Annotated in this window: 103 protein-coding genes and 1 pseudogene (1 of these 104 running past the window's edge); 84 read left to right on the forward strand and 20 right to left on the reverse strand. The window is 65.0% G+C overall.

All coding sequences use genetic code 11. The annotated features are described in order from the left end of the window. From LRK53_RS18120 to LRK53_RS18150, 7 genes are all read left to right on the forward strand, one after another. Positions 1-642: an energy transducer TonB gene (locus LRK53_RS18120; protein WP_235642777.1), complete on the forward strand. Its 642-nt coding sequence runs from the start codon at positions 1-3 to the stop codon at positions 640-642. A 73-nt stretch (positions 643-715) separates the two neighbouring features. Continuing rightward, a complete protein-coding gene (locus LRK53_RS18125) occupies positions 716-1,069 on the forward strand; it encodes a hypothetical protein (protein ID WP_235642778.1) in 354 nt (117 codons plus the stop codon). Positions 1,070-1,170: 101 nt separating this feature from the next. After that, positions 1,171-1,815 (forward strand): lytic transglycosylase domain-containing protein, encoded by a 645-nt coding sequence (locus LRK53_RS18130; RefSeq protein ID WP_235642779.1) that lies wholly within the window; start codon positions 1,171-1,173, stop codon positions 1,813-1,815. A 10-nt stretch (positions 1,816-1,825) separates the two neighbouring features. Continuing rightward, on the forward strand, positions 1,826-2,545 hold the full coding sequence (locus LRK53_RS18135) for a hypothetical protein (protein WP_235642780.1): 720 nt from the start codon (positions 1,826-1,828) through the stop codon (positions 2,543-2,545). 68 nt (positions 2,546-2,613) lie between these two features. Beyond that, entirely contained in the window at positions 2,614-2,928 is a 315-nt protein-coding gene (locus tag LRK53_RS18140) for an HU family DNA-binding protein (RefSeq protein ID WP_235642781.1), read from the forward strand. Positions 2,929-2,970: 42 nt separating this feature from the next. Beyond that, positions 2,971-4,749 carry a single-stranded-DNA-specific exonuclease RecJ gene (locus LRK53_RS18145; RefSeq protein WP_235642782.1) on the forward strand — a complete coding sequence of 593 codons (1,779 nt, stop codon included), beginning with the start codon at positions 2,971-2,973 and terminating at the stop codon, positions 4,747-4,749. A 14-nt stretch (positions 4,750-4,763) separates the two neighbouring features. After that, the gene (locus LRK53_RS18150) at positions 4,764-5,423 is read left to right on the forward strand and encodes a DUF6694 family lipoprotein (protein WP_235642783.1); all 660 of its coding nucleotides are present in this window, start codon (positions 4,764-4,766) and stop codon (positions 5,421-5,423) included. On the opposite strand, the gene LRK53_RS18155 is transcribed toward LRK53_RS18150, so the two are convergent. Continuing rightward, positions 5,420-6,601 carry a hypothetical protein gene (locus LRK53_RS18155; RefSeq protein WP_235642784.1) on the reverse strand — a complete coding sequence of 394 codons (1,182 nt, stop codon included), beginning with the start codon at positions 6,599-6,601 and terminating at the stop codon, positions 5,420-5,422. The genes LRK53_RS18150 and LRK53_RS18155 overlap by 4 nt on opposite strands. 156 nt (positions 6,602-6,757) lie before the next feature. On the opposite strand from LRK53_RS18155, the gene LRK53_RS18160 reads away from it, so the two are divergent. Continuing rightward, entirely contained in the window at positions 6,758-7,480 is a 723-nt protein-coding gene (locus LRK53_RS18160) for a thermonuclease family protein (protein ID WP_235642785.1), read from the forward strand. Positions 7,481-7,495: 15 nt separating this feature from the next. Here LRK53_RS18160 and LRK53_RS18165 read toward each other — a convergent pair whose 3' ends face one another. Further along, positions 7,496-8,482: a response regulator gene (locus tag LRK53_RS18165; protein WP_235642786.1), complete on the reverse strand. Its 987-nt coding sequence runs from the start codon at positions 8,480-8,482 to the stop codon at positions 7,496-7,498. Beyond that, the gene (locus tag LRK53_RS18170; RefSeq protein WP_235642787.1) at positions 8,472-9,839 is read right to left on the reverse strand and encodes a sensor histidine kinase; all 1,368 of its coding nucleotides are present in this window, start codon (positions 9,837-9,839) and stop codon (positions 8,472-8,474) included. Before LRK53_RS18170 ends, LRK53_RS18165 begins: the two co-directional genes overlap by 11 nt. A gap of 81 nt (positions 9,840-9,920) precedes the next feature. On the opposite strand from LRK53_RS18170, the gene LRK53_RS18175 reads away from it, so the two are divergent. The 19 genes from LRK53_RS18175 (at position 9,921) to LRK53_RS18265 (ending at position 31,423) form a co-directional block, all read left to right on the forward strand. Then, a complete protein-coding gene (locus LRK53_RS18175) occupies positions 9,921-13,061 on the forward strand; it encodes a DEAD/DEAH box helicase (RefSeq protein WP_235642788.1) in 3,141 nt (1,046 codons plus the stop codon). A gap of 288 nt (positions 13,062-13,349) precedes the next feature. Next, a complete protein-coding gene (locus LRK53_RS18180; RefSeq protein WP_235642789.1) occupies positions 13,350-14,474 on the forward strand; it encodes a WGR domain-containing protein in 1,125 nt (374 codons plus the stop codon). A 75-nt stretch (positions 14,475-14,549) separates the two neighbouring features. Continuing rightward, positions 14,550-15,122, forward strand: coding sequence for a PRTRC system protein E (locus LRK53_RS18185; protein ID WP_235642790.1), 573 nt, complete (start codon positions 14,550-14,552; stop codon positions 15,120-15,122). Next, positions 15,119-15,520, forward strand: a complete 402-nt coding sequence (locus LRK53_RS18190) for a PRTRC system protein C (protein WP_235642791.1) — start codon at positions 15,119-15,121, stop codon at positions 15,518-15,520. Before LRK53_RS18185 ends, LRK53_RS18190 begins: the two co-directional genes overlap by 4 nt. Before the next feature lie 2 nt (positions 15,521-15,522). Next, the gene (locus tag LRK53_RS18195; protein ID WP_235642792.1) at positions 15,523-16,842 is read left to right on the forward strand and encodes a hypothetical protein; all 1,320 of its coding nucleotides are present in this window, start codon (positions 15,523-15,525) and stop codon (positions 16,840-16,842) included. After that, positions 16,823-17,578: a PRTRC system protein B gene (locus LRK53_RS18200; protein ID WP_235642793.1), complete on the forward strand. Its 756-nt coding sequence runs from the start codon at positions 16,823-16,825 to the stop codon at positions 17,576-17,578. The genes LRK53_RS18195 and LRK53_RS18200 overlap by 20 nt, the downstream gene beginning before the upstream one ends. After that, positions 17,575-18,195 (forward strand): PRTRC system protein A, encoded by a 621-nt coding sequence (locus LRK53_RS18205; RefSeq protein WP_235642794.1) that lies wholly within the window; start codon positions 17,575-17,577, stop codon positions 18,193-18,195. The genes LRK53_RS18200 and LRK53_RS18205 overlap by 4 nt, the downstream gene beginning before the upstream one ends. Continuing rightward, a complete protein-coding gene (locus LRK53_RS18210) occupies positions 18,195-19,004 on the forward strand; it encodes a PRTRC system ThiF family protein (RefSeq protein ID WP_235642795.1) in 810 nt (269 codons plus the stop codon). Before LRK53_RS18205 ends, LRK53_RS18210 begins: the two co-directional genes overlap by 1 nt. Before the next feature lie 252 nt (positions 19,005-19,256). Further along, positions 19,257-19,847 (forward strand): single-stranded DNA-binding protein, encoded by a 591-nt coding sequence (locus LRK53_RS18215; RefSeq protein ID WP_235642796.1) that lies wholly within the window; start codon positions 19,257-19,259, stop codon positions 19,845-19,847. Between the two features lie 73 nt (positions 19,848-19,920). Further along, on the forward strand, positions 19,921-20,070 hold the full coding sequence (locus LRK53_RS18220; RefSeq protein WP_235642797.1) for a hypothetical protein: 150 nt from the start codon (positions 19,921-19,923) through the stop codon (positions 20,068-20,070). Between the two features lie 6 nt (positions 20,071-20,076). Continuing rightward, positions 20,077-22,062 (forward strand): DEAD/DEAH box helicase, encoded by a 1,986-nt coding sequence (locus LRK53_RS18225; RefSeq protein ID WP_235642798.1) that lies wholly within the window; start codon positions 20,077-20,079, stop codon positions 22,060-22,062. Between the two features lie 451 nt (positions 22,063-22,513). Continuing rightward, positions 22,514-23,089 (forward strand): tetratricopeptide repeat protein, encoded by a 576-nt coding sequence (locus LRK53_RS18230; RefSeq protein WP_235642799.1) that lies wholly within the window; start codon positions 22,514-22,516, stop codon positions 23,087-23,089. A gap of 311 nt (positions 23,090-23,400) precedes the next feature. Further along, entirely contained in the window at positions 23,401-24,141 is a 741-nt protein-coding gene (locus tag LRK53_RS18235) for a complement resistance protein TraT (protein WP_235642800.1), read from the forward strand. 120 nt (positions 24,142-24,261) lie between these two features. Next, positions 24,262-25,377 carry an AAA-like domain-containing protein gene (locus LRK53_RS18240; RefSeq protein WP_235642801.1) on the forward strand — a complete coding sequence of 372 codons (1,116 nt, stop codon included), beginning with the start codon at positions 24,262-24,264 and terminating at the stop codon, positions 25,375-25,377. A 54-nt stretch (positions 25,378-25,431) separates the two neighbouring features. After that, on the forward strand, positions 25,432-27,972 hold the full coding sequence (gene mobH / locus LRK53_RS18245; RefSeq protein WP_235642802.1) for a MobH family relaxase: 2,541 nt from the start codon (positions 25,432-25,434) through the stop codon (positions 27,970-27,972). Continuing rightward, a complete protein-coding gene (gene traD / locus LRK53_RS18250) occupies positions 27,969-29,876 on the forward strand; it encodes a conjugative transfer system coupling protein TraD (RefSeq protein ID WP_235642803.1) in 1,908 nt (635 codons plus the stop codon). The genes mobH and traD overlap by 4 nt, the downstream gene beginning before the upstream one ends. 9 nt (positions 29,877-29,885) lie before the next feature. Continuing rightward, complete coding sequence (locus tag LRK53_RS18255) at positions 29,886-30,446, forward strand: hypothetical protein (protein WP_235642804.1); 561 nt, start codon at positions 29,886-29,888, stop codon at positions 30,444-30,446. Next, positions 30,443-31,096: an IncC plasmid conjugative DNA transfer DtrJ family protein gene (locus tag LRK53_RS18260; RefSeq protein WP_235642805.1), complete on the forward strand. Its 654-nt coding sequence runs from the start codon at positions 30,443-30,445 to the stop codon at positions 31,094-31,096. The genes LRK53_RS18255 and LRK53_RS18260 overlap by 4 nt, the downstream gene beginning before the upstream one ends. Positions 31,097-31,159: 63 nt before the next feature. Beyond that, a complete protein-coding gene (locus LRK53_RS18265) occupies positions 31,160-31,423 on the forward strand; it encodes a hypothetical protein (protein WP_235642806.1) in 264 nt (87 codons plus the stop codon). 86 nt (positions 31,424-31,509) lie between these two features. Here the strand turns inward: LRK53_RS18265 and LRK53_RS19290 are convergent, their stop codons facing one another. Together LRK53_RS19290 and LRK53_RS18280 are read right to left on the reverse strand one after the other, a co-directional pair. After that, positions 31,510-33,243: an ATP-dependent helicase gene (locus LRK53_RS19290; RefSeq protein WP_275113433.1), complete on the reverse strand. Its 1,734-nt coding sequence runs from the start codon at positions 33,241-33,243 to the stop codon at positions 31,510-31,512. Continuing rightward, positions 33,243-33,995: a hypothetical protein gene (locus LRK53_RS18280; protein WP_235642807.1), complete on the reverse strand. Its 753-nt coding sequence runs from the start codon at positions 33,993-33,995 to the stop codon at positions 33,243-33,245. Before LRK53_RS18280 ends, LRK53_RS19290 begins: the two co-directional genes overlap by 1 nt. 715 nt (positions 33,996-34,710) lie before the next feature. Here LRK53_RS18280 and LRK53_RS18285 point away from each other — a divergent pair. The 9 genes from LRK53_RS18285 to LRK53_RS18325 all read left to right on the forward strand — a co-directional run bounded on the left by LRK53_RS18285 (position 34,711) and on the right by LRK53_RS18325 (position 40,999). Further along, positions 34,711-34,926, forward strand: a complete 216-nt coding sequence (locus tag LRK53_RS18285; RefSeq protein WP_235642808.1) for a hypothetical protein — start codon at positions 34,711-34,713, stop codon at positions 34,924-34,926. Positions 34,927-35,077: 151 nt separating this feature from the next. Beyond that, positions 35,078-35,251, forward strand: coding sequence for a hypothetical protein (locus LRK53_RS18290; protein WP_235642809.1), 174 nt, complete (start codon positions 35,078-35,080; stop codon positions 35,249-35,251). A 250-nt stretch (positions 35,252-35,501) separates the two neighbouring features. Next, the gene (locus LRK53_RS18295) at positions 35,502-36,113 is read left to right on the forward strand and encodes a single stranded DNA-binding domain-containing protein (protein WP_235642810.1); all 612 of its coding nucleotides are present in this window, start codon (positions 35,502-35,504) and stop codon (positions 36,111-36,113) included. Between the two features lie 86 nt (positions 36,114-36,199). Further along, on the forward strand, positions 36,200-37,108 hold the full coding sequence (locus LRK53_RS18300; protein WP_235642811.1) for a hypothetical protein: 909 nt from the start codon (positions 36,200-36,202) through the stop codon (positions 37,106-37,108). Between the two features lie 2 nt (positions 37,109-37,110). Then, complete coding sequence (locus LRK53_RS18305; protein WP_235642812.1) at positions 37,111-38,037, forward strand: PD-(D/E)XK nuclease family protein; 927 nt, start codon at positions 37,111-37,113, stop codon at positions 38,035-38,037. Between the two features lie 125 nt (positions 38,038-38,162). Continuing rightward, complete coding sequence (locus LRK53_RS18310) at positions 38,163-39,506, forward strand: DUF790 family protein (protein ID WP_235642813.1); 1,344 nt, start codon at positions 38,163-38,165, stop codon at positions 39,504-39,506. 257 nt (positions 39,507-39,763) lie between these two features. Further along, entirely contained in the window at positions 39,764-40,282 is a 519-nt protein-coding gene (locus LRK53_RS18315; protein WP_235642814.1) for a hypothetical protein, read from the forward strand. Between the two features lie 148 nt (positions 40,283-40,430). Beyond that, entirely contained in the window at positions 40,431-40,652 is a 222-nt protein-coding gene (locus LRK53_RS18320) for a hypothetical protein (RefSeq protein ID WP_235642815.1), read from the forward strand. A 65-nt stretch (positions 40,653-40,717) separates the two neighbouring features. Continuing rightward, positions 40,718-40,999 (forward strand): hypothetical protein, encoded by a 282-nt coding sequence (locus LRK53_RS18325; RefSeq protein WP_235642816.1) that lies wholly within the window; start codon positions 40,718-40,720, stop codon positions 40,997-40,999. Here the strand turns inward: LRK53_RS18325 and LRK53_RS18330 are convergent. Continuing rightward, positions 40,976-41,212 carry a hypothetical protein gene (locus tag LRK53_RS18330; protein ID WP_235642817.1) on the reverse strand — a complete coding sequence of 79 codons (237 nt, stop codon included), beginning with the start codon at positions 41,210-41,212 and terminating at the stop codon, positions 40,976-40,978. The two genes, LRK53_RS18325 and LRK53_RS18330, sit on opposite strands and share 24 nt — an antisense overlap. A 98-nt stretch (positions 41,213-41,310) precedes the next feature. Between LRK53_RS18330 and LRK53_RS18335 the strand changes: the two genes are divergently transcribed. From LRK53_RS18335 to LRK53_RS18470, 28 genes are all read left to right on the forward strand, one after another. Beyond that, positions 41,311-41,589, forward strand: coding sequence for a hypothetical protein (locus LRK53_RS18335; RefSeq protein ID WP_235642818.1), 279 nt, complete (start codon positions 41,311-41,313; stop codon positions 41,587-41,589). 184 nt (positions 41,590-41,773) lie between these two features. After that, positions 41,774-42,433, forward strand: coding sequence for a hypothetical protein (locus LRK53_RS18340; protein ID WP_235642819.1), 660 nt, complete (start codon positions 41,774-41,776; stop codon positions 42,431-42,433). 84 nt (positions 42,434-42,517) lie between these two features. Beyond that, complete coding sequence (locus tag LRK53_RS18345; protein ID WP_235642820.1) at positions 42,518-43,174, forward strand: hypothetical protein; 657 nt, start codon at positions 42,518-42,520, stop codon at positions 43,172-43,174. 104 nt (positions 43,175-43,278) lie between these two features. Beyond that, positions 43,279-44,907 (forward strand): ATP-binding protein, encoded by a 1,629-nt coding sequence (locus tag LRK53_RS18350; RefSeq protein ID WP_235642821.1) that lies wholly within the window; start codon positions 43,279-43,281, stop codon positions 44,905-44,907. A gap of 256 nt (positions 44,908-45,163) precedes the next feature. Continuing rightward, positions 45,164-46,021, forward strand: coding sequence for a hypothetical protein (locus LRK53_RS18355; protein ID WP_235642822.1), 858 nt, complete (start codon positions 45,164-45,166; stop codon positions 46,019-46,021). Between the two features lie 62 nt (positions 46,022-46,083). Then, positions 46,084-47,181 (forward strand): AAA family ATPase, encoded by a 1,098-nt coding sequence (locus tag LRK53_RS18360; RefSeq protein WP_235642823.1) that lies wholly within the window; start codon positions 46,084-46,086, stop codon positions 47,179-47,181. After that, positions 47,181-47,837, forward strand: coding sequence for a hypothetical protein (locus LRK53_RS18365; RefSeq protein ID WP_235642824.1), 657 nt, complete (start codon positions 47,181-47,183; stop codon positions 47,835-47,837). Before LRK53_RS18360 ends, LRK53_RS18365 begins: the two co-directional genes overlap by 1 nt. Positions 47,838-48,065: 228 nt before the next feature. Then, on the forward strand, positions 48,066-49,085 hold the full coding sequence (locus LRK53_RS18370; protein WP_235642825.1) for a DUF3150 domain-containing protein: 1,020 nt from the start codon (positions 48,066-48,068) through the stop codon (positions 49,083-49,085). 12 nt (positions 49,086-49,097) lie between these two features. Then, the gene (locus tag LRK53_RS18375; RefSeq protein WP_235642826.1) at positions 49,098-50,978 is read left to right on the forward strand and encodes a vWA domain-containing protein; all 1,881 of its coding nucleotides are present in this window, start codon (positions 49,098-49,100) and stop codon (positions 50,976-50,978) included. A 284-nt stretch (positions 50,979-51,262) separates the two neighbouring features. After that, complete coding sequence (locus LRK53_RS18380) at positions 51,263-52,525, forward strand: DUF7146 domain-containing protein (protein ID WP_235642827.1); 1,263 nt, start codon at positions 51,263-51,265, stop codon at positions 52,523-52,525. A gap of 2 nt (positions 52,526-52,527) precedes the next feature. Beyond that, positions 52,528-52,815, forward strand: a complete 288-nt coding sequence (locus LRK53_RS18385) for a hypothetical protein (protein ID WP_235642828.1) — start codon at positions 52,528-52,530, stop codon at positions 52,813-52,815. Positions 52,816-52,899: 84 nt separating this feature from the next. Beyond that, the gene (locus LRK53_RS18390) at positions 52,900-53,448 is read left to right on the forward strand and encodes a hypothetical protein (RefSeq protein WP_235642829.1); all 549 of its coding nucleotides are present in this window, start codon (positions 52,900-52,902) and stop codon (positions 53,446-53,448) included. Between the two features lie 135 nt (positions 53,449-53,583). Next, the gene (locus LRK53_RS18395) at positions 53,584-54,345 is read left to right on the forward strand and encodes a DUF6338 family protein (protein WP_235642830.1); all 762 of its coding nucleotides are present in this window, start codon (positions 53,584-53,586) and stop codon (positions 54,343-54,345) included. Continuing rightward, a complete protein-coding gene (locus LRK53_RS18400; protein ID WP_235642831.1) occupies positions 54,290-54,532 on the forward strand; it encodes a hypothetical protein in 243 nt (80 codons plus the stop codon). Before LRK53_RS18395 ends, LRK53_RS18400 begins: the two co-directional genes overlap by 56 nt. Before the next feature lie 222 nt (positions 54,533-54,754). Next, complete coding sequence (locus tag LRK53_RS18405; protein WP_235642832.1) at positions 54,755-57,094, forward strand: ATP-dependent helicase; 2,340 nt, start codon at positions 54,755-54,757, stop codon at positions 57,092-57,094. A gap of 157 nt (positions 57,095-57,251) precedes the next feature. Further along, on the forward strand, positions 57,252-58,565 hold the full coding sequence (locus LRK53_RS18410) for a hypothetical protein (RefSeq protein ID WP_235642833.1): 1,314 nt from the start codon (positions 57,252-57,254) through the stop codon (positions 58,563-58,565). A 24-nt stretch (positions 58,566-58,589) separates the two neighbouring features. Then, positions 58,590-59,072 (forward strand): hypothetical protein, encoded by a 483-nt coding sequence (locus LRK53_RS18415; protein WP_235642834.1) that lies wholly within the window; start codon positions 58,590-58,592, stop codon positions 59,070-59,072. A gap of 137 nt (positions 59,073-59,209) precedes the next feature. Continuing rightward, the gene (locus tag LRK53_RS18420) at positions 59,210-59,743 is read left to right on the forward strand and encodes a hypothetical protein (RefSeq protein WP_235642835.1); all 534 of its coding nucleotides are present in this window, start codon (positions 59,210-59,212) and stop codon (positions 59,741-59,743) included. Positions 59,744-59,844: 101 nt separating this feature from the next. Further along, the gene (locus tag LRK53_RS18425; protein WP_235642836.1) at positions 59,845-60,381 is read left to right on the forward strand and encodes a hypothetical protein; all 537 of its coding nucleotides are present in this window, start codon (positions 59,845-59,847) and stop codon (positions 60,379-60,381) included. Positions 60,382-60,478: 97 nt separating this feature from the next. Next, entirely contained in the window at positions 60,479-61,420 is a 942-nt protein-coding gene (locus LRK53_RS18430) for a hypothetical protein (RefSeq protein ID WP_235642837.1), read from the forward strand. Positions 61,421-61,983: 563 nt separating this feature from the next. Beyond that, positions 61,984-63,387 (forward strand): replicative DNA helicase, encoded by a 1,404-nt coding sequence (gene dnaB, locus LRK53_RS18435; protein ID WP_235642838.1) that lies wholly within the window; start codon positions 61,984-61,986, stop codon positions 63,385-63,387. Positions 63,388-63,649: 262 nt separating this feature from the next. Beyond that, positions 63,650-64,222: a hypothetical protein gene (locus LRK53_RS18440; protein WP_235642839.1), complete on the forward strand. Its 573-nt coding sequence runs from the start codon at positions 63,650-63,652 to the stop codon at positions 64,220-64,222. Positions 64,223-64,349: 127 nt separating this feature from the next. Beyond that, entirely contained in the window at positions 64,350-64,673 is a 324-nt protein-coding gene (locus LRK53_RS18445) for a hypothetical protein (RefSeq protein ID WP_235642840.1), read from the forward strand. Positions 64,674-64,678: 5 nt separating this feature from the next. After that, positions 64,679-64,990, forward strand: a complete 312-nt coding sequence (locus tag LRK53_RS18450; protein WP_235642841.1) for a hypothetical protein — start codon at positions 64,679-64,681, stop codon at positions 64,988-64,990. Positions 64,991-65,020: 30 nt separating this feature from the next. Further along, positions 65,021-65,623, forward strand: coding sequence for a DUF3761 domain-containing protein (locus LRK53_RS18455; protein ID WP_235642842.1), 603 nt, complete (start codon positions 65,021-65,023; stop codon positions 65,621-65,623). A gap of 62 nt (positions 65,624-65,685) precedes the next feature. Then, positions 65,686-66,612, forward strand: coding sequence for a hypothetical protein (locus LRK53_RS18460; protein ID WP_235642843.1), 927 nt, complete (start codon positions 65,686-65,688; stop codon positions 66,610-66,612). Positions 66,613-66,748: 136 nt separating this feature from the next. Then, complete coding sequence (locus tag LRK53_RS18465) at positions 66,749-67,123, forward strand: hypothetical protein (RefSeq protein WP_235642844.1); 375 nt, start codon at positions 66,749-66,751, stop codon at positions 67,121-67,123. 718 nt (positions 67,124-67,841) lie between these two features. Continuing rightward, positions 67,842-70,808, forward strand: coding sequence for a DUF6531 domain-containing protein (locus tag LRK53_RS18470; RefSeq protein WP_235642845.1), 2,967 nt, complete (start codon positions 67,842-67,844; stop codon positions 70,806-70,808). Between the two features lie 176 nt (positions 70,809-70,984). Here the strand turns inward: LRK53_RS18470 and LRK53_RS18475 are convergent, their stop codons facing one another. Together LRK53_RS18475 and LRK53_RS18480 are read right to left on the reverse strand one after the other, a co-directional pair. Then, positions 70,985-71,971 (reverse strand): DNA-binding protein, encoded by a 987-nt coding sequence (locus LRK53_RS18475; RefSeq protein ID WP_015447915.1) that lies wholly within the window; start codon positions 71,969-71,971, stop codon positions 70,985-70,987. Between the two features lie 93 nt (positions 71,972-72,064). Then, positions 72,065-73,048, reverse strand: coding sequence for a DNA-binding protein (locus tag LRK53_RS18480; protein WP_037089531.1), 984 nt, complete (start codon positions 73,046-73,048; stop codon positions 72,065-72,067). Between the two features lie 167 nt (positions 73,049-73,215). On the opposite strand from LRK53_RS18480, the gene LRK53_RS18485 reads away from it, so the two are divergent. The 18 genes and pseudogenes from LRK53_RS18485 to LRK53_RS18570 all read left to right on the forward strand — a co-directional run bounded on the left by LRK53_RS18485 (position 73,216) and on the right by LRK53_RS18570 (position 94,013). Continuing rightward, positions 73,216-74,379 carry a tyrosine-type recombinase/integrase gene (locus LRK53_RS18485; protein WP_027489472.1) on the forward strand — a complete coding sequence of 388 codons (1,164 nt, stop codon included), beginning with the start codon at positions 73,216-73,218 and terminating at the stop codon, positions 74,377-74,379. Next, the gene (locus LRK53_RS18490) at positions 74,376-74,684 is read left to right on the forward strand and encodes a hypothetical protein (protein WP_027489471.1); all 309 of its coding nucleotides are present in this window, start codon (positions 74,376-74,378) and stop codon (positions 74,682-74,684) included. Before LRK53_RS18485 ends, LRK53_RS18490 begins: the two co-directional genes overlap by 4 nt. Before the next feature lie 111 nt (positions 74,685-74,795). Beyond that, the gene (locus LRK53_RS18495) at positions 74,796-75,125 is read left to right on the forward strand and encodes a hypothetical protein (protein ID WP_027489470.1); all 330 of its coding nucleotides are present in this window, start codon (positions 74,796-74,798) and stop codon (positions 75,123-75,125) included. Between the two features lie 580 nt (positions 75,126-75,705). Then, complete coding sequence (locus LRK53_RS18500) at positions 75,706-77,475, forward strand: copper resistance system multicopper oxidase (RefSeq protein ID WP_027489469.1); 1,770 nt, start codon at positions 75,706-75,708, stop codon at positions 77,473-77,475. After that, on the forward strand, positions 77,472-78,731 hold the full coding sequence (locus LRK53_RS18505; protein WP_027489468.1) for a copper resistance protein B: 1,260 nt from the start codon (positions 77,472-77,474) through the stop codon (positions 78,729-78,731). The genes LRK53_RS18500 and LRK53_RS18505 overlap by 4 nt, the downstream gene beginning before the upstream one ends. Before the next feature lie 9 nt (positions 78,732-78,740). After that, a pseudogene (locus LRK53_RS18510) lies at positions 78,741-79,436 on the forward strand (c-type cytochrome); the annotation flags it as partial. A 16-nt stretch (positions 79,437-79,452) separates the two neighbouring features. After that, positions 79,453-79,914 carry a hypothetical protein gene (locus LRK53_RS18515; protein WP_027489467.1) on the forward strand — a complete coding sequence of 154 codons (462 nt, stop codon included), beginning with the start codon at positions 79,453-79,455 and terminating at the stop codon, positions 79,912-79,914. Positions 79,915-79,989: 75 nt separating this feature from the next. Continuing rightward, positions 79,990-81,282 (forward strand): TolC family protein, encoded by a 1,293-nt coding sequence (locus LRK53_RS18520; protein WP_027489466.1) that lies wholly within the window; start codon positions 79,990-79,992, stop codon positions 81,280-81,282. After that, entirely contained in the window at positions 81,279-82,550 is a 1,272-nt protein-coding gene (locus tag LRK53_RS18525) for an efflux RND transporter periplasmic adaptor subunit (RefSeq protein WP_027489465.1), read from the forward strand. Before LRK53_RS18520 ends, LRK53_RS18525 begins: the two co-directional genes overlap by 4 nt. Continuing rightward, positions 82,547-85,726 carry an efflux RND transporter permease subunit gene (locus LRK53_RS18530; RefSeq protein ID WP_027489464.1) on the forward strand — a complete coding sequence of 1,060 codons (3,180 nt, stop codon included), beginning with the start codon at positions 82,547-82,549 and terminating at the stop codon, positions 85,724-85,726. Before LRK53_RS18525 ends, LRK53_RS18530 begins: the two co-directional genes overlap by 4 nt. After that, positions 85,723-86,073, forward strand: a complete 351-nt coding sequence (locus LRK53_RS18535; RefSeq protein ID WP_027489463.1) for a copper-binding protein — start codon at positions 85,723-85,725, stop codon at positions 86,071-86,073. Before LRK53_RS18530 ends, LRK53_RS18535 begins: the two co-directional genes overlap by 4 nt. A gap of 131 nt (positions 86,074-86,204) precedes the next feature. Continuing rightward, entirely contained in the window at positions 86,205-86,546 is a 342-nt protein-coding gene (locus LRK53_RS18540; RefSeq protein ID WP_027489462.1) for a hypothetical protein, read from the forward strand. 111 nt (positions 86,547-86,657) lie between these two features. Then, positions 86,658-87,035, forward strand: a complete 378-nt coding sequence (locus LRK53_RS18545; protein WP_231378293.1) for a hypothetical protein — start codon at positions 86,658-86,660, stop codon at positions 87,033-87,035. A gap of 212 nt (positions 87,036-87,247) precedes the next feature. Beyond that, positions 87,248-88,411: a TolC family protein gene (locus LRK53_RS18550; RefSeq protein ID WP_027489460.1), complete on the forward strand. Its 1,164-nt coding sequence runs from the start codon at positions 87,248-87,250 to the stop codon at positions 88,409-88,411. Continuing rightward, a complete protein-coding gene (locus tag LRK53_RS18555) occupies positions 88,408-89,505 on the forward strand; it encodes an efflux RND transporter periplasmic adaptor subunit (protein ID WP_027489459.1) in 1,098 nt (365 codons plus the stop codon). The genes LRK53_RS18550 and LRK53_RS18555 overlap by 4 nt, the downstream gene beginning before the upstream one ends. Next, positions 89,505-92,639 (forward strand): efflux RND transporter permease subunit, encoded by a 3,135-nt coding sequence (locus LRK53_RS18560; protein WP_027489458.1) that lies wholly within the window; start codon positions 89,505-89,507, stop codon positions 92,637-92,639. Before LRK53_RS18555 ends, LRK53_RS18560 begins: the two co-directional genes overlap by 1 nt. Continuing rightward, positions 92,636-92,962 (forward strand): P-II family nitrogen regulator, encoded by a 327-nt coding sequence (locus LRK53_RS18565; protein ID WP_008209838.1) that lies wholly within the window; start codon positions 92,636-92,638, stop codon positions 92,960-92,962. The genes LRK53_RS18560 and LRK53_RS18565 overlap by 4 nt, the downstream gene beginning before the upstream one ends. A 94-nt stretch (positions 92,963-93,056) precedes the next feature. After that, the gene (locus LRK53_RS18570; protein ID WP_008209840.1) at positions 93,057-94,013 is read left to right on the forward strand and encodes a cation diffusion facilitator family transporter; all 957 of its coding nucleotides are present in this window, start codon (positions 93,057-93,059) and stop codon (positions 94,011-94,013) included. A 27-nt stretch (positions 94,014-94,040) separates the two neighbouring features. Here LRK53_RS18570 and LRK53_RS18575 read toward each other — a convergent pair whose 3' ends face one another. The 3 genes from LRK53_RS18575 to LRK53_RS18585 are packed head-to-tail and all read right to left on the reverse strand — an operon-like array spanning position 94,041 to position 97,230. Beyond that, positions 94,041-94,625 (reverse strand): phosphatase PAP2 family protein, encoded by a 585-nt coding sequence (locus LRK53_RS18575; protein ID WP_008216069.1) that lies wholly within the window; start codon positions 94,623-94,625, stop codon positions 94,041-94,043. Beyond that, entirely contained in the window at positions 94,622-95,245 is a 624-nt protein-coding gene (locus tag LRK53_RS18580; protein ID WP_027489457.1) for a cation efflux transmembrane domain-containing protein, read from the reverse strand. Before LRK53_RS18580 ends, LRK53_RS18575 begins: the two co-directional genes overlap by 4 nt. Beyond that, entirely contained in the window at positions 95,242-97,230 is a 1,989-nt protein-coding gene (locus LRK53_RS18585; RefSeq protein ID WP_081660199.1) for an FTR1 family protein, read from the reverse strand. Before LRK53_RS18585 ends, LRK53_RS18580 begins: the two co-directional genes overlap by 4 nt. A 171-nt stretch (positions 97,231-97,401) precedes the next feature. Here LRK53_RS18585 and LRK53_RS18590 point away from each other — a divergent pair, with 171 nt between their 5' ends. Beyond that, entirely contained in the window at positions 97,402-100,395 is a 2,994-nt protein-coding gene (locus LRK53_RS18590) for a Tn3 family transposase (protein ID WP_027489456.1), read from the forward strand. Between the two features lie 357 nt (positions 100,396-100,752). On the opposite strand, the gene LRK53_RS18595 is transcribed toward LRK53_RS18590, so the two are convergent. The 9 genes from LRK53_RS18595 to LRK53_RS18635 all read right to left on the reverse strand — a co-directional run bounded on the left by LRK53_RS18595 (position 100,753) and on the right by LRK53_RS18635 (position 112,856). Further along, positions 100,753-101,154, reverse strand: a complete 402-nt coding sequence (locus tag LRK53_RS18595) for a GtrA family protein (RefSeq protein WP_015447892.1) — start codon at positions 101,152-101,154, stop codon at positions 100,753-100,755. 89 nt (positions 101,155-101,243) lie between these two features. Beyond that, positions 101,244-102,425 (reverse strand): MFS transporter, encoded by a 1,182-nt coding sequence (locus tag LRK53_RS18600; protein ID WP_015447891.1) that lies wholly within the window; start codon positions 102,423-102,425, stop codon positions 101,244-101,246. An 84-nt stretch (positions 102,426-102,509) separates the two neighbouring features. Further along, on the reverse strand, positions 102,510-103,718 hold the full coding sequence (locus LRK53_RS18605) for a sensor histidine kinase (RefSeq protein WP_235642846.1): 1,209 nt from the start codon (positions 103,716-103,718) through the stop codon (positions 102,510-102,512). Between the two features lie 25 nt (positions 103,719-103,743). Then, positions 103,744-104,421, reverse strand: coding sequence for a response regulator transcription factor (locus LRK53_RS18610; RefSeq protein ID WP_041677002.1), 678 nt, complete (start codon positions 104,419-104,421; stop codon positions 103,744-103,746). Between the two features lie 8 nt (positions 104,422-104,429). Then, entirely contained in the window at positions 104,430-107,564 is a 3,135-nt protein-coding gene (locus tag LRK53_RS18615; RefSeq protein WP_015447888.1) for an efflux RND transporter permease subunit, read from the reverse strand. Beyond that, positions 107,561-108,613, reverse strand: a complete 1,053-nt coding sequence (locus tag LRK53_RS18620) for an RND family efflux transporter (RefSeq protein WP_015447887.1) — start codon at positions 108,611-108,613, stop codon at positions 107,561-107,563. The genes LRK53_RS18615 and LRK53_RS18620 overlap by 4 nt, the downstream gene beginning before the upstream one ends. Then, positions 108,610-110,025, reverse strand: coding sequence for a TolC family protein (locus tag LRK53_RS18625; RefSeq protein WP_015447886.1), 1,416 nt, complete (start codon positions 110,023-110,025; stop codon positions 108,610-108,612). Before LRK53_RS18625 ends, LRK53_RS18620 begins: the two co-directional genes overlap by 4 nt. A gap of 99 nt (positions 110,026-110,124) precedes the next feature. Continuing rightward, positions 110,125-111,840 carry a glycosyltransferase family 39 protein gene (locus LRK53_RS18630; RefSeq protein ID WP_015447885.1) on the reverse strand — a complete coding sequence of 572 codons (1,716 nt, stop codon included), beginning with the start codon at positions 111,838-111,840 and terminating at the stop codon, positions 110,125-110,127. Beyond that, positions 111,837-112,856, reverse strand: a complete 1,020-nt coding sequence (locus LRK53_RS18635) for a glycosyltransferase family 2 protein (RefSeq protein WP_015447884.1) — start codon at positions 112,854-112,856, stop codon at positions 111,837-111,839. The genes LRK53_RS18630 and LRK53_RS18635 overlap by 4 nt, the downstream gene beginning before the upstream one ends. Before the next feature lie 278 nt (positions 112,857-113,134). Here LRK53_RS18635 and LRK53_RS18640 point away from each other — a divergent pair, with 278 nt between their 5' ends. Further along, positions 113,135-115,343, forward strand: the 5' portion of a protein-coding gene (locus LRK53_RS18640; protein ID WP_015447883.1) for a Tn3 family transposase. The gene runs 896 nt beyond the window's last position; the window shows 2,209 of its 3,105 coding nt (coding positions 1-2,209); the start codon lies at positions 113,135-113,137; the stop codon falls past the right edge of the window.

Consider the following 115,343-nt stretch of genomic DNA (forward strand, 5'->3'; position numbering starts at 1 on the left):
ATGAAACCCAGTCGTATCGCTGCCTGGACCATCGCCCTGCTGCTGCACGCGTGCCTGGTCATCTATGCCACTTTGCCGGTGCGTGCCGCGCCGCCGCGCGTCGAACCTCCGGCGGGGCGGCGGGATGTGTTGATCGTCTCGCTCGTGCGCCACAACCCCGCGCCAGCCATGGAGCACCGGGCGCGCGCTGAGCCGCCGTCGCGGGGGCCGGCACTTACGGCCGTGCGCATGCCCCGAACGAAGGTTGAGCCGCCGGTGCGGCCTCGAAGGGTGCGAGTGGCCGCCAGGCCGCAGGACCTGGTCAGCGCGCCGCTCAAGCGCCCGGATGTGCCGCCACGTGAGATCGCGACGTACCGCAACACCGAGATGCCCGAGTATCCGCTCAGCGCCTACGGCGAGGAGGGCGCCGAAGGCTGGGTGGTGCTCATCGTGCTTGTCGGGCCCGACGGGCTACCGGAGGGCATCAGCGTTTCGCGCAGCGTGGCCCCGCAGATCGACGAAGCGGCGATCGCGGCCGTGTCGCAATGGAAGTTCGAACCCGGCACCTTGCACGGCCAGCCGGTGCCTTCATGGATCTCCGTACCCATCGGATTCTTCCGCGGCCGCCTGTCTCACGGCTCGAACCGCAGTCGCGATTCCTGAGACAACCAGCACGATCTTTGTCCGCACAGGCCGGGTGATTTTCTGGGCGCGTCACCCACCCCTGGAGATCTGTGTGTCCACCAAGCGATTTGCCCCCTACAGCGCGCGCAACATCCGCTACATGGCGCGAGCCAAGCAGCCGGGCCTGGCCGCCGAGATCGTGCGAGACGGCCTCGTGGTCGCGCGCATCGTCATCCCGGACGATGAGCCTGGCGTCCAGCACGAATTCACCACGGTCGCAGCCCGCTACTACTTCGACCGGCACCTGGCCACCCTGCCGCCGGACTTCTTCGAGGAGTCGTTAATGGACGACGACACCGTGCGCGCCTGCTTCCTCATCGACCTGGTCGACGCGACGCTCGATGAGCGGATGGACGATCTGCGCCAGCGCTGGGTCTCGCCGAAGAATCGTGGCCGTCTCGGCTAGCGAAACGACGCCACGCGATGGCGGTCATTCGGACCGGGAATCATCGTCCAGCGACCTACAGTTGAGTCCTGCGACGACGTCATAACCAACAGGAGAGGGGGATGAGAGCAAATACGAAGCAACGCGCGGCGATGATGGCGTTCGGCGGCCTCGCCTTCAGCCTGGCGGCAGCGGTACAGGCCGATGGCAGCGCCATTCGCACGATTACCTTGGGTCGAGCGGTGTCGACGATCACCGGTGCAGCACCGGAGTTCGTGCGCGAACCGCAGGCCGCTCGCTCTGCACACGTTGCGCCGCCGGCGGTGAAGCACAGACCCAAGTCGCGCCAACACCGGTTTCCAGAGGACGATCCGGACGTGCGCGCCTGCGTCACCAAGGCCGCGGCCGTCTTCGACATCGACCCAATTCCGCTGTATCTCATCCTGGACGTCGAAGGGGGAACGGTCGGAGAGAACTCCAGGACCAACCGCAACGGCACGTACGACATCGGCAAAGCCCAGATCAACTCCAGCCATCTCGACCAGCTGGCCGCGCGGGGCATTTCGGAGGAGGTCCTGCGAGACGATCTTTGCGTCAACATCCTCGTGCAGGGGTGGCTCTTCAAGGATGGGCTGGTCCGGAGCAAGTCACTGGCCAAAGCCATCGGCCTCTACCATTCCCCTGACCCAGCACTGCAGCGCATCTACCTCGAGAAGATCGACCAGGCGATCGCGCGCCGCGTCGCGCGCCCCGCCGCCAATCCCTGAAGGACGAACCGTGTACCCCCACCACCAGATACTGGCCCACCTGCGGGTCATTCACACCAACATCCCCCGGCTGCTTTCCGTCACCACCGACATCACCGGCGACATCACGCATCGTTCCCAGAACACGCTGGTGCTCCAGCGCACGTCGGGCAACAAGACCACGCGCGTGGATCTAACCCCCCACGTGCTGCACGAGGACCGCGCGATCGACCGCCTGGCGAAGGAGACCTCGCTCTCACCCAGTGTGGCCAAGGAGGTCTACTGGGCCGGCCGCGAGCTCTTCAAGCTGAACCCGCGTGGCTCCTGGTGCACGGCACAGGGCGCAGCGTCGCGGGGCGACGACGTGGCACCGGTGGGCGAGGCGCGCGAATCCGTTCATGCCATGGTCGCCGATGCGCTCGATCGACTCGATGAGCTGTTGCCCAAGGTGGACACGATCTACGTGGACACGGGGAGCAAGAACGGATCGGACGGGCGCGTTCGCACCTGGTTATGGCTGCGCTTCGATCGCGACGGGCAAGAAGTTGCCGCGATCAACAACGCGGCGATCGCGACGCATGTGGCCGACGGTCTTCGCCCTCGTCCCAGTGAGTACCTCCAGGCCAACCAGCTCCGCCTCGCCGCCTGGGCAAAGCAACTGGGACTGGCCGTAGACGACGCACCCGAAGCGTTGCACCTGGCCAGCTTTGTTGCCGCGCAGCTGGGCTACGACACGATCCCGCTGCGCTAGCGCGCCCGGGATATTCCACCGCATGCACAAAGGGACCGCAGGAGGCGGTCCCGCTCGAGATACATCACGTGACCAAGACCGAACTTGCCCAGCGATTAGAGATGGAAGTGGGCATCAGCCACGCCGCGGCGCTAGCCGTCATCAACAGCCTCGCCAAGATCGTCGCGACGCATGTGGCCCAGGGCGGCACCGTGCAGGTGACGGGATTCGGCCGCTTTCTCTCCAAGGACTGGCCGGGGCGCCAGGGAAAGAGCCCGCACACCGGCAAGCCCGTGTGGCTGCCAAGCACCCGGATTCCGGTGTTTAAGCCCAGCGCTGGCTTCAAGGCCGCCGTCCGCGATGCACGCTCCTTCAAGGAGGACGAGGCATTTGCGGAGATCTGACCGATCTTTGAAGCCTCCCTCCAGACCGCGATGCTTGAGGTCATGACACAGACCACGCCCATGCTCCCGACGACGCGCGATCGACCCATCGACCCCGCCGTGCTCACCCGAGCCCGGTCCGAAGGTTTCACCGAGCTGCAGGCGCGCGTCATCGCCGCTCGCGTTCCCGCGAGCACCTCGTCGTTGCGAGATCACATCGCGCCCAGCGCGCGGCTGCTCGACAGCCCGGAGCTCCTTCCGGACATCGACGTGGCGGCCGGCGCACTTGCCGATGCGGTTATGGATCCGTCCATGCACTTGGCTGGGGTCTTCGATCATGACGCGGACGGAGCGAATGCCGGCGCGGTGTTCCTGTTGGCACTGACAGAGTACTTCGGGGTCCCCAGGGATCGCATCGTGTTGCTGCAGAGCCATCGCCAGCGCGAGGGCTATGGCGTATCGGACGCGTTTGTCGAGCGGATCATCAACGACTTGCCCCGTCCCTGCCTCATTGCCACCGGCGACCAGGGCAGCAGTGATGAGCCCAGGCTCGCACGCCTCAAGGCAGCGGGCTTCTGCACGGTGGTCACCGATCACCATGGCGTCGAGGGCAAGGGGCCGCCCTCAGCCCTCGCGTGCGTGAATCCAGCGCGCGAAGACTCGCGCTTCCCCGACCCGTTGATTGCCGGCGTCCACGTGATGTGGCTGACGATGTGCGCGGTCCGGCAGCAGCTCATCCGCCGCGGGCACCTGCCGGAGGATGCCCCGACGCTCGCGCCCCTGCTGGCTTGGAGCGCGGTCGGCACGACGGCTGACGCCGTGTCCCTCGCGCGATCGCGCAACAACCGCGCGGTGATCCGCTACGGCCTGCGCCTGATCAACAACTCCAAACGTGCGCCGTGGCAGGCCATGCGCAAAGTGATGAAATTGGAGAGCTACTTCTCCACCAAGGACATCTCCCACGGCGTGGGGCCGCGGATCAATGCCCGGGGGCGCATGGCCGATCCGCTGGCATCCCTGCAGTTCCTCACCACGACCGATGAGGACCAGGCCGACTACCTGGCGGCGCTGCTCGACAGCGAGAACGAAGCACGAAAGGTGGTTGAGCGGACCATGACCGCCGTGGCGATGGATATCGCCAGCGTGCAGGCGCAGGCCGGCATGCCCGCTGTGGTGGTTCATCTTCCCGACGGCCACAGCGGCGTGCATGGAATCACCGCCTCACGCATCGTGGAGGCCTTTGGCCGGCCCACGTGCTGCCTGTCGCCTAAGCAGGGTCACCCCGGCATCCTGACCGGCTCGCTCCGCACCGTTCCCGGCGTGCACGTTCGCAAAGCGCTTGCCGCCGTGGCCACCGCGAATCCCGGGCTCCTGCTCTCGTACGGCGGGCATGCCGGCGCGGGTGGCACGGCATTGGCTGAGGCGGACCTCGTGCGATTCCAAGACGCCTTCTGCGAGGCAGTGGCTGCCCAGATCGATCCGTCGCGCCTGATGCCGATCACGTGGTCTGACGGGCCGCTGGGGCGCGCGCCGGACATGTCCGTGATCGAGGAGCTCGATGCGCTCGAGCCGTACGGTCGCGAGTTCGAGCCCGCGGCCTTCACAGACCGCTTCGTAGTGGAGCAGGTCAAGCCGGTGGGCGACGGGAGCCATCTGAAACTGCAGCTGCGCAGCAACTACGGCAGTCACTCCGCCATCTGGTTCCGCGCCATGACGCCAGGGGGGCGGGTCCCGGCAGGCGTCGGCCAAGAGGTGCTGGCCACCTACCAGCTGGCTGCAAACCATTTTCGAGGGCGCACGACCGTGGACATTCAGGTCCAGGCGGCGCAGGTCATTCAGTGAAGAGGAGCTACAGGATGGACTCACAGGAATCGAAGGCACCGGCGCTCGTCGTCGGGCTGGTCGTCGCAGCCATCGTCGTGACCGCGCTGGTCGTGCGGCACAACCGCCAGACCGAGCAGGGCGCTCGTGAGGTCGGCGCCGCCATCGCCCAGGAGCGGCCCATTCCGGCTTCGCCATGGCAAGGGGAGATCGGATCAGGTGGCGCCGAGAGTGGGCTCGCGTTCGTGTCTGAGGCGACGATGGGTCGCAGCGCCGACGACATCGCCGCCTCCGCGGACTCCACGCGCGGCCAGGTGGCCGAGGTGACTGACGCGTCCACGGCGCGGGTGGCCGATGCCATGCACACGATGCGGATCGACGGGTCGTCGCTGGACACGATGGTGGACTCGATCAATGCGATCACCGCCAGCCTGCCCGATGAAGAAGCCAGGGCCTTCCAGAAGGCAGTACGTGTCCTGATGGTGGCCAGCCTGCCGATCGCGCAGCTGCGCGCGCAGAAGGTCGCGATCGACAAGCTGCCGCCAGAGCAGCTGATCGGAGGTGCGCAGAAGGTCCTCAGCGGACGCACCCCACTGGAGGTCCTTCAGATGGCGCAGGCCCGCATCAATGCAGAGCTCGTCAAGCGCGCCAAAGGCTACGGGCCGGAGCAGAGCCCGGCCGTTCCCGGTGTCTAGGTAGACCTGGTCTGCGGACCGAGCGTGGCGTGATCGCCCGCGTCGCCGTCGTGCTGCAAGGAAGGCGGGCACGTCGCCACGTTGGCGAGTGCCTCACTCGCCCCCTTGCCGGGCAGCCCGTGTCCGAAGATGGTCGCAACCGATGTGCCCTCGGGCACGATGGCCAAGACCGGCAGGCCGTGCGGTACCGGACGCGTTATGGCCATCGCCGAGGTGCCTTGTGCGGACACGCCGGCGAAGGCCATCAGCGCGAGGTTGTAGCCGTGCATGGCCGTGGCCACCACCGTGCGAGACTCATCCACCACCGCTAGTGTGGACGCCAGCCATTCGGCCTCGTCCGCGTCCAGCGCGGCGGCCTGGCTCTCATCCATCGCGCGACCGACCAGTCGAGCCACGAGCTGCAGTGCGGCCACATGTTGCGCACGGCAGGTCAGCGCTCCCTCCGCGATGACACGTGCCATCTGATCGACCGGGGTGATCTCGCGCGTGCGCTGCTCCCATTCGCGGAACTCGTCCTCACAGATCGCATCACCGGATAGCTTGGCTGCCTTCCTGTAGAAGCCGACCAGGTGGGCGAGGCGACGCCAGGCGATGGATGAGGCCGCGTCGCGTACGTGCGTATCCAAGTCGTGACCCATCACGCGGAAAACCTCGTCGAGCGCGGACATGGCCGCGTGGCGCGGATCCGTGATTCGGATTGTGTGGACCCCGGCCGGCAGTGAAGCGACGTTGACTTGGCGAAAGGGGACCGTCGGTATGAACGTCGTCTCGTGACTTGCGACGGCCAGCGTCAGCCCCGGCGGCCACTCAGACGGTTCACGCGGGGCGGCCGACTCCCAAATGGCCACGGGCAGTCCGTTGTCGTCGATCGCGATGGTGTTCGGTGGTCCCATGGCGTCCATGGCGTCGTACTCAGCCGTGGTGACGCAGGCACGCGACAGGAACACCTTCCACTGCTCATCGGCGGCGGTCAGCAGCGCATCGATCTCTCCGGACAACCGTCGGGTCAGATCCGAGCCGGCGTCGCAGGCGGTCAGGATCTCCCCGAGCTTGACGGCGTGGGCCAGATGAGCGGCGGTCAATGCGAGGGCGTAGGACTCGGCCGGGTTTGGCACCGGGAGGCGCATCTCGAACGGCTGATTGGCCTGCTTGGAGCGTAAGCGGTTGGATCGTGACATGCGCATCGGCTCTCGGTGGCGTCCGTCAGTAGTGGACACAGAATGACTCGGGCACCGGCCCCTGTGGCCAGAAAAGGTCGAGGTCATTTCAGCAGGTTTTGCAGATTCCTGCGGAGTCTCCATGCGTAACCTTTCAGCACACCACCGGAGATACGCATGGCCAAAGCCACCAAACCTCAAAACCGCGGCCTCTTCCTGGCCGCCCTCCTGGCCAGCGGGGCCGTCTTCGCCTTCATCGCCTATCAGCGCTGGGGCGGCCACACGGCTCCCACCGACACCGGCGACGCGGGGGTGACGGCGGCCGATGAGCGGCTGCTCGATCGATTCGAGGGGACCAACGCGGCCGGGCGCGCATTCGACCGCGTCACCGAACCGGACCAAGCCCCTGCGCGTTCGGCACCGATCGCGCCGGCCCGCCGGGCGACCCCGGAGGAGATCACCAACGAACGCACCCGCGCTAATGCCGCGCGCGGCGCCATCGTCGGCCAGCCCGCGGTCGTCTCAGCCAACAGCTTCATGCTCAACGGGCGCCAGGTCGTTCTCTGGGGCATCGCGGTGCCAGACGCGCGGGTGCCGTGCCGAACGGGCTCGGTCGACTGGTACTGCGGTGAGCAGAGCCTGATAGCGCTCCGCCGCGCGCTCGGCCGCTACGAGGTGGCGTGCTTCGACAAGGGGACCGACCCGCAGGGCCGGATGGTCGGCAAGTGCTTCGTGGGTTTGTTCGACATCAGCGCGGTGCTGGTGCGCGACGGATGGGCGATCGCCGATACCCCGATCACCCGCGACTACAGCGCTGAGGAGTCGGATGCGAAGTTCAAGAAGAAGGGCATCTGGACGGGCACCTTCGAGCGGCGAACGTTTGTCGGCGCCGGCGGCTGACCGCCAGCGTCTGGCTTATACGGCCTCGTGCTGGTCCAGCCACTCGTCGTACGAGGTCACCTGGTCCAGCTTGAAGCGCGCGAGGTCCTCCAGCACGCCCACCAAGTAGGTGCCCTCGGCCGTGCGCAGCGGCTCGACCGGGACGAGGTCATAGTTGGCTTGGCCCGCGACGAACTCGCTGGCACCCTCGTGGAAGACTGGTGCCCACTCCTCCGACTCCATCCGGGCCAGGTCGTCGCGCGGCACTCCCGCCATCTCCGCGGCCTGGATCAGGTTGAGCATCGCCGCGGGAGTGGAGATCACGAGGAACGCACCCTCGGCCTGCGCACTGAGAAAGAGAATGCCGTTAGGCGCGCCGTGCACGTACATCTCGCACGGCTCCCACGGCAGCAGGCCGATCAGCGCCTCGAAGGCCTCCGCATCCCAGAGGAACCCGAAGTCGTCACGCGACAAAGACTGCGCCACGGACGCGAAGGTCCGGCTGAAGTATCGCCATTGGAGCTGGTCGATGATCGCCGCGAGATCAGCGATGGCGGTGGTCGAGGACTTCTCGACGTAATGGTCGATCAGGCCCTGGTTGAAACCGCGGATGACGGTTTCCTTGTTGGCCTGGCCCGTGAGCAGAACCCGTCCAACGTGCCGTTCGGCGCAGGAGGCAAGCACCTCGAGGCCGTTCATTTCCGGCATCGCGTAATCGGCCACGACCACCGACGGCATGTTGAACCGACGGGGGTCGTACATGATGTGGTGGATCATCGGCACGTCCAGGACCAGTTCGGCCTCGTTGCCCTTGGCGCGGCGCCGCACCAACGAGCTGAGGATTCCCGGGCGGCCTTCCACGGACGCGATCTGGTCCAGTGCCTCGTTCGCTGAGGAAAAGCTCTCCAACGTGACATCGAGATGCGGTCGCATCACCTTGAGGTAGGTCTCGTTGTCGTCGATATGCAGGACGCGCGTGGGAAAGTAGAACGGCGGGACCGTGTCTGGGATGTTACGCAGCACTGGGTGCGTCCTCTGCAAGGATGGGAAAGGTGATGACGAAACGGGTAAAGATCCCTTCGGTGGAGCTGCAGGTGATCGTCCCGCTCATCTTTCGCACGACATCTTGGCAGTACGCCAGTCCGATGCCCAGCGCGGTCTCCGGGCGGTCTTTACCGGACACGTAGCGCTCGAACACGCGCGGCAACGTGCTCGGCGCAATGCCCGTCCCGGTATCGAATACCGTGATGCGGCCGCGGCCACCCTCAACGCGATCGACCTGCACGTGGATCATGGCCTCGCTCTTCTTGGCCGTGTAGTGGATCGCGTTCTTCAGCAGATTGAAGATGACGTTGGTAAGAGCCGGTGCCCAGCCGAAGAAGCAGAAGTTGTCCTTGATCGCAACGTGAACGCGGCCGCGCTCAGCACTGGACCCGTATGGGTAGCGCGCAGCCGCCGCCGACACAGTGGCGCCGGCGTCGACACGACCCATCGCTTGCTGGCTTGTGGCCTGCGCCGCCGCGAGGAGCATTTCGATGGTCACCTGGGCGTGCTCGGCCTCCGACGACACGGTGTCGGCGAGCTCGCGCACGACCGCCAGCGATCGGGCGCGCATGCGTGGCCTGATGAGTCCGGCGGCGATCGCCGCATCGTAGCCGGCAATCAATTCCGGGAAGTGGCGATCCAGGCCGAGTGCGGCCAGACGGATCGAGGCAAGCGGCGTGCGCAGCTCGTGCGAGATCGTGGCGGTGACCGACTGTAGGCTGTGCGTCCGCACGCGCCAGGCGATCGCGCGGCTGAGGTCGCAGATCACGGCGCCCGCGCCGGCAAATAGCCACACGGCGACTACCGGACCGAGCGTGCGGTAATGGATCTCTGCGTGATGGAACACATTGTCGAGAATCACACCGAGTCCGCACCCGACGAACACCGACAGCAAGCCGGCGCGCGCATCGAACAGCATGAAGACCAGCATGATCGCGGCGACTTGATAGGCGAGCCACGCGGCGGAGATGCCGTTCATCAGCAGCATGTAGGTGCTGAAGAGGGGCAGGGTGGCCGTGATGTAGAGCAGCCAGTAGATCGGAAGATGTCGGCGCCACTTGGGCGGTATCACGGGCTCCAGAACGATCGGCAGGCCGAGGAGCACGATCACCAGCCGTAGCCACAGGTTCTCGTGCGGCTGGGGGAAGAGGATGCCGAAGACGACATAGAAAAGGGGCTGCGCCACCACGGCCAAGGCGCCAAGCAGCGCCATCCGATTTTCCGCGACCTGCGCACCCTCGACCACGGAGGTCCGCAGGCGTGAGAGGTTCGCTCGGAGGTTGGCGCGAAGGTGGGTGCGGAGCCGTTGGGCGGGGGTGCGCTTGGACATATTCATGGAGTGAGGATCGCCCCCCATGATACCGCCACAAAAATGTGGCCGACTTTGGCGCCGTGCGTGAGCTGGCAACGTGTCGGCATGACCTCGATCAACGCAACCGCCCGCGACTGGCACGCCCCGCTACGCGATCTGCGCAGCCTTGGCTCCCGCACAGCACGCCCCGGCTCATTGGCCGGACTGCACGCCGCCCGTCAGATCCACCTGTCGCAGTTCTTCACCCCCGAGCCTGTGGCTGCGCTGATGTGGCGCATCGCGCAGCCGGCGATGACAGCCGCGCTGGCCAGGCATCCCGGTGCACAGGTGTCGATCCTGGACAATAGCGTCGGTACCGGCAGTCTCCTTCGATTCGCTGATCCGGCGCTTCATGTCCTGGGCGGCGCCGACATTCACGAGCCCAGCGTCACCGCGCTGATGTCCGTCGCGGAGGAGGCGGGGTTCATTCTGACGATGGAGGCCCTCGCGCTGCCGGAGCAGCGTGCGAAGGGTTGGGGCGTGGGCCTCATCAATCCGCCGTTCTCCATTCACCTCGAATCGCCGCTCCTCCAGGTCGGTTCCGCGACGACGATGGGCAAGTTCGGCGAGCACACGTCGGCAATGAGTCATGTCTATGCCCTCGAGCGCTCGCTCGCGGCTTGCGCCATCGTGGTCGCCCTTCTGCCCACCAGCTTCGCCTGCACCCTGGCCGGATCGGATCTCGATCAGGGGCGACTGCGCGCGGTGCTGCGCCTGCCGGCGGGTTCTTTCCGCGAAGAAGGAACGGACGTGGACGTCAGCGTAGCCGTGTTCGGCGCTTGCCACCCCGCGCCGCCCATCGTTCGCACACTGTCGACACTGGACGAAGCGCTGCCGAGGTTGGCGCTGGAGTGCCCCAACACGGCCGAGGCACGGGCGACACTGACGCCGGCCACCATCACGGCATCGGTGCCGGCGGTGACTCTCCCGGTCACCGGTGATGCGCGCGTGCGGATCTCCCACAGTGGGCGCAAGGTCCACCTGGGCTTTGCTTGCGGCTTTACCCAAGCCCGAGTGATGAATGCCGTGTTGCGAGCCAAGCTGCCGCGGCGGCTGCCGGAGGAGGGCCGCTACCCGGCCGGTGTGCGCTTCAGAGGGCAGGGGCAGGTCGACCTTGAGGTCTACCTCGCCCAGCGCGAACCGCTCGCGACCTGGCAGCAGTTCATCGAGACGGTCCGGGCCGCTGGCGGCGATCCGCGGCCTGACCCCGGCATTGTCGGTTACCTGAGCCGGCGCATCCGCCGCGACACGCGCGCGCGGACGCCGCTCGGGCGCATGGCTTTGATCGAGGGGATGCCCCAGCAGGGGACGTTGCGCGCCACCGCACGCAAGGCGCTGCAGTGCGACCCGATGACATGGGGCTCGGGCATGTTCCTCCAGGGCCAGGAGGTCGAGTTCACCACCGAGGGGGGCACGTACAGGACCACGCATCCCGTGACCGGTGAGGATTTGGTGCTCGATGCGCCCGGCTTCGCCGCGGCGTTCCAGTGCGAGCAGGCCGCCAAGGGGTCAGGGTGGGTGGAGATCCATCCGAGCCGGGAAAAGGTGTTTCCGGTGCAAGCCCTGGCGGCACGCGCGCGCTTGGCGGCGACGGGCGCCGATCGCGTGGCCTCCTGGTCCTACCAGCTGGCCGACGTGGTCGAGCTGCGTCTCGCACGCCGGGGCGTGGTGGGCTTTGAGATGGCGCTCGGCAAGACGCGCACCGCGATCGCGCTCTGCCTGGCCGGCGGTCGGCACAACCTCATCTGCGTCGAGGCGCATCTGGTGGGTGAATTACTGACTGAGCTGGCCGAAGTCGGTGTCCCCAAGGACGACTACCAGGTCATTCTGTCCCCAGACGACTGCAGTGAGCTACGCCGGATCAACGTGATCGCCTACAGCCGCCTGCGCATGCCGATCAACCGAGCGCACCCGCGCCGCACCTACGCCAGCCTTCTGCGCCGGCGCATCGCCACGATGGTGTGTGACGAGGCGCACCTGCTGCGAAATCCCGACTCGGCGCAAACGCGCGCCGTGTATGCCGTCAGCCCGCGCCGACGGTACGGCATGACGGGGACGCCCTGCGCGAACCTCCCTCGAGACCTGCTCCCGTTGCTCGAGTGGGCGGGCGGTGACGGCACCGCCGTGCAGCCCTATGGCCGCTTTCATCCCTACTTGGACCCGGTCTTGCTGGCGAGCATGCTACCGGCGCGCCGCGGCGTGGACGTGTTCCGGGAACGCCACGTGGTCACCGAGTGGGTCACCAACGAGTTTGCCGAGGATCTGCGATCTGGCGCCAAGCGCGAGGTGCCCAAGGTCGAGGGCCTCGCTCAATTGCGCGCGTGGGTCGCACCCTTCATCAAGCGTCGGGTAGCTCAAGAGCCGGAGGTCGCCAAGTACGTGCGCACGCCGCCGCATGAGGTCGTCCATCACGTGGTGCCGTGGGACGCGGCGCACCTCTCTTACTGGCTCACGGTGGCCGACGAGTTCACGAACTGGTATCACCACGCACGTGCGCAAGCGTCTCACCAGGGCAAGCAGCTCAACCTCATTGCGTTGCTGGCGCGCATCGGCGCGCTTTTGATGGCGGGAAATTACCCTCAAAAAGGCGTCGATGGCTTTGGGGTGTACGGGCGCCTGACCAGCAAGCAGCGCTATGCCATCAAGCGGGCTGTCCACCACGTCCGCGACGGGCACAAGACCATCGTCTACGTGGAGAACCCGGGCCTAGCCAACCTGCTCGCCAAGGAGATCAGCGCCGCCGGCGTGCCGGCGATGCCGTTCCACGGACAGATGACCATTGCCGAGCGCAATCGCGCCCTGGCCGATGACTTCCGGCGCGGCGACATCGCGTGCATGGTGGCCACGGTGGGCGTCGTCCAGACCGGACTCAACATCCCCGAGGCCTCACGCGGGATCTTCGCCGCCCGATCGTGGACCACCAAGACCGAGCAGCAGGCGCGCTATCGCATGCTGCGCCCCCAGCAGACGCGGCGAGCGGTATTCGAGACCCTCGAATTGCCCGGAAGCCTGGACACCTATCAGGCGATGATGCTCGATTTCAAAGCGGACGCGACCGCGGCGGCGGTGGATTTCCTGATGCCGAAAAAGGGGCACGAGGAGTTCGCGCACCTTGACACGATCATTGAGCGTTTCGTCCGAGGCCTCTCGGACATGCACGGCCAGAAGGTCCACGAATTCAGAACGGAGTTGAAGAATGCAGCATGAAACCGTCGGTTCGGTTCGGATTGGTTCCGAGTGGGTGTCCATCAAGCGACGCGGGACGTCCGCTGTGGACACGGCCCGAATCTTGGGCCGTGCGGGGGAGGGCGACGATGAGGTGATCTACCTTGACCGCATCTTGCACCGCCACGACGGGGAGGCCTACGCCGAGGGCTGGCGCGCATGCGGAGCCATGGTGACCCAGCTATTTCGCGCCCGATAAAACCTGCCGCAAGTTTGAATCGCACGGATCGGTGAGACGGTGGAACTGTCTCCACCACGAGGGTCCGCGCCATGTCCAACGCCACCGATCTGATTCGCCTCGAATGCTACAAGGGCGGCAGCCAGAAGTTCTACGAGATCATCCTTGAGCAGTCCGGCCAGGCGGACGACTACAAGGTCATCACGCGCTACGGCCGCATCGGCACGTCGGGCAACGCCACCGCGAAGTTCGAGAACCTAACGCGGTTTCAGGCTGAGCGCGAACGCGACAAGCTGGTGCGCGAAAAGGAGCGCAAGGGATACGAGGTCATCCGCCGCACTGGCGCGGTGGGCCAGACGCCGAGCGCCGCGCCCAGCGTGTCGGCAGGGCCTGTCCGGCCGACCAGCCCACGAGTGGACGTTGACCTTCAGCTCGCCGCCGCCTCGGCGCTGGACGCTGATGCGCTGATCGAGGCGCGTGGCTACCTGATGCAGGAAAAGCACGATGGTGTCCGTGCAGTGCTCTCGGTCATGTGTGGCGCGCCGATGCTGACCAACAAGCGCGGTCGCGTGCTCGATGTGCCGGCGAGCGTGGCGGAGTTCGCGGCAGTGGTGCTGCCCGATGCTGGCGAGACGATTCTCGACGCGGAGCTGGTCGGCGATCGGCTCTACGTGTTCGACATCCTGATGCTTCGGGGTGAGGACATGCGCGCCGAGGGCTTCCGTCGTCGCTACGCGACCTTGGAAGGGCTGCTCCTGCCGCACGCCGAGCTGGTATCGCTCAGCCCGGCCTACTCCTTCCCCACCTCCAAGCGCGCCAATTACGACGCGTTGCTCGCAGCCGGCGCGGAGGGCGTCGTGTTCAAAAGCGGGTCCGCACCCTATACCCCGGGGCGCAGCGCCGCGACCGGCGATTGCCTGAAGGTCAAGTTCGTGGAGTCCGCCACGGTGCGCGTGAAGGCGCACCACGCCACCAAGCGCAGCGTCTCCATCGAAATGCTCGACGGCGATGCGTGGGTGGACGTTGGCAACGTGGCCATCCCCGTCAACCACGCGATGCCGCCGATCGGGTGCCACGCCGAGATTTTGTACCTCTACGCGTACCGCGGGGGATCGCTGTATCAGCCGGTCTACAAGGGCCAGCGCGACGACGTGTCCGATGCGGACTGCGCCATCGGCCAGTTGAAGTTCAAAGCCGAGGCCCGGCTCGCTGCCTGAGCGATCACTTTGGAGCGCAACTTTCGCGCGGCGCAGGTCGCGCTCCAATGGCTACACCTTCCACGGAGAACCTTCATGTCCTTCTTGAATGCCCTCAAGCCACTGCTGCGCGGCCAGTCAGCGGTGACGCTGCGCCTCTCGCCCCATGCCGATGGCGGCTTCCGGCTGCTGGTGACGCCGGCACTGCAAGGCATCGACGCCGACACGTCCGATGTGGAGTTGGCGCACCTACAGGCGCTGCTCGCCGCGCCGTTCGCGCTCTCGTTCCCCGCCGACGCCGACCTCGATCAGTCGTTCGCTGAGGCGGTCGCGCAATTCCACGCCCTGCGCGAGCCCAAGCTCAACGAACTGGACGCGCTGCGCGCCCGGATGGAAGCGGCAGCCGCCGATGCCAAGAAGCGGGCCGAGGACGCCAAGGCCGAAGCGAAGGCCAAGGCCACCAAGGGCAAGCCGGCGCCGGCGAAACCGGCCGCGAAGCCGCAGCCGGCACCCCCGCCCACGGGCGACATGTTCGCAGCCGCGAGCGGTGAAGCGCCGCCGCAGGATACGGCGCAGGACGCGCAGGAACCGACCGCGTCGCAGGACGAGGAGAGTGCAGGGGACGAAGTCCACGCCGACCAGTCGGCAGCCGAGGAGGGTCAGGCATGAGCGAGAGCAACGTAATCACGCGCTTGCAGCGTCGGTTCCGCTTCGGTGCCACCGTGTTGGAGGACATTGACCCCAATCTGTCACCGGCCGAAGTGTTGGCGCTGTACGTGCCCAGCTACGCCTTCCTCGCACAGGCGACGGTCGGCGAGCCGTCCAATGAGGGCGATTACCTAGTCTATCCGATCCTCAAGCCCGCCGTCCACACGAAGGGCGCGCGCAGGCGGTCGCGGGCCAAGAACGCCGCCGCCGATGCCGCCATCGAGGGCATCCGTCGGTGGGCAGGGAAAAACGAGGACGTGTCCAAGGAGGAGCGTTGGAAAGCCGTGTTCGACGTGACGCGGGGCGCCGCCACGCGCGCGCCGGCTGCGGTTGACGCCGCCTTCCTGCCGCTGGTCTGACGATGACGCTCTGGTCCCCACCCCGCATCAGCAAGTCGGCGCTGGTTACCACCCGCGCCGCATGCGCCCCGCTGGCCAACGGGCTTGGTCGTGCCGCACGCGGCGCGGCCGCGCGGCGCGCCATTCGCGGCCTGCGTGCCGGCCGCGTGTCGCCCCGTGAGGTCGAGAAGGCGCTTGGTGCCGGGGAGGGCGGTCTTCTGGCACTGCTCGCCGAGCGAGCCGCGCTACCGGAGACGCCCACCATTGCGCGCGGCGCGGTGGGCAATCTGACTTCGCGGACGGTTCTCGCGGCGGCGACGATGGAAGCGCTCCTGTCGTGGTGCCGAGCCTTGCTCGCCGACGGCCACGTGAGCGCCGAGGAGCTTGGTGCGGTCAACGAGACCGAGAGCGCGACCCACCTCCTGCGGCTGGTGCTGATTGGGTGGGGTCGCCTCGTGGACGGTGTGGTCGATGCCATGGGGCTGCACAGTCCCGACGCGGCACGATGCGCCTACACCATCGCGCCGGCTACGGTGTTTCGTGCCATGGACGAGATCATCGGCCACAGCTACGGCATCGACAACCTGTTTGATGATGGCCCCCATGGCGACGGTGTCGTGGTGGTCACCGACGGGTGGCCATGCGTGGATCTGATCGCGGACCCGGCGACCGATCCGGCGTTCTACGCGGCCGTCTGCGAGGCGTGGGACGCACTGGCCGTCAAGACACATCTGGTCGTGGCAAGCGGCGACACGGACCACTATTTGGGTGGAATGCTCAGCGAGACGCTTGATGATCTGGGCCGCACCGCACGGTGGGAGGGGGACGTACCGCATTTCGCGTCGGACGCCATCGAGCAGGCGCTGGAGGAAGTGAGCTGGTATCCGCCGGAGGAGTTTGCAGACGTGGCCGCCACGTTTCTTCGCCATGGCAAGCACGCGCGCGCAGCGCGGGCGATGGGTGCCGGTGAGCGCGAGGCGGCTCTGCAAGGCCGGACAGCGGAGTTGGCGCTGGTGGCGCGCCTGAAGTCCCTAGCCGACGCGACGCCGGACAGCCTGTCCCCGTTCCGCCATCGCCGTCGGGCGACGTTCGAGGTCTTCTATTCCGCCGAGGGCCAAGAGCATCACTGTGCGCTGGTGGCGCAACACGCGGGATTGGCTGCGATGTACGAGTCGCAGTTGCAGGACGCGCAGAGCGAGAGCGCGATCTTCTTTGCCGCTCACGACGCGCAAGACCCATCCCAACTTCTGGCCGTCGCCAAGCAGGGGATTATGCAGGTCGCAGCGGCGTCCGCCGCGCTGTCCTACGTTCAGGAGTACAACGATGCCGCGCCCCCTCGTTGACACGGTGACCGATGCCAGTCTGGATCGCGTCGCGCAGATAAACACCACCTTCGCTCTGCTCTTTCATTGCCGCGCGCAAACCAACACCCTGGAAGTGGTGACGGCGCACCGCGTCGATACGGTTAAGGGCTCGCCGGTGATCGGCGCAGGCCGTCCCATCACGCCAGAGGACGAGCGCAAGGTCCAGAGCCTGCTCCTGTCGCGCCGGGAAGACCCGGCTCCAGTCCAAGTGTTCCCCGAACGCCTGCTGTTCTGTGACGGCTCTCGGCTGGTGTGGTGGCAGCCGTCATCGGTTCGCCCGATGCACCTGCGCGACCACGAAGGCAAGCCGTCCGTCATCCTGACGCGCTGGCCGAACCTGGTCTTACATGTGGCGGATCGCGACCTGTCGGTAGCCACGTTCGCTGGCGATGGTCGGCCCGCTGGCGACACGAAGCTGCTCCACTCCACCTTGCCGAATGTGTACGGCGACACACGGGTGTGCACGGGCAACGCCACGCTGCCCGTTGGCGCGGCGGTCGAGGAAATGGCGCAGTGGGAGGCAGTGATCTTCGAGACGGCCTTCACCCACTCCAACTACGCCGGAGCCCTTCGCCGGGGCCGTGCGAAAGACCCGATGGACGTTGAGGATTTCTGGCGCGCGCGCGATGGCGTCGTCGAGGGCTTCCCCTACAAGCGCGCCGCAGATGCCGGCGTGACGCTGGGAGAATGGATCGCCGAAGGCGGTCGGGCATGAGTGTCGCCGTCGATGCGCGCGACGCCGTCCTGCAGGCAGCATTCCCCACACTGGCTGCGCCGCGATTCGGCGCGCTGCCTGAGCTGCCCGTTGGCCGTAAGCGCCTCCTCGTGGCCGCCGACGGTCTGTATCTCGAAGTCCGCAGCGCTGCCCTGCACGCCCGCCTGCGCCTCGCCGACGTGCAGACCCCGAACGGCGAGTGCGACGAGTTCATCCGGCCCACAGGGGGTCGATTGGATCAGAACTGGATCGGACGATTGGCCGAGCTGGCCCTTGCGGGCGGGGACCAGGAAGTAGCGGCCGGGATCGTGCTCGGCGAGGGCGGCTGGGTGCTCCATCGCCCCGTGACGATCTCGGCGTCCGCGGGTCACGTGTCCTATCGGGACGACTTCGAGGACGAACGGCTGCTGGTGGACATGCATAGCCATGGCGCGCACGGGTCCTACTTCTCGTCTACCGACGACGCCGGTGATCTCGCCCGACCCGGCCCGTATTTGGCGGTCGTTCTTGGGCAATGCGAAGCGCGTGAGAGCCTGACGTGGGTGGTCCGCTTCGTGTGCCCGCCCTACCTGATTCCGCTCGATACCGAGCAACTCACACGGCTGGGGTTTCTCTGATGCAATCCTTCTCGATTCCTTCCGCCCTCGTCGGCGAACAGCGCCGCCCCCGCGTGATGATCGTCGGGGTGGGCGGGACCGGGAGCCACTTCGCCGAGGCGTTCGCGCGGCTCCAGCACACCGTGATGGCGCTGGGGCATCCCGGCTTCGACGTGACGCTCGTGGATGGGGACCGGGTGAGTCCTTCGAACGTTGGCCGACAGCGTTTCTACGCCTCGGACGTTGGGTTGCCGAAGGCACTGTGCCTCGTCCACCGAATCAACCTCGCGTTCGGGTTCGATTGGGAAGCGAGCCACGGCTACTTCAACCCCAAAAGCCTCGGGGACTACCGGACACCCGACTTGCTCGTGACCTGTACGGACAAGGCGCTGCTGCGCGCGGCCGTTGGCAGCCACATGGCCAGCAAGGCGTGCGCCGGCCTGTGGCTCGACTTCGGTAACGGCGCGGCGGAGGGCCAGGTCTGCCTTGGCCACCTCGGGCGGCCCCCGGCGGGCGAGCGCCTCCCCAACGTGTTCGATCTCTACCCTGAGCTGGCCACCATGGAGCGCGCCGACCGTGAGGAACCATCCTGCTCCATGGCGGAGGCGATCACCCGGCAGGAGTTCCCGATCAATCAGCAGGTGGCGCAGCTGGGTATCGCGCTGCTGTGGACCCTTCTGCGCAAGGGTGCGCTCGACCACCACGGCTACTTCGTCCAGACCGCGCCTTATGTCCAGACGCGACCGATGATGATTGATCCGGTGGCGTGGTCGTTCTACGGATATGAGACGCCGAAGGTGCGAACTCGCTCCCGTAGGCGTGCCGCATGATGCCGCGCTGAGTGGCGCCGGCTCTCGCCAACTTTTGCACCGCTACCTCGAACAATTGCAACCCACCACTAACTTTTGGAGCCACCTCCAGATGGCTCAGGCGCAACGGCGCCAAACGGAAAGGCGGTCATGTGATCGGCTTCTTCCGAATGTGCAACAACTTTCGGACGCGTGACCATGATCGACGCTTGTTGCGAGTGTCGAACGGCCCCTTTGACCGACACCGTATCCACTAACTGAGAGGAAAAAGCTATGGCCAGCCGCGGCGTGAACCGTTGCATTATTTTGGGCAATCTCGGCGCCGAACCCGAGACCCGCTACACCACCAGTGGCACTGCAATCACCAGCATTCGCATCGCAACGTCCGAGCAGTGGACGGACAAGCAAAGCGGCGAAAAGCAGGAGCGGACCGAGTGGCACCGCGTGAAGATGTTCGGGAAGCTCGCGGAGATCGCGGGCGAATACCTGACCAAAGGGCGCCAGGTCTACATCGAGGGATCGCTGCGCACCGAGAAGTACACTGACAAGGACGGCGTCGAGCGCTACTCCACCGACATCGTGGCCAGCGAAATGCAGATGCTCGGCGGCGGACAGGATGGCCAAGGTGACGGCCAGCAGCGCGGCGGTGGACAGGGTCAGCGCGATCGTGGCCAGCAGCAGCGTGGGCAGGGCCGGGGGAACGGCAACGGCAACGGCAACGGCAACGGTGGCGGTGGCTACGGCAACCGCGGTGGCAGCCAAGGCCAGAACCGTGGCGCGGATCAGGGCCAGCGCCAGGGCTATGGCGCGCCTAGCCAAAGCGGGGGTGCGGCCGGGTTCGACGATGACGATATACCGTTCTAAATCAAGGGGGTAGCGCGCTTTATACCCTCGTTGAGGTCGAACCTTAGACCCGTTTCTGCACAATGGCAAATCCATGCTTCGACTCGTTCTCACCGCCGCCTTTGTCGTCCTCCTGATCGTGCTCGTCGGAGCCTTGATCGGCATCGCCCGCCGTGCCGGGGACCGCCGCCACGCCACCAAGGCGGACGGCGATCCCGGCGGTGGCGGTCGCTTCAAGGCGTAGGGCGCCGTGGCACCCTCCAAGCAAACCAACGAAAGCACGGCGCTCGCCGTGCTCTCGTCGTTTGGGATCACCCAACCGTGGCACACGCCACTGCTCCTGCCGACGTCCTATGACGACTTCACCTCGCCACTGACGAAGCTGCAGCACGTGGAGCAGGGCGTGCCGTGCGCCGTGCACGTGCATGCGGTGGAGGCGCCGACGCGAGCTGGGCGCGGCATCCCGCGCGTTTCGTTCCTGGTCGCCGACGCCGCCGATCACCGATGGCGGGTGACCCTGTTCGGAGACGATCCCGCCACCGGCGCGGATATCGTCCCGGGTGCTGAGCTGCTGATGCTCGTGGTTGGCAAGGAATGGCGCGGTGACATGGGCCTGATCTGCAAGGAGCTCGTTGACCTGAAGTGGCTGGGCAAGGTGCGCCCGCAGTACCCCGGGCGCGGCCCGGACCGCGAGCGCACGCGCTCGGTGGTGCGCAGCTATCTCGCAGACAACATCCCGCGCGCTACCGTTTACGTGACGCGCCATTTGGAGCCGATTGCCCAGGTGCCCCAACTCCTCGCCGCCGTCGGGTGCGAGGGCTGGTCGCTGGAGGACGTGATCAGGCAGACCCACCAGCCGCGGTCGCTGGCGTACGGCACCCATGCGCGGCGTGCCTACCTGGAGCTGGCCGCCCTCGGCGCCATCCACCGGTCTCAGTCCAGTCACGACGAGCAGCCCGCCGATCCCTTGGGACTGCGCACGCTCGGCAGGCGTGCAGCGGGTTTTCCGGGTCAGTTCACCGATGACCAGCGCGCGGCCGTCAAGGGGATCGCGCAGGAATTGGCGCGTCCGGTGGCCATGCGCGCGGTGCTGGCTGCCGACGTCGGAACAGGGAAGAGCTGGGTTGCCGAGCTGCTGGCCGCCGCCGCGGCGGACGCGGGCGGCCGAACCCTCATCATGGCGCCGACATACCCGTTGGCGGTGCAGCTGGCCGAGGAGTTCCAGCGGATCTTTCCTGACATCCCGTGCGTCCTGGTGGCGGATGGCCACGATGATTCCCAGGCCGCCGCCGCGACGGTCGTCGTCGGGACGAGCGCCGTACTCAGTCGCGAGCTGGGCGAGTTCGCGCTCGTGGTGGTCGATGAGCAGCAGCGGTGGTCCCGAGCCCAGCGTGAGCACTACGTCACCACGCGCACGCACCTACTAGAGATGTCGGCCACCTGCATCCCTCGGACCCAGGCGCTCATCCGCTTCGGGAAGGTTTCGGTGTTTCAGATGCGCCAGACCCACGCGCGCAAGGAGATCCATACGCACCTGTGGGAGGGCAGTGGGGCACCGATGTTTCGCTTCATCAAGGAGGCGATCGACGCCGGGCGGCCGATCATGGTCGTGTATCCCAAGCGCGAGTCCGAAGAGGACGGCGCAAAGAAGAAGAGGAAGGGGAAAACCAAGGTCGCAGGCCAGATCGACGACAGGCACAGCATCGAGACCGCGTACCCCCGATGGGATGCCATGTACCCGGGTCGCGTGCGCGCCATGACAGGCGAGGACGACAACGAGACCAAACGCGCCGGCATCGACGATCTCAAGGAGGGCCGCGCTCAGATCCTTCTGACCACTACGGTCGTCGAGGTCGGGATCTCGGTACCGAATCTCTACGACATCGTCGTCGTCCACCCGGACCGTTACGGCATCACCACGCTGCACCAGCTGCGCGGCCGCGTGGCTCGTAACGGTGGAGTGGGTCGCTGCCACCTTTGGTGTCCGGAGCCGATGTCGGCCAAGACGCGTGAGCGCCTGGAAGTGGTCGTGAGCACCACGGACGGCTTTGAGCTGGCCGAGGCGGACCTGCGCATTCGCGGGACGGGCGACCTGGGCGCGGGCTCAGCGACGCAGTCCGGCGCCGACGAGACCTTGCTATTCGGCGCGCCGCTGACCATCGATCTGATCGAGGACGTGGCCGGGATTTGGGATCACTTCGTGACGCGCGCGGGCGGTGCAACCGCCGCGGCTTGAAAACGAGCAACTGAAACCCGCTGCTTTCTAAAGTCCAGGCCGCGCTCGGCCGCCTAGCCTTGCACGGTCCCGTGACTCTCGGATCGACGCAATGCCTCCTTCCCGCCTGGCGCTCGCCGTCATGCTCGCCCTCCCAGTCATCCTGCCGCGCCCCGCCCGGGCCGACACGCGTCTGGAAATGATGCGGGCACTGATGTTTACCGACAGCCTCGACGGGGCGGTTGGGCTACATGGGGGCAGTGTTCCCACCGGCCATCCGATACAAGCGACTCCGACCGCCTCCAGCAAGTCCGCCGGACCAGTGGCTGGTTCCGTTGCCTCGCCCGTGGCGACGAGCCCTAAGAGCGTGCAGGACGCCGATCGCGTAGCGCCCCCGCGACGGCCCGTGGCTATATCGCACCCGCCGGTCGTCCAGACGCCGTCCAGGGCCACGCCAAAGTCGAAACCGGAAGTGGCTGCGAAGTCGTCCTGCGGGGAAGCGCCTTCGGCGGCGGCTGCCGAGCTGGCGACGCTGCGCAAGACGCTCGCGACTAGGGACGCAGAGATCGCCGCGCTACGTGCCGAGATTGCGTCGTCCCGAGCCGCGGCGACGGTCCAGTTGATCCCGGTGGCCAAGACGCCCGAACGCACGCCGCCGCAGGAGCAGCCGGCGGCGATCGTCGTTGATGCCAGCCGCCTCAACCGCGAGGCGCTACAGGCTGTCAGCACCGGCGACTACCGCGCGGCCGTGGCGAAATTCCGGCGCGCGGCAGAGCTCGACGATGCCGCTGCCATGGCCAACCTGGGCACGATGTATTTGAACGGCACGGGCGTCTCGCAGGACGCACACCAGGCGCTTCAGCTCCTCGTGAAGGCAGCCAACAAGGGCAACCGCACAGCGGCCGAGAACCTTGGAACGCTATGTGAGTACGGCCTGAGCGGCGTCGCGCAGAACCCCGTGCGCGCCTACCAGTGGTACGAGGTCGCCGCGCGACTTGGAAGCACAACCGTGCAGACGTCCATGGCGCGCATCCGAGGCGACAACTAACCGATCACCAGAACATGCCGTGGTTTGGTGACCCCCAAATCGCGTGTGAAGGTCAGGACGTGGGCACGACGCCCCACGGCAGAGGCCGGCAAGCCGGGGACGGCAACCATCACGCCCAGAGGGATCGGGCACAGAAACGGGTCGCGGCAGGAGCTGCATCCCAATCGGCGAAGGCAACAGCACCGCGTGTGCGGCACTCGCCACCGCAAGCACATCGCCCACGACGTCACGGACGCAGTCGCGGGCACTACACCACCACCACCGCTCGCCACACGCGGGTCGCAGCACTTCAAAACACAGGGAGAACCACCATGAAGATCCTCCGCCCCCTCGCGCTCCTCGGCCTGCTCGGCGCGTTCCTTACGCTCGGCGGCTGTGCCGCCACGCAGGTCGCCATCAGCAAGCACGAGCTGGTCGTCCAGAACAAGATGTCCGACAGTGTTTTTCTGACGCCGACGGCGGACAAGACGGTCTACGTGGACGTGCGCAACACCACCGACAAACCGAACTTCACGTTCGATGCCCAGGTGAAGGCAGCCATCGAGCGCCGCGGCTATCGCGTGGTGTCCAGTCCCGATGACGCCCATTTCATGCTGCAGGCCAACGTGCTGCAGGTCGGCCAGAGCAGCCAGACTGCCTCTCAGGCAGGCTTCGGCGGCGGCTTTGGCACGCCGCTGGATGGAGCCCTGACCGGCGTGGCGGCTGCCGCGGCGTTGAACGGCAACATCGGCGGGCGTGGGCTCGGCGCCATCGGTTTGGCAGCCGGCGCGGCTGACTTCATCGCCGGCTCGATGGTCAAGGACGTCTACTACTCGGCGATCGTGGATATCCAGATCTCGGAGCGCACCAAGAGTACCGTCCACGTCAACGGCGAGCAGCACCTGGCCCAGGGCAGCTCCGGCGACGAGCTGGTCAGCTACGACGAGACGTCCAATTTCAAGCGCTACCGCACCCGCGTCCTGTCGTCGGCGAACAAGGTCAACCTTAAGTGGGAGGAGGCCGAGCCGGTCATCATCGCCGGCCTGACCCAGAGCGTGAGCGGCATCTTCTAAGTTCCGTCAGCCCTTGCCGAGGAAGGCAGCCGTCCCCTGCGGGGGGCGGTTTTTTTGCGCTTTAGCTAGAGTTATACGCGCATGTATAATTAGACGTCCGCCGTATAAAGAGGCTAATTTATGTCCCCCATTTCACTGCCCTACTTCCCCCGCACCGGGTTGCTGGAGGACGTTGCTCGGGTCTACCAAAGCGGCCTCAAACAAGGGATCACGCTCTTCGCGCCGCGCCGCCAGGGCAAGACCTCCTTCGTGAAGCACGAGCTGCTGCCCTACGCACGAGAAACGCTTGGGTGGCAGGTCATCTACATCGACTTGTGGGCGAGGCGGGACGCTCCGGACCTGGCCCTCGTTGAAGGTCTGGAAGCCGAACTCGAACGGCGCAACTCCGGCTGGCGGCGGAAGCTCAAGCTGGCCAAGGTCAAGGCTCGCGCCAAGGCGCCCGGGGCTGACGTCGAGGCGACCATGGTCCCCGTCGGGTATGAGGCAGATGACACGCTGGAGGGCCGTCTGGCTCGCGCTCTGGCAGCCGTCGTCAACGGTAGGCCGACCTTGCTGGTACTCGACGAGGTTCAGGCGCTCGTAGGCGTCCAGCGCGACAACTTCGTCTCAGCTTTCCGCACGGCCCTCTTGGCGCAGACCGGCATGCTGTTCGCCTTCTACACGGGCTCGTCTCGCGAGGGGCTAAATCGTCTGTTCCGGGTCCAGAAGGCGCCTCTTTTTGAGTCGGCGATGCCGCTGCAGCTGCCGCCGTTGGGGCCGGATTTTGTCGAGGACCGAATCGAGTTCCTGTCGGAGCGAACCGCCAAGCGCGTCGACCGGACGGCGATGTTGGAGGCGTTCGACGCCCTTGGCCGCACTCCCGAATACCTCAATGAGTTGGTCCTGCAGCTGATCATCGCTAACGACGCCGACGTGCCAAAGGCGCTCGCGGCATGGCGCGCTGCGCGCGAGGAGGCCGGCGCGTACATTGGCCTCGACGGGCTCCGGGACCTTGATCGGGCAGTCCTGGCGTTGCTGGCGCAGCCGAAGCACCCGAGCATCTACAGCGCCGATGGCGTGGAGTTCATGTCCAGGTACCTCGGCGGACGTGAGGTGAAGACCAGTAGCGTGCAGGGATCGGTACGCAAGCTCGCCAAGCGGGCCATGGTCGCGCCCACGGGCCGCCACGGGGACTACGAGATCGAAGACCCCGTTCTGCTGCTGCAACTGAGGGAAGACGCCAAAACCCGCGACTGATACCCGGGTCTTTTCCAGCTGGGCTCGCGCGTCGGCCCCGGACAATGAACCCACGTGTTCAACGTGGGTGACAGCGTGACTCTCCAAGCGTTCTGGAAGCGATTTACCGGTACCGGCGTCCCGCAGCCTCCTGCGGCTGCGCCAGCGCCCGCTGCTGCCCCGGCGCCGGTCGCGCCGTTCTCACCTCCAACGAACGCGCCGCTGTTCAATGGCGCCCCGATCCCGAGCTACCCGGACAGAGGCCTGGCGGTGCCGGCGGTACCGCCTGTCATCCTCCTCGACAGCCAGCGCGCGCTGATCGACGACCTGCAACGCGCCTCAAGCATGTCCCATGAAGACTTCCAGGGCCTGCTGCTTCCGGCGATCGAGGGGTACGCAGCCTACGTCCATCTGCTGCCGGCCTCGGAGGCGCACCACCATTGCGGGCAGGGTGGGCTTCTTCGCCATGGCATCGAGTGCGCCTTCTACGCGGCGCTGAAGTGTGAGTCGGCGGTGTTCGCGCTCGACCACCCACCCTCCACGCGCAAGCACCTCGAGCCGCGCTGGCGCGCCGCGGCGATGATCGGCGCGATGCTCCACGACATGGGCAAGCCCCTCGTGGACGTCGGCGCCATCGATGGGACCGGCAACCTGGTGTGGAATCCCCACACCGGCTCCCTTTACGCCTGGCTGGGAGAGCATCGCCTCGACCACTACCAGATCCATTGGCGACCCGGAGCCCGGCACAAGCGGCATGAGGCATTCACCGCCGCCCTGGTCTACCGCATCATCCCCGGCGCCACGATGGCCTGGCTGGGCGAATACAACGGGCAGGAAGCGGTGGACGCCATGATGATGGCGCTCTCCGGCAGCTCCGATCCGCGCAATCCACTGGCGGCAATCATCAAGAGCGCCGACAGCGCAAGCGTCTCGCGGGACATCCAGGACGCCCGAACCCGCCAAGCCGCTGGCGGGCACGGTGGCTCGCGTGGTGTTGCTGCTCGCATCGTGCGCGCCATCCACGACAAGATCGAGATCGGCGAGTGGATCGTCAACAACGTCGACGCCGGCATCTATCGCACGACCGAGGGCCTTCTGGTCGCTTTTCCCGGCGTGGCCGTCAAGGCCATTCAGGCGTTGCGTGACGCCGGTGAGGTGTCCATCCCCAACGAACCGATGAAGGTTCTGGAGATCCTCAACGACCACGGGTTCCTCAAGCCCAATGTCCAGCCGGACGGCACCACGTACATGACCTGGCAGGCCCACGTCGCCGTCACCGATCGAGGCCAGACGATCCAGGTACCGATTACCGGCATGCTGTTCACCCGCGAGGAGCTGATCCCCAATTCGATCGTGCCGCCGGCCGCGCTACCTGTGCAGCTGCTCGATCCCAAGGGCCAGCCGATCGCCACCGCAGCCGGCGCCGCCGTAACGGTCGGCACCGCAACTCCGGCCAGCCCTCCTGTCGCAAACTCTGCGCCAGCAGCAGAGCCCAGCGGGGCGGTCGGCACTGGTCTTCCGCCGTCGGAACCGTCGGAAGCACATGAGCCCGCCGTGCCCGACGGGGCGACGCCTGGCGCCGCCGCCGAGCGCGGCCCGTCGCCGCGGCCTGCGTCGAAGGGAGAGAAGAAGGGGACCAAGAAGGATCGTGGTGAGCTGGGAGCAAACGTCCCGATCCGGGAGGAGCCCGCGGATGGCTTTGACGAAGAGGAGCCCGCCGAGACGGGCACCGCGCCGGCGGAGGAGGAGTCCATCGCGCTGCGCAACCGCCAGCTCGAGGGCAATCTCCGGGACGATCAACTGAAGCAGGCCCGAGCGGAGGCTGCCTCGAAGGATTGGCCACCAGCCAATGCGGCCCAGGCGCAAGCGTGGTTTGAGCAGAGCAGTCACTCGCCGGGTGGGCTCTATCTAGTCGCCATGGCCAATCGTGTCCAGCAGGGACAGCTGAAGGAGGGCAAGGACGTCTTCGAGCAGGACGGCCACCTGCACGCGCGATTCCGGCAGGCTGTCGATGGGCTGGGCATTCCGCCCGCCGAGCTGCACTCGATCTGGGACAAGCTCGGCTGGATCGTGCGCGATCCCCGCACACCGACGCGCGGAACAGTCGACATTCGTGTTGGCGACGCGACGGTGAATGCCATCCGGTTCTCCACCCAGGTCACCGAGGCCTTGCGGCTGCTGCTGCCGCTCGTCATTCCGACGGGGCAGGGCGCCGCAACGGCCATCTTTCCGTTGGGCCCGTACATCGGCGCGCACACGTCCGCCCTCATTCGCAGTAAGTCGGCGCTGGAGCTGGCCGACAGCCCGCACTTCCGGCTGGCGTTCGGTCAGTACGCGCAGAAGACGCTGGGCGAGCGGATGATCTCGCCGGACGCGGCAGAGCCGACCGTCTGGCGCAAGCTCGCGCGCGACTTCGCCAAGCAGCATGGTCTGGTCTCGACGATCTTTCAGCTGCACCTCATGGGTGCGGAGAACCCCTACCTGGTCGACAGCCGTGGCCCTGGCGCCGGCGGCGACCTGTCTACCACCCCGCTGCAGAAGAACAGCGCCTACGACGAGGCGCTCGACCAGCAGGCTGCAGCGGCGAATGTTTCCGTCCAGGAGATCACGCGATGAGCGCGGCCGCATTCAGCTTCGAAGATCCGTTTCGTCCGATTTACGAGTACCACTCGACGGCCGCGTGGGGAGCGTCGGGGATCATCACAGCGCTGATGGGTCTCGCCACCGACCTGCGTGCCCCGGCTTTCATCGCCTTCACCGCCTTTTGCTTCGCCATGGCAACGGTCCGCGGTCGCCGGGCATGGCGCATGCGCGCCGTCCAGCGACACCTGGTCGGCGTGCCGCTGTCATTCATGTCGCGAGGCCAGCTCGACGAGATCATTGCCGGGCGGCAAGGCGAGATCTTCCTCGGCTACGGGTTCCCGTGGACCCAAGCCGAAGCGCAGATGACGCACATGATCCGCCGGCGCGACCCGGCGCTGCTGGTGCCGCCCGCAAACGAGGAGGTGGGGCAGGGATGGATCCACGGCCTTGGCGCGATCAAGGAGCGGCGGATCTGCATCCCGATCTCGCACACGGCCGGCCACACGCTACTCGTGGGGACGACCCGTGCGGGCAAGAGCCGAATGCTCGACACCATCATTCACCAGGCAGTGGCCCGTGGCGAGGCCGTCCTGATCTGGGATCCGAAAGGAGACAAGGGCCTGGCCACGTCCGCGTATCACGCGTGCCTGCGTCAGAAGAAGGGCAACGACTTCGTCTTCTTCCATCCGGCGTTCCCCGAGCACAGCTGGCGCCTGGATCCGCTCAAGAACTTCAACCGCGCCACCGAACTGGCGACGCGCATCGCATCGCTGATTCCTTCCGAAACCGGTGCCGACCCGTTTACGGCCCACTCGTGGATGATCCTGACCAACCTGATCGAAGGACTGCTGCTGCTCAACGCCAAGCCGACGCTTCGGCTGCTCAAGCGATTCGTCGACAACGGACCGGAATGGCTGGTGGCTCGCGCGTGCGAGGCCCACTTCGACAAGCACATTCCGGATTGGCGCAAGGAGGCTGCGCAGTTCCTGAAGCAGGCCAAGGATGACAAGAGCCTGGCCATCGCCTACGACAACTACTACCTCTCGGTCGTCCAGCGTCTGGCGCCAAGCGGCGTCATCGAAGGTCTGCTCAGTGACCTGAAGCACGATCGCTCCCACCAGCAGAAGATGACGGCAAGCCTCACGCCTGTTCTCACCATGCTGACGGCCGGTACGCTGGGTGAGCTGCTCTCGCCCGACACCAGCAACCTCGACGATCGCCGGCCGATCACCAACTTCGCCAACATCATCCGCAATGGCCAGGTCTGCTACCTCGGCCTGGACAGCCTGTCCGATTCGATGGTCGCCTCGGCAATCGGCTCCATGTTCATTTCCGACATGACCTCGGTCTCCGGCGATCGCTACAACTATGAGGACAACGCCGAGTTCATCAAATTCCTGATGGCCAAGGGTGAGGCCCCGCCGCCGCGGGCCGACGCTGCAAAGGACCGGTTGAGGCCGGTGACGCTGATCATCGACGAGGCCGCTGAGCTGTGCTCGGACAAACTCATCCAGCTGCTCAACAAGGCCGGTGGCTCGCAGATCCGCCTGGTCATCGCCACGCAGACGTTCGCCGACTTCTCGGCCAAGGTCGGTAGCGATGCCAAGGCGCGCATGATCCTGGGCAACCTCAACAACAAGATCGTCTTGCGCACGATCGACGGCGGCACGCAGGAATACATCGCCGAGACCTTCCCGCAGACGATGGTCCGCCACATCGAGTACTCGCAGGCCACAGATGCCAAGTCCGACACCCCGGGCGCCTTCGGTTACAAGCTCACCGAAGCGATGAAGGAGACCGAGGTTCCTATCGTCTCGGCAGAGCTGCTTGGGTGCCTGCCCAACCTGGAGTTCTTCGCCCAGGTCAGCGGTGGACGTCTGCTCAAAGGCCGCATCCCCATCCTCAACGACGAACTCGCGCCGAAGGCGGCCGCGTAAGGAGCGACAATGTTCAGTAAGGAAACGACCGCGCCGCGCGCTATCGAGCCACCCGATGAGGCGCGCACGCTCCTCGATGCGCTCATGGTGGACCTGCGCATGGCCCAAGTCGCTCGTGATCTGTTCGAGCGCCTCCCCTCGATCCACGACGCAGCGCTGCGGCTGATTTGGCTGGTGCCGCCGGCGGTGGTGTACCCATCCACCCGCACTAGCGTGGCGGAGTATTGCCTGCGCGACGCGATACAGGCGGCCGCGGGTCTGGCCGGGGAGGTGGCGATCGCTGTCTTCGTCACCCATCTCGTTGGGAACGTCAGTCGCCTGCTTGAGCTCGAAATCAGTACAGCAGAACGTCGGTGGGATCCCACGCGCGATCAGCCGTTGCTGGAGTGGGTCGAAAAGCATGGCGAAGCGAGTGTGCGCGTCCTGCAGGGGTGTGCGTACGAGCTCTACAGCCCGCGCCGTTTTGCCGCGACGATCGCCTACCGGATCCTCAACCCGCGCGACATGCGCTACGTGGGTGGCGACACACACCCGCGCACGGTCGAGCACCGTCTCGGAGAGGCCGCGTGAGTTCGACTGCCACCGGCCGCGAGCTGACGCTCTGGAAGTGGGGCCTGATCTTCATCACCCTCTGGGCGATGCTTTACCTGGCACTCGTCAAGGAGAGCTGGATCGTGCGAGAGATCCAGCTCGAACGAACAGGCATGCACGCGGTGCTGGGCGACTTGGCCGCCGACCAGGCGGAGGGCGCGGCGAAGACCGTCTGGTACGCGACCTTCGTGAACTCGCACGTGATCGATGCCTCCTACCGGATTTTCACGCCCGGCGTGGAGCACGATGAGGGTGACGCGGGCATAAATCGGCTGATCCAGCCCGTGCGCGAGTGGGCCGCTGCACGCCTCAATGTCGCATGGTCCCTGCTGTATCAGTTGATCGTGCGCATCTGTGTGTTGGGCCTGTGGTGGAAGTTCGCCCTGGTGGTTGCCGTACCGTGCGCGGTCGACGGCCTGGTCATGCGCAAGGTCAAGTCGCAGACCTTCGGCGTTGCCTCACCGACTCTCTATGTCGCTGCGAGACACGCGATGGTCTCCCTTCCACTCCTCTCCGTTCTGCTTCTGCTCTCGCCCATCCGCATCCACCCGATGACCGCGCCGATCATCATCGTGGGGATCAGCGCAGCCCTCTGGCTGACCATCGCCCACTTTGCCAAACGAGCGTAGCGCCATTCCATCCGGCCGGGCGCGCGTCTGCGGCCCGGCTCTGACTCGAACACGTGAAGCCACATGACCACACTACTGGTAATAGACCATGCAGAGCTCGAGGCGCTTCGCCACCTCGTGGCCGCGCTTCCCGGCGCGGCGCTGTGCGGGCTGATCCTCGCAGCGGCCCACGCCCTGAACGATGACGACGTCTCGACAATGGTGGCCGACGAGATGGGCATAGAGCCTGAGGCGCTTCGGTCTCTACAGGACAGCGTGCTCTGGACCGACGACGCTAAGACCAGCCTGCGAGATGTCGCGGCTCGGGCAACGGGATATCACGACTAGCTGAGCGCCCCGTAGGGCCGGGGTGGATCGCGAGGGCAGTTTTTGTGGGGCCGCATGAAGCGTTGCGAGGCACGCCCCGCTGCGGATCACAGCAGCTCGGCTTCCTTGAGGAAGCGCGATGCCGGCGCCTTCTCGTTGATCACGTAGGACAGCGTGAGGTCCAGCTTTGCGCGGGTCATGCCGACGTAGAAGAGACGCCGCTCCTCCTCCAGCGGGCTGTTGCTGGAGGGGATGACGCCCTCCTCGCAACCCATGATCCACACGTTCGGGAACTCCAGGCCCTTGGATGAGTGGAAGGTCATCAGGCGCACGGCATCGCCGTCCTTCTTGGACTCCTGCTGCAGGAGCATCAGCCGCTGCTGCAGCGAGCCCTGAATGCGTGCCATCGCTGCGGCGCAGTTGTCCATGCGCAGATTGTCCTTGGCCTGGTCGTCAGGCTTTCGGTCGCGCTCGTACAGCCGCACGCTGGTCTTCATGTAGTGGGCGATGCCGTGCAGCGCGAGATTGGTCTCGCCGCCAGCCAGCATCGCGCGCCACTGATTCATCAGAATGCGCAGTCGATCCTCGGGATCCTTGGAAGACCCACCCTTCTTGGCCGCGAGGAAGCGGTGGACGGCTCCCGCCTCCCTGCTGCGGTATTCGGCGTGCATGGCTTCGATGCGGCTCTCGGAGATGCCCGAGCGCTTAAGGACCGGATCCAGGTCGCCCATGGCGCCGTTGCAGAGCGCGCGGCAAAGTGACAGGTACATGGCAGGCCCGCGCAGCTCCCAGAACGAGGTGCCACCGGAGCGGATCACGGGCAGTCGCCCGGCGATGAACTGCTCCACAAACTCCAGCTGGGCATTCGTGCGCGCGAGGACAGCCCAGTCGCCGGGCTTGCCCGTGGCCACGATCGCCTGCGCGATCGCGGAGCGTTCCTCCTCTTTGTCGGCGAAGGGCTTCACGCGGACCGCGCCCTTGGTCCGATTGGCCGTGGTCAGCGACTTGTGCACTCGCTCCTTGTTGAATGCGATCAGCCGCCCCGCCGGCTCCATGATCTCGCGCGCGCACCGGTACGTCGTGTCGAGACTGACGTGAGAAGCCTGAGTGAGCCGGCGGAAGTCCTCCATGCCCTGATAGCCCATCCCGAACCGCCACTCGTAGATGGACTGGTCATCGTCCCCGACAACCGTCACTGCCGTGCCTTGACGAATGTGCTCCCGGATCCAGGCGAACTGCACGGCGTCGGTGTCCTGAAACTCGTCGACCAACATGTACTTGGTCTTGTAGGCCGGAACGGTGCCGTCGCGCATGCCACGGACCGCAAAGAGCATCAAGTCGGCGAAGTCCGCCGAGCCGCTCTGGCGCAGCAGCTCCTGGTAGCGCAGATAGACGTCGACGCACGGCTCGAGGTCGCGATTCGGAAGAATGGGGTCGACCTGCGCCTTGATGCGGTCCACGTAGGCGCGCGCGTCGTCGAACGTGATTTGCAGGCCCGGGTCTATGGTGTCGCGGTAGGCGCGCCGCAGGAGGTCGGTCTGCTGGAAGTCGTTCACGAGGCGCAACCGCATGTTGGCCTTGATCAGCATCTTGCGGCTAAGCGCATGAAACGTCCCGGTGACCAGTCGTCGACCGGCGCGTGGCGCCTGCTGTCGGATGCGGTGCTCCAGCTCGGCGGCCGACTCCGCGGTGAAGGTGACGCCCAGCACGTTGGCGTCTGGTTCGTCCAGCAGGTGTGCCGCGCGGTGTTCAAGCACCTTGGTCTTGCCGGAGCCGGGGCACGCCGTGACCAGGCAATGCCCCTGCATCCTGACCGCCTGCTCCTGCGCGGGGTTGAGCATCAGGCAGCAACCGGAACCTGAGCGTCGGCGTCGACCTCGGCACTATCGTCAGCGGCCGTATCGACCTCTACCGGCTTGCCCTCGATCTTCGCCTTGGCCCGTTCGATGCGATCGTTGTCACGCAGCATGCGGTTGGCGCGGACCGCGTTTTTGGCACGGCGGCTCTTGACGTAGATCTCGCGTGCGAAGGCGACCAGCAGATTGCGGTACTGCTGGATGAGCTGGCTCCGGGTGCGGCGGTTGATCGCGGCCGCGAACCAGAGCACGTCGAGGGTCTGCACCAGTTGGTCGTAGGTCTCGACCATGCTCGCGAAGCGACGGGCCTCGGGCGTATACATGGCCACCTCGAACGACTCGACCTTCGAGTAGGCCGTGGGCGGAGTGGCGGCCACGGAGTCCTGGAGCGTCTTGAGACGCAGCAACTCATCGCCCATTTGCTTCTCGATCAGCTCGAAGCGGCTGTTGATGTCCTTCTCCGCCGCAGCCACCACTTCAAGGTTGTCCGGAAGCGTGTGATAGAAGAAGTAGAGGGACTGCTGCGCCTTCACCAAGGCCATGTGGTAGACGTAGGCCGCCTTGTCGGTCTTCAGGTCCAGCCGGTACATCCAGAACGGCGTGGAGTGGTCAGGATGCCAAGAGGCTTCCTCCTCACGACGACGGCGCTTGGCGGCCGCAGAGGCAGCACGATCGGGAGTGGGGCGGGGCGGGGCGGGATCAGCGGCCGTGGTGGCCAGGTTTTGTTCGTTCTTCACGGGGTGCTCCTCGGCTAGGGTAGGGTCATTTTCGGGACCCCCCGCTCGCGCACGCCTCTGAAATGGGCGCATTACCCCGCACCGTTTCCGGTGACGACATCGATTTGTGCCGATGCGCGCAAAAGGCCTTGACACCTTCGCGATTCAACTTCTAACCTGATCCCATCGTTTTTTCCGAGCATGCTTTGCATGTCTCGATAGAGTGACGAGGTCCACTCTCTAATCCCGACCGTTCCTGTGCTCGACACAGGTCTCCGATACATCACGGCCCCGCGCCGACATCTTTCGCCACTGCCTTGTGCGTGCGCGATCCCTCGCAGCCCAGCTGCCATCAAAGCCTGGCTTTTGCCAGCCATACGTGTGCGTGCGTGCGCCCATTCCTACGGGAGTGACGCTGCCCCCGACGTATGTCCTTCGATCCTCGCACCCCGGACAGCTCCGGAAGGTGTCGCGACGATCGTGGTGTGCTTCTTGTCTCGCTCGTGTCCCGATGTGACCTCTGGTCACCGGCGCCCGCAGGCTCGCATCACCTCCGCAGATCATGCCTTCGGGCAGTGCGCTCTATCGAGCGACGTCTGCGCAGTCTTCCATTACCCCGAGGGTGCATCGTCATCCTTAGGGATACGCATGTGCGCTCGGGAGGTTTTCTTCCTTCCCGACGTGCCACGGGGAGGTTTTTTTCTTTCCCGTACGGCACAGCGGGTTGGAGTTCACCATGCGTTTCATCATCGGTATCGCGATCGGACTTCTCGTCTTCGGCATCGCTGGCAAGATCTACCACGCCGTCAAGGCCGTGCAGGACATTGCCGATCATCAGGTTACTTGCACCAGTGGTCTTCTCGCCTACGCCAACGGCGGTACCGCATCTATCGACGCTCGCGTCGACGCTGCGGTTACCGGCGAGGCTCCGGCTGATCCCTGCAGCAACTGACCCACCGCACTCTGCGGGCGCACGGTACGCCGTGCGCCCCAGAGTCAGGCTGATCCATTTCCTCGTCTTGAGGCGTCAAGTCTCCTCCTAAGCCGCTGCGCCGCGGCCGCTTGGGAGGGGACTTGGCCCCTCAACCGACGGAGATACAACAATGGTCATTTCGCAAGACAACGAGCGCCGCAATGGGCTTGCTCGACCGACGGCAGAGGAGCTGATCCGCCGCTCGGAAAAGAGCATCGAGCCGGGCGCGATCATGCGTTGGGCGCGACGCGCCGGGTTCATGGAGAACATCCGCGAATCCGTGCCTATGGCGCCTGCCGCATGACGCGAGGCGCAACGCTTGACCCCGACACCCGGTAGGAGACCCCTGCCGGGTGTTTTTCCATGCGCGCAGCGTGCGCGACGGAGGAGCGGAGTTGTCGAATTCAAGTTTTCGTGGCGATCGCCACAAAAAAGGTCAGTGGGAGCCTTCAATTCCCGCATCACCTTCTCATCGTCACCAGGGTTGTTCTACTGGGACGGCAGAGATCACCCGCTCTCCGCAAGGCGAGCCACCGACTGATTGGGAGTGGTCCATGACCGCGATCAATGACACCAACACTCACACCCTTTCTGGAGTCCTGAAGGAGGATGCACAGTTCCAGGCGCCGTCTCCCGACGACGCCAACCCGACGGTCCGATGCCGCTTTCGCATCGGGTGCCGCAAGTCGTACCGCGCTGGTCGGGACATTCGATCCAGGGTGACCTGGTTCAACGTCAAGTTCAGCACTGCTGAAGGTGGGCTTGCCTACTTCCAGGAGAAACTGAAAAAGGGCGCCCGCGTCCTGATCGTCGGCGAGCAACTCGTCGACGAAGAGGACGGCCCCGCTGGTCGCCGCTATTGGCAGTTCATTCGTGCTCACACGGTGAATGTGCTGGTGGAGGCGCCCGTCGAGGAAGCCCAAGCCCAGGCTCCAGAGGAGCCCAAGGCGCAAGCCGCACCGCCCCCCGAACCGTCGCGTCAGCGACAGGCACCACCGGAACCACGTGCACCGGCCCCCCGGCCGCAGCACGCCAGCAAACCCATGCAGTTGCGCCCATCCCGTCCGTCGCGTGCCGATGGCAAGGATGACCAAGCAACCCGCAATCGGGCGAGCTGTATTCCGCATGACGGCTTCGAGACTCACTTCGAAGCGGTGGACTGGTAAGCCTTCAACCCCTAAGCCCTGTCCGGGCATTACACGCAGTCGAGCAAGGACACCAGGCACGCCTGGGCTCGACCGAGGAGATCACCATGCACATTACCCGTGGCCTGTTCGCAGGCATCACCCCCGCCGAAGGCGAGGTCCGTTCCATCTACGACCGCAGTGGCCAGCCCGTGCTCCGCGACGGCGTGCCGGTCCAATCCTTCGGCGTGCATCAGCGCACGCCGTACGTGTTGGAGAAGTTCTCTCCGCTCGAGGGCTACGCCATTGAAGTTGCTTCCGAGCCCGGCGGGTTCGACTTGCCCGATCCGGACACGATCGTGTCGGACGGAGCGGGCGGACAGCGGATGGCAGTTCAGCCGACGGTGAAGTTCACCGCGCGTCTGATCGACCCCAACAACCGCACGCTGGCCACCGCCAGCTACCTGAAGGTTATCAACAGCCTCTCTTCTCATCAGGAGGGCGAGACGTTGGCCCGAGGGCGGCTGTATGAGGCACTGGGTCTTCCCAGCGCTTCGCACGAGGTCGAGGCAGTGCTTCCGGCGTCACCGAAGGTGGCCGCCGTATCGGCGGTTCCCATCGGTCATGGCTCGGACAACCTGCCAACCAGGGCCAAGGAGGTTCAGGAGGCAGCAGAGGCCGGCGCGTCGGCTGAGGTCGCTGACGCGGATGAGGCAGCTCAGGCTCCGGCCACCGACGAGGCACCGGAGGAACCATCGGGCCAAGACAGCCCGAAGGCCCCCGCAGTGACGGCCACCACTGGCGTCACGGTCACACCAACGGTCGCGTCGCCGGCGGCGCCAGATGCCGATTCGGAACCGAGCCTCGTTGCTCGCAACGGAGATGCGCTGGCACCGGCACTCGTTCGTCAGGCCGTCGCCCGCGCTCGTAGCAAAGGCGTCACGCTACCGGCGCAGTTCGACTCGGCCGAGCACCTGCGGGTGACTTACCGCGAGCTCTGCACCCGCAAGACCACCCCAGCCACCGAGGAGGCATGAGCATGTCAGCAGCCACTGCGCAGCAGGCATCCGTGACCACCCTCCCGGTGGCCGAGGATGTGGTGTACCTGTCGCACTCCTCCAGCACCATGATGGAGAAGTGCGCGGCAGCCTACGCCTATCGATACCGTGACCGCCTGCAATCGCAGGCGGAATCGGTCAACTTGGGCTTTGGCAAGGCCTTCGACGAAGCCGTATCCGCCTTTCTTGTGGGGGATGTGTACGGCCATGACGTCGATGCGGTGACGGTCTTCAACGAGACCTACACCGCCTGGGCCTCCCAGCGTGTCGTCGAGATGAGCACGGTCTGGAAAAGTCAGGAAGCCATCATCGAGACGGGGCAGTTGTTGATCGAACGCTTCGTCGCGTGGTGGAAGGAGTCGGGCTACAGCATCATGCTCGACCTGGCTGGCAAGCCGATCATTCAGCGCGAGCTGCGTGTGAGGCTTCCGAGGAACGTGATCTACACCGCGATCCTCGACCTGATGGTCATGACGCCGGAAGGGCACGTTGGGATCCTGGACGTGAAGACGCCCAGTACCAACTGCCCGGATGGCTTTGCGGAACTCTCCGGGCAGCTGACGGGCCAGCAACTGGTCGTCGAAGCGCACGCTGGAGAGCTCGGGATCGAACGCGTCGAGAAGCTAGGGTTCTTGAATGCGATCAAGCGTCCCGTGCCGACCACGAAGCGTGGCGAGGGCCCTGTCATTGCCCCCGTTCACCTGGTGACCGCTCGCACACCGGCGCATATCGAGGAGTACATCCAGTCACGCCTGTGGATCGCTGACGACATCCGTCGTAAGCGCTTCGCCAAGCGCAGCCTGGACGCGTACAACTCACCGTGCACCCTGTGCGAGTTCCGCCAGCACTGCATGACCGGAAGCCGGGAAGGCCTCATCGTCCGGCCGCCGCGTCAGCGCAGGCCGTAACCACCACCACCGGACGCCGGCCCTCACGGGCCGCCGCCTGGACCAACCTCGCCACTCTTTTGGAGTGGCCTTTTTCGAGCGCACCATGGCGGTGTGCTGGAAGCAGGTCATTCACGAGGCCCACCATGACCGTTCTCAATGTCTATGATCGCCACGCCGTTCTGCGCCCCCTGCAGGGCGCGGTCACGGCTGCCCTCGTTCGCTGCTTCGGTAACGACCCGCACCCGACGGATGCTGACAAGCAGGCGGCCACGAAAGCGCTGATGGACCTTCGCGATCATCAGCACTGGCTGGCGTGTGGTTGCGTCGGTCCTGAGGTCGATCCGCCGCCGCTGATGGCGCCGCGCCTGCGAGAGGGGCAAGTTCACGTGTGGCGCCATGGCGAGACGCCCCACGCCGCCGTATGCCCGTTCTGGGTCGAGCCGGGACAGGGGCATGGCCAGGCCGATGGTTCCAGTCCCAGTGCGGTGGCCAGCGCCGCCACCGGATCCTGGCTTCTCCTACGCAAGCCGGCGAGCGACGTGTCGACACCAGGTGGCGGAGCTGCGCAAGAGACTCCGCGCAAATCATCCGACGGCGTTCCGGCGATCGCCCGCCTGTTGTTCACCGCGCTGATAGAGGCCGACTACACCTCCGTGTCGCCGGACGACATCATCACGAAGCGTGGTCAGCCAGCGCGCAGCCAGCATCAGGACGCCTACGCAGGTCTGGATGTTCTTCGAGCGCGCGAAATCGCCCCGGGTCTGCGCTTTCGCGATGTCGGCTGCACCTACCTGCCGGCCGTGCCGACGCTGCTGCAGAAGATGCCCGACCTTGAGCCGAAGTTTCCGGGCAATCTGCGGCCTCAGGGCCTCTTCGTCGGTATCGTCCACGAGGTGACCAAGGTGTCCGCCTCGGAGGGAGCGTTGATATGGAGGGGCGGCGCGGAGGGTCGTGCGCGCAGCGTCAGCGTGCGCGGAAGCGTGAAGCTCCCAGGACATACGACCGGTCAGCAAGGGCCGTACTGGGCGATCGCCCAGGTGGCCAAGCCGAAGGGTGAGAGCCGCTACGTCGTCGTCAACGCATACGCGCATCCGTGCCTGAGCAAGTCCGTCCTCCTCCCGGTCGACAGCGCGCTCGAGCGCGAGACCGCCGAGCTGCTCCTGGCCCAGATGACCTACTGGGAGAGAGAGAAGGCAAAAGGGGGCTTCGGCGTGAAGGTGCAGCTGGAGAAACCGCTGTTCCCTGAGCAGCTACCTGACGGCACGGTGTGCCACCCAGACTTCGTCCTGTGGCTCCCAAACCGACAGCGCATTCTCGTCGAGACGATGGGCATGACGAACGATCCGGAATACATCGCTTCGAAGGCGCGCACCCACCCACGCATGCGCCAGCTGCCCGGCGTGGTTGCCCTGGTAGAGCATCACCCTGGCGACGATGCTGCGAAGCTCCAGCGCATGCTCACGGCCATCGTCGCGCGCAGCATCTAATCTCGTTGACAGCCCTCTCATGAGTCGTTAGCGTTAAGACCGATTTCTGAGCGACGCTTCTGCGTCCTCTGGTGACGAGGCCCACCTCACGGCCGAACCTGTCCTTCGAGACAGCTACCCCGCAACATCCTCCCTTTCTGCCTCGGCGTCCTGTCGCGGCAATCGCATCCATCGCTTCGGCGGGATTTCTCTCCCCGCCGTGCCTCGGGGAGCTTCCATCTTTCGACCTGGTCGGCACACCGGGATGGAGTTTCCACATGAGCAGCACTGATCAATGGGTGCGTGACAATAAGAACGTCCAGCTCGCTTCCTTCGGGCCGCGAAAGCTGGTCGGCAACAGCAAACAGTCGCACGTCGAACCTTGTTCACCCGGTGAGGCCCAGTTCTGGGGCGTGTATCGGTGTGATGACCAAGGACACCCCGTATGCGTCGGCGACGCACACGACGGTGATTCGGCCCGTGAACTGGCCACCTGGGTCGGCAAGGGCAGCATCGATCCGCTGACCATTGCGTACATCGCCAAGGGCGCTGGTACGTACATGGCACGGCTCATGTCCTATATCGGGTCGGAGTTGGATGTCATCGCAGAAGTCCTCGAATGGGCCGCCGCGGTCGACTTCGCTTCGCACGGTGTCGAGCTGACTGCTTGCTTCGCCTACGAGGTCGCCGAGCCATTTGGCCGGTGGGCCGCGGCTCGCGTTGTGACCATGGGCACCATCGACCCCGATCACGCGCTCGAGCACATCGGCGCACTCGTCCAATCAGCGAGTCGCTGACCCTTACCTTCGCTTTTCACCACTTTGCCAGCCGGGCAGACCTTGCCCGCGCGGGCATGCGTCTGCACCGGCGGGTTTCAACCTCCCCGCGGTGCCACGGGGAGCATCCATTTTCTACTCGGTCGGCACGCCGAGATTGGAGCTACCCATGACCACCGACTTCGACATCGCGTCCTTCTCCGAGCTGGATAACGACGAACTGTTGCAGCGACATGCCGCCCTCGACGAGGTGCTGCAGGTTCTGCGCGGTGAGACGACAGCAGTGAAGGCCCAGTCGTACTTCGAGGCCGCTGAGGGCGAAATCCTCACGCGCGCCATGAGCGGCAAGCTTCGCTTCGCACGAAACCCATCCCGCCGCGCCGCGGGTTGAACGACCACCACCACCCTCGCGGGTCACTCCCGCAGGGGAGTGATCCGTCTTCAAAGGACAACCCTATGAGTTACGAACGCAAGCCACGGCAGAGCGAGCTGTGGGACGACCTTGCCGTCACCAAGAAGATGGCCGAAGCCATGATGCTCGTGATCTTCGGCGACGTGCCGGACATCAAGCGCGGCCTGGCCATCCTGGTCGACGTTGTCAGAAGTGACATCCGGATCGCGCGACGCGTGATGGCGATCATGGAGGCCACGCCGAAGATCATGGCCGAGTGCCCTGAGCTTTACGACGAGTGCCGGGTGCAGGTAGCGCCGTTGCTAACAACGGCCCGCAAGCACTGAAGCGTTGGCTTCATCGGCGAGCTGCAAAAGAAGCCCCAGCACGATGAAGTGATCGGGCCGGCTATCCGGCGTCAATGCCGATCGAGCCTCTTCGACCAGCTGAGCCAAATCAGGTGCGGAGAGCACCGACGGGACGTCCGGTCGCACGAATGCACCGAACAGTTCTCGCTCGGCGGCATCCAGTTCCAGCAACCCATCATCACGTCGATTCAAAAGGCAGGCCTCCATGCGGGGCGCCAAGCCTAGCGATGCGGCGCGCACCCAGCAACCCAATACTGCCGCGCAACGCGGCTGTCCACTGAGGACTCACCATGACCCACCACCACGATATGTGGCAACCGACGGCAGACCAGCTCTGGGAGGTGAAGACCACCACCCGGCACCTGACCGATGACCACCGTCCGCACGGCCTCTACATGGCGGTTGTCGCGCGCGAGAAAGGCACCCCCGGGTTCGCCCCCGCCTTCGTCCACGGCCCCTATGCGGACGCGGACACGGCGCTCGCGGCGGCACCTGCGGCGATCAACGCGTGGATGACCTATTACGCGAAGGTCAGCCAGATTCCCGAGCCGGAACCGGTCACGGAATAACCCAGCACCTCTCCCAATCGGGAGAGGTCTTTCCCATGCAGCCTCGTGCATAGGAAAGACCTTTCCACCTGCCTGGCAGGTTGAAGCTACGCCGAAGCTCACAGTCGGCACCCACCACCACCGCCCACGGGCCTCCTGCCCGCCGGGCAGCGAGTCCGCCGGGCGTTCACCCCGAGGAATCGTCATGAAGACCGTAGACACCACTGTGCGTATCGAGCGCCGGCATCTCCACCTTCGCGTGGGATTGCAACACCTCGAGCGCGAGATCGAGGCTCTATGGCCCCGGATGGGCCAGTTCATCGCCTATCCGGGCCAGGCCGTGCACCTCAGCTTCCTGCTCGAGGAAGAGGAGGGTGGCGCGCCGCGTTGGCAACTCCACGCGGCACTCGCTTCCTACCACCAGATGCAGACCTTTTGCTCCCGTTCGGCGGCCACCGTTCGTGGCTACCTCACCGTGGGCAGTCCAGGCGCCGAGAGGCGCATGCTCCCGGAGGACTACATCGCAATGCACCGAATGGCGATCGCCGAAGCCCTGACGGGCCAGGCGGCCGTTGAGGTGCTCGCTGGCCTTCGCATGCACGCATCGTTCGCCTATTACGACGGTGGCGACGGCTCCGACCAAACCTGGTTCGCAGCGCGTGGCTGGACGCCCACTCGCCGAGACGATGGCGGCTGGGAACTCAACATGGAGATGAGTCCGGCAACGTCTGTTGCCGACTTGGAAACGGACACGTACGGCCTCCACAAGGTGACCAGCGCGTACCGCTCCAGCATCACCCTCGACGCGACCAGCCAGCAACGGCTCACCGAGATCACGGCGCCCGCAATGGCATCGCTGTTCTAAACCTTCCTTCCACCACCCTCGCCGGGCATGACCATTGCCCACGGGCGTGGCGTGCTCGGCGCTTTTCCTCACACGGAGATTCGCATGAGCTCGTTTCTTGAATATCGCCACGTCGCGATCGCTATCGACACCACGTCCGTCGCCGACGGGGTCACCATGCCGGCGAACGCGCCGGCGACGTTGTATGTCGCCCTCGTAGAAGGGGGTGACTCGAACGTGACAACCATCAAGCGCAGCGCCAATGGGCGCGAGCGTGAGGTGCTTGCACGGCGCTGGCTCCTGGCGGTACTGGGCGACCACGACGATGTCATGGAGCGCGTTGCGCTGGTCTCAGTCTCCGCCGAAAGCGGCAGCACCTGTATGGGCACGCGGCGCGCCTCCGGATCCATCACGGCCGAGCAGTACATCCGTAAGTACCGCCGTCTCCTCGCCAAGGCCGTAACCGGCTGGGACGGGCTCATGCCTTTGTTGCACTCCCGCGTGGTCATCGGCGATGCCGATGCTGCGCTCGAGCAGAGCCCGTTTTTCCAGGCTCTGGCAACGCAAGGTCGGATTGAGCCGCATACCTACGGTCGCAAGGCCATCCGACTCACCCCGGAAGGGGGCCGCGCGGACAGCGTCATTCAGACGCTGGCCCACGTGCACGCCCTCGGGCGTGCGTGCCCTGAAATCGAGATCGGGCTTGACGACCTCGGCTACGTCGATGCTCTGCTGGCCACTACGGCACGGCGCGCGGCTTAGTTCCCACACCTTTGCGGCCCCGATAGGGGCCGCATCCTTTCCTGATCCACCACCCAACACGCCACGTGCCCCGCGCCGTGGCGTTTCACCTAGAGGTACACACCATGAATAACACCATCCGTCTGCAGGCCGACGAGCGTGCCCTGTTCACAAACCTGCGCGAGGCCTTTTCTCCGGCCAGTGTCTACGGTGAGCTGCTCCAGAACGCGCGGCGCGCTGGTGCAACGCACATCGACGTGACCTTTGACGGTCAGACCCTCAGCGTGACCGATAACGGTCACGGCATCGCAGACCTACAGCAGCTCCTGCTGAAGGCATCGTCCGATTGGGACAGCAGCGTCATCGAGGAAGATCGCCCGTTTGGGATGGGCTTCCTCGCGGCGTTGTACGCCTGCGATTCGATCCGGGTTGCTACTCGAACCTACGGCAGCCCGGCGCGCGGCTTCGTTGCCATGACCGAGCACGTGCTCGCCGGCGATCCCGTGGTCGTGGTTCCCGTTGCGCACGAGCTGGTCGGTACCACCATCACCCTGTACGGCTTCAGCGTGCACGGCGCCTCGGCGGGCATACCGAATGATCCGATCGCCGCGGTTGCCCGCATGCTGAACGCGGCGGTACGCGGCTTTCCCGTTCCGGTGTTCTTCAACGGCACGGCCCTGTTGCGCCCTGACGCCGAGGACGATGCGTTCGTGTCTACGAGCTTCGGCAAGGTGCGCTTGTGCCTGGCCGACGGTGTCGGAGCCACCTACGTGCAGGGTCTGCCTGTCGAGTTGGACCGACAGCGTGGCCGCCAGACGGTGATCCACCTCGACTCCTCGTTCCGCGCACGTTTGCCTGACCGGCTGCATCTGGTTGATGGCGCGGGCGCGAGGCGCCGGATACGAGCGGGCCTCACCGAGGTGGCCCAGGAGACCCTGCGTCGCCTCAAGGCGACCATGGAGCCGCGCGACTTCCTCTTGGCCCACGCCCGCCATTGTGCGACGTGGGGATGTCCAGAGCTGCTCGATGACGTCCCCTTCGTTCTCGGGGAGTGGTTTGTTGACTGGCAGTCCCGGCGTCCGGGTCGGGCCAATTCCGACGATGATCGCCCCGTGCTCGATGGGGTCCTCTCGAAGGATGAGATCCTGGCCAAGGGGGTTGTCCTGCTCCCCGAGGGTGACTGCGCCGTGGCCCACGCTTGGACCGCCGCTAGCGGTTACTTCACGTGGGAGACGACCGGCTACCTCAGCGACTCCCATTGGCTGACGCAAGCGGCCGCAGAAGACCTCAGCGACGACGCCTTCCAAGTCGATGTCGAAGGGGAGGGTCGGTCCCAGCTCGTCGAGCTTACCGAGTACCTCGTTCGCTGTTCCGCAGTCGATCGCATCCGCATCACGCGCATCTCCACTGGTGAAGCGCATGAGGTGGACATGATCGTTCTCACCGATCCGCAGGACTCGTGGCGCAGGGTTATTCACATCGTCCGGCGCGAGAGCATCATGGGATCCATTCGCCTGTTCAGCTCCTACGTGGACGAGTTCGGCAGCTGGCAGGAGAGTGAGGAAGACGACGACGTCGCCAAATTGGAGGCCGCTCACGCGGAACTGGTGGCGACATCGCCCGAGCACCTGCTGGAGCTGCGCCTCAACCGCGCGAACCGGCTCACCGATCAGTCTCCGCGCTTCGCCGGCCGTCGCTTCATCGTGTCGTTCGACGAAAAGGGAGCACTGAAGGAAATCCAAGCCGCTGCCTAAGGGCACACCGACGACGCGCGCCACGTGCGTCACCACCAACCGACCAGGGGCTCATGCCCCTGGTTTTTTTTTGCCCTCGCTTGTGATAAATCTACGCCATCGAATCCCACTCCTCTGGCGATCTCGATACGGTTCCTACCTGCCTTGCAGGTAAACCCACGCTGAGGGTCACAGTCAGCACGCAACACCACCCACCCGGCCGGGACGAGATCCCGCCCGGGACTCCTCTCGGCCTTTCGCCAGAGGAGTTTCACCCATGTTTACCAAGACTGCGGCCCGCTGGGCTGCACGCTTGCGCACGCCCGTAGTGGTGCGCGCTCGTCGCGTCGTGGCCTCCATCCGGAGGGAACCCCGTTCCACCGTCACCAGCACGCAGCAGCAGAAGGCAGAGGTTTGCCAGCTGCTTCTGTTCGGCGACGGCGCCAAGGCCAAACGCAATCGCCAGCCCAAGCCCAAAGGTAAGCGCGTCAAGGGCTGCCAATACCGACTCAAGCTGTCCTTCCGAGCGACACCGCGAAAGATCGCCTACCGCGCTCACGCTCGGAAGGAAGAGGAGGTCAACGGCTACACCTGGAGCGACGACGGTATGTACCGTCTCCACTCCATCCTGCTGAACGAAAGTCTGCAGACCCTGCGGGCGATGTGCGAGCGGAAGTCGGTACGAGCCGCCGAGATCATTGCCTGGATGTTCCGCGGCAATCCGTCGGAGACCTTCTCGTTCGAGGAGTGCTGCCGGCTGTTCAAGATGGAGCTTCCCGATCCCGAAAACGGCGAGCTGGTCGATGTTGGCCAGCAAGACCCGGACGTCCTGCGCAATCAGGCACGGCTGTGGATCAAGAAGGCCTACGGTGCGGAGCTCCCGCACGCAAAGGTGCTCCGTCAGGCCATTCTCGACGCCGAAGGCGGCAACGAGGACGCCATCGCCTGGATCCTCTCCGATCAGGAGGCCCCGCTGTCCTTTCGCGAGTGCGTCGATGCCCTCGGGTTCGACGCGGAAGACGCGCGGAAGGAAGTGAAGCTGCAAACCACCATCGTTGACCCGCTCGAACGCGGCATCGACGAGATCATCGACCGAGTCTTCGGTCAGTCCTACCAGATGGCTATCGCCGTCTGATCACCCCAACGGGGAGTCCGCTCCCCTTGGGGGCGGACTCTCCTTTTTCTTTGGAGAGACCCATGTATAACCCCGCCCTCAACACCATCACCGTCGACGACAAGCTCCTCGCGCTCCAGCAGTCGGAGTTCCCGGATCTGTACGAGGCCAACGCGGTCGAACAGCGAAGCTACAAGGTCGCAACCAGCGATCTCGCTGCTCTGGGACTGGACGCCTACGCCGGCAACGGCGTGTACGTCTACACCGGAACCGAACGCCACCCGCACCTGGTGCCGCTCAACCCGGACTACCAGTTCGACAACGTCGATCTGGACCGGCTGATCACGGTGTGCTTGAACCGTGAGTGGGAGCGTCTCCCGTCGGCTCCACGCCGCGGCCTGCTCGTCATGGGGCCGAAAGGCACCGGCAAGTCGAGCTACCTCGCACAGCGACTCGCTCGTCAGGGCATCCCGGCAGCACGCATGAGCTGGGGCCCGAACATGACCTCGGCCGACTCGGTCTATTCGCGCACCCTTGTGGGCGGAGACATCGTGGTCGAACCGGGCGCACTGTGGCAGGCAGCTGAAGGTGGCTACCCGGCCATCATCGAGGAGATCGACCTGGCGCAACCGGCCGAGCTGGCGGCGCTTAATGACCTGATCGACATTGGTCGCTACACGATCCCGGAAACGGGTGAAGTGATTGTCGCCAAGCGCGGCTTCTGCGTCTTCGCTACCTGCAACTCCATGTTCATGGAGGACCGGGCAGGGGGCTACGCGGGCACCCGGCAGCAGAACATCGCTGTGCTGGACCGCTTCTTCAAGTTCGTGATGGAACATGCGAGCGAGAAGGCCGAAGCCGACTTCATCGCCAAGCTGTACCCGGAGATGGACGACGATGTGGTCAAAGGCTACGCACGGTTCATGACCATGATCCACCGGGCGGCTGACCCGATGTCGGGTTTCGCGGACGGCAAGGGCACCACCCACCGGCTCTCGCTCGACTTCGGCCGGCGCAACCTGATCGATTGGCTCGATCTGACTGCGTCGTTTGAGTACTTGGAGAAGCCCGGCTTCAACGTGCCGTTGTACGCGCTTCGACCGGTCTACACGGCCGTCCTCACGGACGCCGAGCAGGCCACCGTGAACGCGCTGTTCGAACTCGTCTTCGGGAGCAAGTGATGATTCGGCTGTTCAATCGGCAGTCGGCTCTCCACGTGCAGATCGAGGCGAAAGAGGACGGTTCGGTCGTCGTCCAGGAGGGCAACAGCCTCACCCGGATGAAGTCCAGAACCTTTCCACCGGCACTGATAAACGAGCCCTTGGGCTCGTTTGTCACGGCCCGGGTGGAGGAGTGCCTGGATCGCGGATTCCACATCGTCAGCGACAGTGACGCCGGCAACCAGCACACCCTGAGCTTCAAAGTCAGCGGCGAGCTGGAGCTGGACAGCCTGGTGCAGGCATTGGCCCTCATGAAGGTGGACGAGAGGGAAGTGTCCGATCTCGCGCTGGTGGAAGACACCTGGTGGGTGATCGGCGGTGCTCTCGTCTCGCTCGACCAGAAGTTCGGTCAGCGCAACCTCGTCTGCGAGGTGCCTGAAGCCTATGCCGAAGGGGCTGGACTGCTCTTCGCATTGACCGCGGGTACCAACGTCGTCGTGAGCAATCTCGAAGGCGACCCGCGTGAGCTGGGAACCCTGATAGCGGCAGCGCAAGCCAAGGGGATGGTGGACGAAGCCATCCTCGAACGCCTCTACGCCATCCGTGCCCTGCAGCGTCCGATTCGCGTCGGCGCTTGTATGGGAAACCGTAGACCCGGACTTCGCATGACCATGTGACGTCCGTAGAAGACCGGGTGCCGAAAGGCACCCGGGCTCTTCGCACCGTTTCGCCGTGCACATCCGAGGGGTGTGCACCGTCAAGCAGTGGCGGAGCCTTTTCGCAAGCGTCGCTTGCAGAAACCCACGCAGGGGGTCACAGCCTGCAAACCACCACCACCCCGATCGGGACACATCTCCCGTTCGGGGGGTGCGTCTCGGTCGGTTACACACCCGAGGCTCACCACTATGAACACTCCCGCCGCAACCAACGTGCTCCCTGCTGAGCACCTGGTCATCATCAACTCGAACCTTCGCGTATGGAGCGGCACGGTCAAAGTCGAACGCGACCAAGATCTGCCGGATGTCGATAAGGACAAGATGCCCCCCAAGGCACTCATGTCCGACGGACGCAAGGTGCTCGTGGATCCCAAGGAGCTCGCCGGTATGGAGAGTGTCCGCAAGGCCATCGAGCGATTCCTGAAGGCCGAAGGCTTCTCGTTCGCGGGCACTGGCATTGCCGTGTCCTCCGATCGCGCCAAGGACTTCATCGATGCCCTGCCGGGCTTCGAGGGCGACTTCCAGCAGGCGCTGGATAAGTTGATCGCAAGGCTGCCCGAGGCATACCAGGAACAGGAGGAGAAGTTTCCCGACTGGGCCTTCATCCTTGCGCAGGCCCGACCCACCGAAATGCAGGTGCGCAACCGCTGCAAGTTCGGCATCTCCATCTTCCGGATGGCGGCGCCGGACGGCGATAACCCGGGAAGTCTGGCCAACCAGCACTACCGGGAAATGGCCGAGCAGGCATTGCCCGACATGCTCCAGTCCATCCAGGACGGCGCCGAGAAGCTGCTGACGAAAGTCAAAGGCAAATCGAAGCTGCTCCAGTCGCAGTTGGACGGTATCCGCAAGCTGGTCCGGAAGCTGAAGGCCTTCGCCTTTCTTCATCCTGACGTAGGCCCGGCTGCCGACTCGCTGCAGGACGTGCTGGACCACATGCCCGCCCAGGGCACGCTCAACATGACCAACGCCTACACAGCGGTATCGGTCCTGACCGAGTTGGCCAATCCCCACCAGTTGCTCGCCAAGGGCAAGGCTCTGCTCCAGGACTACCTGGCCGAAGCCAAACAGACCTCCGTCCAACCCGAGCTGGCCATTCCGGCCATGCCCGAAGAGGCGGCGGACCCCTCCGAGGCGGCACCTGCCGTCGTTCCCACCAACACCGCTCCGCGCTCCGGCCGACGCCGCTGCCTGACGGTTACCCTGTAAGGAGTTCCCACCATGCACGTTCAAGAGCACAAGCAGCTCTTGCGTGATCTATTCCTCGGTGCCGCTCTGCGGCCCGAGGACATGATCCGCTCGGCAAAAGCGGCGCTCGGCTCCCTGCCGATCCTCGCCAACGCTTTGACCACCACCGGCGGCAAGCGTGTGACCATCCAGCATGGCCATACGCTCGGCGCCACCGACGGGGAGACCATCTACATGATGGATCTGCCCATTCCGAGCGACAGGACGGACATCGACACGTTCGTTCTTATGCTCACCCTGGCCTACGGACTGCTGCACCACGAGATCGGCCACATCCTCGGCACCGACTTCGTAGCGTTCCGCGAGTCAGCTCACGGTGATCCGCTCACACACCAGATCCTCGGCGTCATCGAGGACATCCGCGAGGAGCACGCGCACCTTCGCCACTACGCTGCCGCCAAGCCCTATCTCGACGCGCTGAACAACGCGATGTTCGTGACGGGCCACTACGCAGAAGTGGAGGACGGTGCACCACCGATTGCTGCACTGACCGGCTACCTCGCGTACCGGTGCTGGTGTGACTATCGGGGCGTGGGTTCGCTGGTGCTGCACGCACAGCAGGCCGAGTCCGTGGTCCGGAAGCTGTTCTCTGATCGCTTCATTGATCGGATGGACGCTCTCTTACCGCGGATCCGGTACCTGGGTGACACCACCGACGCCATCGAGTTGTCGCGGGACATCCGCAACCTGGTGAAGAGCGAGCTGGAGGAACGCAAAAAGGAGAAGGAAGAGGCCGACAAAGCCAACGCCCAATCCGACCCCTCAGCCACGCCTCAGGACCAGGACGGTGACACCGACGGGGCCGAGCCCTCGCCATCGCCTTCGGGCGACGACGGGAGCGCGGAGGACGACGCGGACGGCCAGCAAGCCACCACCGACGACACGGAGCCAGCAGCAACGCCGGCAACCGATCAGAAGGGGGAGGAGAGCGGCGCCGTTGACCTTGACCAGGTCATTGCCAATCTCGAAGCCGTCGACGCGGGTCAGGACATCGACCAGGCGTTCGGGGACAAGAGCGAGGCAATCGCAAAGGCTCTGAAGGAATTGGTCGAGCAACTCGACCGGGACTCCGACGGCCATGTCTCCCTGACGCAACCGGCAGTGCAGAAGGATGTCACCACACCCAGTGGCGATCTCAAGCTGGCGACCACGCCCTACGACATGGGGAAGGCCACTGCGATCACGGGCCAGCTTCGCATGAAGCTGGTATCCGAAATGCAGGCGCTCACCCAGCGGGACGTGTCCGTACGCGACCGGGGCCGGAAGATCTCCAACCGGCACTTGTCGCGCATTGGCACCGGTGACGGACGCATCTTCCGCCACCAGTCCGAGGAGGTTGCCATCGACACGGCCGTAGTCATCGTTGCCGACGACTCGGGTTCGATGAAGGACGAAGGCCGCGTCGTACTGGCTTGCCAGGCGCTGCACGCCACCACCGTCGCCATGGCCGGCATCGATGGCGTCCAGTGTGCGGCTACCGCGTTCCCGGGTAACCACGTGCTCAAGCCTTTTGGCTCGGGTCCGTTCAAGCACCTGGAGAACTTCCACCTCGCTGCGAGCGGCTGGTCCACACCACTGGACGAAGGCGTCCTCCTGGCACATCGCATGTTGCTCGGCCAGAACGTTGGCCGCCGCATGATGATCGTGTTGACGGATGGCGAACCGGACAGTGAGGCGGAAGCCGAGCTGGCAATCCTGACGGCGGAACGTGCTGGGATCGAGGTCTTCGGCCTCGGTATCCAGACGGACGCCGGAAAGGGTCTGTTCCGGCATTGGCTGCCGATCACGGACGTCGCTGAACTTCCGTTCGTGCTGCTCAACCTTGTCAGGTCGCGCTTACTTCAGGCCGCCTGACGCACTGGTGCTACCTCTCCCTGCAACATCGGGAGAGGTAGCACCGGCGCATTTTTGAGAGGGCATCGGGAAGGGCATCCTTCCTCATGTGCTTTCCGTGGCATGCCACGAAAGGTCATCGGAGCCTCAGAGTCCGACACACCATCGACGGCCCAGCCGTCACAACCCACGCGGGATTCCAAGCCCGCCAGGGCACGGTTCCGCTCACTGCGAGGAGACACCATGCCCTACCACACAGCAACGCGAGGCAATCCATCCACAACGACCCCCTGAAGGAGGGCTTTATGAAAACGAAAGAGCAAGCTCGCCGACAGGCGTACGAGCGCGAGCGGGAGATCACCAACACCCTGCTCAGCAATCTGCGTGGTCGCTGGGGCGATGTCCTGTCTGCGCTCATTCCGGGCATGCAGGACGCCGTGGCTGCCGGTCACCGTAGGAAGGTCAAGTGCCCTATCTCCGACCACGGCGGTGGGGCGCGCACTTCGGGAACGCCCGGCGCCACGTCCAACGCACCAGCTCGTCGTCGCCGCGTCGAACCGGATTTCCGGATCGCAAAGGACTTCGACGTGAGTGGTGGCTGCCATTGCACCTGCAACAACGAAATGGGCAACGGATTCCGCGTGCTCATGGCGCGGTACGGCTGCAGTTTCATGGAGGCCAAGCAGATGGTCATCGACCACCTGGGCGGCCGCGTCACCACGAACCATCTGCCGCCACCGACACCGATCAAGGAACCAGACCAGCGAGAGATCGCGCGTCAGGATGCGCTGGTTCGCCAGCGTCTGGAGCGGACGTGGAACAGCACGATCGGTCCAGAGCATCCCGGCGCCGAGCCGTTGCGCAACTGGTTCGAGGCACGCGGACTCGGCAGTCCGATTGGACTGTCCGGCCTGCGTTTCCACGAGGCGCTTCCGTACGTTGACTATGCGACGGGTGAGTACCTGGGCAAGTTTCCTGCCCAGGTGGCTCTCCTGCAGCATCTCGACGGAAAGCCCGTCACCCTGCACCGCACCTATCTGTCCCACGACGGCCGCGCCAAGGCCGACGTGCCGATGGCCAGGAAGGCGGAAAGCCACACCTCCGACCGCGATCCTTGCGGCGCGGCGGTGCACCTCGATCGGCATACGCACCGTGTGCTGGCCGTGGGTGAAGGTCTGGAATCCTCCATCGCCGCTCGGCGACTGGTGGAAGACCTTGGCATTCCGATGTGGTCGACGCTCGATGCCAATGGCATGCGCAATCTGATCCTCCCTGACTGGGCAGAGGTCGTCGTCGTCTTCGGCGATCGCGACCTCAGCATGGCCGGGCAGGCAGCTGCGTATCAGTTGGTGGAGAGTGCTCGAAGCTCCGGTCGGCGCGCGACGGCTCTCTTGCCGCCGTTCGCCATCCCCGAAGGACAGAAGTCGATCGACTGGAACGACGTCGTCATGGCCATGGGCGCCGATGCGGCGCGCGCGATCATGCAGCTGCAGCAATGGCGTACACGCCTGAGGCAGGTCCTGCGTGAAGACGTGCGTGCCGGTCGCCGCGCAGGCGCACGGGCGTAGCTGTGATCTGCGACTACTCCCGCATCGATACCACCCCCGGCGCGGTAGGCGAGAACGCTATGTTCTCGCCGCCCGCCGGCTTCGAGGGCGACACGAAGGCGTATTGGAGCTGGCTGAAGGAACTGGAGCAGGAGCTGCGATTCATGGCTCGCCTGTTCACGGGTCCGAACCGGTGCCAGTCGCTGACGGTGATCGGCCCCTATGCGGAAGCGTTTCAGGCCGCATTCCGAAAGGTCTGCGACCAGCGGGAGCGGGAGCGCCTGGCATTCGCGCGCAACCAAACCAAGTAGCCGGCACCACCGGCACCCACCACTACCCCTTGGGGCGTACGCCCTTCGGGCGCTGCGTCCCCTGGGTTTGACCAGGAGATAACCATGCACCACCCCACCGCTCTCATCGGGATTGCTGGATTCAAGCGCTCCGGCAAAGACACGCTGGCCCGCGCGCTGCGCAAGCTCACCCGCTACGACGTCATCGGCATGTCCGACGCCATCGTGGGCGAGGTGGAGGCGATCACGGGCTTCGAGATCTCGGACGTGATGAAGGAGCAGGCCGTCCCCGGCTCACCCGACATGACGTTTCGCGATCTCCTTGTCCGGCACGGTACCCAGCGTCGCCAGATGCTGAAGTCCTACTGGATCGACAAGATGGCCGCCACGGTCGCCTCGTCGTTCCTCGCCGGTCACGGCGCCATTGTCACCGGTGTGCGTATCGCCGAGGAGTTCCAGTGGATCCGCCACAACGGCGGCCAGCTCATCTGGCTCAGCCGGCCTGGCTTCGATTCCGACGGCAGCTACACGGAAGAGGACCAGGCGCACCTGTGCGACGTTCACGTCGTCAACGACGGGGACATCGACCAGGTCGCCAGCCGCGTGCTTGACCAACTGCGTCGCCAACAGGGTCACCTGAAAAGCGCTGCGTAACCTCCGACGTCCCTTCGACGTCCTTCCCTGCCGGCCATGCCGGCGCCACCCACCACCCCGCGGGGACATCTCCCCGATGGGGGAGGTGCGTCCGCGGGTTTCTAAACCGCTGGCCACGCCAGCAAAGGAGACCCCATGGAGTTTGTGACAACCCTCAAGGGCCTGCTCGTCATCGTGATGACGATCGTGCCCGGATACATCTTCACCCGCACCAGACGCCGGTTTGCGATTGTGGAAGAGGCCAAAGACCTCAACCACGCGCTCATCGGCTACTTCGTGCACAGCCTCGTGATGCTCGCCATCGGTTGGGCCGTACTGTCCCGCATTGGCCAGGACCCATCGGCCGTGCTCAAGACGCGTTCGGCGAGTGAGCTGGCGCTGCTGCTGATCGGATCGCCCTTCACCTGGGGTATGACCATCGTGGTCATCCCCGCCGTGCTGGGCTTCGCCTCGGCGGTGAGCACCCGCTACAACCTGGTCGCCTTGCCGTTCCGGCTTGCCGGAGCGGTACTGCGGTGGCTCAGCGAGGGCAGGTGGACTCTGCAGCGGGTAACGCCGCTGCCAAGCCTCGTGCAGGCTTGGGACGCCGTCTGGCTCCAGCTAAACTCGGGCCAGACGCGGACGGTCATCGTGGGACTGGAGGACGGAACCACGATTGCCGGCGTCTACGACGCACGCAGTGCGACCAGCCGCTCGGATCGCTACCCGGACATTTTCCTGTCTCAGGTTTGCGTCTACGATGAGCACGGTCGCATCATCACGATGGCAACATCCGATGGCGTGTTTATCCGAGGCAGTCGCATCGTCTGGATGCAGCTGTGGCAACGGCCCGAGGTACCACATGACACTGACGCAACTGCTGGTGGCAACCCGCAAGGGGGTGCTGGCCATGCTTGAACAGGATCGGCGATACGGCAATGCGCCGTTGCTTCTCCCTCGTTCATCGCGCGCAGTGACTCCGCGCGACGGGCGTCTGGCGCCCGACGCTGGCCTTACAACCGCCGACGTCGGGATCGACACCCAGCGCGCCTATCGCCAGCCGTTCAATCAGCTGGCGCTGAAGGCCGCCCGACACTCGAAGTAACCCCTCAACCCCGGGGCCGCGCAAGCGGCCTCGGGCGTTGTCTTTCCCGGTCTGAAAGTCCTGACCCATGCACCCCATCGCGGGCGCATGGCTGAGTCCTTTTGTCCGGCACGCACGCCGTGCCGCGCGCGCGATCGACCCGCGCAAAACATTCCCCACTCAGTTTGGCGGCCCGAAGGGCCGTGGTATTTGTCATTGGCAGAACGCAAGCAAGAGGCAGGCATGAGTCACTCCGCACGACGCGAACTCACAGCAGAGCAGAAGGCCGTTGTGCGCCATACCGAGGGTCACGCTTTGGTCGAGGCAGCACCGGGCTCCGGCAAGACCACGGTGCTCGTCGCCTACCTGCGCCGCCTCGTAAAGACTGGCGGCAATCCCAACGCGATGCTGGCACTGATGTTCAACAAGAGCGCCCAGCTGAGCTTTGAGGCCCGGCTGCGACGTGCTCTGGGCGAGGGTCCGATCCCTGACGTGCGCACGCTGCATTCCATCGGCAACCGCATCCTCGCGCAGCTGGTGTCCGGCGGCATGCTCCCGCGCGAAAAGCTCGAGACGTCCGGCAAGAAGGCCGACGCCTTCGCGAGGCGCGCGCTCAAAGAGGCCTGGGCCCGCACCGGCGGCTCCGCCACGCCGACCCAGGCCCAGTACCAGGGGTTCAGCCAGTTCATCACGCTCGTCAAATCCGACCTGCGACCGCCGGCCGAGGTCTTCGAGGAGAGCGGCTTCGCTCCGGACTGCCGCGCGTTCGTCATCGCCTTCCAGCTGCTACTTCAGGACCAGGAGAAGCGGCGGGTGATCTTCTACGACGATCTGATCTATCGCCCCATGGTGTATCTGGACGCACATCCTGAGCTGTGGTCGATGTTTGCCAACCGCTACGAGCGCATCGTCGTGGACGAGTTCCAGGACATCAACGCCATCAGCTTCTTCATGGTCCAGGGGCTGGCGGGAACGCGCGCTTCGGTGATGGGTTGTGGCGATCCCAAGCAGAGCATCTACGCCTTTCGCGGCAGTCGCGTCACGTTGATGACCCGCCACTTCGAGCAGGTATTTCAGCCCTGCACTCGCTACCCGATGAGCCGCACGTTCCGGTTCGGCCACGAGATCGCAATGATGGCGAACAACCTCATCACGCTGAGCGAGGAAAAGGGGCTCGGCCTGGTGGTCGCGGACAACGCCAATCCGAAGACCCGCGTGGAGCGGATGCCCTTGAAGGCGGGCAAGGATTCCGGTGTCGTCGAACTCCTGGCGCCGTATGAGCACGCCGGGCGCCTGCGCGATACCGCGATGCTGGCGCGCAACTTCAGCCACCTTGTGCCCTACGAAATCGAGCTGGCGGAGGCGGGCGTGCCGTATCACGTCTACGGCCGCGAAGGCCTCCTGTTCCTGCCGGAAATCGCCGCGCTGGTGTGCGCAGTCAGCCTAGTCGCCGGGCGTTGGATCATAGAGCCCGAAGATCGCGTCCACTTCATCTTCTCTCTCCTCACGACGCCCAGCCCGTTCATCACCTACGAGATCCTGCGCGAGGTGGCCGAGGACATGGAGCCCTATCTGGAGGGCGCCGGGCGTCGGGAGCTGCCGGGCATGCTGGCCAAGATCGCCGCGTCGATCCGGTCCAAGAACGCGCGCGGCGCGCAGAACCTCGACGAGCGCGTCGACGCGCTGCGCCTGTTGGTGGGCGGTACGCTGGCGCAGGCGCCGGCCGCCACGATCGTGCGGGCCTACATGGCCCATACCCGTATGCGCGACGTCATCGAGCGTGCCGCGCCGACGCCGGAGCAGGCTGCCGAGTCGCTGGGGAACCTGGACGCGTTCGTGAAGCTCGCCGAGCGCGCCGGCTCGATCGATGAGTTTCTGGAGGTGCTCGGGCCGATGGCAGCACTCAAGGGCGATGAGCCTCCCGCCGGAGACCACGTCATGCTGACCACACTCCACCGCAGCAAGGGTCTGGAATGGTCGCTCGTCATGATGGTCGGGCTGACCCGCGGCGTCTTTCCGAGCGCGCTGCCGGACAAAGATGTCGATGAGGAGCGCAGGCTGTGCTTCGTGGGCATCACGCGTGCCATGGACCGCCTGGTTCTCTTCCACCCGGACGATTCGACGCTCGATCGCACGTTGACCGACCTGGCCTGGCACCACCGGCAAAGTGATCCGTCGTCGGCGAGCCCTTACTTGTTCGACTGCGACCACGGCCCCGTCCGCGTGGCCAGCCAGCTGATTGAAGCGGGAGCCACGGGCACCATCGTGACGCGACAGGACCGCGCCATGACGGCCTACATGGAAGCGCTGGGCGTACCCATCAGCATCGAGCTGACGCCTGAGGCGCAGGCCCAGCAGGTGCGCGCGGCAAGCGTGGCCGACTGCGGGCAGCTCCCTCCCGGGTACAAGCCGCGCCCCAGTGAGGAGCTTTACCACCCCGAGCACGGCGCATGCGTGGTCGTCGAGGCGCTCTACGCCCCCGTCCACATGATGCGGCGCTTGGCGGACAACGAACGATTTAGCGCAGTCGTGGACAGGGCCAACGGCTGGGTGATCCCTCTGAAACTGCCGGCGACCGCCTGACCCGCGGCGGGCGAAATACTGGACGGGCGTGGGCGCTCAATATCCTACAGAAGTAGTGCGAACTTTTTGCCGCCCCCGCGGGCGTTACAACAGGGTTGTCGCACGCCGCGAGACCGCCGCCCGGTAGTTTCGCGACCGCTAACCCGCGAGGAATGCCATGACCACCCTGATCGACTTCAACGCCATCGCCGCCAAAGTGGGGCAGCCCGCCGTCAACGATCCCAGCGCCTTCGCCTGCCTCGGCACCGTGGTCGGTAACGATCTGGTCGACGTCCTCAAGCTCGCCGACGCCGGCAACGAGCAAGGCGTGAAGTGGCTCACTCGCTACGTCACCGCGGCGCGCTTCCTTGAGTCGCTCTTTCGCATCGGCTTCGCCGACGCCGGCTTCCATCAGGCCTTCCGCGTGCTCATGCAGCACGGCCCGGAGCGCGTGCGCACGGTCGCCACGGCCGCGCTTCGCGGCGATGGCACGGCAAAGCGCGACATCAGCCAGTGGCTCCTGAACGCCGCTACCGGGGACGATCGGCCGTGGTCACCCTCCGCTTCCCGGCGTGGCACCGAAGGCCCGGGACCCGCCGCTGCGACTGGCACGGTAGCGGTGCTGTCGCGGCGCAACAGCGCCATGCCTGCCCCGAACAGCCCGACGGGCGAAGTACGCCGGTCTCCGCAAGCGGGTGCGCAGGACGCGCCCGCGGCACGGCGCCCCGAGCAGGGCCAGCAGCGGAGTGCCGAGGGACCGCGCCAGAACGGCCACCCTGGCCCCCTGGAGCGCCGCCCGGAGCCGGCCCGCGCGCCCGCTGCAGCCCGGCCGCAGTCCGCCTTCCGTCAGCCCGCCTCGCGCGACGAGGACACGAGCGGCCGTTCGTCGGCGCCGGCACCTCGCACCCCGCAACAGGGCGAACAGCGCGAGTACGACTCGACCCACGTCTACGGTGGTCGGGCCGCGCTCGAGTTCCAGGCCAGCACCACGAAGCGCGGAAAAGCGACGGTGCAGATCGATGCGGCCACTGGTAGCAACAAGGTCTACAACTGGCACGACAAGATCGTCTTCCAGCTCACCAAGGTGGAGATGCAGCTCATGACCGCGCTGCTGTACGGCCACCTGCGCAAGCTCCACTTGTCCGGTCACGACGACAAGTGGCTCAACGTCGAGCATCAGGAAGGCCAGTACGCCGGCACCATCAAGTTCACCATGGGCAAGGGCAAGGCCGACGCATTCAAGCCGCGCACGGTGCAGCTGAGCTACGCCGACATGGGTGAGGTCCACAGCCTGTTCATCCGCCAGACGTCGACGCTGCTGAAAGTGGCTCCGATCTTGGTCGAGCGCGTGGTAAGGCAGGTGGCCACTTCCTACACCGCGGCACAGGAGGCGCGGGCCGGACAGGGCGGGGGAGCACAGGGCGGTAGCTACGGCGGCCGCCAGGGTCAGGATGGGCAAGGCGGTGCCAACCGTCGCTATGCCCACGGATAACAGGCAAGAAGACAGGGAGTCCGAATGAGTGGAACCATCCTTACGATCCAGTCGTCCGCGGTGTCCTCCGCGGGCGGCGAGCTGCTGGCCAAGGCTCGGCGGATTGCTCGAGCCTTGGTCGAGTCGCTGGACACCGTGGAGCGGGCGCTGCGCGATGTCCACTTCCTGATGCTGACCACGAAGCAGGGCCATGCACGCTTCGTGCAGACCGTGCCCGACGTGATGGGCGTCGAGCGCATCCTCAATGCGATCGAAGGCGCCACGACTCGAAGGTATTGTGTGGTCGCCTGCGCGCCGGTCACCGAGGGTGATGGCGCCTGCATCCTGTTCCACCTGCAGGAGCCGAACGGGCACGCCGCTGTTCACATCGGCCAGCTGGTGACCACCCCGGACGGCCCGACGATCGACGCAACGACGATCCTCCAGCCAGGCCACACCGTGGCGCTGCCGTATTCCATCAGCGGCGCCACCGCCGCCGCCGCGCACGGCCTCGCCCGTCTCCACTGAGGGGCAGCCCTGAAACCCTGTAGGCCCGCCGCGAACAGCTCTCGGCCGGGGAAAACAGCCGCGCGGACCGGCGCATTTCAGCGCGCGGCTACCCCGAGCACGGGGCATTCTGCTTCCATGACTATGAGGACCACACCATGACGTTCAGCCATAACTGCCTGACGGAGACCGAAGCGCAGGCCCAGTTGCGCCAACGTCTGGCGCAGCATCCAGACTACCCGCCAGCCGTCGGATCAATGTCCCGCAGCGCGTGTCTCGTCACGGCGGCCCTGGTGTGCTTCTTCGCCGGCAGCCTGTCTTTGTCCATGACGTCTGGTGAAGGGGCTGGCGTCTGGATCGGGATCACCCTCGTCGCCCCATCCATCATCCTGGCTGGGCTCGCCTGGAACCGGCACATGCTGGAGACAGATCCGGCAATCCGCCGGTACGCCATCAAGGCCGAGTATCGGCAGGCCAGCAACGAGGATCTCGCATGGCTGCATGGTGTGGCGAAGCAGTACCCCGCCGTTGGCGACGCCGTGCGGTCTTGGTTGGGCGCCGGGAAGGGTATCCGCGAACGCGATCTCCGGGCGATTCGCGCGTATACGGTCAAACAGGAACCCATCGTTGCTCGGCGCGAGCTATTGCAGAAGCTCCGTAGCGAGGTGGGCGCGCCCGACCCCGCAACCTGACGGGCGAGTGGGGCAGACCCATCCGAAGTAGCACGTCATGTCGACCAATGCTTGTCGCGCGTGCCCTGCATCTCCGCAAAATGGTTACGAGGAATCTCCTGATGACTTTCGATCACCAGTGTTTCAGCCACGAACAGGCGGCCGCCGACAAGGACCGTCGCCTGTCGGCCCACCCCGACCTCCCGCCAGTCGTCGGCCGCTTGAAGCTGAGTAGTTTCCTTGGAATGGTCGCTGTAAATCTCATCGCGGCAGGCTTCATCGTAGCCCGCAGCTCGACGGATGAAACAGATATGCAGTGGATCGGAGCCACCGTCGCCGTAATCGGCATGTGCGTGGTGGCGGGCGCCTTGAATCGATGGGTCCGCGAGCAAGATCCGGCGATCCAGCGCGCGCGCGTAGAGGATGACTTCCGCAAAGCGGATAACGGCGACCTGGAGTGGTTGCAGACCGCTGTCGCTCGCTACCCATTGATCGCAGACACGGTGCGGTCGTGGCTGCAGGAGGACAAGGTCATCCGGCAGCGAGACATCCGCGCCATCCGCGCATTCACCGTCAAGCATGATCCGGTGGTTACGCGCCAGAAGCTGCTTCAGCAGTTGCGCGTTGCCGATGGTTCGTCGACCGCCCAGAACGCCTGACAACCCGTGTCCCGGGCGGGCAGCGCCGCGTCGCGCGGAGCCGTAGGCAGCGCTGCCATGGGCACATCCATAACCAATCCATGACAGGCAAGACCCGGTGAATGACGCTTCAGCCGATCTGCGCGGGCAGCCCAGCTCCGATATTGCCCCCGGGGTCGCGCGCCCTGAGAGCAACGGTCTGTGCGCGCTGGCCACGTCCCTCGACGCTCTTTATCTCGCGCATCTCGATCGCCTCCAAGCCGCCGCGGAGAACGCCATCGCGCTGGTGGGAACGCTGAGCGGGCTGGGATACCTTCCCGGCCAGACGGCCATGCTCAACAACGCCCTCGAACGCACCGCGTCGGCTCAGGACATCTTTCGCCAGCTTGCCGCGCTGCTGATGCTCCGGGCGCGCCCCGAGCTCGACCCGATGGGCGCTAAGGCCAGCGTCCCGGTCGAGGACCTGATCGACTGGACGACCCAGCCTCCGCGCCACACGCTCGGCGCGCTCGATCACGCACTTCAGAAAATCCGCTACGCGCGGGGCCACTCTCTCGGAGAGTTCCTCCGCCGGGTGATCGTCCGCCTCACGCCCGAGAGCGTCCCGGACGACGCACGAAAGCAAGCGGCCGAAGAATTGATCGTCAGCGTCGGCATGCGCATGCCGACCGCCTGGGTTCTGTCCCACGGCCCCAGTGACTTCGGCACTGTGGTCTATTCCCACCTCACGCGACAGGACCAGGAAATGCCGTGGCACTTGACGCCTGCGCAAGTGGCCAGCATCGACCGTGCGCTGATCTCGCTCGCCACGATGTGTGCCGTGTGCGGGCAGGCGCCCCACGCCGTAAGCCTGCAGGAAGCCGGTGGCGCCGTGGTGAAGCGACTGCGCTACATGACCAAGCAGTACGGCGACGGCGACTTGCACGCCATTGGAACCGCGGTGCGGCTGGTGCTCCACCGTGACCGGATCGCCTTCCACCTCGCCCCAGAGGTCTGGGCCGTCGCACGTCGCGTCCTGCAACAGCACGTGGCCGGCATTGAGCTGGTGGCGTCGCGGTGACGGACCGCGGCTCCCGTGCGGACCGGCAGGCCACTCCCCATCCATCCATCGAGCCAGGAGGCTTGACCATGTCAGAGAAGAATCACAGCTGGATCGCGCAGCTACTGATGGGCGCCGGCACCGTGGGGATCATTCTCACGCCTGTCCTCGGCCTTGCGGCCGTCACGAAGCATTAGGGCCTTGCTGGACTCGCCGTTGCAGGCGCCTCCATCGCAACCCTCGCGCGGTTGATATTCTGGGTGCTACTGCCCGCGCCAGTGGCGAACAAGACCTGCGGCCTTGAGTCCTTCGAGTGCACCTACGCAGAGCTGGCCGCCACATACAGTCACGTGCCCTGGACGGGCATCCTCATCGTCTGCTGGACGGTCGCCGGGGTCAGCGTTGCCCTGACTCTCATCGCCCCTCGCCGGTAGTCTTCCAAGGAGCGAGAGGCGGGCAGCCAGCGACGGGGCTGCGTTGCCGCCGCGAAGTCAATTTGGAGAGCTTCAGGCGGCCCCGCGGGAGCGTTTGGTGACCAGCGAAACGTCATGCAGGGTGGAAGGGTCGAAACAACCGCAGAGCCCATGAACGCACAGCTGCAGGATCAACCCTTCTCCTATGAGGAGCCGCCCAGAGGGCTCCGCGTACCCCCTAACTCACGCGAAGCTGAGCAGGCGGTCATTGGCGGCCTGCTGCTGAGCACCGAGGCGCTGGATACGATCGCCGGCGTCGTGTCGGCCGACGACTTCTACAGCCGCGACCACCGCATCCTTTTCGAGGCCATCGTCGACCTCAACGAGCAAGGCGCGCCGGCCGACGCGGTCACGCTCTCCGACTGGCTTGGTCGACACCAGCATGCTCGGGGCATCGAACCCAGCTACGTCATTCACCTGGCGAACATCACGCCCAGCGCCGCGAACATCGTCGCCTATGCGCAGATCGTGCGCGACAAGGCCACACTGCGGCGCCTGGCCGACGTGAGCACCAAGATCACCCAGGACGCTCTCGCGCCCTATGCCGCCGATGCCGAGGAGATCGTCCAGCAGGCCGAACAGGCCATTTTCAAGATCGCTGAAGGGAACGCCACAGGCAGGAAGGAGATCCACAGTTCCACGGATGTCTCGAGAGCTGCCTTCCAGGTCCTCGTGCACCGCTACGAAAACCGCGGCCAACTCACGGGCGTCGCCACCGGCTTTGCCGATCTGGACAAGCTGACGGCCGGCCTGCAACCCAGTGACCTCGTGATCGTCGCGGCGCGCCCCTCCATGGGCAAGACGGCCTTCGCGCTCAATGTCGCCGAGTCCGCGGCCGTCACGAGCAAACGAGCCGTTGTGGTCTTCTCGATGGAGATGTCTGCGTCGCAGCTTGGCCTGCGCCTGATCTCATCCATGGGCCGGATCGATGCGCAGCACCTGCGTACGGGCGACTTGGCCGAGGAGGACTGGCCCCGCGTCACTGAGGCTGTGAACAAGCTCACCAGCGCCAAGATCTTCATCGACGACACGCCATCGCTATCGCCGGGCGAGCTGCGATCGCGCGCACGCCGGCTCCACCGCGAACAGGGCGGCTTGGCGCTCATCGTCATCGACTACCTGCAGCTGATGCAGGTGCCCGGCAACTCGGAGAATCGCGCGACCGAGATTTCGGAGATCTCCCGCAGCCTCAAGGCGCTGGCCAAGGAACTGAACGTGCCCGTGGTGGCCCTGTCCCAGCTCAACCGCTCGCTGGAGCAGCGAGCCGATAAGCGGCCGGTCATGTCTGACCTGCGCGAGTCTGGTGCGATCGAGCAGGATGCGGACCTGATCATGTTCATCTACCGGGACGAGTACTACAACCGCGACTCCGAGGACAAAGGGTTTGCGGAAGTGATCGTAGGCAAGCAGCGCAACGGCCCGACGGATACGGTGAAACTCGCATTCCTGGGGAGATACACTCGCTTTGAGAATGCGCATCGCGGCGCTGAGGACACATTCACCGCCGGCTTCTGAGCGAATCCCCGGCATCGTCACGCCAATGGAGAACACATGACATGGACAAACGCACCGGCGTCCGCATGATTCGTACGCTCCTTGGGGTGTGCGTCGCAGGGCCCTTACTCGTCGGGGCCTTCGCCGCACCGCGTGTACGGGCCGGACAACAACTCGCAACCGAGGTCATCGGCCGCACACTCGCATGGAAGGTTGGTCCGGCCGGCTTTAACGTGTCGGTCACAGGTGCAGCGCAGGTCGACCATCGGAGGGGAACGACCGCATGAAGACACCAATGACCTTCGAGGAGGTATACGAGCTTGTCGGCCTGTCGATCGACCTCCGCTTGCGCGAAGCCGTTGGCAACGCCCCGCCGTTGAGCGACCACGACGCATGGTTGATTGACCGCACTTCCCACCCTTTCGTTGTCCTCAATGATCAAGTTGCAGACGGCATGAGGCGTGCTGGGAGGCGTGGGCGTTCGACCGGGCAGGATCTGCGCGAGTCTCCGTTCTGGCCGCTCCTTGAGCACCGCTCCAGCTACGTTGAGGCCTACGAGCGGTTGCGCCCCATCGACGTAGACCAGATCTCGTGCGACGTGATTCACGAGCACCTGGTGAATCGCGGGAACACGGTTCGCTGGAGGGGATGGATCGCCCGAATCGGCTCCGCGTCATTGGTCGATGACGACTACGGGCATCCGACGATGGAGAGAAGTTATCGGGTCTATGACCCGGCCGGCGCGAAGCACGTTGTTCCCGCATCGACCGACGATCCCTCACAGGACATCTTCATGCTCATGACTGGGTGCGGTGAGCCCGACTGGGTGTCCCCGTTGGAGAGGGCAACTCTCTGACGAGTCCGGCCGCGCCGCACGCGACATGGCTACCTGCTGGCAGAGGCGAGACGGCTTGGGTCAGCCTATTCGGTACCGCAGAAAACACGCATGCGAGGCACTCGCATGACGGAGACAAGGAGCTGCAATGGCAAATCGCGTAATACGTTTCAAAGCCGCCGCGTTTGGTGACCTGAAAGTGCTCGGCGCACTCGTCTATGAGGGTGTGGCCGCGAACCTCGTGGATCCCGAAGGCCTCGTCTTCGAGGCCGGCGACGGCACCGGCGAAGAGTTTCCCCTACTGGTCCCCGCGCTGCGCGCCGGTGGCTTCTCCTACGACCATCACGGTGATGGCGTGAAGTGGGGCGCGGATACCGGGCAGTGGAAGACGCACCGCGCGTCCACGGGAGAGGACCGCTATCACCACACGGGCATCGGCGATGTGCCGGCGCTGGCCAGCCAGCCGAAGTAGGGCGCATGACGACAGCGATTGATAGCGAGCTGGCCACTGACATCGCCGAAGCTCTTGAGGTGACGGGCGTGCGTCTTACCGTCGATCAGGTGCGCGAACTGCTCCAAGGCGAGGACGAGCTGGTCGACGACCTCGAGGAATCGGGCGTGGACGACACCGAGCTGCGCGGTCAGCTCTCCAACGTCCTGTCCCTGTATCTGCTCGGCGAGCCGTGGCCCACCTATGGCGACGTTGCGGCCGGGATGGACAACGACGCATTCCTTCGCAGGCTGGCGCAGGCCGCCGCCGAACGCGGATTCGAGATCGTCTCCGAGTAACGACGCGGGCATCGCTGCCAGGATCAAGGTATGAAAGAGACAAGACCCAGCAGTGGAACGGGCTGGATATGGCTGGTCGGCATTGTCGTCGCAGTGGGTGTCTTCTGCGGCGTGGCGGCGATCGTGCCCGGCCCAAGATGCTCCGACGGCACCTCATCGGACGCCATCGGTCGCCGCGGGGCATGCTCCTATCACCGCGGCGTGACATCGGGGCAGGCGTTCCTCGGAGTCCCCGCGGGCCTGTTCGCCGGCATGGGGACGATTGCGCTGCTTGAGGCGATGCTGGCGCGCGCAGCCGCACGCCGCGAGAAAGAGGTGGAGCAGCTGTGGGATCAGGCGCGCGCCTCAAGCGCGACCACCAAGGTCGCCGCGCCGCGCCGCGCCGGTGAGGAGCTGGAAGGCTATCTCCGGCGTGCGATGCTGGCCGGTGGCCTGATCGCGTTCCTGCACCAGGAGGAGGACGGTACCGGCTGGCGCGAACGTACGGTGCGTCCAAGGTGGCTTCAGATGAGTGAGGTCGCCGGCGAGAGCACCTACTGCCTGGTCGGGGATTGCACCGTCGACGGCCGGCGAGTCTTCGCTCTCTCGCGGATCGATCAGGTGCGCAGCGTCAGTCCGGCGCCAGCTGGATGATCACGCCGGTGGTGACGGCGTAGTATCGGCGCCAGCACAGGGACAGCACAGGGGCAGGGCAGATGAACGTCAGAATGGTGGCGCTGATACTCGCAGCGCTGACCCTGGGCGGATGTGGCTCCCATTCGCTGTCGGGAACCTACACGGCGAGCGATGCCCACGCCGCCGTGATGCTGCAGCTGACCGAGGATGCGGATCATCGCCTGATGGGAACGCTGTCCGCCGTGCAGCTCACCCCGCCGGGCGACACCACGCGTGTCGACTTCAGCATCACCGATGGAAGCGTGGACGGCCGGAGCAAGTCGATCGCGCTCACGCTCAAGTCCAACGCGATGTTCGGTCAGACGCGGAATGTCAGCGGCGAGGTGACGTCCAGCGGAATCAACCTGGCGATGCCAGAGGGCCTGCTCCGCCTCTCTTCCGGGACCATGGAGGGATTCGAGCAGTCCTCTCACGCGCTCGAGGTCGCTGGCGCGGATCGGAAGCGGGATCTGGCTCAAGAGAGGCGCGCTGCGGATGCTCTGAAGCGGGTCGCCGAGCTGACGCAGGCACTGTCCAGTTACAACGGGCGGATAGCCGCTAACACCCGCGGTCCTGACGACGTGCGCAAGGAAGAGGAAGGTCTTGTCGCGACCGCGCGGCAGGCGTTGGCGGCCAAGCGCCGCCTCGCAGCAGCGAATCGAGAGTTCGACTCCTCGCAAGCGGGCTTTCGGGTCGGGCAGCTCGCGTTTCAGTTGAACCTCCTCCGGTTGCAGGTCGAGCAAGACGTGCAGATGGGACACGAGCACATTCAGGACCTGGACCGCCAGGTAGCGAACAACCCATGCACCACGCAGGCCTCGATCCCCGGCTGTGTCGCGCTCTCCGGCGAACTGGCCCGGTATCAGTCCACACGCAGCCGAGTGCGAGCGGAGCTGGGGCAGCTCGCGCAGGATTTGGCCACCAACCTACCGGCCATGGGTGCCATCAACAAGGCCGCTGGAAACTGATGGTGGAGGAGCGCTCCGCACGGACGCCGGGCTTCACGGCCCACTCGCCGGCCAAAGCACAGCCGACGTCGAGTCGTGATCGGACCAGCAACCGTCCTTCCAATAGACCGCCGATGCGGCCCCGACCGGAACCCTGATGAACGATTCATACCGCATTGAATGGATCCACGGCGGCGGCCATTACGCTGCGACCTTGCACATCAGCGGCGACGCGCTCAAATCGCTCTCGATCGTCGCGTTCTCGGCGCCAGAAGGCGATTCCAGCGCCCAGTTGATCTTTGCATTTCACAATCTTCAGGTGGATGGCGCATGCGTAGACCGGTCTGATAGCGGCGCTACCTTGGTTTGGAAGCCGCCGCTGAGCTGGTTGCAGGCGTGGCTGGTGAGGGTTGGCCTGCGTACGCGACAACCCGAGCTGGTCGTCTTTGCAGTCCCCATTCCAGCCCACCTGGCCGACCGCCTCATGCGCACCTACGACGTCCCAGCCGCGCCGCTGTCGCGGCGGAGTTGAGCGCGGAACACGGATAGGGCAGTCCGGCGAAGGGAAGCCGTCATGCACCTGGGTGCCAGCTCGTCTCGTGCCGAGAAAAGGGACCCCACCGACGCCCTCCTTTTGCGCGGTGATCAAGGTGGTTGCGCCTTACCGTCTGCGGTGCCGCGCAGTTCAGCGCCCCGCCGTTGGTCCACCTATGCCGTGCTCCGCTCGCTATCACCGCCCTGTGCACCTTGGGCTTGTCCTTGCTGCATTCCTTGAAACCTGCGGCGCCTCCGCCACAGATCTCCGGTACACCTACGAGGGGCAGAACTTTGCGAGCCTCGGCGCCGCGCAGAGCGCCCTCAGGGAGGCAAATCCCTACTGGAATGACGCGCTCGCGTTATGCAGAGTCTCCCGCGAAAGCGCAGCCACCGCGCTAACCTACTGCACGTCGCAGCAGATTGGCACTCCGTGGACCAACGTCTACAGGACGCCCTCGTTTACCTCGCTTGCGTGCGACACCGATGACCCGGGTCTCGGGAGCTACTGCAGCAGCGAGGCAGCCCTTGTCCAGGCCATCACCAGCAGGGTGGTCGACGGCACCACGACGTGCCTCGTGTCCAGCTCGATCACGGGCACCGCGCCGGCGGCGCCCTACAGCTGGGGCGACAATCCTTATGTCGTCCGCGGCGTGACCCAGTTCCGATACGCCTCTGGGAGCATGTTCAACCCGGACTCTCCGCGCACGCTCGTGTTGGAGACTCGCACGTGCGGCTCGACCGGCTCGATCTCGAAGCGCTACTACCAGCTGCGCTGGACCGCGAACCTGACGTGCCCCGCCGGATTCACGCCAGCCACCGGCCCCAGCAGTGCGCAATGGCCCCGTGTATGCAATGGCGGCAGCGTGCTGCTACGCAAGCAGTCCCTCGAAAACGTTACGTCGTGCCCGCACACGGACCACCCCTGCGCGCCGGCAACCGGCGAGAAGCTCCTGACTGAGGTGGACTTCACTTGGCGTGGCCACCCCTTCACGCGGATGTACGCGTCGGGCCACGAGACGCCGGCACAGAGCGGCCTCGGCCCGACGTGGTCGCACGCCTGGACGCTGCGGCTGACCCCGCCGACCTCGGTGAGCCCGTCCTCGCTCGGGGAGCTGCGCACCGCGCGGAACGACGTGGTGCAGTTCAAATACATCGCGGGCAGCACGTCGGTCATGGCCGCCGTTGGAGCGCGCGACCAGGTGCTTCAGCGCGAAACCGACGGTGGGTGGCTGCTCACTACGAACGCCGGCGATGCCATCCGCTTCGACAGCACCGGCGCGCTGCGCAGCATGGGGCCGGCCGACGATCCCTCCCAGCAGCTGACCTTCGACGTCGCTGGCGCCCAGATCCTCGCCGCCCACGACGCCACCGGCCGCTCCCTCACCTTCGTTTACGACCAGGGCATGCTCGCCGGCGTGCGCGACGATGCCGGGGTCGAGCTGGCCACCTACACCTACGACGCCGCGAAGCGCCTCACGGCGGTTACGTTCCCTGACGGGAAGAGTCGCCAGTACGCCTACGGCGAGGTCGACCACCTGTGCGTGGGGGCGTCCTCCAGCTGCTCTTCTTCCTTCTTTCAGACCCACCTGACCGGTGTGACCGACGCAGCCGGCCGGCGCGTCCTGGACGCGTCCTACGACGAGTCCGGTCGGGTGGTCGCCAGCATCCAGCCGGGCGCCAGCACCACGACGCTCACCTATGGCGCGGTGGCTCAGACCGAGGTCACCCAGTCCGGCGAGGGACGCGTCGCGTGGACGTTCTCCAACGACCTGATGCGCCGCCCACTCGCGCGCAAGGTCTACGACGGGGCGACGCTCGTCAGCTCGGAGACCTGGACCTATGCGAGCGACAGCTCCTACACGCTCTACACGAATCCCGATGGCGTGGTGACGCGCACCACCTACGACGCGCGTGGCCTCGAGCTGACGCGCGTTGAGGCCGAGAGCAAGAACGGCAACACATCCCTGCCGGACAAGCGCACCACCGTGACGACCTGGAGCACCGGCACGACCCCCCGTCCGGCGACCGTGACCGTTCAGGACGCCGCCGGCACCGCCGTGCTTCGCTCCGAGGTCACCTACAACGGGCGCGGCCAGCCGGTGGCGATCACCGTCACCGATCCGCGTACCGCTCGCAGCCGCGAAGAGACGCGGGTCTACTGCGAATCGGGCGATGTGGGAAGCGGAGGCTGCGCCGTGGTCGGCCAGCTGCTGGGCACCGAGGCGCCCGGCGGCGGAGTCACCAGCTACGCCTACCGTACGGCGCCGGCGCCGGGCTGTGCGGCCACCAGCTGCGACTACCGCGCCGGTGACCTGCACCAGATGACCGATGCCGTGGGACACACCCAGTCGATCGACCGCTACGACGCGGCCGGCCGTCCAATCGCGCTGACCGACGCCAACGGCGTCCAGACAACGCTGAGCTACGACGCGCGCGGGCGCATGCGGGCCACGAACGTTGGCGGCCGCGCCACGGCGTTCACCTACGACGCCGGCGGGTTCCTGGCCAGCGTGACAGATGCCGACGGCGTGGTGCTGCACACCACCCACGACGCGCTGGGCCGGCTCACCGACGTGCGCGATGGGCTGGGCAACACGATCCACTACACACTCGACGCGGCCGGCGGCCGGGTGAAGGAGGAGGTGCACGACAGCAGCGGCACGCTGAGCCGGAGCCTCTCCCGCGTGTTCGACGCGCTGGGACACGTCAAGGAGCTGCGCGACGCTCTGGGCCGCACGGTGCAGAGCTACGGCTACGACGCCTCGGGCCGGCCGACCTCGGCGGTCGACGGCCGCGGCGTGTCGCATCGCTGGAGCTACGATCCGCTGGGCCGTCTGGTGTCGTCCGTGGACGACGTGGGCGGCACCGACGCCGGCACTGCCAACGCGACCACCAGCATGGCCTACGACGCGCTGAACCAGCTCGTCGGCGTGAGCGACCCGGACGGCCTGCCGACCATCTATGACCGCGACGGCCTGGGCAACCTCACCGGCCAGCACAGCCCCGACACCGCGGAATCGGGATTCACCTACGACGATGCGGGCAACCCGCTGACGGCCACCGACGCACGCGGAATCACCACGACCCGCACGTTCGACGCGCTGGGCCGCGTGCTGACCGAGAGCTACCCGAACGCCGCGGAGAACGCCGTCTACACCTACGACGAACCGGACACGATCACCGGGTGCGCCGCGTCATTGCCGATCGGGCGCCTGACGCGCGTGGTCGAGGCGAGCGGGGTGTCCACGGTCTACTGCTACGACGGGCAGGGCCAGGTCACGCGCAAGACGCAGACCATCGCCGGCAAAGCCAGCGTCATCGGCTATGCCTACACCCCGGCCGGACGCCTCGCCTCGATCACCTACCCGAGCGGCGCGCGCGTGGCATACACGCACGACGCGGCGGGGCAGGTGGCCGCGGCGACGTTGCACCCGCCCGGCGGCGGCAATGCGCAGCCGATCGCGACCAACGTCCACTACGCACCCTTCGGGCCGGTGGCCAGCTACACGCTCGGCAATGGCCAGACCGTCGCCCGCACCTTCGATGCGAACGGCGAAATCGCCGCGGTGACCAGCGCCGCGGTGGATCTCCAGTTCACCCGCGACGTGCTGGGCAACATCACGGCGCTGTCCGGCGCGGAAACTCGGAAACCTACAGCTACGACGCCCTGCAGCGGCTGACCGGCGTGCGGGATGCCGCCGGCGCGGTGGTCGAGGCGTACACCTACAACAAGACGGGCGACCGGCTGAGCAAGGCGGGCGCAGGCCTCGCTGGCGGCACCTACGCCTACGCGCCGGGGACGCACCAGGCTAATTTTGCCCAACCCCCAAAAATGTAAAGCGCGTCTTTCGATGTTCTAATGTTGCCGGCGTTTTCGAGGCGGTGCGGGTGTCTGAGTTAACCGAGCTTCTGCGGCTTTCGCCCGGGCTTCGAGCGACTGCACCGCCGTGCCCATCCCTTCCAATTGCCCGCGAACTGCGGCCAACTCGATGACCATCCGATCCCGCTCTGCGACAGTAGTGGCCAGTGCTTCAAGGCGGATATCACGCTCAGCCAACTCGCGACGATGGCGCCCTGCATCCAAGCGTAGCTCCGCCAAGCTGGCCTGCTGCTGTTCCAGTCGCTCTCGCGCTTTGGTCAGCTGGTTTTCCGCGCGCCGCTGGCCTTCGCGTGCGGCGTCGATCTCCTGCAGCATGCGTGCTTGCGCGATCTCCAGTCGCTCATTCGCTTTATCGCGTTCGATCTGGAAAGCCGCATCTCGGCTCGCGATCGCGGCTTGGAATTCCTCGGCCTGTTCGGTTTGAGCTTGACGGATACGTTCGATCTGTTCAGCCGTCTCGGTCTGCAAGGTGATGAACCTTTGTTGCAGCGCCTGCCCATCCTGCAGAGCTTGGTTCTTCGCACCCATCTCGGTCTCCACGCGCGCTTGCTGCGCGGCAACTTCATGTCGAAGTGTTTCGCACTGTTCGGTCAGTGCTGTCGCCATCTCCATGGCATCGGCGCGCGTTTGCAGGGCTGCATTCCGCTGCTGCTCGGCCTCCGCCAAAGCGGTCTCCAAGGCGCCCCGCTGTTCGGCAAATACCGCTTCGCCCTGCTCGACAGCGGACACCCACAGGGTGCGCATCGCATCGGCCACAGCGGCCGGGAGATCGGCGCCGAGGGCGTCCGCTTTTGTACGTTCGTCCTTCCACAGCTTCAACTCGTCATTGATCGTCGTGCGGCTGCCCTGCTGGATGGCCGTATAGATCTGGTCGACCGTGATTTCGTGGGGTCGTTTGCCGCCGACAACGAGCTGGGCAGCGGCTTCGCGGGTACGTTGGCGGGTATCACTGACACGGCTCATGGGCATTCTGGGGTTTGGGGAGCAACGGAACGGAAAACCGGGATAAGCACGAAAAGTCTTTACAGATCATAGTATTTCGTATCAACGCAGCTCTCATTTTTGCTTGGATGGACGGCGTTTGTGAGCCACGGTCATCTGGTTCTCTGCGGCCACTGCGCGGGCTTCCGCTGATTGAAGTGCAGCCGTCAAGCCACTGACCTGTCCCCGTGCGTCAGCCAGCGCCAAGGCAAGCTGGTCGCGCTCTCCCGTGATGGTGGCCATCGCTGCTAAGCGCGCTTCGCCCTCCGTCAATTCCCGACGAAGATGCGCCATGTCCAGGCGCAATTCGGTGAGATTGGCCTGCTGGTCTTCACTGCGTTGCCGCAGTTTGGCCAATTGCTGCTCGGCGTGCCGCTGTCCTTCACGCGCGGCATCGGTTTCCTGCAGCATGCGCGCCTGGGCAGCCTCCATGCGTTCGTTGGCCTTGTCCCGCTCCGCCTGAAAGGCGGCATCGCGGGCGGCTATCGTTGCCTGGAAGTCGGTGGTCAACCGGTCGTGAACCTGCCGCGCGGTGTCCAGTTGCTGGGCCATGTCGGCGCGAACGGTCGCCACCTCGTGCTGCAATGACTGAACCCGGGCAAGGGCGTCACGCTTGGCCTCGATTTCTCGGGCGAGCTGCTGCTGGATCTCAATGCTCTGTTCGCGAAGTTGACTGACCTCGTGCTGCAGTTGGTGAACCGAGGCCTGCGCCGCATCTCGTTCGACGACAACGGCATCGTACGCACGCTTCTGTGCTTCCAGATCGGATTCCAGCGCTTGGCGGTGCTCGTTGAAGGCATGCTCCCCCTGTTCCACGGCTGCCACCCAGAGTGCGCGCATGGCATCGGCGATCGCCGGCGGTAGATCGGCGCCGAGGGCGTCGGCCTTGGCGCGCTCATCCTTCCACAATTTCAACTCATCGTTGATGGTGGTCCGGCTGCCTTGCTGGATGGTGGCATAGATCAGGTCGACAGTGAGCTCGTGGGGGCGTCTGCCGTCTGCGACCAGGGCAGCGGCGGCTTCGCGGGTACGTTGGCGGGTGTCACTGACACGGCTCATGGCGGCTCCAGTCACTCGGCGGGTCGTTTTTGGAAAATTCAAACAATGTATATCACAGTATTACGTTATATATATAACTATACATTCAGGAAATTTACGATAACTCCCATAATCGAAAGTCTTTTGGCAGTACGCTGCGTTTCCCGTGGTGTCGGACATCGGAAAGCATGACTGAGCCCTTGTTGAGCCTTATGACGTGGCCCCTCACCTTGCCGCCCGCCCTGTCGGGAGGTAACGGAAGCAACCGAGCCCCGGCCAGCGTGGCGCGGCAGATCGCCGCCAACGACGACGTGGCCGCCATCGGCCTGTGGCTGGCGGAATATCACGACTCGCCGCATACCTTCCGCAGCTACCGCAAAGAGGCCGAGCGGCTGCTGCTCTGGGCCACGCAAGTGCGTGGCAAACCGGTGTCCAGTCTCACCCGCGAGGATGTGATCGCGTATGAGGCGTTTCTCGCCCAGCCACCGGCGACCTGGTGCGATGCCGGTCTCGCCCGCCGGGGTGAGCATCGACGACTGTTCGTCGGGCCGTTGGCCGAGCGCAGTCGCCGCCAGGCGCTGGGCATCCTCGCCGGACTGTTCAACTACCTCGTGCGCGCCGGCTATCTCGCCGGCAGCCCGTTTGTGCTGCAGCGACGACGGGCGCGCCGCGGCACCCGACGCACGATCGAACGCTATCTGGACCGTGCTCTCTGGGAAGAGGTGCTGCGCGTCGTCGACGATTGGCCCCAGGACACAGCGCGGGAACGGCAACGCCACGAACGCGCTCGCTGGGTGCTTCGTTTTCTCTATGAGACTGCGCTGCGGGCTGCCGAAGCGGCGGCCGCCGGCGAAGGTGATTTCCAACATCTTCGGGGACGGTGGTGGCTGCATACCGTGGGGAAAGGTGGCGTCGAAGGCACCATTCCCCTGGGCGATGGCCTCATGGACGACTTCGCACGCTATCGGCGCTTCCACGGACTGCCCGCGTTGCCTTCGGGCGACGGCAACATCCCGGCCATTCTGGGCATCGCCGGACGTCCGTCCCCGCTGACGCCCACGGCGGTCTATCAGGTCGTCAAGGACACCTTCCGACGCGTGGCCGAGACACTGCAGCGGCAGGATGAGGTCAAGGCCACACGAGTGCGCCGCGCATCGACGCATTGGTTGCGGCATACGGCCGCCACGCACCAGGCCGAGGACGGCACACCCATCCATCACATTCAGCAGAACCTCCGCCACAGTTCCATTGGCACGACGTCGATCTACGTTCATGCGGAAGAAGATGCGCGCCATGCCAGTACCACCAAACCACGCATCGCGACCTCGGTGCCTCACGGAGATGTGCCATGACTGACCCCGACGATCGCTTTGGCATGCCGGCGAGCGCATTCCAGGCTGCCCGGGAAAGCCATGGTTTGGATAGCCCGGTTTTTTGGATGGGTATGTACGTACCCACCCGCCAGGAGGTGGCGACATTGCCGGCCACCCAGCTCCTGCCGATCGTGATCGACTGGATGTGGGAAAGTCCGTCGGAGTTGATCCCGAATAACGATCAGATTGCGCAACTGTGCACCATCCTTCGGGCACGACCTGACGCCACCGAGTCCGAGATACGCGAACTGATCGTGGCCTGCGAGGATTATTTGAAGGTGTAACCCCATGGCCTGCAGCAAAGTGGATCATCGGCCAGAATTTCAACGTCCGTACACACGATTGGGCGCACGCTCCCACTGTTGCGTCTGGCAACGCATCGTTGGGACGGCTATATGACCATTTCACGCAAATCATTACTTTCGATGCTTGGCGCCTTGGCGCTCGCATCGGCCCTCAGTGGTGTCGCCTTGGCCCAGGACAGCACGCCCACGAGCGGCATGGACAAGATGGGTGCGATGCACTCGGACATGAAGGGTATGCACCACAACATGATGGGCATGCACATGATGCCGGCGACCGTGACGGCAGCGGATGCGAAGACCGGTGTGGTCGAGGTGACGACCGAAGGCATGACCCTGAAGGTGCATTTCCCACCGTCCGCCATGGCCGGCCTGAAAGCCGGCGACAAAATCACCTTGCATATGGGTTTCAGCAAGCCGTGAATCCCCTTGAACCCACCTCCAGAGTTGAGAGGGCCAGATCGCCCGAGTAAGCTCACTCTATGAGATTCTCGTTGCGTCAGCTTGCGCGTTCTCGTCGCCTCCGGGCGATGAGCGTGTTGGCGTGGCTGATGCTCGTGATCCAATCCGTGGCAGCCGCTCCCATGAGCATGCCGATGGCATCGCATGCTCAGGCCGAGCATACGATGGTCGCCGCGGCCGCAGCACACGGCATGCATTGCCATCACGCGGCCACGTCCACAGCCGCTGATTCCTGCTGCCATCACTCGGCGGACTGCTGCAACGGTGCGGTTGGCCAGTGCGCCTGTGCCGCGATGTGTGCCACGGCGCTTCTGTCGAGGGCGGCATTGATGCCGGCTTCGATGGCATTGACGGCAACCTACGCGATGCCCTCAGGCATAACGGCCCCTTCGGGGACGAACGCGCCACCGCTCCGACCGCCGGCGGTCTGACTCTCCCATCGTTTCGATGAGCATGGCTCACGACGGTCGCGTGTCGACCCTCGTAGCCATCGGCTGTGATCGGCATCGCCACGAGGATGCCGCCTGCCTTGGAGAGGCCCATGAAAATCCTTCCCCCGTCCGCGATGGACTGGTCGCGGCGTCGTTTCGTCCAGGGTGTCGCCTTCGGCGGCACCGTCGCTGCCCTCGGTCTGCTGCGCCCGTCAAAAGCCTGGGCGCTGAACACTGCGGGGCAACCTGCCATCCTCAGCGGCACCGACTTTGCGCTCGACATCGCCGAAACGCCGGTGAACTACACCGGGCGCCCGCGCTTGGCCACCACCGTCAATGGCAGCGTCCCTGGGCCAACCCTGCGCTGGAAGGAAGGCACCACGGTCACGCTGCGCGTCACCAATCGTTTGCGCGTGCCCACGTCGATCCACTGGCACGGCATCATCTTGCCGTTCCAGGAGGATGGCGTGCCGGGCATCAGCTTCCCCGGCATCGCGCCGGGCGAAACCTTCACCTACCGTTTCCCGGTGCGCCAGAGCGGCACCTACTGGTACCACTCGCACTCGGGATTCCAGGAACAGACCGGACTGTACGGCTCGCTGGTGATCGATCCGGCCGGGTCGGAGCGACACCCCACCGCGCGCGATTACGTGGTGATGCTCAACGACTGGACGGATCAGAACCCCGAGCACATCCTCGCCACGCTGAAACGCCAGAGCGATTACTACAACTTCGCGCAACCCACCGCGCCCGAGTTCTTCCGCGACGTGCGTGAACAGGGTCTGCGACAGGCGCTGGCCGAACGCAAGATGTGGAATCAGATGCGCATGAACTCCACCGATCTCAGCGACGTCTCAGGCTACACCTATACCTACCTGATGAACGGCGCCGCCCCGGCCGGCAACTGGACCGGTCTGTTCAAGCCCGGCGAGAAGGTCCGGCTGCGCTTCATCAACGGTTCGTCGATGACGATCTTCGACGTGCGCATTCCGGGCCTGAAGCTGACGGTGATCTCCGCCGACGGCCAAGATGTGGCACCGGTGCCGGTCGACGAGTTCCGCATTTCGGTGGCCGAAACCTACGACGTGATCGTCGAGCCGCAGGAAGACCGGGCGTTCACGATCTTCGCCCAGTCCATCGACCGCACCGGTTACGCGTGCGGCACGCTGGCGCCAAGGCCCGGCATGCAGGCGGTGGTGCCGGCGATGGATCCGCGCATGCCTGTGAGCATGGTGGACATGATGGGGGCGATGGCCCAGGGCGGCGGACACGGCGGCATGTCCGGGATGGCGGGCATGGCCGGGATGCAGGATATGCCCGGCATGGACATGAGCGGCATGGCAACAGCTGCCGCACCGGTGGTGCATCACGCCCGCACCGAATACCACAACCCGGGCGTCGACATGCACGTGGACATGCCACGCACCAACCTCGATGACCCGGGTACCGGCCTGCGCGACAACGGCCGACGCGTGCTCACCTATGCCGACCTGCACACGATTGGCGGCTCCATCGACCCGCGCGAACCGAGCCGCGAGATCGAGCTGCACCTCACCGGCAACATGGAGCGCTACATGTGGTCGTTCGACGGCGTGAAGTTCTCCGACGCCAAGCCGGTCCATTTCCGCAGCGGCGAGCGGCTACGCCTGGTGCTGGTCAACGACACCATGATGAACCACCCGATCCACTTGCACGGTATGTGGAGCGAGCTGGAGAACCCGGACGGGCAGTTCCAGGTGCGCAAGCACACCATCAACGTGCAGCCAGCTCAGCGCATCGCCTACGGCGTGAGCGCGGACAACCTGGGCCGCTGGGCCTACCACTGCCACATGCTGTATCACATGGAAGCGGGCATGTTCCGTGAGGTGGTGGTGTCATGACGATCAACCGTTGCATCCGCCCATTGCGTGCACATCGGTCACTGTTACTGGCCGCTCTCCTGCTGGCGTTGCCATTGGTGGCCACCGCGCAGAGCGCACCAGCGTTCAGCAGCACGTCGCCGATGGATATGAGTTCCATGTCAGGCATGAATCACGGCAGCATGCCCGGCATGACCATGCCGGCTCCCGCGAGCAGCACGCTGAAACCCGCGACGAAAGCGCCCGCCAAGAAAGCCAAGAAGAAACTCCGCGCTGCACAGCCAACTCCAGCCTCCCACACCATGCAAGACATGAAGGGTATGGATCACGGTGCGATGCAGGGCATGCCGATGCCCGCCAAGCCGGCTTCGTCGGCGGCACCCACCGGTGACATGTCGGGTATGGATCACGCCTCGATGCCCGGCATGAGTCCGGAGGGCATGAAGGGGATGGACCACGCTGGCATGGTCGGCATGGATCACGGCGCGATGCCCCCAAAGGCACAGGGTGGCATGGCCGGTATGGGCGCGATGCCCGGCATGACGATGGGCCCGATGCAAGGCGGCAGTCCACCACCGAACGCGCGCAGCCCGGACTATTCCGACGGCGTCGGCTACGGCCCCATGCTGGGTATGCACATGCTCGACGACGCATCGCAAGGCATGCTGCTGATCGACCAACTGGAAGTGTTCCACGGCCGTGACGCGAACGGCCAGGTCTGGGAGGCCGAAGGCTGGTACGGTAACGACGAGAACAAGCTGTGGATCCGCACGGAAGGCGAACGCAGTCGCGGCAAGCTCGACGATGGTGATCTGGAAGCGTTCTGGAACCACGCCATCGCTACCTACTGGAGCACCCAACTGGGTGCTCGCCAAGACATAGGCGCAGGTCCGAAGCGGACGTGGGCCGCGTTCGGCGTGCAAGGCCTGGCGCCGTACTGGTTCGAGCTGGAAGCGACCGGCTACGTCGGCACCAACGGCCGCACGGCCGCGCGCCTACGGGCCGAATACGAGCTGCTATTCACCCAGCGATTGATCCTGCAGCCCGAGGCCGAGGTCAATCTGTACGGCAAGGACGATCCGCAACGACGCATCGGCAGTGGCGTATCCGACGTGCAGTTCGGCCTGCGCCTGCGCTACGAGTTCCATCGTCAATTCGCGCCGTACATTGGCGTGAACTGGGTTCGCCGCATCGGCACCACGGCCGACTATGCGCGGCAGGATCATCAACCCGTACTCGACCGGCAGATCGTGGCCGGCGTCCGCATCTGGTTCTGAGGGACACCCATGAAAAAACACACTGCGCACGTCATCACGGTCGCCGTCACCTTGGGCGTGTTGGCCATCGGCGCCGGCGCGTTCGTCTATTCCGGCCTGTACAACATCGGCGCGGACGACCATCACACCAAGCCTGTGTTCACCGTGCTGCAAACCCTACGCGACCGCTCGATCCACTTGCGTTCGGACGATCTGACCGTGCCGAACCTCGACGATCCGCAACTGATCCTGAAAGGTGCCGGCCAGTACGCGGCGATGTGCACCGGCTGCCACCTTTCGCCGGGGGTGAACGACTCCGAGTTGCGGACCGGCATGTACCCGCAGCCGCCCAATCTCTCCAAGGTGCACGTCGATCCGAAGGATGCCTTCTGGGTGATCAAGCACGGCATCAAGATGAGCGCGATGCCCGCCTGGGGCAAGGCGGGCCACGACGATCCGACGATCTGGAGCATGGTGGCCTTCCTTGAAAAACTGCCTGGCATGACGCCCGCCGAATACAAGGCGATTGTGGCCAAGGCGCCGCCGGACGAGGACATGGACATGGATGAAGGTGGCGCCCACAGTCACGAAGACGGCGACGCGCATGCCCACGGTGAGGCGGCCATGAAGGATATGGACATGTCCGGCCAGGATGCGACTTCCGCACCGACGCCTGCAACGGCCCGCTCGGTCGGTGCGAAGCCGACCGGCGACGGGCACGCGCATCCGTAACGGACTTCGCATGGCACGCACCCGATTCATGCCACGCAGACCGCGCCCATGGCGATTGCGTGAGCTTCGTCGCGCCCGCCTGACACGCGGGCTGCTGCTGGTCGGTGCGCTGTTCATGCTGGGTCTGCAGACGGCCTTGGCGGCGTACGCCTGCACGATGCCGCCGACCCTGATGGGGCCGGTCATGGCGATGGGCATGGTTGCAGGAGATGCCGCCATGCGCGGCACCTGCCCGGAGATGCAACACGCGGCGAGCGACCACGTTCTGTGCGCCCAGCACTGCGCGGCGCAGGCATCCGTACCCAGCGACACGCGGCCCATGACCGTGCCTCCCACTTTGTTTGCGATGTTGCCGCCCGCCTTGCCGCTCGTCGTTCCGCCAACGCCGGCGACCTCCGTTCCCGAGCGCTACTACCGGCTGCGTGCGCCGCCGCCACCGGTCACCCTGTTGTTCTGCTCCCTGTTGATCTAGCGCCTCCCGGCCATCGCCGAGGTGCCGTCGTGCCTGCGTGGCGCGACGCCTGATCGATTACGGGAGTGAACCCTCATGCTATTTTCCTGTTTGGCCCGGCGCCGTTGCGCGTGGGCGCTGCTTATCATCCTGGGCGGATCGGTGACTGTTGCCGCGGCGCAAACCGCCAGTGCGCCACCCCTGACGCTCGACGCCGCCGTGCGGCAGGGCGTGATCCATACGCCACTGCTCACCGCGCGCAACGCCGATCTCGATGCGACGCGCGAGGAGTCCGTGCGCGCGGGCCGCTTGCCCGACCCGTCGCTGACCTTCGGCGTCTCCAATTTTCCGGTCACCGACCCGGGCGCCTTCAGCCTGCGCTCGGACACGATGACCATGCGCACGATCGGCGTGATGCAAACGATCCCCTCGCGTGCAGCACGGACGGCCGAACGGTCGCTCGCGGCCGCGCAGGTCGACGCTGCCGAGGCCGAGCGCACCGCTACAACACAAGATGTGCGTGAGCGCATCGCCGATGCCTGGATCGGCGTATGGGCGGCCACACAACAGCGCACGCTGCTGGATGCCTTGCGTGACGAAAGCACCCTCGCCGTACAGGTCGCCAAAGCGCGGCTGCGCGGCGGCACCGGCAGTGCCGCGGACGTGCTGGCGGCACAGGCCCAGGCGCTGACGCTGGCCAACCGGATCGAGGCGGCCGACGCGGAGTTGCAGGCGGCGCGTGCCTCCTTGCAGCGCTGGCTGGGCGACGCGCCGACGGCGCTGGCGGACGCCCCGGACTTCGACCAGTTGCCGGTCGCGCCGGATCAACTCGAACAGCACACCGATCGGCAGGCGCCAATGCAGGCGTGGCAGGCGCGCGAGCAGGTGGCCGATGCCGCACTGGCGCAGGCGCGCGCCTCGAAGCATCCGGACTGGAGCGTGGACGTGACCTACGGCCGCCGCGCGCCGTATCTGTCGGACATGGTGATGGTGCAGATGGGTGTGAGCCTGCCGCTGTTCACCCGCAACCGGCAAGACCGCGCCATCAGCGCGAAGCAGGCGCAACGCGATGCGGTCGAGTCGGCGCACGAGGATGCCCGCCGTGCGCAACGCGAAACCGTCGCGCGCGACGTCGCCGCCTGGCAGGGCTGGGGGCGGCAGATCGCACGCGATCGCACGGCGCTGCTGCCGCTGGCCCGCGATCGCAGCCGGGTGGCGCTGGCCGCCTACCGCGGCGGCGGCACGCTGCAACCGTGGCTCGATGCGCGCCGCGACGAGATCGCGCTGCGCCTCGACTACGCCGATGCGCTGGCAGCTCGCGCCCGCGCCTGGGCCGCCTTGGCCTACCTGTTGCCCGAATCCACTTCGTCTTCGGAGAACCTGCCATGAAACGGATCGGTATCGTGATCGGTGCGCTGGCGGGTGCCGCCGTGCTGCTGGCTTTGGGGTATGTCGGTGGGCGCCATGTCGGCGCCACGTCGACGCCGGCCAGCGCGTCCGCGGGCGCGCAACGCAAGGTGCTGTACTGGTACGACACGATGGTGCCCGAGCAGCACTTCGACCACCCCGGCGTGTCGCCGATGGGCATGCCAATGGTGCCCAAGTACGCGGATGACAGCAGCATCGACAAGAACGTGGTGCACATCGACCCGGCCACCGTGCAGAACCTGGGCGTGCGCACCGCGCCCGTGGTGCGCCGGGTATTGGCAAACCAGCTCCAGGTGCCGGGTACTGTGAGTTGGAACCTGCGTGATGCCGTTACCGTGAGTGCGCGCGTCGACGCGACGGTGGAGCAGCTCGACGTGCGCGCGCCCTATACCACCGTCAAGGCCGGGCAACCGTTGGTTGAACTGCTGGCACCGCAATGGAGCAGTGCGATCTCGGAGTACCGAGCATTGCAGCATGCACACTCGGCCGACGCGCAGGCGTTGCGCGCAGCCGCGCGGCAGCGACTGCAAGTGCTGGGCCTGACCGCGCAGGACATCGCTTCGGAACGGGGTGGCCACATCACCCTGCACGCGCCGAAGGGCGGCGTGGTCACGACGCTGGACGTGCGCGAAGGCCAGCAAGTCGGCGCCGGGCAGACGCTGATGACGCTCAACGGCCTGTCCACGGTGTGGGTGGAGGCGGCGCTGCCGCAGGCCGCGGCGGGGACGGTGCGCACCGGCACGCCGGTGACCGTGCGTGCGACAGCGCTGCCCGGCCAGGTGTTTCGTGGACAGGTGGAAGCCCTGTTGCCCGACCTCGACCCGATGACCCGCACCCAGCGTGCGCGCATCGTGCTGCCCAATCCGGATCACGCGCTGAGTCCGGGTCAGTTCGTCACGGTGGAGCTGCAACCGCCACCGGCCCGGCCCGAGCTGGTGGTGCCCGATGGCGCCGTGATCGCCACCGGCAGCGACACACCACGGGTGATCGTGGCCGAGGGCAACGGACAGTTCCGGCCGGTGGCGGTGCGCCTCGGCCGTTCGGCCGGTGGCGACACAGAGATTCTCGCGGGGCTTTCCAGCGATGAGCGCGTGGTGGTGTCTGGCCAGTTCCTGATCGACTCGGAGGCGAGCCTGTCTGGCGCGTTGCAACGCCTGCAGAGCAGCGAACCGGCGCATACGGCGAGTAGCGCTATGCCGGGTATGCCCATGCCGGAGCAGCGGCCATGATCGCCGCGCTGATCCGCGTTTCGATCCGGTATCGCGTGTTCGTGCTGCTGGCCGCGCTGGCGCTGGCGGCGGTCGGTGTGTTCTCGGCGTGGCATACGTCCATCGACGCGCTACCCGATCTCTCCGACACCCAGGTCATCATCCGCACCAGCTACCCCGGCCAGTCGCCGCAAGTGGTGGAGGATCAGGTGACCTATCCGCTGGCCACCACCATGCTGTCGGTGCCCGGCGCGACCACGGTGCGCGCGTATTCGTTCTTCGGCGACTCCTACGTGGATGTGTTGTTCAGCGACAGCACCGACCTCTACTGGGCACGCTCACGCGTGCTGGAATATTTGAGCCAGGCGCGCGATCGACTGCCGGCCGGCGTCAATCCCGCACTGGGTCCGGATGCCACCGGGCTGGGCTGGATCTACGAATACGCGCTGGTCGACCGCACCGGTCGACACGACATCGGCCAGCTCACCGCGCTGCAAAACTGGAACCTGCGCTTCCAGCTGAAAACCGTGCCGGGTGTCGCCGAGGTGGCCACCCTGGGCGGCATGGACCGCGCCTGGCAGATCGTGCCCGATCCGCAGGCGCTGGCCGCGCGCGGCCTCACCGTGGCGCAGCTCGTTGATGCCGTGCGCGCCGCCAACGGCGCCAACGGCGGCTCGGTGATCGAGCAGGGTGAGGCCGAGCTGATGGTGCGCAGCGAGGGCTATCTCAAGACCCGCGCCGACTTCGAGAACGTGCCGATCGTCGCCAACGCGAACGGCGTGCCGGTGCGGCTGCGCGACGTGGCGACGGTGCGCCGCGGTCCGACCTTCCGGCGCGGCCTCGCCGAACTGGACGGCCAGGGCGAAGTGGTCGGCGGCATCATCGTGATGCGCTCGGGTCAGAACGCCAAGGCCACCATCGCGGCGGTGAAGGCGCGTCTGGCGCAGTTGCAACGCAGCCTGCCGCCGGGCGTCGAGATCGTGCCCACCTACGACCGCTCCCAGCTGATCGACGCCACCGTGGAGAACGTCTGGCGAAAGTTGCTGGAGGAGTTTCTCGTCGTCACGCTGGTCTGCGCGCTGTTCCTCGGTCACCTGCGCTCGGCGCTGGTCGCCGTGATCACGTTGCCATTGGGCGTGTTGACCGCCTTCATCGTGATGAACCTGCAGGGCGTCACCGCGAACCTGATGTCGCTGGGCGGCATCGCGATCGCGATCGGTGCAATGGTCGATGCGGCGATCGTGATGATCGAGAACACCCACAAGCACCTGGAGCATTGGCGCGACGCGCACGATGGGCAAGAACCACAGGGCGCCGCCCGCTGGGCGCTGATCGCCGAGGCCACCGTGGAAGTGGGTCCGGCGCTGTTCGTGAGCCTGCTGATCATCGCGCTGTCGTTCGTGCCGGTGTTCGCGCTGCAAGGCCAGGAGGGCAAGCTGTTCAAGCCGCTGGCGTTTACCAAGACCTACGCGATGGCGGCGGCCGCGGGGCTGGCGGTGACCCTGGTGCCGGTGCTGATGGGCTACCTGGTACGCGGACACCTGCGTGCCGAGCACGCCAATCCGATCAATCGCGGCCTGATCGCGCTGTACCGGCCGATCCTCGACGTGGTGCTGCGTTTTCCGAAGGCCACGCTGGGGCTGGCCGCCTTGGTGCTGCTCACCGCACTGGTGCCGCTCAGCCAGCTCGGCAGCGAGTTCATGCCCGCGATGGACGAAGGCACGCTGCTGTACATGCCCACCGCACTGCCCGGGTTGTCAGCCGGCAAGGCCGCGCAGTTGCTGCAGCTGACCGACCGCATGCTCAAGACCGTGCCGGAAGTCGCGCACGTGTTCGGCAAGGCGGGACGCGCCGACACCGCCACCGATCCGGCGCCGCTGGAGATGTTCGAGACCACCATCACGTTCAAGCCGAAGAGCGAGTGGCGCCCCGGCATGACGATGGACAAGATCAAGGCCGCGCTGAACCAGGCCGTGCATGTGCCGGGTCTGACGAACCTGTTCGTGCCGCCGATCCGCAACCGCATCGACATGCTCTCCACCGGCATCAAGAGCCCGATCGGCATCAAGGTGCTGGGCACCGACCTGACCACGCTGCAGACGGTCGCCGATCGCATCGAAGCAGTCGCCAAGACCGTGCCCGGGGTCAGCTCGGCCGTGGCCGAGCGTCCGACCAGCGGTCGCTATGTCGACGTGCATATCCGCCGCGACGAGGCGGCACGCTATGGACTCACGCAGGAAGCCGTGCAGCAGCTGATCGCCACGGTGGTCGGCGGCGATCCGGTTGGCCAGAGCATCGAAGGACGCGAGCGTTTTCCGATCGTGGTGCGCTACCCGCGGGTGGACCGCGATTCGGTGCAGGCACTGCGGCAGCTGCCGATCGTGGCTGCGAACGGCGCCCAGCTCACGTTGAGCCAGGTCGCCGACATCACCGTTGCGGCGGGGCCGTCGATGCTGAAGAGCGAGGACGGCCAGCTGGCGACCTACGTCTACATCGACACGGCCAGCAGCAACCTCGGCGGCGTGGTCGCCCGGCTGCAGCGCGCGGTGGCCCGGCAGGTCACGCTGCCGCCCGGCGTCACGCTGGACTGGTCGGGGCAGTTCCAGTACCTCGCCAGCGCGGCGCAACGACTCAAGCTGGTGGTGCCGGTGGCATTGCTGATCATCTTCGGGCTGATCTATGCGGTGTTCCGGCGGACCAGTGAGGCGGCGCTCATCATGGCCAACGTGCCGCTGGCGCTGGTCGGCGGCCTGTGGCTGATCTGGCTGCTCGGCCATTCGGTATCAGTAGCCACGGTGATCGGCTTCATCGCGCTGGCCGGCGTCGCCGCCGAGTTCGGCGTGGTGATGCTGCTGTACCTGCGTCACGCCTGGGATCGGCAGCTCGCGCTCGATCCGCAGGCCGGTGTCGACGCGCTCGACGAAGCGATCCGCCAAGGCGCCGCGCAGCGCGTGCGGCCGCTGGCGATGACCGTGGCGGTGATCATCGCTGGCCTGCTGCCGATCTTGCTCGGCCACGGCGCCGGCTCGGAAGTCATGCAGCGCATCGCCGCACCGATGATCGGCGGCATGGTCACCGCGACGCTGCTGACCATGCTGGTGCTGCCGGCGGCGTTCCGTCTGCTGATGCGGTACCGACTTCGCAAAGCAGCGCAGTCCATCCCGACGTTTCATCCACCCCAGGAGATTCAACCATGAAGAAGTACGTTTTCACCCTCGCATGCGCCAGCGCGCTGGCCTTGGCCTCGACCGCCGCGTTCGCCCAACAGATGGACCCGAACATGCCCGGCATGGCCGACATGCAAGCGGCGAAGCCCACCCAGGCGCAGGGCGTAGGCATCGTCAAGGCCATCGACACCGCCAAAGGCACGATCACCCTTCAGCACCAAGCCATTTCCGCCATCGGCTGGCCGGCGATGACCATGACCTTCAAGGTCGACCCGCCGGCGCTACTGCAAAAGGTGAAGGTGGGCGAGCAGGTGCGGTTCACCCTGCATCCGGGCGGCATGGCCAGCACGGTGACAGCGATCAGCCCGGCAGGTTGATCGGGAACCGCCGCCAACCGGCGCTTGCCTCCGGCAGGGGCCGACCGGCGGGGGTGGCAGTGCGGCCACGTGCATCGTGAGGTTTGTGGCCGCACCTGTCCACGGTAGTCCGATGATTTTGGAGTACAACGATGAAATCGCATGCTGCGTATCTCTCCACCGCCCTGCTATTCACGGGCTTGACCATCGGCACGATCGCGCACGCGACCAATACTTACGCCGACGGCTGGATTGGTCATGTTAACGGACGGCAGCTGGACATCTGCTACCGGGTTACGCCACTGTCCGCCGTCGGCACGCGGCTGCAGGTCATGCGGGTGGCTTACGTGATTCCCAGCAAAGGCGTGCCCATTGAACACTTCGCCTTGAGCGGGCAAGCCACCGTTACGTCGATCACGGACGCGCATTGCGTGCGGGCCGAACTGATCCAGGGCACGGCGCAGTGGGCAGATCACGCGCGGCCCATGCCCTGAACGGGTGCGACGACGAGCCCGCCAAGGCGGCATGCTCCGCGACGGCCAGGCGGCCAAGTGAAATTGTCTAACAGCGCGACTGTCGTTTAGGATCGAAGCATGCATCGGTCCGTGCCATCACTGCTGACTCGCCTGCGCCGCCACCGCGGTCTGTGGGTGTTGGCCGTGGCGGTGCTGCTGATCAAGCTGGTCAGCGGGTCGATCTGCGTGGCCGATGGGGCCGGGATGCGATTCGCTTCGGCGACCGCGGCTGCCCCGACCACCCTGGTGGCGGATACCGCCGTCAGCCCGACAGCGGCTGACGATGCAAACAGCTGTCTCCTGGGCGAAGGAAGCGGCTGTCATTGCGCTTGTGCGCATTCGGTGACGTTGCCGGCCAGTGCACCGCTTCCCATCGCCCGGATGGAGGCGCACTTCGCGCCGCTCACCTTCCATTCGGGGGTCACGCCGGCCACCACCGGCTCACTGTTGCGACCTCCGATCGCCTGAAACCGCTCCGTTACGCGACGCCACCGCCTGTGCGGTGCATCGCTTCGTGACCGTTTTCAGGAGATCGCTTCATGTCTGTTTTTCGTTCGGTGCCGATCGGCGCCGTGTGTCTGTTGTACGCGGCGATACTCAGTGCCGCACCCGTCACCCATCCGTCCTCACCGGTAGCTCCCCTGCCGACAGCGTTGGCGTCATCACCGTTGCAGGCGGCGGTGCGTCGTATCTGGCAAGCCAGCCCCGAGGTGCAGGCCGCGCGGGCCGATCTTGACGCGGCCCAAGCCCGTGCACGTGCCGCCGCGCAGCCGCTGTACAACCCCTCTCTGTCACTCGATGCGGAGAACGCCGACGTCAATCGGCGTACGGCTGGCATCAGTCTGCCATTGGACCTGTCCGGCAAGCGTCGTGCCCGGGCCAGTCAGGGCGAGGCCGACCTGCGCGCCGCCGAGGCGGCCTATAACCTGGTGCGGCGTGACGTCGCCGCCCGCTGGCTGAAAGCCTGGTCGACGGCCGCGCTCGCGGCCCGACAGAGTGAGCTGGGCCAGCATCGCCTCACGCTGATGCAGCGCTTCGATGACTTGGCCGCGCAGCGGCTGAAGGTCGGCGACATCAGTAGTCCCGAACGCGATCTGGCCGGCTTGGCCTTGGGCGAGGCGCAGGTGCAACAAGCCACGCTCGCGAGCAACGAAGCGGCGGCCCGTGCCGCGTTGCTGGCCATCAGTGGCGATCAAGGGGCCGCGCTTCCGCCGTTGCCCAAGGGTATGTCACCGGCGGCGGGCAGTCTTACGCCGTTGCCCGTCGATGAACTGCCCGAACTGCGACAGGCCCGTGCCCAGCAAGCGAGTGCCGAGGCCGGAGTGCAGGTTGCCCGCCGGGCACGCATTCCCGATCCCACGCTCAGCCTGACCGGTGGGCAGGTACGCAGCGGGCCGCGCACCGATCAGGTGATTGGCCTGAGCGTGTCGATTCCCTTGCCGGTGCTCAATACCGGCCGTGCCGAAGTCGATGCCGCCCGCGCGGAAGCCGATGCAGCCGCGGCCGGCGTGCGTTCGCGTCAGTTTGTGCTGCGTGCCGGATTGCAGGAAGCACAAGCCCGCTACGCCGCCTTGCGCAGTGCGACCGAAGCCTTTCGCAGCGGCCGGGCCGCTGCCTTCGAGGATCGCACCGCGCTATTAGAGAAGCTCTGGCGTGCCGGCGAGATCAGCACCTCCGATTACCTCGTACAGCTCAAGCAGAGCCTGGACACCGCCTTGTCCGGCCAGGAACTGGAAAGCCAAACCTGGCAGACCTGGTTCGACTACCTCACCGCTGCGGGCCGTCTGACCGACTGGCTCGACGGCCGCACTCAGGACGGCCCCACTCAGGAAATCTCCCGATGAATGTCTCTTTTTTGAAACGCAGCCTTTTCTGCATGGTGCTGCTGGCTGCGCTGGGCGGCCCCGTCATGGCGCAGGAACCCGCACCGGCCAATCCGCTGGCGCTCGACGCCAAGGCGATCAAGGACGCCGGGATTGTGCTCGACAAGGCCGCTCCGCGTGCCTTGACCGATGAACTGAAGGCCCCCGGCGAAGTGAAGGCCGATGCGTATTCCACCGTGCTGGTGTCGCCGCGCGTGGAATCGCAGGTGCTGGCCCGCAAGGCCAAGCTCGGCGACGTGGTGAAGGCCGGTGCGCCGCTGGTGGTGCTTTCCAGTGTGCAGGTGGCCGAGACACAAGGCGCGTTGATCGTGGCCGAGCAGGACTGGCAGCGGATCGCGTCGCTGGGGCCGCAGGCGGTCTCGGCACGGCGCTACAACGAAGCGAAGGTGCAGCGTGACCAGGCGCGTGCCAAGTTGCGCGCCTACGGGCTGTCCGACGGTCAGATCGGTGGCCTGCTGCGCAAGGGTTCGGCCGGTGCCGATGGCAGCTTCGAGCTGCTCGCGCCCGCCGCCGGTCGCGTCACCACCGACGAGTTTCTGGTCGGCGAGCGGGTGGAACCCGGCCGCACGCTGTTCACCCTGGTCAAGGAAGATTCGGTCTGGGTCGTCGCCCAGATGGCGCCGGCCGATGCCGAACGGGTCAAGCCGGACGCCGACGCCCGCATCCTCGTGCATGACACCACGATCCCCGGCAAGGTCGTGCAGCGCTCGCATCAGACCGACGAGCGCACGCGCACGGTGCCGGTGCGCATCGAAGTCGACAACCGTGAGGATCTGTTGCATCCGGGCGAACTGGTCGAAGCGCGCATCGCCGCCGGCAGCGCCGTGCCGAAGCTGGCCGTTCCCGCCGAAGCGATCGTGCTGCTGCAAAACCAGCCGACCGTGTTCCTCGCCAAAGGCAACGGTCAGTTCGAGCCGGCGCCGGTCATGGTCGGCGACACGCGGGATGGCTGGACGGTGATCACGCAAGGCCTCAAAGCCGGCGACACCTACGTGCGCAAGGGCGCCTTCGCCTTGAAGGCCCGCTTGTTGCGCTCGCAGCTGGGAGAAGAATGATGCTGGAACGTCTGGTTGAATTCTCCCTGCGCTACAAGGCGCTGGTGCTGATCGCCTTCGTGGTGATCGGCTTCCTCGGTTTCCAGGCGGTGCGTCAGCTGCCCATCGACGCGTTTCCCGATGTCACACCGGTGCAGGTCAATGTCTACACCGAGGCATCGGGGCTGGCGGCGGAGGATGTCGAACAACTCCTCACCACGCCGGTGGAATCGGCGCTCGCCGGCCTGCCCAAAGTGGAGCAGATCCGCTCGGTGAGCTTGTTCGGGCTGTCCTATGTGTCGGTCTACTTCGACGACAGCATGGACATCTACTTCGCTCGCCAGCTGGTCAACGAACGGTTGCAGCAGGTGGGCGATCGCTTGCCGGCCGGCTACGGCAAACCGGAGATGGGACCGAACACCTCCGGTCTCGGCCAGGTGTTCTGGTACACCGTCGAACGCGCCGACAGCACCTTGAAAGGCGCCACGGCCGGTACGGCACCGAACGACATGGATCTGCGCACACTGCAGGACTGGACCATCCGTTTGATCCTGCGCACCGCACCGGGTGTCGATGACGTCAGCTCATGGGGCGGCCAGGAAAAGCAGTTCCAGGTGCGCATCGACCCGATGAAACTGATCGCGCACAAGCTTGGCTTCAAAGAGGTGATCGAGGCGCTGCAGGCCAACAACGCGCAAGTCGGCGGCAACTTCGTCGATGTCGGCCGCGAGCAGTACCTGGTACGTGGACTGGGCCTGATCCAGAACGCGAAGGATCTGGGCAACATCGTGCTCAAGACCGAAGACGGCACGCCGGTCTACGTGCGTGACGTGGCCACCATCACCGAGGCGGGTGCGCCCCGCACCGGTGCCGTGACGCGCGATGGCAAGGAAGTGGTGATGGGCCAAGCGCTGGCTCGCATTGGCGAGAACGCCAAGAGCGTGGTCGATGCGGTCAAGGCCAAGCTCGACACAGTGAAGCAATCCTTGCCGCCGGGCGTGGTCGTAAAACCGGTGTACGAGCGCACTGAACTGGTCAACGCGGCGGTGGGCACCGCGGTGCGTGCGCTGGTGGAAGGTTCGATCCTGGTGGCACTGGTGCTGTTCCTGTTCCTGGGTGAGTTTCGCAGCGCGCTGGTGGTCGTCGTGGCGTTGCCGTTGGCGATGCTGATCGCCTTCATCTGCATGAATCAGGTCGGCCTGTCGGCCAACCTGATGTCGCTGGCGGGCCTGGCGATCGGTATCGGCATGATGGTGGACGGCGCCGTGGTGATGGTGGAAAACGCCTACCGCATCATGGCCGAGCGCAAGGCGCATGGCGGCCCAGTGGATCGCACGTCGGCTGTGCTGGCGGCCGCCCGCGAGGTGGCCAACCCGATGACGTTCGCGATCGGGATCATCATCGTGGTGTTCCTTCCGCTGTTCAGCCTGCAAGGGCTGGAAGGCAAGATGTTCAAGCCGATGGCGTTCAATATCAGCTTCGCGATGGCCGGTTCGCTGATTCTCGCCTTGACGCTGATCCCGGTGCTCGCCGCGCTGGTGTTGAAACCCAAGGAAGAAAAGGACACCTGGCTGGTGGCGTTCCTGAAACGCCACTACGCCACGGTGCTCGCCTGGGCGCTGGCGCGCCGCAAGCTAGTGCTGGGCATCGCCGCCGGAGCCTTGGTCGGCAGCCTCGCGCTGTTCCCGTTCCTCGGCAAGGAGTTCATGCCTAACCTGAAGGAAGGCGCCATCATGTGGCGCATTACCTCGATTCCGTCGGCATCGCTGGACGAATCGATCGCCATCTCCAAGCAAGTGTCGACACTGGTCAAACAAAAGTTTCCGGAAGTGGAAACCACGCTGGCGATGATCGGTCGCGCCGAAAAAGGCGAAACGGCGGATGTGAACTACATGGAGGTGTACACGCCGCTGAAACCGAAGGATCAATGGCGCAAGGGCGAGACGCTGGAAAGCATCGAGGAAGCGATGCAGAAGGAACTGTCGGCGGCGCTGCCCACCGCGGTGGTGAGCTACACGCAGCCGATCCAGATGCGCATCGAGGAACTGATCTCGGGTGTGCGCGCCACGCTGGCACTGAAGATCTATGGCGATGACCTGGGCGAACTTGATCGCTTGAGCAGTCGCATCAAGAACGTGTTGGCCGGGGTGCCTGGCGTCGCCGATCTCGCGCTGGAGGCGAACATCGGCAAGCCGCAGATCCGCATCAAGGTGGATCGCGATGCGCTGGCCCGTTACGGCTTGAACGCCGACGACGTGCTCACCGTGGTGAAGAACGGCATCGGCGGCGAGCCGGTGACGACCTTACTCGACGGCGTGAAACGCTTCGACATCGCCGTGCGGCTGGACGATGCGGACAAGGCCTCGTTGCCGGCGATCAAGCGCATTCCGATCCGCACGCCCAGCGGCGCACTGGTGCAGCTGTCGCAGGTGGCTGAGGTCAGCGATGCGGAAGGCTACTCGTTCATTCGTCGAGAACAACTGCAGCGCTATGCGGTGATCCAGATGGATGTTCGCGGTCGTGACATCGACGGCTTCGTCAAGGAAGCCAATGCGGCCATCGCGCAACAGGTGAAGTTGCCGACTGGCTATTACAGCGAATGGGGCGGCGCGTTCGAGAACCAGCAGCGGGCGTTGAAGCGATTGTCGCTGATCGTGCCGGCGACGATTTTCTTCATCTTTGTCTTGCTCTACACCGCGTTCAACTCGGTGAAGCACGCCACGCTGATCTTGGCCAACGTGCCGTTTGCCACCATCGGCGGCATCGTCGGCTTGGCGATCACCGGGCAATACCTGTCGGTACCCTCGGCCATCGGCTTCATCGCGGTGTTCGGCGTGGCGATGTTGAACGGCATCGTGCTGGTGAGTTTCTTGAACGAACAACGTGAGAAAGGCTTGCCTGTGCGCGAGGCAGTGATCCGCGGTACGGCCCTGCGCATGCGCCCGGTGATGATGACCGCGAGCGTAGCGATCCTGGGCCTGGTGCCGATGCTGCTCTCCAGTGGCGTGGGTGCGGAAACCCAGCGCCCGCTCGCCACCGTGGTGGTCGGTGGTCTGATCACCTCGACCTTGCTGACGCTGGTGCTGCTGCCGGTGCTCTACGACTGGATCGAAGAACGCGCCGCCCGGCGCCTCGCCAAGGAGAAGACCCCATGAAAGAAGTGAAGGCCTTCATCCATCGTGGCCGCGTGGTCGACGTCATCCATGCGCTGGAAGAAGCGGGGTTTCGTTACCTGTCGGTGAGCGACGTCAAAGGTCTGCTGACCGCGCTCAACGGCCAGGAACAGGTCTATTCGATGGAACTGGGCGAACGGGTGACCCGGCAGATCAAGCTCGAAGTGTTCTGTGAGGACGATCAGGCCGAACGGGCGGTGCAGTTGATCCGCCTGCACGGGCGCACCGGTCAGAGTGTGGCCGGCTGGGTCTACCAGAGCACGGTGGATCGGGCGTGGCCCATCGACGGTCAAGGGGCTGAATGAAGAAGACGGGCGGGTCACTCCCGCCCGTCCTTCCCGATGTCATGTCATAACACTTTGGCGCTCACGTAGAGTGGCCGCCGCACTGGAGACTCCTATGGGCACAACCAAGCCCCACGAACATGACCATCATCACGACCATAGCCATGGCGTGGCACCGGATGCGGACAAGAAGTACCTGACCATCGCGCTGTTGCTGCTGCTCGGCTTCATGGCGGTCGAGGTGGTGGTCGGCATCCTGGCCAAGTCGTTGGCCCTGATTTCCGATGCCGGGCACATGCTCACCGATGTGGGCTCGATCGGACTGGCGCTTGTCGCGATGCGTCTGGCCAGCCGCCCGGCCAGTGGCAGCTACACGTTCGGACTCAAGCGGGTCGAAATCCTGAGCGCCCAGGCGAACGGGCTGACGCTGTTGTTGCTGTCGGTCTGGTTCATCGTCGAGGCGATCCGCCGGCTGATCGACCCGCCGGTGGTGGAAGGTCTGCTGGTCACGGTGATCGCGGTGGTCGGTATTGGCGTCAACCTGCTCGCCGTGTGGGCGATGAGCAAGGCCAACCGGCAAAGCCTCAACGTGGAAGGCAGCTTCCAGCACATCCTCACCGATCTCTACGCCTTCATCGCCACTGCCATTGCCGGTGCCATCATCTGGTGGACGGGTTGGAATCGCGTGGACTCCCTTGCCGCACTGGTCGTCGCCGGATTGATGCTGAAAGCCGGTATCGGACTGGTGCGCGACTCGGGCCGCATCTTCCTGGAAGCGGCACCACGCGGTCTGGACCCAGTATCCATTGCCGAGGCGATCCGTGCCATGCCGGCGGTGACTCGGCTGGACGATCTGCACGTGTGGGAAGTGACCTCGGGCATGCCGGCACTGTCGGGCCACATCTACGTGAATCACGACATCGACTGCCACGATGTGCGCCGAGAGATCGAAGCGATGCTGCATGATCGTTTCGCCATCACGCACACCACCTTGCAAACCGATCACGCGACCACGGACGAATCGGCCCGCGCGACAGGCTGCACGTTCACCTCACCCGGCGCAGCGCACTAGACCCTCGCTTCGCAGCGGGGCGAAACCTTATCCCTGAGATGGCAATGGCGCGATGGCTGATGTCACGGACCGGCGAAACCACAGCCAGCCACTGAGCATGGCCAGTCCGCCCATCCCGAGGGCTCCCAGCATATCGCCGGGGTAGTGCACGCCCAAGTAGATCCGTGCCCAGGCCATCGGCAGGCCGAGCAGTGCGATCCCGATGCCCCAAGGCCGGCTGCATTGATTCAGCAACAGTATGCCGGCCACCACCCATTGCACAGTCAGATGGTCGCTGGGAAAGCTGCCGGTCGCCGCATGAGACACCCATGCTTGACCGACTCCAGCGACAAAGGGACGTGCGCGATCCCAAACCAAGCCGATGATCAGGTTCGCGAGCAATGCTGCAGCGGCGGCACCCGATGCTTTCAGGGCGATCAAGCGCATCGACTGGCGAGGAACCATCAGCATCCACCCAAGAAGGAGAGCTGTCAGGATCAACGGTCCATCGGCCAGGACGCGCGCCACATGAAGCATCGCTGGCGACGGTGGCACCGGCGAATGAATGGCGTTGAACAGTCGAAGGTCAACGGCGTAAACCATCGAGCCAAATCCCGAGATCGGCGACGTCATGGCTTGCCGTTCGGTGCAATGGCGGCGATCCGTGCGTCCTTCGCTTCGCGCAGAATGCCCAACGCCTCCTTCAGCACGTAGCAGGCGATGGCCGTACCGATCACCAGATCAGGCACGGCGCTGTGCAGAAGAAGCACCAGCACACCGGACACGATCACCGCCAGATTGGCGATGACGTCGGCCCGCGTGCATATCCAGATGGCGCGCAGATGCACTTCACCGTGACGAAATCGCGCCAAGAGCCTCAGCACCGTGGCATTCACGATCAAGGAAACGAAGGCAACGCTCATCATCCATAGGCCTTCCGGGTGGCTACCGGTCACCAGACGCCAGAGCACCCCCACCAGTACGCCGACGCCAAGAACCACCAGCAAGGTTCCATTCCAGTGCGCGGCCGACGCCTTGAAATAGGCGCTGCGTGTCCACGCCAGCAAGGCGATGCCGTAGGCGCAGGCATCGCCCAGCATATCCAGCGAATCAGCGACCAGGCCCATCGATTGGGCGATCAGGCCGGCCACGACACCGACCACGAACATGGTGGCATTGAGACCGAGCGCGATGCGCAGGATGCGGCGTTCCGCCTCGCTGGCGGCTTCGGCGTGGCAACCGCAGTCGCTCATGCGCGATCCTCTTCCGGGCGTGTAGTGGTGGATGCGGGCAATGCGTCGGGAGCGCTACGGCCACGAAGCATATTGAACATGAAACCCGCACTCAGCATCAGGACCACGGCGATTTGTGCGAGCAGCGTCTGCCAGGTCGGATAGATGCCGAGCAGTTCAATGTGCGGCACCGGGGCGACCGTCACCGACACCCAGCCAGCTTCCTGCAACGCGGCGATGCCCTTACCCGCGAGAACGACGGCCAGCACGGCGATCAGGATCGAACTCGCCGCGAAGAACTTGCCGATGGGCAGACGCCGACTGGTGCGCAGCAGGAGCCAGGCGATCAGTCCCAAGGTCACCGCGCCGGCCGCAATGCCGCCCAGCAGCCAGACTTCCTGGCCGTCGTTCCAGAGCGCGGCGTAGAACAGGATCGTCTCGAACACTTCCCGATACACCGAAATGAAGGCGAGGCCGAACAGGAACCACGCCGAACGTCGGTCGAGTGCCGCGGCCATCTTTTCCTTCAGGTAGGCCTGCCAGCGTCCACCAATACTCTTTTGGTGCATCCACAAGCCGACACTGAGCAGCACCACGGCGGCGAACAGCGAAGACAGGCCCTCGGTTAGTTCGCGACCGGCGCCACTGATCGAGATGGCATAGCTGGCCAGTGCCCAGGTGATCCCGCCGGCCACCAAGGCAAGAATCCAGCCGGCATGCACGTAACGCACTTCCACGCGTCGATCTGCCTTGCGCAGGAAGGCCAGCAAGGCGACGACCACCAGCAAGGCTTCCAGACCCTCGCGAACCAGAATCGTGAAGGCGCCGAGGAACGTGGCGGCCGGATCGCCCGCCGCATCCGCCGTGACCTCCTGCGCCTGCGCAAGCAGGACATCCACGGCGTGGGCCTGCTGGGTCACCGCCGGCAGCGCGGCCTTGCCCGACACCGCTGTGCGATAGGCGCCCATGGCCGTTTCGATGCGGGCGCGTAGCGCGCCATCGCGTGCGTTGAGCTGGGGTTCGATGGGTTCGACGCCATCGAGATAGGCCGACAATGCCAGTTGTGTGGCTTCCTTGGCGTCGCCGGCACGATAGGCCGCCAGGCTTGCAGCAAGTCGCCCCCGCGCAAGCGGAAGCCCCGTCAACGCCTGTTGCATCGCCTGCGGATGCGCACGCAGGTAACCGATGATCGCGCGGGCATGTTCGGCACCCAGTGCAGGAGCCAGTTGCGACACGCGTGCTTGCGACAACTCCTTCAGGTCCGCGATCTGCGCACGCGCGGCCGTATCGTGCTGCCAGAGGGTCGCACCGGTCGTGGCTTCGCGGGTATAGGCTAGCGACCCCACGTAGTACGCGAGTGCCCATCGCTCGTCCGACGACAGCCGGGACGAGTAACTGGCCATCGGCGTTCCCTCGACACCGTGGCTGATCACTTCGTACAGGGACAGCGGGCTGCGCTGGTCCGCACGCGCCTGGTCAGTGAAGTCCACCGGTCGCGGATTGAGCTGCAGCCCCACGGGACCATCGCCATGCCCGGTGGCGCCGTGACACATGGCGCACTGGTTCTGGTACAGCGTTGCGCCCTGCGTCAGATCGGGCGCTTGGGCCGGCGCGGTGGGTATCGGGTACGCCTTCAGCAAGGCATCGGCCAGGGCATGTGCCTCGATCGCCACCTGCGCTGGCGAGGCCTTCGCATCCACTGAAGCGATGAGCTGGTCGGCCTGGGACAACAACGCGGGTGTACCGGGCGTCGGCGGCAACGCCTGAAGGCGGCGATGCACGGTGGCTGTGAACTCCCGCATCTCGGCGTATTCAGACGCGCTGAGCACCGCTCCGTTCTTGACCGCGCCGGCGTAATCCGTGGCCAGATAGTCGATCATCTGCCATGTCTGCGGCACGGTTGAACTGACGTCTTGAGCATGCGCCCGCGGGAGTGGGAGTGCCCAAAGCAGAAGGGCGGCCACGGAGAGGTTGCGCAATATGCTGCGAATACGAGTCGTTATCATTCATGTATCGTACTCGACCTTGGCGAAACCGCCAATGCAATGCCTCCCGGCAGAACCCAAGAAACATGGTTGAAGGCGATCCCACCTCGCCAGCTCCAAGGCGTGATGGGCGAAAGGCTTGATTTTCAGTGATGGAACCTTCTACCCAACTCTCCGCAGAAGGAAACCTTGATGCCGGTCAGCTACGTTACCGAGGGACAACGCGACAATTACGGCCGGTACAACGGCAACCCGTCCAGCGACGAACTGGCACGCTACTTCCATCTCGACGATGCAGATCGCACCTACATCGCGCGCAAGCGCGGTCATGCGAATCGTTTGGGCATCGCATTGCAGCTGACGACGCTGCGCTACTTGGGAACATTTCTGGACGATCCGCTGGATCTCCCTGCGCTGGTGTTATCCACCGTTGCCAGGCAGCTGGATATTACGGACACGGATCCCTCCCTCGACGACTACCGGACAGGTGAACTCCGGTGGGATCATCAGCGCGATATCTGTCGTCAATACGGCTTCGTCGAAATCACCGAACCGCCTATCGGCTTTCGATTGGGTCGCTGGCTGTACGCACTCTGCTGGACGGGAACGGAGCGGCCCAGCGTCCTGTTCGAGCGAGCCATGACATGGCTGTTGACGCACAAGGTACTGCTTCCCGGGCGCAGCACACTCGAACGATTTGTCGCTCGCGTGAAAGCCCGCGTCGAAGAGCATCTTTGGCGGCGTCTGGGAACCCGTCTCTTGGACAGGCAGCGCGAACGCCTCGAACAGTTGTTGATCGTGCCAGCCGGCAGCCGCTACTCGCTGCTGGATCAGCTGCGATCGGGCCCCACGCGCGTCAGCGGACCGGCACTCATTCAAACGCTGATGCGACTACGGGAGGTTCGTGAGCTCGGCATCGACCTGCCCAGGGTGTCACACCTTCCGGCCAGTCGCGTCATGGCACTGGCTCGCTTTGCGGGAGCCGCCAAAGCCAGCGCCGTGAGCCGCTTGCCCGACGTTCGCCGCCTTGCCACTCTCGTAGCGTTTGTGCATTGCCTGGAAGCCACCGCGCATGATGACGCCGTCGAAGTTCTTGAAATGCTGCTGCGGGATGTTTTTTCCACAGCGCGCAAGGAGGATCGGAAAACACGCTTGCGCACGCTGAAAGACCTGGATCGTGCGGCCACGCTGCTGGCCGATGCTTGCCAAGTGGTGCTGGACAGCACGCTCCCGGACAAGAAACTACGCAAAGCCTTGTTCGCCAAGGTGCCGCGCGACGTCCTCGCCCAGGCGCTCCAGGAAGTGAGCAACCTGGTACGACCGCCCGACGACGTGTTTTACAGCGAGCTGAGCGAACGCTATCGGCGCATCCGGCGCTTTCTCCCCTTTGTGCTGGAGAATCTGCGTTTCGGCGCGAGTCCCGCAGGCGAGGCTGTGGTCGCCGCCTATGAATGGCTTCGCTCGCATCCCGGGCGATTCAAGGCCGACGACGACGTCCCGCGTGATGTCATTCGCAAACGCTGGCAGCGCTACGCGATTCGCGACGACGACAGCATCGATCATCGGGCCTACACTTTCTGCGTGCTCGACGAATTGCATACGTCGTTACGCCGGCGCGACGTGTTCGTCGCCCCCAGTTGGAAGTATGCCGACCCGCGCGCAGGGCTGTTGAGCGGCAACGAATGGGAGACTGCGCGCCCCATCATCTGCCGCACGCTCAGCTTGTCTCCAACGCCCTCGTCGGCACTCGTCGCGATCACCAAAGAACTCGATGAGACCTACCGCGCGGTAGCGTCCCGACTTCCGGACAATCCTGCGGTGCGGTTCGAAGGCGAGAACGACCTGGTCGTCAGCTCCCTCGACAAGCTCGAAGAACCAGCGTCTTTGCTGGCCTTGCGCGCTGCGGTTAATGAGCGTTTGCCACGCGTGGACATTGAAGAGGTATTGCTGGAGATTGCGGCCCGTACCGGTTTCACCGATGCCTTCACCCATCTCACCGAGCGGTCTGCTCGTGCTGCGGAGCTTCCGATCAGCCTCTGTGCCGTATTGCTGGCTGAGGCGAGCAACACGGGCTTCGAACCCCTCGTTCGTGCCGACATCGCTGCACTGAAACGATCGCGTCTGTCGTGGGTCGACCAGAATTACCTCCGCAACGACACCCTGGTTGCGGCCAATGCCATCCTGGTGGCGGCTCAGAACCGGTCGATTCTGGCCCATCAGTGGGGTGGTGGCGACGTGGCGTCAGCCGACGGGATGCGTTTCGTCGTGCCCGTGCGCACTGTGCATGCGGCCGCCAATCCGAAGTATTTCGGTCGGGAACGCGGCGTGACCTGGTACAACCTGATCTCCGACCAGTTCAGCGGTCTCAACCACATCACCGTGCCGGGCACGCTGCGCGACAGCTTGATCTTGCTGGGCGTGGTGCTCGAACAGCCCACCGAATTGCAGCCGACGCAGATCATGACCGACACCGGCGCATACAGCGACGTGGTGTTCGGGTTGTTCAGGCTGCTGGGGTACCGGTTCTGTCCCCGATTGGCGGACGTCGGCGGCACGCGATTCTGGCGCATCGATCCCGAGGCCGACTACGGCGACCTCAATGCCGTTGCCCGCCAGCGGGTGAAACTGCCATTGATCGAGGAGCAGTGGGACGACATCCTGCGGCTGGTGGGCTCGCTGAAACTGGGTCGTGTACCAGCCAACGGCATCATGCGAACCTTGCAGATCGGCGACCGTCCAACCCGTCTGGCCCAGGCCTTGGCTGAGTTCGGACGGATTGAAAAAACCCTGCACACACTGACCTATATTGACGATGAGGCGAAGCGGCGTAGCACGTTGACCCAACTCAACCGTGGCGAGGGGCGTCACAGTGTGGCGCGCGCCATTTTTCACGGAAAACGCGGCGAACTCCGGCAACGCTATCAGGAGGGTCAGGAGGACCAGCTGGGCGCGCTGGGCCTGGTGCTCAACATCGTCGTCTTGTGGAACACCATCTACATGGAGGCGGCACTGGATCAGTTGCGTCAAGACGGTTTTCCCGTACGGGATGAGGACGTCGCACGGCTGTCGCCGCTCAGCCATGACCACATCAACATGCACGGCCGATATTCCTTTGCCGTGCCCGAGGCAGTGGCCCGCGGAGAACTACGCCCGCTACGAGATCCCAACGATAGGGAAGGCGATTGAGAGGATGAGTGCCCCCGGAGGGGTGTTTGGCTATCTATATGGTTTCTATGGATAAATAGACCTTATCCCGGTTTTTCGTTCCATTGCTCCCCAAACCCCGATACCGCGAGTTGGCAGCTGGCCCGGCTCGCAAAGTCGGCTTCCGACGGCGCCAAAAAGGCGGCCAAAACATTGCGCAACGACGCGATGGCGCAAAGCCTCCCAGCGCCGAGAAGTGGAACCTGTTGGTGAGTGGGATATCTGGGATGGTGCGTCGCTATTTTTCATCGAAATTTTATCAATACTGTCAAAAGTGGGGCTGTCGCTGCAGCGGCCCTTGCTTAGCCTCCGCTTAAAATCACAAGAGGCTTCTTGAATTTAGTTTTCGTGAAACACCAGCTTTGACTGTACGACATAGGAAATCAAAGCGCCTGTGACTCCCGCGATGAGGAATATCAGGCCCCCCGACAGTCCCATTTTTGTTCCCAATGCGGTGAGCCCCGAGACGACTGCCGCATTGCCCAGCTGGAGCACCGCATAGCGCGGAAGCGCCTGTCTCTTTGGCGTATCACTTTGGAACGTGAGCCGGCGCTGCATCCAGAATGTCGGCGGGATCGGCAGTAAAGTTCCAAAGATCGCCGAAACGACCTCGCCGACGCGAAACCCATAATGCAAAACCATCGAAATGCAAAAATAGAGTAGGAATCCCGTACCACCTGCTAGAAGAAAGAAGAAGGTTCGGCGGACGCCATCATTCAAGGTGATCGATCGGAGGAACATGCTTGAATAGCTCATTGAATGTTGACGCGGAGAGGGAGCACTTGCTTTTCGCTGGCGATAGCCGATTGAATAAGCACGCTATCCATCCTTCAGATAGTTGCCGCACGCTGTGTCGGCAAGATCACCCACAACAGTACCCCGCTCACGATGGCCAGGACGCCGAACACCCCGAACGCGATGCCTGCGGTGGACTGCTGCCAAATGACGCCGAACATCAACCCGGCAGGGATGGCTCCTAACCCCGAAATCATCGTGAACCATCCGAAGGCGGTGCCGCGGTCCGCTTCCGTCGCCAATGTGCTGACCAGCGTTTTTTCCGCGCCTTCGCCGATGCCGCTGAGCAAGGCATAGACGACCACGACGATCCACAGGCCCAGGATATTTTCCACGAACGCGAACAGCAGCAAGCCCACGCCGTAGGCCAACCAGGTGGAGGCCACGACCGTGACTTTGTTGAAACGGTCGGAAACCTTCCCGGCACGCCAGGCGACCCCGGCTTGCACGGCGCACAACACGGCCCAAAGCAGGAGCACCTGGACGTTACCCATACCGATTTCGTGAGCACGTAACAGAATGAAACTCTCCGACGCACTGGCGAAGGCAAAAAGCAGGAAGACGGTCAGGAAGCGCCGCGACGGAACAGTCAACGCACGCCAACGCAAAGGCGCTGGCGTCGTTCCGGGCTTGATCGTTTTCGCCGGCACATCCTTGACGAGAGTCATCAAAACCACCAGCGCGAGGGCCGCGGGAATGGCCGACAGCATGATGACCACGCTGATGCGATGGCTGATCCACAGCAATGCCGCTGCAGCGATCAGGCTGCCGCCGACCGCACCGGCGTAATCCAGGGCGCGATTGATGCCGTACGCATGCCCTCGCAATGCCGCCGGCGTGGCATCGGCCACCAACGCATCGCGGGGGGCACCACGCACCCCCTTGCCGACGCGGTCGAGACTGCGCAGCAACATCACGACCGGCCAGTTGAGCGCGAGTCCCACGAGCGGTCGCGCGATGCTCGACAGACCATAGCCCATGACGACGAAGATCTTGCGCCGGCGCCCACGCACATCCGAGCGACGACCGGCCCAAAGACGAACTCCGCTGGCGACCGCGTCCGCCACGCCGTCGACCAGGCCCATCGCCACCGGACCCGCACCCAACGTCGTGACCAGCAACAGCGGAATCAGCGGCGCAACGATCTGCGATGACAGTTCGTTGAGGAAGCTCACGAAGCCGAGCACGATGATGGTCTTGGAAACGGTTGACCTCATCGGTCGTCTTCAGCGAACCGGATGCGGTTCCGTACGTCCCCATCTTCCGGGTTAGAAGCAGTCCGTGGCTTATCGGGTCGGCCGTCATGCATGGTTGGAGTCCGCAAGGGTGAGCGTTAGCGGCTCACCGGACTGCTGTGGCCATCGCACCGTCCATCCCAACCGTTCGCAAAGACGACTGATCAAGCTCAACCCAAAGCCATTGTCGGACCGCCGTTGGTCAATCCTCGCGTTCGTCATCTCACCAACCTGCGGCCATGGGCTCAGCTCGATGCCCGTGGATGCGATGACTATGGACACCACGGCCCCGTCCGAGAGCTCGCCCGCTCGGCGTAGCAATTGCCCAAACACCAACGTCACAGCACGTTGGGGCGCCAACACGGTGATGCTTGCATCGCCGTGCAGTTGCACGGGTGTCGATGGAGGCATCGTCTGTGCGTCGACGAGGCGCTGCCATGTGGCACGCACAGGAATGGGTTCGGCAACGATCGCCACCTCCGTCTCGTGACGGGCCAGGTAAAGCAGCGTATCGAGCAGATCCGTCAATTCGGCGGTACGTCGACGCACGCGCTGGATGGCGCGCTGACCGGAAGGACCTACCGTGGCGTCTTCTGCGAGCAGATCGACGCTGGCCTGGATCACCGACAGCGGTGAACGCAATTCATGGCTGGTGTCGGCGGTAAACTCCCGTTCGCGCGTCAGGAACGCATCCAGGCGTGCCTGGTAGTGCTCGAAGGCGACCGCCAGCGCACCGACCTCGTCATTGGCGAAGTGGGTGCGAAGGCGATCGTCGCGGCGGGGCGGCGCCGATGCTTCGACCCATTGCGCCAGTCGCTGAACCGGTGCAATCAACCGCCCGGCCAAGAGCAGGCCCAGCGCGCCGGAGACCAGCGTACCTATGAGGATGACACCGGCCATCAACCAACGCAGAAACGTTTCGCGCTGGGCGATGTCGCTCAGATCGATGACGAAGTACAACCGCTGGGTGCCGTCGTCGGAGACGGCGACATACGTCTCCCGATCCCCTTCGCGATCCAGTATGTGTGTCCCCGGTGGCAGGGCGGCCATTTCCGCGGGCACATCATGGCGGTCGCTCGCCCGACTCACATACGCATAGATCCGCTGGGAGGCTGGCAGGGGTGTACTTGGTTGAGTGTGGAGGTGCGCGATGAGGTTGCTGGTTTCGACCTGCAGCAACTCCGTCATCAGGATGCGTTCGAAGTCGGCCATGGAGGTCAACGCCACAGCGGCGAACAAGCTCGACAGCACCACCCCGAAGGCGAGGAACGCCAAGACAATCCGGGTGCGGAGCGTGAATCTAAGGCGCATCGTCATCCGCCAAACGGTAGCCGATCCCGTGCACGCTATGCAGCAGCGGCTTGTCGAACGGCTTGTCGATGGCCTGGCGCAGGGCATGCAGGTGTGTGCGCATGGCATTGGCGTCGCCCACTGCCTCGCCCCATAGTGCCCGGGCCAGGTCGGCGTGGCTGACCACGAGCGGCGAACGACGCATCAAAACCTCCAGCAAGCGCAGGCCTGCACGGGATACCGAGACGGAAACACCTTGGCGCCTGACCCGAAAACGGGCGGCATCGTATTCGAGATCGGCGACCCGCAAGGGCGCGCCAAGGGGGGGCTGCACGCGCCGATGCAGAGCATGCAGCCGCGCCACCAGTTCCTTCATGGCGAACGGTTTGACCAGATAATCGTCCGCACCCTCGGCGAAACCGCGCAGCTTGTCGTCCAGCGTCTCGCGAGCGGTCAGCATCAACACCGGCACATCGTGCTGGGCGGCGCGAAGCTGGCGGCAGACCTCCAGACCATCCAGCCGCGGTAGCCCCAGATCCAGCACGATCAGATCGTGCGTGCCCGTCAACGCCAAGCGCAGCCCGGTCATACCGTCGAAAGCATGATCCACCGCGAAGCCATGCAGCTCCAGGTAATCCCACAGAGTGGTTGCCAAGTCACGGTTATCTTCGACAAGCAGCACACGCAACATGGCCGCTAAGCCTCCGCGGGGTGGGTGTCGCCCGGCGTATCGCGCTGGAAACGACCGTAACGCAGGGCCAGCGTGGGCAGCACCAGCAGATTGAGCGCGGTGCTGGTGACCAATCCGCCGAGAATGACCAGCGCCATCGGCCCCTCGATCTCGCGACCCGGAGCGCCACTGCCGATCGCCAGCGGCAACAGCCCCAAGGCCGTGACCAGCGCGGTCATCAAGATGGGCGACAGGCGTTCTTGCGCACCGCGCAGGGCAGCCTCCGGTCCCCATGTCATGCCTTCGACATTGACCAGATGATCGTAGTGCGACAAGAGCATGATCGAGTTGCGCAGGGTAATGCCAAACAAGGTGACGAAACCCACCATCGAGCCGATGGAAAGGCCGCCGCCGGTGGCGAACACCGCCAGTACCCCACCGACCAGCGCGAACGGCAGATTGACCAGCACCAGCAACAAACTGCGCGTGCTGCCGAGCACCATGAACAACAACAAGATGATGGCAACACCGGCGATCAGCGAATTGATCAGCAGATCATGCGTGGACTGGCTCTGCGCCGCAGCCGCACCGCCAAACTCCACGTAGCTGCCGGGCGGCAGCGCGACCTTGGCGGCAATCTGCTGTTGGGCGGCGGCGACAAAAGCCGAGACGTTGCCCCCGCTCACGTTGGCGGTCACGGTCTGCACGCGCCGGGCACCATCATGCAAGACGACGTAGCGCCCCGCATCCTCATAGACGTCGGCCAGTTCTTTCAGTGGGACATACGTGCCGGCGGCGTTGCGAATCGGCAAGGCACCCACTTCGGCCACCTTGCCACGTTGTTGGGGCGCGAGGATGACCGAGACATTGAACACGCGGTTCCCGTCGTAGACCTGGCCGACCTGATCGCCTTGGTAGGCGGTGCGGATGGCGTCGAGCACCGTCACCGCATCGAATCCCCAATGCGCCAGCGCTTGCTTGCGCAAGCGTACGACCAACTGCGGCGTACCCGGCGGTGACTGCACTTGGACATCCGCCGCGCCGGGCAGCTGCGCCAGAATCTTCGCGACGTCCGCCGCCTTGGCGTCGAGCGTGTCCAGATCGTTGCCGTAGATATTGACCGCCACGGCGGCGGTAAAGCCCGACAGGGTTTCTTCGACACGCTCGGTCAGGAAGGTCTTGACCGCGAAGTTGACGCCGGGAAATGGTGCCAGCGCCTTGCGAATATCCGAGACAGCCGCTTCTGCCGCATCACCGCTGAGAGGTTTGAGATCGACGTTGAACTCGCTGTATTGCGTGCCCCACGTGTCGTCGGCCTTTTCGGCACGCCCGGCATTTTGCGACACCGAACGGACGAAGGGCAGCTTCAGCAGTGCGGCGGTCACATGGTTGCCGATGCGTATCGACTCCTGCAGCGAGGTCCCCGGCACCGCCGACATGTGCACGATGAAATGGCCTTCGCGCAATTCCGGCAGAAAGCTGCCTCCGAAGAACGGCAGCGCCGCCACCGCCATCAACGTCACCACTACGACCACCGTCATGACCACGCGATAGCTGGTCTCCACACGCAACAGCATGCCGCGATAACGATCCTTGGTCCAACGCACCAACGGCGCTTCGCTTTCCGGCAAGGGGCGGTTGGCCAGCAGCAAGTAGCACAAGGCGGGGGTGACCGTCATGGCGACCAGGAGCGAGGCCAGCGTCGCCAATACATAGGCAATGCCCAAGGGCGCGAACAGGCGCCCTGCGATGCCTGACATGGTCAGCACGGGAATGAACACCAACGCGATCGCCAGCGTCGCGTAGACCACCGCGCTGCGCACTTCCAGCGAAGCGTCCAGCAGCACCGTGAAGACGGCGCGGGGTACCTCGGCATGCCGATTCTCGCGCAGCCGGCGGTAGATGTTCTCCACCACGATCACCGCATCGTCCACCAGCAAACCGATGGCGATGGCCAGGCCGCCCAAGGTCATGGTGTTGAGGCTGAAGCCGAAATATTCCAATACCGTCACGGCGGCGAGCAACGACAACGGGATCGCCACCAGCGAGATCGCGGCCGTACGCAGGTTGTACAGGAACAGCATCAGCACGATCACGACGAGCACGCCGCCGATCATCAGCGAAGATTTGATGTTGCCTGTCGCCGTCGTGATGAAGTTGGCGGGACGAAATAGATCGGCATGCAAGGTGATGCCCTGCGCGGTCAGGCCCGGCTTCATACTGGCCAGCGCTTTTTCGACGCTCTGAGTGACCTCAAGTGTATTGGCACCGTACTGCTCGGAAATCACCAACTGGACGGCCGGATGGCCCATGATCGAGGACGCCCCGATGGGCGGCTCCGGGGCAACGACCACCTGCGCGACGTCACCCAAGGTGACATTTCCACCCGCCTGATGCCGCACGATGGTACCGGCGATTTCCTGCACGGTGAGCGCTTGCCCGGCGCTCTGCAGGACGATGCGCTGATTGGATGTGTCGATGAACCCGGCACCACGCACACCCGTGGCCCGACGCGCCGCCGTCAGGACGTCGTCGACCGCGAGATTGTATTTGAGCAATTGCTCCGGGTGGATCTGGACCTGGTATTCCTTGGTATCGCCCCCGAACACCGCAACCTTTGCGACGCCCGGTACCGCCAGCAACGCCGGTTTCAGCGTCCAGTCGGAGAGCGTGCGCAGCTCCATCAGCGATCGCTTGTCGGAAGTCAGGCCGATATCCAGCACCACACTGGTGGAGGAGGTCAGCGGCGACATCACCGGCACCTGCACGCCTTGCGGCAACTGGGTGGCAAGCGCACCGAGACGCTCCCCGAGATTCTGCCGATCCCGATAGATGTCGCTGCCCGGATTGAAGGTGATGGTGATCACCGACAAGCCCTGGATCGATTGCGATCGCAGCGCCTGCAGCCCCGGCAGGCCGTTGATCGCGTTCTCGATCGGTTGGGTCGCCAACACCTCCACCTGTTCGGGCGCCAACCCTGGCGCTTCGGTCTGAATCGACACCTGCGGCGGGGCGAATTCCGGAAACACGTCGTATTTGCTACGCGACAGTGTGAGCGTGCCATAGACAATCAGGATGCCCGCCAGCACCAGCACCACACCACGAAACCGCAACGAGAAGCGGACGATCGCCGCCAGCAGCCCCGGCGCGTCCTGCCTCATTGCTTGTCTCCGTCTTCACCTACGGCAATGCGTGACCGCTGCTCTTCCGAGAGCAACAATTGCGCGCCCGTTGCCACAATCGGTTCGCCCCGAGCAAACCCCTGGGCCACGAACCAGCCGCCGTCCACCGGGTTGTCGACCGGTAACGCATGGCGCACGAAACGGTCAGGCTGGTTGCGGCTATAAATCCACGATCGACCCTGCCACCACACAACCGCCGAGCCGGGAATCATCGTGCCTTGTAACGACGTGCCCGAGGGCAGATACGCGGTGACCGCCATGCCCGGCAAGAGACCTTCGGCCGACACGGCATAGAAGAAACTGGCCCCCTGCAGACGGGGATCGGTGCGTGGCGCGGGCGAGATCAAGGTGGCGGCGTGAAAGTCACCATTGACGCTCTGCACGCGCGCTTGGGCAGGGGGCTGGGCGAGTGCGGTGGTCGCCGGCAACACCACCTGGACCAGGACTTGCTGGCGAGTGACCAGACGCGTGAACAGCGGCATATTCGCATCCGCCGCCTTGGCCAAGACGTCGCCCCATTGCTGGCTTGCGGTCTGCTGCGCGGCGGTCAGCGCGGCTTGCGCCGCCCGCCAAGCGGCTTGGTCGGCATGCCATACCGCGGCGGCCGCCTGCAAGACCTTGTCGGAAATATTGCGTTCGTCGCGATGCAACGATTGCAGTCGCTGGTATTCGGCGTGGGAAGCCTGCAGCGCCGCCTCGGCCTTGTCCACCTGGGTTTGGGCGGCGACGTTGGCGTTGCGCAACGCGATCAGATCCGCTACATCCAGCACCGTTCCGAACGTTTGCAGCATCGGACGATGGGCCATGGCCTGTTGCGCGACCACGACGATCCCGCTCTGCTTCTGATCCGCCGTATCCAGCGTGACCGCCGTTTGATCCTGCACCTGCGACACGCGCGACGGCGCCTTCACCGGAGCCTCGCGCTGGGCCTCCGTGGCGCGCTCCTTCTGGCCAGCCAGGAATCCCCAGACCGCCAGAGCCAGCACGATGGCGCCCAGGATGGCCGCGAGAATGGATTTCTTGTTCATGGCTGGGAATCCTGCATGCGGGGCGCGTTTTCAAGGGTGTGAATGTCGGTCGCAAGTGCACCCAAGGGGTGCCGCATGGCATCTTCGAGCGCGCCCAGCGATTGCTGGGCCTGCAGGAGGGTATCGAGACGGGCCAGTTCGGCCGCGGCCAATTCCACCTGGGCGCCGATCAGACTCAACCGATCCGTTTCGCCCGCCTGATACAGCGCCTCGGCTGAGCGCGCCGCTTTGCGTTGGGCCGCCAGCAAGGTATCGGCGGTACCAAGTTTGCCGACAACCTGGCGATAGCCGGCCAGCGCTTGGTCGACTTCGCCGATCGCCTGCGCTTGCACGGCAAGAAAATTGGCGGCCGCCTGCTGGCGATGCGCCTGGGCTTCGGCGATCGGCCCCTGATTGTGGTTGAACAACGGCAGCACCAGCGATAGCCCCAACGACCACTTGGCCTGTGCGGCATCCCACAGAAAACCCGGACCGAGCGTGATGTCGGGATATTGCTTGGCCACTTCGCCTTGCAACGCGGCCTGACTGGCTTCGTAGTCGGCCAGCGCAGCGCGGACATCGGGGCGATCCCGCAGCGCTTGACGTTGCACGTCATGCGACGGCAACGCGCTCAGGGGTGGCATATGCTCGAACGTCGTCATCGACAGCGTGACGCCATGGAGCGCACTCACCGGCAGACCCAACGCCGACGCCAACTGCACCCGGTTTTCAGCAAGACGCTTCTGCGCTTCCTGCAGATTCAAGCTGAGCTGGTTGAGCGTGATGTGCGCCTGGATGAGCTCCGGCTGCGACGCTTCCCCCGTTGCAGTCCGCCGTTCGATCAACCTGACCAGCTCCGCTTGTCGCTCCTGTTGTCGACGCAGCAAGGGCACGGTGGGATACACGCCAAGCAAGCTGCTGCGCACGCGACGGCGGACTTGCCACGCGGTCTCCGCGATATTCAAGCGTGCCGCTTCGGCCAGTTGCTGCGCCTGTCGAATCCGGTCGCCGCGTTTGCCTGCCGTCTCGATCGGTACATTGATTGTTGGGCCCACCGTCCAGGGCGACACGCCAGCAGGGGCATCGACGTTGTATTGATTGGTGAAATCCAACGTCGGATTCGGACGGGCGCCGGCCGTGATCACTGCTGCCTCGGCGGCGCGCCATTTGGCGCGTGCCACATCGAGATCCGGCTGATAGTACAGAGCCACCCAAGTGAGGGAGCGCAGATCCCACGAGGATGGCCCCGTGGTCGGGTGGTACGCGGAGTCGTTTCGCTGCAGAAACGCCTGCAGACTCGGATCGTGCAACGAGCGGTGCTCGAACGCAGTGACGGTGGCGGCCGGTTCAATCGGCCGTGGCCGATAGCTTGCGCAGGCTGTCAAACCGAGTGCCAGGCCGACGACCACGATGCGTGTAACGTGCTTGTTCATGAATCTTCCGCGCAGGAGATCAATCGGTTCTTCACGGGAACGTGCCTGGTGCGACATACGCCTTCGGGCAACTGCCATCACGCATCATCGGTGTCCCCCTCATGGCATCGCCCGTGGGGGTGGTGCCGTTTCGTGTCGGCTGATAATGACACCGGTCGCTTCGCGGCCCAGCTCACGAAACGGCAGCCCCTCGCTCCGCAGTTGTCCCACCAGGTTGTCCGCGACCAGGGCGATCGCATCATTGCTGGAGCGCCAGCGCTGTTCGAACGTGGCGAGGTCGGCGATGTAGCCGTCCGGCCGCGACGCCAAGCCGGGCGTCAGATCATCGGAATTTTGGTCGACCACGGTGATGGGGCGCCCAAGGTAAAACGGCAACCCTCGTAAATACGCATTCACCGTGAATACCTCGGTGTGCGGCCCGAGCTCGGGCTGGATGAGACGAGCGACGGGTGCGGCGGAGCGCATGTCGACGAAGGGCTGCGATGCCACCAGCGAAAGCTGCCATCCGATCAGGGTGGCCAAGGCAAGCCCATGAATGGCGGTGCGGCGACGGTCACGATGCAAGGCCCACGTACCCACCATCGCGGCGACCGCCATCAGCAACAAGGCCAACGACACCCCGCTCAACACGTCCTCCAATACCTGTTTCGGAATCGCCGTGCGTGCAGCGAGCATGACCACGATGGCTATCGCAGCGCTGAGGGTCGCCAGAGTGGCGATCAACCAAAAACGGCGCGCCAGGGCCTGCAGCGGCAGAACCGTGGCCGCGCGTCCCAGCAACAGCGCCAAGGCAGGAAACACCGGCAGAATGTAGAACGGTAGCTGGGAATGCGAGGCCGAAAAGAACACGAAGACCACGCTCACCCAGACCAACAGGAAGCGTTGTGCGGGTTGGCTGGCACCGATAGCACGCCACCCGGTCCTGTTCCATGGCAACAGCAACGTCCAGGGAAACATGCCGAGGATCACGACGGGGAGAAAGAACCCAAAGACCTTGGAGCGACCGTCGGCCGAGGTCAAGAACCGCGTGAAATGCTCCCGGATGAAGAAATAGTCGAAGAAATCCGGATGCAGGCGGCATATCAAAATGAACCACGGCGCGCACAGCACCAGCAGCACCAGTACACCGGGCACGAGGGACACGCGCCGCAGTACCCCCCAGTCACGCTGCCACAGCATGAAGATGCCCAGGATCATGCCGGGAAACACCACGCCGATCAGTCCTTTGGAAAGCACCGCCAGGGCCAGCGCTGCCCACATCAGCAGGTTCAGTCGTGTGCGCAGATGCCGCGCGGTCGGATCGAACTGCGCCACCAGAAAACACGCCATGCCCACCGCGAGAAACGCCGTGACCCCCATATCCAGCGTGTTGATATGCGCGGCGAAAGCGAACAGTAACGAACTTCCGAGTATGGCGGCCGCGTAACCGCCTGCTTCACGACCGAATAGCCGCGCACCGGCCCAGCCGATCGCCACGATCGCCAGCAATCCGGTGAGCGCGCACCACAGGCGTGCGCTCCACGGATGCGCCCCGAAGAGCGCATAGGCGGTCGCGCTGGCCCAGTAATGCAAGGGCGGCTTATCGAAGAAGTTGAAACCATCCAGGCGGGGCGTGATCCAGTCGCCGCGGGTCAACATCTCGTAGGCGACTTCTGCATACCGCCCTTCATCCGGTTCGCCAAGCGAGCGGCCTGCCAGTCCGTAAAACCAGGCCGCGAGCCACCCGATCCCCAGCAACAAGGCGGCCCCGCTGAATCGCGCGTACCAGGCACCCGCGGTGCGAGCGTCATTTTGAACCGTGTGCTTGACGCTCATCGAGGATCCTTGATGGGGAGCGATGCGGCGACCACCGATGGCGGTGTGTCGGTGCCGCGTGGCGAGGGCATCGCCAGCACCTGACACGCCGCCTCGATCAGATAGATCGGCCGCTGTTTGACTTCCGCGTATACACGGCCGAGATATTCGCCGAGCACGCCCAATGCCAGCAGTTGCAGACCGCCCAGCACCAGAACCACCACCATCAGTGAGGGATAACCCTTGACCGGATCACCCCACAGCACCGCCTTGATAAAGACCCCTGCGCCATAGCTGAAGGCGCACACCGACGTCGCAACACCCACGGCCGTGGCCAGTCGCAGCGGCAGAATGGAAAACGACGTGATGCCTTCCACCGCCAGATTGAACAGCCGCCAGTAGTTCCATTTGGTGCGACCTGCTTGGCGAGGGCTGCGCTGGTACATCACCGCCGTATGGGGATAGCCGATCCAGCCGAACAGGCCCTTCATGAAACGTTGGCGCTCACGCAACTGGCGCAGCGCGGCCACCGCACGCGCCGACATCAGGCGGAAATCACCAGTATCGTGCGGCACGTTGAACGCCGCCATGCGCGCCATCAAACGGTAGAAGAGATGTGCCGTCGCTCGCTTGAACCAGCTCTCGCCTTCACGGTGTTCGCGAGTGGCGTAAACCACGTCGTAGCCAGCGCGCCAGCGCGCCAGCAGTTCAGGAATAAGTTCGGGCGGATCTTGCAGATCGGCATCAATGATGACGATGGCATCGGCCTCATCCGTCACGGCGTCGAGACCCGCGGTCAGTGCGGCTTCCTTGCCGAAGTTGCGGCTCAAGCGCAGCGCGCCGATGCGCGGGTCTTGGCCCATCAGCCGGTTGAGTACGAGCCATGTGCCATCGCGACTTCCGTCATCGACATAGATCACCCGCGCATCGAGCGCCATCCCATCGAGCACGCCGACAAGACGCGCATGAAACAGGGGGAGCACTTCCGCTTCGTTGTACGCGGGCACCACAACGGTGAGACGGACGGATGGGGCCACGAATATCCCTGCGCGCTATGACATCGTCGGCACAGTAATGAGCAACCCGCGCGTCCCCACTCAACGACTTCTCAATTATTCGTTAAGCGTGCTCTGGACAATTGAATCTGAAACGACCGGCCAGCGGGTCGTGTGGACGACGACGATTGACTGATCGCCTGGCACATTCACACCGGGTATCGTCACCACCTCGTTCTTGACTCTATGCTGGCACTGACGAAGCAGCGATAACGAAGCTCCTGGTCGCTGCAAAAGAACAAACTCTCCGGGCAATTTGAATGACGTCGGCCTCTGATTCTCACCGTCTGAACATCCTCACTTCTGAAGAGGTTGAAGACCTGTATGGACTGCCCAAATTTACCGACGACGACCGGAACCTTTACTTCGACCTAAGCCCAGCGGAAAAGGCCGCTGTCGACGCACGCACTCCTGCCGTCGGCCTGTATTTGGCATTGGAGTTGGGCTACTTCAAGGCCAAGCGACAGTTCTTCACCTTCGAGCAGGGCGCCGTGGCCAATGACCTGTGCTACCTGCTCGGGCAGTATTTTCCGGGCCAGACCGTCGAATCGATCAAGGCGCCATCCAGGCCCACGCGCGGTGCCATCCAGCAAACCGTTCTCGACCTATTTGGGTACCGCGTGTGCGACAACGTCGCCAAGACGGAGCTGGAGCAAAAAGCCCAGCGAATCGCAACACTGTCGACCCAACCGCTGTACATCCGGCGTGAGTCACTGCAGCACCTGAGCAACGAACGGATCGTGGCGCTGCAGTACACGACGATGCAGGACATGGTGGGACGGGTGGTGACGCACGAACGCCATCGCGTCACCCGCCTACTCGAACAGGCGATGACCCCAGCGGTCGAGCGAAGTCTCGACGACTTGCTGCGGGCCGACGAACAGATGTATCGGATCAGTGCGCTCAAGCGTGAACCGAAGGACTTCAGCTACAAGGAGCTCAAGCGCGAAGTCGAACGGCGAAAATTCTTCCAGCCGCTGCACGAGTTCGCCCAGAGCTTTCTCGTCGCGGCCGGCTTGTCCAACGAGAGCGGCAAGTACTATGCGTCGCTGGTCAAGTTCTACACGGTCTACAAACTGCAGCGCATGCCCAAGGGCACGACGCGCCTGTACCTGCTCTGTTTCGCTTTCCATCGCTTCCGACAGATCAACGACAACCTCATCGAGGCGTTCATTCATCTGGTCGACCAGTATGAAAAGCAGTCCAAACACGCCGCCGAGGCGGCGATGCAGCAGACGCTGGTGGACGCCAGCGAACACTTGCAGGCGGCGGGCGAGGTGCTTCGCCTGTTCATCGACAAGTCCATCGCCGTCGACAGCCCGTTCGCCACCGTCCAGAAGAAAGCCTTTGAACTGCTGAAGCCGGAGCGCTTTGCGGCAGTGGCCGACTACCTGCGCAATGTCGCTTTCGACAAGACTGCCTTCCAGTGGTCCTACTACACCACAACGCTGTCGCACCGATTCAAGCGCAACCTTCGGCACATGTTCTGCGAACTGGACTTCGCCGGCCGGGTGGAGGATGCGCCGCTACTGGATGCGGTCACGTTCCTGCAGGAGCTGTTGCGCGCGGGCAAGTCGCCGCGACAGACCCAACCGTCACTATTTCCCACGGCGATGATTCCGAAGAGCCTGCAGCGCCACCTCTTTGCCGAGACTGACGAGGCAGGCGATGCGAAGGATCAGGGCAAGCGGTTGGAAGTCGATCGTTATGAGTTCCTCGTCTATCGGCTGTTACGGAACGCGCTGGAAGCCGGAGACCTGTTCGTCAAGGACAGCAACGAATTTCGTCGCTTCGAAGATGACCTGATTAGCGACATGCGCTGGGAGCAGCGCGAAACAGTCCTACAGGAGATTGGTGTACCGCTCCTGATGGCCCCCATCGAGGACACGTTGAGCACGTTCCGTGAGGCGCTGGAAACCCGGTTTGCGCAAGTGAACCAGCGTATTATCGACTCCGCCAACAAACACATCAAAGTCACCGGCCGTGCCGAGAAACGACGGTGGAAGCTGATCTACCCGACGCCTGAAGAACCCGTCAGCGGCTCGTTCTATAGCCAGTTACCCGGCACCGGCATAGCCGACCTGTTGAGATTCGTTGCGGGAGCGACGGGCTTCCTGGGGGCCTTTACCCATGTGCTCGATCGCTATGTCAAGCATGCCCCCGATGCCCGCGAAATCCTGGCTTGCGTGGTCGCGCTTGGTACCAACATGGGCTTGTGGAAGATGGCGGAAGTTTCGGGCCTGAGCTTTTCGTCATTACAGGGCACCGCACGCAACTATCTGCGGCTGGAAACCCTACGGGCCGCCAACGATGCCATCACGAATGCCATTGCGACCTTGCCGGCGTTCCATCTGTACGACATCCGCGACGAGATGCATTCCAGCAGTGACGGGCAGCGCATCGAAACTCAGATCGATACCATCAATGCCCGATACTCGCCGAAGTATTTCGGGTTGCAGAAAGGCGTGA

Origin of the sequence: Rhodanobacter thiooxydans, assembly GCF_021545845.1 — a bacterium.
In the GTDB taxonomy this organism is placed as follows: Bacteria; Pseudomonadota; Gammaproteobacteria; order Xanthomonadales; family Rhodanobacteraceae; genus Rhodanobacter.

Bases quoted from the DNA above. Each gene is read 5' to 3' on its own strand.
- LRK53_RS18120 (WP_235642777.1), top strand. From the start codon at position 1: ATGAAACCCAGTCGTATCGCTGCCTGGACCATCGCCCTGCTGCTGCAC.
- LRK53_RS18130 (WP_235642779.1), top strand. From the start codon at position 1,171: ATGAGAGCAAATACGAAGCAACGCGCGGCGATGATGGCGTTCGGCGGC.
- LRK53_RS18145 (WP_235642782.1), top strand. From the start codon at position 2,971: ATGACACAGACCACGCCCATGCTCCCGACGACGCGCGATCGACCCATC.
- LRK53_RS18150 (WP_235642783.1), top strand. From the start codon at position 4,764: ATGGACTCACAGGAATCGAAGGCACCGGCGCTCGTCGTCGGGCTGGTC.
- LRK53_RS18155 (WP_235642784.1), bottom strand. From the start codon at position 6,601: ATGTCACGATCCAACCGCTTACGCTCCAAGCAGGCCAATCAGCCGTTC.
- LRK53_RS18160 (WP_235642785.1), top strand. From the start codon at position 6,758: ATGGCCAAAGCCACCAAACCTCAAAACCGCGGCCTCTTCCTGGCCGCC.
- LRK53_RS18170 (WP_235642787.1), bottom strand. From the start codon at position 9,839: ATGAATATGTCCAAGCGCACCCCCGCCCAACGGCTCCGCACCCACCTT.
- LRK53_RS18175 (WP_235642788.1), top strand. From the start codon at position 9,921: ATGACCTCGATCAACGCAACCGCCCGCGACTGGCACGCCCCGCTACGC.
- LRK53_RS18180 (WP_235642789.1), top strand. From the start codon at position 13,350: ATGTCCAACGCCACCGATCTGATTCGCCTCGAATGCTACAAGGGCGGC.
- LRK53_RS18185 (WP_235642790.1), top strand. From the start codon at position 14,550: ATGTCCTTCTTGAATGCCCTCAAGCCACTGCTGCGCGGCCAGTCAGCG.
- LRK53_RS18190 (WP_235642791.1), top strand. From the start codon at position 15,119: ATGAGCGAGAGCAACGTAATCACGCGCTTGCAGCGTCGGTTCCGCTTC.
- LRK53_RS18195 (WP_235642792.1), top strand. From the start codon at position 15,523: ATGACGCTCTGGTCCCCACCCCGCATCAGCAAGTCGGCGCTGGTTACC.
- LRK53_RS18200 (WP_235642793.1), top strand. From the start codon at position 16,823: ATGCCGCGCCCCCTCGTTGACACGGTGACCGATGCCAGTCTGGATCGC.
- LRK53_RS18205 (WP_235642794.1), top strand. From the start codon at position 17,575: ATGAGTGTCGCCGTCGATGCGCGCGACGCCGTCCTGCAGGCAGCATTC.
- LRK53_RS18210 (WP_235642795.1), top strand. From the start codon at position 18,195: ATGCAATCCTTCTCGATTCCTTCCGCCCTCGTCGGCGAACAGCGCCGC.
- LRK53_RS18215 (WP_235642796.1), top strand. From the start codon at position 19,257: ATGGCCAGCCGCGGCGTGAACCGTTGCATTATTTTGGGCAATCTCGGC.
- LRK53_RS18220 (WP_235642797.1), top strand. From the start codon at position 19,921: ATGCTTCGACTCGTTCTCACCGCCGCCTTTGTCGTCCTCCTGATCGTG.
- LRK53_RS18235 (WP_235642800.1), top strand. From the start codon at position 23,401: ATGAAGATCCTCCGCCCCCTCGCGCTCCTCGGCCTGCTCGGCGCGTTC.
- LRK53_RS18240 (WP_235642801.1), top strand. From the start codon at position 24,262: ATGTCCCCCATTTCACTGCCCTACTTCCCCCGCACCGGGTTGCTGGAG.
- traD (WP_235642803.1), top strand. From the start codon at position 27,969: ATGAGCGCGGCCGCATTCAGCTTCGAAGATCCGTTTCGTCCGATTTAC.
- LRK53_RS18255 (WP_235642804.1), top strand. From the start codon at position 29,886: ATGTTCAGTAAGGAAACGACCGCGCCGCGCGCTATCGAGCCACCCGAT.
- LRK53_RS18265 (WP_235642806.1), top strand. From the start codon at position 31,160: ATGACCACACTACTGGTAATAGACCATGCAGAGCTCGAGGCGCTTCGC.
- LRK53_RS19290 (WP_275113433.1), bottom strand. From the start codon at position 33,243: ATGCTCAACCCCGCGCAGGAGCAGGCGGTCAGGATGCAGGGGCATTGC.
- LRK53_RS18285 (WP_235642808.1), top strand. From the start codon at position 34,711: ATGCGTTTCATCATCGGTATCGCGATCGGACTTCTCGTCTTCGGCATC.
- LRK53_RS18290 (WP_235642809.1), top strand. From the start codon at position 35,078: ATGGTCATTTCGCAAGACAACGAGCGCCGCAATGGGCTTGCTCGACCG.
- LRK53_RS18295 (WP_235642810.1), top strand. From the start codon at position 35,502: ATGACCGCGATCAATGACACCAACACTCACACCCTTTCTGGAGTCCTG.
- LRK53_RS18300 (WP_235642811.1), top strand. From the start codon at position 36,200: ATGCACATTACCCGTGGCCTGTTCGCAGGCATCACCCCCGCCGAAGGC.
- LRK53_RS18305 (WP_235642812.1), top strand. From the start codon at position 37,111: ATGTCAGCAGCCACTGCGCAGCAGGCATCCGTGACCACCCTCCCGGTG.
- LRK53_RS18310 (WP_235642813.1), top strand. From the start codon at position 38,163: ATGACCGTTCTCAATGTCTATGATCGCCACGCCGTTCTGCGCCCCCTG.
- LRK53_RS18315 (WP_235642814.1), top strand. From the start codon at position 39,764: ATGAGCAGCACTGATCAATGGGTGCGTGACAATAAGAACGTCCAGCTC.
- LRK53_RS18320 (WP_235642815.1), top strand. From the start codon at position 40,431: ATGACCACCGACTTCGACATCGCGTCCTTCTCCGAGCTGGATAACGAC.
- LRK53_RS18325 (WP_235642816.1), top strand. From the start codon at position 40,718: ATGAGTTACGAACGCAAGCCACGGCAGAGCGAGCTGTGGGACGACCTT.
- LRK53_RS18335 (WP_235642818.1), top strand. From the start codon at position 41,311: ATGACCCACCACCACGATATGTGGCAACCGACGGCAGACCAGCTCTGG.
- LRK53_RS18340 (WP_235642819.1), top strand. From the start codon at position 41,774: ATGAAGACCGTAGACACCACTGTGCGTATCGAGCGCCGGCATCTCCAC.
- LRK53_RS18345 (WP_235642820.1), top strand. From the start codon at position 42,518: ATGAGCTCGTTTCTTGAATATCGCCACGTCGCGATCGCTATCGACACC.
- LRK53_RS18350 (WP_235642821.1), top strand. From the start codon at position 43,279: ATGAATAACACCATCCGTCTGCAGGCCGACGAGCGTGCCCTGTTCACA.
- LRK53_RS18355 (WP_235642822.1), top strand. From the start codon at position 45,164: ATGTTTACCAAGACTGCGGCCCGCTGGGCTGCACGCTTGCGCACGCCC.
- LRK53_RS18360 (WP_235642823.1), top strand. From the start codon at position 46,084: ATGTATAACCCCGCCCTCAACACCATCACCGTCGACGACAAGCTCCTC.
- LRK53_RS18365 (WP_235642824.1), top strand. From the start codon at position 47,181: ATGATTCGGCTGTTCAATCGGCAGTCGGCTCTCCACGTGCAGATCGAG.
- LRK53_RS18370 (WP_235642825.1), top strand. From the start codon at position 48,066: ATGAACACTCCCGCCGCAACCAACGTGCTCCCTGCTGAGCACCTGGTC.
- LRK53_RS18375 (WP_235642826.1), top strand. From the start codon at position 49,098: ATGCACGTTCAAGAGCACAAGCAGCTCTTGCGTGATCTATTCCTCGGT.
- LRK53_RS18380 (WP_235642827.1), top strand. From the start codon at position 51,263: ATGAAAACGAAAGAGCAAGCTCGCCGACAGGCGTACGAGCGCGAGCGG.
- LRK53_RS18390 (WP_235642829.1), top strand. From the start codon at position 52,900: ATGCACCACCCCACCGCTCTCATCGGGATTGCTGGATTCAAGCGCTCC.
- LRK53_RS18395 (WP_235642830.1), top strand. From the start codon at position 53,584: ATGGAGTTTGTGACAACCCTCAAGGGCCTGCTCGTCATCGTGATGACG.
- LRK53_RS18400 (WP_235642831.1), top strand. From the start codon at position 54,290: ATGACACTGACGCAACTGCTGGTGGCAACCCGCAAGGGGGTGCTGGCC.
- LRK53_RS18405 (WP_235642832.1), top strand. From the start codon at position 54,755: ATGAGTCACTCCGCACGACGCGAACTCACAGCAGAGCAGAAGGCCGTT.
- LRK53_RS18410 (WP_235642833.1), top strand. From the start codon at position 57,252: ATGACCACCCTGATCGACTTCAACGCCATCGCCGCCAAAGTGGGGCAG.
- LRK53_RS18415 (WP_235642834.1), top strand. From the start codon at position 58,590: ATGAGTGGAACCATCCTTACGATCCAGTCGTCCGCGGTGTCCTCCGCG.
- LRK53_RS18420 (WP_235642835.1), top strand. From the start codon at position 59,210: ATGACGTTCAGCCATAACTGCCTGACGGAGACCGAAGCGCAGGCCCAG.
- LRK53_RS18425 (WP_235642836.1), top strand. From the start codon at position 59,845: ATGACTTTCGATCACCAGTGTTTCAGCCACGAACAGGCGGCCGCCGAC.
- dnaB (WP_235642838.1), top strand. From the start codon at position 61,984: ATGAACGCACAGCTGCAGGATCAACCCTTCTCCTATGAGGAGCCGCCC.
- LRK53_RS18440 (WP_235642839.1), top strand. From the start codon at position 63,650: ATGAAGACACCAATGACCTTCGAGGAGGTATACGAGCTTGTCGGCCTG.
- LRK53_RS18445 (WP_235642840.1), top strand. From the start codon at position 64,350: ATGGCAAATCGCGTAATACGTTTCAAAGCCGCCGCGTTTGGTGACCTG.
- LRK53_RS18450 (WP_235642841.1), top strand. From the start codon at position 64,679: ATGACGACAGCGATTGATAGCGAGCTGGCCACTGACATCGCCGAAGCT.
- LRK53_RS18455 (WP_235642842.1), top strand. From the start codon at position 65,021: ATGAAAGAGACAAGACCCAGCAGTGGAACGGGCTGGATATGGCTGGTC.
- LRK53_RS18460 (WP_235642843.1), top strand. From the start codon at position 65,686: ATGAACGTCAGAATGGTGGCGCTGATACTCGCAGCGCTGACCCTGGGC.
- LRK53_RS18465 (WP_235642844.1), top strand. From the start codon at position 66,749: ATGAACGATTCATACCGCATTGAATGGATCCACGGCGGCGGCCATTAC.
- LRK53_RS18475 (WP_015447915.1), bottom strand. From the start codon at position 71,971: ATGAGCCGTGTCAGTGATACCCGCCAACGTACCCGCGAAGCCGCTGCC.
- LRK53_RS18480 (WP_037089531.1), bottom strand. From the start codon at position 73,048: ATGAGCCGTGTCAGTGACACCCGCCAACGTACCCGCGAAGCCGCCGCT.
- LRK53_RS18485 (WP_027489472.1), top strand. From the start codon at position 73,216: ATGACTGAGCCCTTGTTGAGCCTTATGACGTGGCCCCTCACCTTGCCG.
- LRK53_RS18490 (WP_027489471.1), top strand. From the start codon at position 74,376: ATGACTGACCCCGACGATCGCTTTGGCATGCCGGCGAGCGCATTCCAG.
- LRK53_RS18495 (WP_027489470.1), top strand. From the start codon at position 74,796: ATGACCATTTCACGCAAATCATTACTTTCGATGCTTGGCGCCTTGGCG.
- LRK53_RS18500 (WP_027489469.1), top strand. From the start codon at position 75,706: ATGAAAATCCTTCCCCCGTCCGCGATGGACTGGTCGCGGCGTCGTTTC.
- LRK53_RS18505 (WP_027489468.1), top strand. From the start codon at position 77,472: ATGACGATCAACCGTTGCATCCGCCCATTGCGTGCACATCGGTCACTG.
- LRK53_RS18515 (WP_027489467.1), top strand. From the start codon at position 79,453: ATGGCACGCACCCGATTCATGCCACGCAGACCGCGCCCATGGCGATTG.
- LRK53_RS18520 (WP_027489466.1), top strand. From the start codon at position 79,990: ATGCTATTTTCCTGTTTGGCCCGGCGCCGTTGCGCGTGGGCGCTGCTT.
- LRK53_RS18525 (WP_027489465.1), top strand. From the start codon at position 81,279: ATGAAACGGATCGGTATCGTGATCGGTGCGCTGGCGGGTGCCGCCGTG.
- LRK53_RS18530 (WP_027489464.1), top strand. From the start codon at position 82,547: ATGATCGCCGCGCTGATCCGCGTTTCGATCCGGTATCGCGTGTTCGTG.
- LRK53_RS18535 (WP_027489463.1), top strand. From the start codon at position 85,723: ATGAAGAAGTACGTTTTCACCCTCGCATGCGCCAGCGCGCTGGCCTTG.
- LRK53_RS18540 (WP_027489462.1), top strand. From the start codon at position 86,205: ATGAAATCGCATGCTGCGTATCTCTCCACCGCCCTGCTATTCACGGGC.
- LRK53_RS18555 (WP_027489459.1), top strand. From the start codon at position 88,408: ATGAATGTCTCTTTTTTGAAACGCAGCCTTTTCTGCATGGTGCTGCTG.
- LRK53_RS18560 (WP_027489458.1), top strand. From the start codon at position 89,505: ATGCTGGAACGTCTGGTTGAATTCTCCCTGCGCTACAAGGCGCTGGTG.
- LRK53_RS18565 (WP_008209838.1), top strand. From the start codon at position 92,636: ATGAAAGAAGTGAAGGCCTTCATCCATCGTGGCCGCGTGGTCGACGTC.
- LRK53_RS18570 (WP_008209840.1), top strand. From the start codon at position 93,057: ATGGGCACAACCAAGCCCCACGAACATGACCATCATCACGACCATAGC.
- LRK53_RS18575 (WP_008216069.1), bottom strand. From the start codon at position 94,625: ATGACGTCGCCGATCTCGGGATTTGGCTCGATGGTTTACGCCGTTGAC.
- LRK53_RS18580 (WP_027489457.1), bottom strand. From the start codon at position 95,245: ATGAGCGACTGCGGTTGCCACGCCGAAGCCGCCAGCGAGGCGGAACGC.
- LRK53_RS18585 (WP_081660199.1), bottom strand. From the start codon at position 97,230: ATGATAACGACTCGTATTCGCAGCATATTGCGCAACCTCTCCGTGGCC.
- LRK53_RS18590 (WP_027489456.1), top strand. From the start codon at position 97,402: ATGCCGGTCAGCTACGTTACCGAGGGACAACGCGACAATTACGGCCGG.
- LRK53_RS18595 (WP_015447892.1), bottom strand. From the start codon at position 101,154: ATGTTCCTCCGATCGATCACCTTGAATGATGGCGTCCGCCGAACCTTC.
- LRK53_RS18600 (WP_015447891.1), bottom strand. From the start codon at position 102,425: ATGAGGTCAACCGTTTCCAAGACCATCATCGTGCTCGGCTTCGTGAGC.
- LRK53_RS18615 (WP_015447888.1), bottom strand. From the start codon at position 107,564: ATGAGGCAGGACGCGCCGGGGCTGCTGGCGGCGATCGTCCGCTTCTCG.
- LRK53_RS18620 (WP_015447887.1), bottom strand. From the start codon at position 108,613: ATGAACAAGAAATCCATTCTCGCGGCCATCCTGGGCGCCATCGTGCTG.
- LRK53_RS18625 (WP_015447886.1), bottom strand. From the start codon at position 110,025: ATGAACAAGCACGTTACACGCATCGTGGTCGTCGGCCTGGCACTCGGT.
- LRK53_RS18630 (WP_015447885.1), bottom strand. From the start codon at position 111,840: ATGAGCGTCAAGCACACGGTTCAAAATGACGCTCGCACCGCGGGTGCC.